The sequence below is a fragment of the Stieleria magnilauensis genome (genome assembly GCA_007753675.1).
Taxonomy (GTDB): domain Bacteria; phylum Planctomycetota; class Planctomycetia; order Pirellulales; family Pirellulaceae; genus Stieleria; species Stieleria magnilauensis.
In genome coordinates, this window is sequence record CP036432.1 from 8,193,191 (window position 1) to 8,308,533 (window position 115,343).

The window sequence follows — 115,343 nt, forward strand, 5'->3', positions numbered from 1 at the left end:
TCAGCCGCAGCCGTCCGATCGATCACCGCCACGCGATACTTCTGCCCCTTTCCGACGAGCACACGTAGAAAGCCCTTCTCGGCATCGTAATCGCTCGGTTTAAGCCTTAGGGCCTCGGACAGGCGGAGTTGCGCCCGCCAGAGAACGACGCATAGGGCACGATCTCGACGCCCACTAGCCGACCGTCTAGAGCAGGCATCCAGCAACCGTTTCGTTTCGTCCTTCGTCAGTGGTTCGGGCGGAAGCTTCTTGCCCTTGTTCGTCGGTCGATCGGCCATCGTAAATCCCCTCCACAAAACGGTTTAGTTACGCTTAGTTACTATTACCGTAACTATATCGTAGCCATATTGGGGGGTAAAGCTAAAAGCGTAACTATTCCGCGATTCCCTTGGCGTTCCACCGGACGGCTCTAGTCCTTCCCGAAGGCGCAACCCGTAGCCGACCGGTAGGGCGACTACCCGGCCAATACTATACCCCTAGGTATAGAGTTAGTATACTTACGCTTTCCCCTCCATCCATTCGACGCTTCGTGCCATGTCGCTCACCTTCACCCGCACCGACTCGTTCCAGATCACGACCAACCTCGTTTCGACCGAATCGCGTCACGTCGTCGTCGATGCCGTCATCCTCGTACCCGGCATCCATCACGGATCACTCGGCCCAATCAACTATCCCGCTCGAATCCTCCGCAAGCGCGCGAGCGAATGGGACGGTATCCCCGTCACGCTCTACCATCCCCAGCGGAACGGCAAGAACATCCACGTCAACGACGCCCCCGAGTACGTCATCGGCTTCCTCTCCAAGCCTCGCTACGTCAGCGGACGGCTACGCGCTCGCGTCCATCTCGACATCGCCAAGACTCCCCCCAAAGTCCTCCAATCCGTCCAGGACGGGAAACGTATCAACGTCTCGACCGGACTCGGCACAGCCACCGACTCCCAAGGCAACCTTATCGACTTCGAAGCCGACCACCTCGCCATCCTTCCCGACCAACCCGGTGCGTGCTCTCTCGACGACGGGTGCGGCCTCAACCTCAACGACCTTCACGAGGAACCCCAAATGTCCTTCCAACCAACCGTCCATCAACGCGGACTCGCCGCGCTCCAGCGTTTTTATTCTCGGGTCGACGACGGCAATTGTTCATGCGCGGGCGAGTGCGAGAGTTGCTCGGGTTCGTACTCGGTCAACTCAGTTCAACCGCTCGGCTTGCCCGATCTCTTCGACGACGACATTCAGTCAAACGGTGAGACGGCTAATTGGTCGGCGCCCTACGATTACGACTTCGAAGACGACGGCAAGTATGCCTACGGCGTTCGACCACTGGGCCTCCCGTCGTAGTGCGATCTTCGGTAATCAATAGCCAACGCCAGCGACTAGCTAGTGTATGCTGTACCCCCTCAATGGGCCAGTTCGTAAAACAGCAATAAGCGGAGCCAAGCTAGTGTTACTCCAATGTCCGGTATGCAATAGAGACGTCGACCGAAGCAAACTGACCAAAGCCCCAGACGGCAATATCGCTTGCCCGTCCTGTGGTTTAACGTCAGCAAAAGACAAGTGGGTCAAGGCGGCGCCCGCCAGCCCCCAACCCGTCGCCCCAGCCCCAACTCCGATACCTCAAGAATCAAAACGCAACGCGGGCAAGCTGCCTGCTTTTCCTGTGCGTCCATTCTTTTCGTTTGGCGTATTCTTAATCGCTCTCGGGATTTTCTTGTCGGCGTATTTTGGGTTGTTCTACGATACGTCCGTTCCAGTTTCGAGCTTCGATTCAACGACTGGCGTCACGTCACCAAAATACGTCAACAATATTGGCTTACAGCAGAACCGGCTGCTTGGATTTGTTTCGGGTGTTGGTTGCTTCCATGCGGGCGTCACTCTAATTGCGGCCTACGGGGTTATGGCGTCGTCGACAGCGAAGGCGGCGGAGTAGCAATCTCTGGTCGTCCGCGTCGGGAATCCAAGGCCCGATCTCGGAGAGACCTACGGCGTTAGTCCGTTGGGGATCCTCCAGGATTAAATCCAGAATGTTCTAAAGCCACAAAAAGAATGCAACGCACAGTTAAACTTTTCAGTTCTTGCATCTCATCCAGCAGGAATTCCCTAAACGACACTGGTGCCGTCATCTTCTGCAAGCTCAGATCTTTATCCGGTCGTCCAAACGAGTCCTGTTTAGTTTCGAGCCAATCCTTATCCCGGAATTGGACCAATTTTTTAGATATTTGATCAAAGTAGACGAAGTTCAATAGATAGATGTCTTCAAAGTTGACTTGGTCAAGTTTGCTCGCAGCACGAAAAGCAAATTCTAAGCAACAGTTGGTCAGTTCGGTTGCAGAGCACTTCATAAGGAAATGTTGCTGGACGTTGATCTGTTCTAGCAGAGTCATCATAGCGCGGCAGCCTAGGCACTCTAAATCCGGTTCAGAAATCAGGGGCAAATTATACTCTTTGATCGTGTCGTGATGCTTCAGCGAGTCAATGATTTTTTGCAGTAGCCTTCGGTGTTCAAAATCGCGAACGATTCTCGACACCTGGGTTGGATGGCACGCGCTAATATCGATGGTTTCAAGTGGCCGTACTACTCGCTCATTCAAAACTGCTAGGGTGGAGATTGCGTCAATGATCGACGAACGTTGCTGAAGCTGCGCGACGGCCTGATGCGCCTCGCGTGCGTCCTGTTGTTCCTCGAATGCTTGTCGAAGTTCACGCGCCTGGATTAGTATCGCCGTGATTACGCCAGCGAAAGCGAGACCCGAAAATAACGCGTTCACAAAACCGAATGAATCGCCGAACGGCGCAGCATATTGGAGAGGCTGATTGGCCGCCCACAAGATGCCGAAAACAAGAAAGACGACCACTACGATTCCGATCGGAATGGAAGCGGCAGCGAAGTAAAAGAGGGTATCGTTTCGGTCGTCTCCGCTTTGATCTGGATTGTTGGTCAAGGTTTCAGATTCCAGATATGGGTGTCTTGGTTTCTTGTCATCATAGCGGATTGGCGGAGACGCTCAATCAGAGCGGGCACCGCCCAACGCCCGTCTCGGCGGTCAGAGACGTGGGCATGGGAAGATTTTGGTCGACGAACGACGACGCTAGACGGACGCTACCGCGTTTACGGTTAGGTCGGTCGGGGACGCTCAGACATCAGGAATCAACTTGCGGCGTTCCTCGTAATCAGCCAGCGCTCGGTTGTAGAAGACGTTGTCGTCGGCGTTCGGAAGCACCAGTTCCAGGTACACCTGGGAGCGAATAGGCTTTCCAAGTTCTTCGTCCCAATCAGGCGAATATTGGATCTGCATTTGCAAGTACGGCAACTCGACTCCGTTGTCAACGAGATCAATGTCGATCCCCATCGACTTGCCGGCCAGATCATGATTGATCAGTGTCCAGAAACGCCTGCAGTTGAACGATGGACGAACAGATCTATAGTCTTGCTTCAAAAATTCCTCGGCCTTGGGCGTGGCGTATCTAGCGCCTCGATCATTCAGCATTTCATCGAGCGCAAGCCAGTCGGCCAGTCTACCAATAGACATAACAGGATTCCTTATCGAAAGGAGGTTTACGGTTGGCGTCAGCAACATCGCCGACGCCAACCCCATTTTACCAATCGACTTTCGCAATCCCGCGTCACGACGGCCGTCGATCAGGTACGCGCGATTCATAGAGAGACTGGTTGTCCGGGAACACCGCGCGTCCACCCGAAGCATAAGAGTACTTGTTGCCTCTTTCGCCGGGCATCGGAGTCGCGTAGACGACCGGCCCACCGAGTTCAAACAACGTAGCGATCGCGCGTTCAACAAATTTTTGCGTACGCCCAAACAATGCTTCTAAATCCTTTACCGAAGCGGGGCCGTGCTTTATCAGCGTCAATTCGAATCGTTCGAGATTCCGCCAATAGTCGACGAATATCGTATGGTGCGGCTCGGCCATCTTCGCGGGTAAGCCAAGCACGCGCCAAGCATCGGTCAAATCCGGGCGGGCGTCAGACGCCTTTTCCCGTCGCTCCTTCCGTTTCTTCTTTCGATTCGCGTTGGCTCGTTTCTTCTTCAACTCAGGGGACGGTTTCGGCATCTCATCGCTCCGATTCGCGTAGGCGTCGCACGACTTTGGGCAGGTTGTCGTTCAGTCAGTCGGGAACATTTCTAAGGGGACAAGGGAGTATTTAACGGGACGGTTTTCCCCGGACACAAATCTCGTTGCGCTCGGCAATTTCCCGGTCTATTCTCGACGGATCGAAATAAACGGGCCGCCCCGAATAGGGGGCCAGAAAGGCGTTGGACGCCTTTGCCATTCCCTATCCTACTAGCCTCGCGCCCCGATCCGCGATGGTCTGCGCCGATAGGACTCTCTGGACGGTCGGGCGCGGGATGCCCGTGCGTTGGCTTATTCCCCGGACGCTTTCCCCGGTTCGGCTTAGGAAACAAATCAGGGATCGTTCGCTATTGCTCACGCGGAGGTGGGCGCGCTTCTTCGGTCGACCGGGCTGGCGCCGTATTCCGATCTCAGACTCCAACCTCTTCACTTCGCCCGGAGTCAAATCGGGATGCCACAACGTCGCCAACGGTACTCCGTCGGCAAGCTTCATCAGGGCGCGGTAGTGCGGTGGCTTGGGGCGGGCGCGGTAGTTGTGCTTTCGGTCGGAGGTCGAACCCGGACGCACAAACCGATCAACGCTATGGGCGACGACAATGCCGCGTATCCTTCGCGCGTGCTCGATGGCCTTTTTCAATTCGGTTCGACGACGAAGGTTGCCGACGGTCACGAACCCTCGGATCAATTCACCATACATCGCGTCGGGAGTGCGGTACCCGTTCGCTTCAATCGCTTCGGGAAGATGTTCCAGGCGAACACTCAGTTGGGCTGCCTGTTTCGTCGCATCCGAGCAGCGACAGTAACCGACGATCGGCGTGTCCGGTTCGAAGTCCGCCAGCGTCCGAAACGGTTTTAACTCCGTCGACCGATCGGCTATAATACGGTTGGTTCGTTCATCCATCTTAAATCCTTCACGGGGGATTCAACGTTGGTCCAGCGGGCCAGTTTCTAGCGGTGCGGCTCGACAACTTTCGACGGGAATCGAGACGCTAACCACCGATCGGTTCGCCATACCGGTCGGTGGTTTTTTCGTTGGTGCGTCACACGCGCGAGATCGCGGCAACGAGTTGTTCTCGGTCGTAGTGTTTCAGGAGTTTCCGCGCGGCCGACTCAACGTCACCGTCGATACAACTAAAGTAGCGGCGAATTATACCAGCCCGAATCGCGGCTTCCTTCATCGACAGTTCGCCACACTCAACGCGGCGGAGCAGAGGAGGGTTCTCGGCTTTCAACCGCTTGGCGAGATACGCATTGCTTCGGTCGATCGATCTCATGGTTTGTCTCCCGGAAAAGAGGATCAAGGAAGACGTAGGTATAGACCGACTACCGGGATTCAGAAAGCGAATTCCAGGTCATTAAACGCTCTAGGGCGTCTAACCTTTTTTCACGCCCGAGAGGTCCGGCCATTGGGCGCCGAGCCAGAGCACGGCTTTGTCGAATTGGTCTTGGCTGGGGACAACGTAGTGGCGGTCAGCTACGGTGCGTCCGGATTGCGCCAAGAAGTACTGGGCGTAACGAGCGTAATCCGGATGCGATCCTAGCTTCGTCGCGCCGGTCGCCCGAAGAAGTTTCATTGGTTTGCCGACGTCAGTGCCTCGACGTTTCATCTTCTCGCGTAGTCGACGGTACGCACTCTTCACGTTATCGATTACGCGCTCGTTTCCGTCAACGATTTCAACGGTCTTCAATGGTCGTCCATTTTCGTTGGTCAAGAGCAAGTCTTCACTCTTGTCTTTGTTCCGATGCTTCTTCAACAACGTCAACGTCTCCGGCCACAGCGTCCACGTCACCGTCGGTACGGAGTCAGAATGGTTCGCGGAAGTCTTCGAACGTTGCCGCGTTATCGTCCCGGCACGAGCGTCAAACTGGTCTTTCCGTAGGTCGGCAAGGTCTTTCTGGGTCGCCCCGATATTCAACATCAACAGTAGATACAGACGCAACCGCTCCGACGGCTCGCCAGCGAACAACGTCGTCAATTCAGTGTCATTAAATACCTTCGGGTTCGGAGTCGATGCCCGGATATTCATGTCCTTGGAGTCAAGGTTTCGAGGTCGCTCGATGGTCCCTCGTTCATAGGCCCAACGGACGAATTGCTTTAAGGCTTGCAAGCGATCTCGTCCCGACGACGGGGCTAGGTCCTTAGCCAAAATCGATTGCTCCAACTCATCACGATATCGCTCCAACCACAAGCCGTTAAAAGCTTCGATCGGAGAGGACTCATCCAAAATCTCGCACGCATGGTTCAGGGCTGCTTTCAGCGCGCCGTACCTCTTGGCCGATAGCTCGCCTTTTTTGTGCTTGGCCAATTGCCTACCGAGGAAGGTATCAATGGCAGTCCTCATCGTTTCCCCAGCGGCATCTCTCGCGGGTTTTTCAATTTTCAGATCCCACGGCGCGGGAACGGATTTCGGGCTAAGCAACTCCCCGTTCGCGTCAAGGGGCAACGGCCGTTCAGCGAGGATGGCGCGCTCCTCGTATAGTTGCCGCAGTTGTTTTAGCTTCAGCCACTCGGCATGTTCGGTCGTTTTTCCAACGGCCTTCGGATCGCTCTCAACCGATTCGATAACGGCTTCTAATTCGGCCACTCGGTTCGTCCAGTAGGCTTCGGCGCGTGCCGCGATGTTCGCCTCATCTTCGGCGGCGGAATCCAACTCGGCTTTCTTCTTCTGCCACGCCGCCAGGGCCCTTCGATAGGAAGCGTCCAGCGACTCACCGTCATTCCGAGGCCAAGAGTATTCCTTCCCCTTGTGTCGCTTCCGCCACCGTGGTCGTTTCCCTTGCTTCTCTTGGTAGGTCAGTTCGGGATAGTTGCTCTGGTTTACTTTGCGTGGCATCGGTGGGACCTTGGGGGAAGGGGCCTAAACGAGGGCGTCTACCTACGCGAAGTATACCCGACGACAGGCCCCTTCGTAGGCCCCGTTTTCGACCGATTAGATACCTTCTATGGGGGCCTGGATGACACGTTTTCTTATAAGAGGTTTGCGGGACCTTCCTCGTTTACACCGAGGGGGTCGGGGGTTCAAGTCCCTCAACGCCCATTGACCCTCAGTCTGGTCCCGTCCCATTTCTCCTTTACCCCGGTTTTTCCCGTGTTTCTCGCATGGCTGACCGGGTGTGACTGAATGGGAATCCTCCTGAATTGGTCCACAAATTGGTCCACACTCGGAATCAGCCTCTGCCGGTGCCTGTTTCTTGACCGGCTGCTCTCCATCGGAGGGGGCAGGCATGGCTGCTGCCCTGCGTCGGTTCTCTGATCTCGCGAACACGTAGAAATCCCAGATCGTCTTGGGGCTGTTCCCGACCCATTCCGCAACGTCCGCTACCTCATGGCCTGCGGCCAACAGATCCAGAATCGCACTCTTGCGGCAATTGCTGAACAGGTTCGGCCAAGGCTGGATCTTGGCCCGCTTCATGATTTTCAGGACGGCTGATCGAATCGCTGTCTCTGACGCATCGGCGAACCTGGGGAACACGGGGCTGTCCATCGGCGTCTCGCATCCCGGCTGGGCCAGATCCCACAAGTCTTGCATGTAGGGCCTGACGCTGGCGAGTAGCGGTGCCTTGCGGACGCCTCGGGTGTCGTGGTGCTCAGTCTTGGGGGCAGTGATCCGCAAATGGGGATCGCTGGTGGACAGGTCCACGTCGCACCATCTCAGTGTCTTGATCTCGCTGGGAATTCGAAACCCAAGCTGACGGCTCAGCGCGATGACGGCCCGCATGGTGGCGTTCGGGGAGAAGTCCATCAGGCGTTTGTACTCGGTATCCGAAACGTAGTAGAACCGCTCTTTGTTGGCGCTGACCGTGGTCGCCAGTCCGTCAAAGGGATTCTCTGTGATCCAGCCAAGCTTGATCGCGTGCCGAAAGAATTGGGAACAGATCCCGGTGCGTCGTCTGACGGTGTTGCGGTCCAGCCCGTCAACGTCCTTGTTCCTGTCGTTGCCATGCTCGGTCATCCAATCGACGAACAGTTCTGCATCGATCGACGTTACGGAATCCACCCTGCGGTCTTCACCGAAGCGACGACGCAAAGAGTTCCACGCGCGTCGGTACGTCGCCAGCGTTGACTGTTTCTTTGATCCCTTGAACGCCTTGAACGACACGTACAGATCATTCAGCGTCGGTGCCGCTGTGGCCTGTTCTCGGGCCTGTACTCCGCACGGGCTGACTAGCTTGCTGTGGTCGCTGTCTGGCAGGCTGCTGAGCCACTGGACCGTCACGCCGTCTAGCGGGTGCTTGGCCTGACGGCAAACCAGGATGTGCTCAATATGCCGCCGGGCTTCCTCTACACGCTCCGCGTCACCGGTCCATGTGACCGTCCATCTCTTTCTGTTCGCTGTCCACCGAATCTTCCAGGTGTTCGGCCGCGACTTGTCTTGAGTCTTCGAAACTCGCATCGTGTTCATCTCCACGATTCATCAAAGGATTGAAGGAGCAGCGGCGAGCCGGTGATGAAGCCGGTTTTCGGATGTACGGTCCTAGCCGCTGCGGGAACCAGTGTACCAAAATCCGAGACGGGATCAGTTCTTCAAGGCTTCGACAACGTCTCGGAGGTCGTAGAGCCTGCGCTTCGCGGCCTTCACCGAGGGAATCCGGCCTGCTCGCGTCATTCGGTCGATGGTCGAGCGACTGAGGCTGATCCGGTCAGCCAGCGTGTCTGCGTCGATCAGTTCCAGTTTGTCTGCTGACGGTTCATTGCCGCGATCCCCATAGAATTCCCCGCGAAGCTTCGATGCGATTCTCTCGGCGATGCGGTCTATCAATTCGTCGTCCAGAACAATCATCCAAAAACTCCTGACTCTTTGTGACTATGAGTGATGCTGCCAGAATCTTAGGGCCTCTAGCTGACTTGTCCTTGAGAATCTTGGATCGGTCAGCGGTGTGGTCCATTGACCCAAGGTCACCGAGCCTCATTCGCGGCGCGCTGTGCCGATGCAGGGTCGGCACCTCGCGCCGTGTTGCCTGCAGTCTCATAGGTTGCCTCGGCGGTCGCCTCGGCAGCGTCCGCGCTGCGGTTGAGTACGTCCAGCATCTTTTCAAGGAGCTCGTTGTTCTTGGCCAGGATGTCTCGCTCGATTGGTGACAGACTTCCGTCTCGCCTGAACGTCTCGGTCTGCTCTCGCTGGATCCGCTGGAGATCTCGATATGCTCCCTGGACCTCTCGACGTGGGAACACGCTCAGATCAGCGAGCAGCTTCTCGTTAGCCGCAGCGGCCTGCTTGAAGGCTTGAGCCTCACGTAGCTCTCTGTCGGGGATCTCGGCGAGCGGTCGGTCGACCGTGATCTTCGATCGGATCCCGAGAGTCTCGGCACCGTCACTGACTTCGATCTGTTTGGTGTGATATCGCCGCTGTTGTCGCTGCAGGAAGTCATGAGCGCGTACCACGTTCTGCAAATCGCTTCCGCCGAATCCGTCACGCTCGATCGAACCACCAAACCCCAGCCATTCCATTAGCGGATTAGGTCGATAGCCCTTGGCCAGCAGATCAACCGACTCTCCCATCGTGTCCTCGGTCGCCTTGACCGCTGATTTGACGATGTCGAGCGAAGCTTGCGAGACTGCCTTGCCTGTCGCGTCCAGGGTCGCGAGTTCACCCGCAGACTCACCGGATTTTGAAGCCTTACTGACGTTCATCGGGAGCGTCGGCTGCAGGCCGGCTTGTTGCTTGATCAGCGTAGCCGCGTAGCTTCCGGCCTCCGCCCCCGACATCTGCGACCAGATGTCTTTGCGGGTTCTCATGACGTCTTGGAAGACTTCTCCACCGCGAAGCAGATCCTCGATTACGCCCTTGAACGTCGCGTCCCCGAAGGCCCCAGAAACAGCCTGGAAGTCGTCCTGCAGTTTCATTCGGTGGATCGCCTGGAGACGCGCCAGCGGCGTGCCTGGGGCCTGCCCCTTGAATCTCTTCAGGACCTCAGGCCTCGCGAAGTACTCGTCGAGCTTGCCGGCCATCTGGGCCGCGAACGTGCTGGACCGATCGCCTGCATCGTCGCCGGTTTTCTGCGATGCCGCGCCGGCGATCGCAAGGGCATCGAACGCCCCGATCGCGGACGCCATCTTGCCGCCATCTGACGCGAGAGCACCTGACGCCAGAGCACGCGGCGCGGTCTTTGCAAACGATCCCAGGTCAGTTACCCCTGACCCCTTCATGCCCGCGATGATCGCAGAAGCCGTGTTTCGTACGGCTGACGCGTCGTCCTGCTGCCCGCTGGCTTTCATCGCGCCGGCAACGGCCTTGGCAAACTCGCTGATCGAATCGGGCGATAATTGCATCACCTCAGCGGATGCCGCCATGACCTCTTTGATTACTTCGGGCTTGCTGACACCTGACGACATCACGATACCAGCTGCCTCGGCCAACTCCTTAACCCCGAGAAGTCCCGTGCCCGTGTCACCCGCAATCTTGCGCGGTGCCGCGTCGATCAAGTCGTTTTGCACCTCGGGTGCCAAGCCGGTGAGGTTCTGGAGCGCGGTCGCTTGGATCGTCGCGAGGTCCGTGTTTGCGTTTTTCGCGGCAGCACGCAGTTCGGCTTGGCGCTCGAGGGCCTTATTGACCTCGGTGATGGCAGTTCGGATGCCCTGCGTGACAGCCGCAACGCCACCGAGCGCCCCGGTCATCCTCGTCGCGAACAACAACCAAGACTTCGTTGACTTATCCGCAGCGCCGCTCAGTTCCTTCTGGACATTCGCGGCAACGGTGGCAGCCTGGGCGCTGAGGTTGCCCAGCGGCCCTACGATCTTCTTCATCGCGGCTTCGCTGACCGTTCCAGAAATGACGAATTCTCGCTTGACCTTGTCGGCGGCCTTCTGGCCTGCGGGACCGAGTGCTCGCAGCTCGTCAAGCGGTCCCTTGAATTCTTTCTCGACCGCTTCAAGCGATTGCTTGAACCGCTTCTCGATTGCGTTTGCCTGTCGCTCACCCTCTGGCCCGATCTTGCGCAATCGGGTCAGCATGTTTTCGATCGATCGTTCACCGCCGGAACCAATCTTTGAGAGATCCGAATTCGCGGCATCGACAACAGCCTGCATCTCGGGGCTGATGCGTGAGATGTTTCGTACGATCGAATCGACGTTGCGTTTGTTTTGCTTTGCGGCCTTCTCCATCTCGGCGGCTTCGGCAGCCTTCTTCAGCTTCTGCCGCATACGCTCAAGCTGACCCTCGGTGAGGCTCGTCGTCTGCCGCAATTGATCAATCGTTTGATCGATCTTTTCGAAGGCCCCGCGAGAGACTCCCGTCTCTTTGGCCAGCTCCTTGAACTGATCCCGCACGGACTTGGGCAATCCCGCGAGATTGCGACCGGCTTTCCCGACGACCTTATCGAGATCGACAATCGCCGCGTCTGTCTTCTTGACTGCCGCCACAGCTTCGGCAGCAGCCTTCTTCGCGTGTTCGCCGAACGCGCCGATCGATTTGGTCAGTTGGCCTTGGGCCTTCTCTGATTTTTGGAACGCTTGGACTAGGTCTTTCTCGTCGCCCTTCAATTTCACGACAATTTGTTCGCTCATCAGTTCCCCTTCCTCAGTTCATCTTGCAGTGCTTTCTCGAAGACATCAGCCAAGGTCTTCCGCTCGGCCTTGGTGGTTCGCAGGAACTCATCCCGCATGTTGATGTCTGTGAATTTGGATTTACGGTTCAAGCCGCGCGCTTGCGGATACTTCACTTGGACTTCTCCACCATCGCCATCGGTGAGGATTCCAGACACGGCGTCAACGCGATGCGTCTCGGTCGACTGGCGAGTCTTGCCGGAGAACTCGAGCGGGCGCGTGTGGCCCTTCAGCTTCAGCTTCCGACCAAGGTACGACTGTTTGAACTCTTTGGACGCGCGGTCGAAACTCTCGCCAGCACGGGGCAGATAGCCTGCCTCTTTTGCATGCTTCTCTGTGAACCGTCGATCCTTAAGTCGCTCGTGGAAGGTATCACCCATCTTACGGTAGGCGTTCGTCGCAGCGAGTCCCGCGCGGTCCCTTGCGGCCTGCACGGCATCGCCGATGATCTTGGCGTTGGCAAAACTCATTGTTCGCCCCCAACGGTAGCGCGGGGCTGTTCCCAATGCCGCGTACGGAATTTCATTCCGTCGAGTTCCTTTTGAAGAGGTCGCATCTTGGCCTCGATCTCGATTCTCTCGCGACCCCTTGCTTGTTCGCGCTGACGCTGCAGGCGGTCCAGTTCCTTCTCGAGGTTCTTCATTTGCTCCTTGACGCCTGCGTGTTTCGCATCGCCGTGATCGGACGGGTTGCGAAGCTCCGATGACCATGCAGCAGGGCGTTTGCTTGGGACATCGGGTGCCGCAGGATCAAGACCGTACGGGAGCTCTCGCCGGCCCTGCTCGAGCAGGTAGGCGTTTGCGTCGACGTATTCGGTGAGCGACTCCCATCCAGCTGCCTTCAGGGCCTTCTCGTTTCGGATCCCTTCGCACGCGAGCGCGAAACGAACGGGGCTCTTGAATTCGTGAACCGATCCGGCCCAGCGTGTGATTTTCTTCTTGCTCATTGGTTTCTCCCTTGAAAATGGATAGAGGTCTTGCCGACGAAGTGCCGGCGTTTCGTTGGTTTGTTGTGATCGCCGAGTGGAAACGGCTTCACTTTTCGTTGCCGCAAGTCATCGCGGATGTCTCGGCCGGAGATCTCGGCAGTTGCGTCGAAGTCGATCGCGATCTCGGTGGTGCCGGGCTTGATCTTCATCACGACGAGAGAGACACCGATATCGTCACGAACAGCCTCAAGATCGTCGCCAGTGACTCGCACAGCTTCGTTTGGGGCAAACTCCATGGTTCGCAACACGTTGCCGTCAGCATCGCGTACAGAGCGTCTGAACGGCGTTCGTTTTCGTTTTGGGTGAAGCATCAGGATCATTGGTTGTTGACCACGTATCGGGGTTCTCGGATGAAGGATGCCCCTGGGCCGCGCGAGGCCTCGAGTCGGCGATTGGCCTTGGCTGCAAGTCCTTCGCGTTTCGGTTTGTGCTTTGGTGCAATGGGGCGTGTTGTAGTTGTCGTGCGGCGCGGTCGCGCGTTCATCGCCCAATCACCTCCTACGTACGCCTCAATGCCGACGCGGGCGTACCGCACTGCATCGCGGAAGTCGACTGGCACGGTCATATCAATGCGGGCCCAAAGCCCTGTCTTGGGATCCCATGATTCGTTCAAGAGCTGCTCGAACAGCGCTCGGCTTTCCGCCGCCCACATCGGGAAGATGATCGAGTTGCGGTCACCGGGCTTGCGATTGAACAAGGAATTGTTGAGCCAATCTTGGCTGATCGCGGTTCCAACCTTGACTAATTGCAGACCGTTAATCGCGCGGGCCTGTTTGCGGTCAACGTTGTTGTTCGCGTCGACGTTCGATCGGACAAAGAACGCACCATTGAATGATTTGGCGTTCATTCCCATGCTTGGCCAGACGAAGGGGCCGCGCTCGTTGTTCATGTCTCGACAGTTGTCGATCACCTCGTCCTTGCGGTTCCCATCTTTCGCATCGATCAGCGTCAGACTCGGTCGAATAGGTGAGTGCCCCTCGTGGTCGTATGACCGAGAGATCCACTCGGCAACGTCCGACCAAGTCGACACGGTGCCGAAGTCGATCAGGTGCCCGACCTTGTTGAGGTCCCAGGCGAACGTCACGCAGACGAAGTGATCGATCTGGACATCAACGGCACAGGTCAGCGCGAAGCATTGCTCGGGCACGGTCCCGCGCTCCCAAGTGCCAACACACAGCTTCGCCGCGAGACGCTCCCAAGACATACTGACGCGGATCGGCGCATAGGGCACGCCTTGCCACGAATTCCTGAAATCCTGTTCTTGCTCAGTCCCGACTTTCGTCACGCACTCTCTCGCGTAATCGGCGAACGTGAACGTCGGAGCGTACAGACGTGACAGGTTGAATGATTCGTCAGGTCCGTCGTTGTGCGGCGTGCCGGTCACGTTGCCGTTGACGTCGATCGATTCGCCAGGGGCTACCCATACGCCTTTGCGTACCTGGGCGAGTCGGTGCTCATCACCCCACTCGACTTTGCAGCTGGAGCACACGTACACGGCTGATTTGTAGGCCCGTGACGGCGTGCTGGACCCGTCCTTGTCTCGGTCCCACCATAAACCGCCTGTTGACTTCTCGTGCGTCTCGTTGGCGTACAGCGGGCTGTAGTCGCCGCAGTGCGGACAAGGGACGAAGTACGATCGATTGGTCCCTTGCTCGACCAGTCGGCTGATTGCACAGGTGCCCGCAAGGGTCGGCGTCGATTCCGCGAACACCTTTCTATCCGGTATTTCAGATCCGCGCTGCAAGACCAAGTCGACCGGATCGGCTTCGTCGCTGTCGTCGCGGCTGTATTTGGAGATCTCCAAGAGGTGAAGATACTTGGGGTCGAGATCGCCCAAAGTGACCGGTGATCCCGACCAAGCACCGTGGGTGATGAATGTCGAAGCCCTACACTTCGTTGCGGCTCGCAGGTGCTTTGGTGGCAAGCCCGGTCGCGTCTGACTGTTCAGGTCAAGCATCGGCCAGAGACGGTCCTTTATTGTCTTGCGCAGTAGGCCCTCGGTCGGCGTGGCGATCAGCCCGGTGTCGGGCTCGCGGTGCTGCGCTGCAATGTGCAAACCAAGGTTGATCTCTGTTTTGCCCACTCGCGAGCACGCGCGGAAGAATACGCGGCGGACCTTGGGGTCATCAAAAGCATCACAGATGCCCTTCAGGTACGGGTAGCTTGCACCGTCGAACGGATCCCCCTTGTGCGTCACTGCATACTGAGTAACCCATTCCCAGCTCGACATATGCTTGGGCGGGTCGAACGCGGTCAGTACCACTGGCGATAACGACAAGATCGGATCGGAAGCGCAGGTCAGCACGTCGCCACCTCTTCGCCATTGATCTTCAGCACGATCGCGTAATCGGTCGCGTCATCGATCGAGACGTTGAACGTCTGCTCGATGTCGGACTGCTCGACAGCCTGACCAGCGAGCACTGCGGCCTTCGTGCGGATCCCCTTCAATGCGGTTTCGATTTTCACGCTCAACTCTTCCGTGAATTGTTCTAGTTGCTCTGACGGTGCGAAGCCTGCCGATACCTTTTTAGGCAGCGCTCGAAACTGTCTTGCGGCCTCGCGGAACCAAAGCGAGGCAAACAGGTTGACCTGCTCTTCGGCAATGAGATTTCCGACAACGCGGTCGCGCTGATGGCTCTTGATGTCGGCCTCGGCGGTTCGCTTGCGTACATCTTGTCGGAGCAGTTCCTCTTGCAAGTCCGAAGCTTCGATCTGGTCGGGGCGCTTCGGTTGCAGGGCTCGCCATGCCGCGATAGCGTCGAGGTCGTATCGTCCGCGCGTTTCGAGTCCGGGACACCCCTTGACCTTCCATTCGCTGACGGTGCGCGAAGACACATTGAACGCGCTCGCAACTTCGGCGAGAGTCTTTGCGGTTGTAGCTGTAGCATCCATGCTTGCTCAAAAATGCCCGGTCGTGACAGTTGAGACGTCTCAGCCAAGATGACTGCCCAGCCTGCCACGACCGGGTGATGATCACCGATCAGGCCACTGGATCTGATGCGGTGATTTTTGTTCCCGACAATCGCTCAATCGCATCTCGCCGAAACCGAAGCGAGCCACCGACGCGCACTGCGGGGATGTCTCCTTTGTTCGCGAGTTTGCGCACCCCTGAATCTGAAAGCCGCAGAAATCGCGCGACTTCTTTGACGGTTAACAATGCTGGTGGGCTGTGTGTTGTTTCGGTCTTCATGACACCATTGTGAGATACGCGATATTGGCTGCATCCAAATCCTAGAGCCGCAATTCCGTCTGTCCGCGAAGTACGTCCTATATGCGAAAAAAATACTGATAAAGCAGTGATAGAGGAGCGACCGAGGCGTTTTGGCGCGAGCCCCGTGACACGTCTGGTCAAAGACTGATGAAGAAGGCCAAAAATTTTTAGGCGTCGGCGAGAACGCTTCGGACACGCCCTCGCAATGGCACCCCCGCCGCCCTCCGGAGGACCCGCAGACCATCTCAGAGGCCTTCAGGTGGCCCCTCGCGGCCTGCGATCGGGTGCGATGATCACGCGAACCATGGCGGACATGGAGCGTGTCAGGCGCGGACCAGGACTGTTGTATACAACACCAGCATCCACTAAAAATGCGATCCGATTATCAGCCACGCGTCTCGACCTTCGCTTTTGCATCTCAAAGCTGAGCCTTGCCCCATATCGAACGAGAGCCTGTGAACAAGATTGAAGAAATATTGATACCAGAACAAGTAGCGAACGATTACGCTTCTGGAGATCCCTTGGGCGCAATTGGGAAGATCCGAAGGCTAAATGTTTTTGTTGGGCCAAACAACTCTGGCAAAAGCCGATTTCTCAGAGAGTTGTTTGTACAGGGAAAGAATCTACGGATCTCGACTGGCAATTCTCTTGAAACTGAGGCCCGCGAGCTGTCCCGTGAGGCACTGAATTTCTTGAACGCCGTTGATGCAGACAAGCATATTCACAAGGCGCTTCATGAAGAAGCCAGGCAGGTTCTGAGTAGTACAGCATGTGTATTTGATCCATGCGCAAGTTATCCGGCTCCCATCGACCGGAACCCCGCTGGTCTAACGCAGATAGCTAGTAAGATTCATGACACGTTCCGCTCGCTCGCCCCAGGGTCTCCATGGATCGAAGCAGCCGAAAAGTTTCGCGATATCTTTCAATGCATCAAGAAACTTTCACGCGAGAGGAAAAAAGAAGTTTCGGAGGAAGACGACAAAACGAATCCTTTTGCGGAAGCAATAAGCGTCTACGTTCCCACGCTGCGGGGAATGCGCATGCCTTTCGATAGTGATAATGCAAAATACAGATATTTTGATCGAACGTGGTCAGACTACTTCCAGGAACGAAGCCAAGACCTTGGTCTTAGTAAGTCCAAGGACTTTGATGCCGCACGCAAATCACACTGCGGAACGCGAATTACAACCGGTCTAGATTTCTACGGATTCTTGACCGATCACCTGCTCGGCTCTTTGGCCGAGCGTCAGTTTGTCTCCGAATATGAGCAATACTTGTCGCAAGTGTTTTTTGAGGGCGAGCCCGTGGCGTTGATCCCAAGACGCGAACACGACACGGTAAACATCAGGATTGGAACCGAGGCCGAACGCCCGATCCAAAATCTTGGAGACGGCCTTCAGCAGCTCATCATAATCACGCTGCCACTATTTCAGCACAAAGACAAGCCGCTCTTGTTGTTTGTGGAAGAGCCCGACCTCTTTTTGCACCCAGGATTCCAGAAGGTGTTTATCGACTCAGTTCTACAAGACAAGGAACGGGAGCTATACGTCTTCGTCGCAACGCACTCGCCGCAGTTCCTCGACATCACCTTGTCAGAAGTCGACTGCTCAGTCTTTCGATTTAGCAAAGACCACGCTGAGGGCAACCATCCGGAACGCGACCCGCATTTCACGATCCAATGTGCATCCCAAGGCGACAGGGAGTTGCTGACGTATCTGGGCGTCAAGCCATCATCGTATATGTTCTCCAATTGCACGATCTGGGTGGAAGGGATTACGGATCGACTTTACTTCTCGCGGTTCATCGAGATTGTCCTCAATAGCACGGGAGATACGTACATCGAAAACCTTCATTATTCCTTTGTCGAATACGGTGGTGGGAACATTACTCACTGGTCATTTCTCGACGAGGATGGAATCGACGTGGAGCGGTTGTGCTCAAAACTGCTCCTCATTAGCGATGAGGACAACGCAAGGGCTGGCTCGGCGAAGGCACGCCGCCAAGAAGCATTGCGTGACGCGCTCGGGGAGCGGTTCTTGCCCCTTACCGTACGGGAGGTCGAAAACTTGCTTTCACCTGACGTATTGCGCAGAGTGATCTATGACTACGAAGGCGGTGAAGTTGAGCTAAACGACTTCAAACAAGCTGACTATTCGAAAAAGTACCTTGGATCGTTTATCGACGAAAAAGTCCTTGTCGACAGAACGAAGTCATCGAGGTGCAGAGAACGTGGCACGGCATACGCAGGGAGCTCAGGGACAATCAAGTCCAAGGTTGAGTTTTGCAAGAAGGCGCTTAGGCACCTAAAAAGCATGGATGACCTGAGCGACGACGCAAAGAAAATCACTGAACGAATTATTGGCTTCATCCGTGACGAAAACGCCTGAACGGTCGGTAGTGCGGGTGGGATTTTCCTGCTGCATTAGTTTGAGCTGAGCCTTGGTGCTCGCTCGGCCTGAGGGGCCTATGTTTAGGCCATCGCTCTGGTCGTTTGTCCGTTGGCCGATCTCGGGCAGCAATTTCACCAGCCTCCAATCGCGGCGTTCGTTGCCGCGACTAAGTTCGACAACTTCAAAACTCAAACTTCCGCACGCCTTTCACCCGCAGGATCTCCTTGAGTTGCTCCTTCGACTCGTCGGACAGTCGATCGATCGGAACCTTGGCGTCGGCCCCATCTCGTTTGACCAACGTGACGTGATCGGTGGCAAAGGACTTGAACGCAGCCTCGACCGAGAACTTGCCGGTCGCGTCCGTCCACGTCACAAACTCTGGCGTGATTGGTTCAGTATCGGAAGCGTCTGATGCAGAAGCGATCGCCCGGTCGATGGTGGATCCCTCGGGCCTGATGCTGTCCAGGTACTCGTCGCGCTCCTTGACAACGGTCGTGACGTAATCGCGGAACTTGCGATCGTCGCGCTTGATCAGCAGCTGCTCGACATAGCCCGCAACCGATCCAACAACGAGCCGGGCGTGCATTGGTTCTATCGATCCCGATCGACTGCTGAGCGCTGCCGCCTTTGTGCTGAACTCTCGAGCGAACTTGCCCCATGCCGCATCGTTTTGGATCAGGCCTCGAGCCAGCGCTCGGTCGATGTCGTCAAGCAGCTTGTCAGTCTCGTGGGCATACTGACGCAGCTGTGCGTACGACGTGGCGGGCTTCTGCTCGGTCAATCGCGTCAGTCCATCTGCTACCTGCTCGACGCTCATCATGCCTTCAGGTGCCGGGACCGTAGATTCGTAACCGTACACCAGAACCAGTTAGCGACGTCTGGTTGACTTGTTGAGGAGGCGGCGGCGGGCTCGGCGGGTGCGTTTGCGGTCGGCGGCTTGGCGGCGTTCGTCCTGCCTGTACTCGCGAATCGATTCAGGGTGCTCCGCTTTCCATGCGTGGGGAGTCAGTACGGACCAGTCTGTCTCGCCGGCGAGCGCCCTCCGTAAGACATCGTCCAAGTACGCTCGCACGTCCAAGTCGTTGCGGATCGCGCTGCCGATGATCGTTAGCAGGTTTGCTGCTCGCTCTCCTGAAGCCACCGAGCCCTTAAAGAGCCAGTGTCTAGCGACAATTGGTTTTCCCGGTTACCGACAATTAGCTTTCCCGGGTTGAGGCGATCTCATGTTGGCTTGTTTTCGGCCAGCGACAATTAGAATTCCCGGATTTTGGGATTCGGGTCATCATCGTAACTCCTTGTTTCCACGGAGATTGCGATGGTCACGGACGGACAAGTTAAAGAACTGCGGCGGTTGCTAGCATCAGGCAAGTCGCTGGCCGCCTCGTCAAGGATGACTGAAATGGATGAGAAAACAGCAAGGCATTATCGAGACGACGACCGGCTCCCTTCGGAGTGCAAGAAGCCGCGGACGTACCGAACTCGAATCGACCCGTTCGCCGGAGTCTGGGACGAGGTGCAACGCAAACTCGAGGCCGAACCTCGACTCCAAGCGAAGACCCTTTTCCAGTGGCTGCAAGATTGCTATCCCGGCCTCTATCCGGACTCGACTCGCAGAACTTTCGAACGGCGTGTGAGGAAGTGGCGCAGCATGCATGGCCCCGGAAAACCGGTCATGTTTCCACAAGAGCATCACCCTGCTCGCCTTGCCGCGAGTGACTTCACCGTCATGAACGAACTTCATGTCACGATTGCGGGAGTGTCTTTTGAGCACATGCTGTACCACTGCGTGTTGACCTACTCCAACGTCGAGTCCGTCACGCTCTGCTTCTCCGAATCATTCGAGGCACTCAGCGAAGGCATCCAGAATGCGTTCTGGGAATTCGGTGGCGTCCCCGAGCGTCATCGCACCGACAGCCTCAGCGCCGCGGTCAACAACCATTCATCACGCAAGGAACTCACGGCGCGGTATGCGGCATTGATGGATCATTACAGAGTCGAACCGGAGCGGATCAACGTTCGTTGCGCCAACGAGAACGGTGATGTCGAATCGTCTCACGGTCATCTCAAGAACCGAATCGACCAAGCACTGCTGCTACGCGGCAGCCGCGACTTCGCCAGCCGCAAAGCCTACATGGACTTCGTGCGAGCTCTGATCACGCGAAGCAACCTCGCTCGCAAGGACCGTTTCGAAATCGAACAGTCGCATTTGAGCCGACTTCCCGATCACAGGCTCGATACCGATGACATCCAGCGGGGGCTCACCGTTGACAGTAGCAGTACGATCAAGGTGAAGAAGAATGTCTACTCCGTCCCCAGTCGTCTGATCAAGCACAAGGTCGACGTGAGGATCAGTGCCGAATGGATCGATGTAACGCACCACGGCATTGAAGTGCAGCGGATGCCTCGACTGATCGGTGTCGGCGGTTCGGCGATTAATTATCGCCACGTGATCGATTCACTGGTCCGCAAACCGGGGGCATTTGAGAACTACAAGTATCGGCAAGACATGTTCCCGACGAGTCACTTTCGGATCGCGTATGACATGTTGTGTGATGCTCACAGCGGGAAGGTTGCGGTGCGAAACTACCTGCAGCTCCTGCAAATCGCGGCTCGCGAGAGCCAAGACGCAGTGCAGGATGCGCTGCGTCACCAAATCCAATCGGGGCAATCCATTGATGTCGAGCTTATTCGGCAGATGGTGCGCGAAGCGATCGAAATCAAGCCGGCGACCGACATCGACGTCGATCCGCCCGACTTGAACGACTTTGATGTATTACTTCACACGTTCGACAAGGAGAGTCCAAACGATGAACCGCCCTACTACCACCAGCAAGCGTCAAACAAAGGCGACCCAATCCCCATCAAAGCGGACCTGCAAGACGACCCCGCCAGAGACGGCGCAAGTCGACAGCGGCCCGATGGAGGAACGCCTGACCGAGCAGTTCCGCAGCTTGCGACTGCCGATGTTTCGCGACCAGTTTCAATCGTCGGCCGACCGCGCGGCAGCGGAGGACCTGAGCCATGTCGAGTACCTGGCGGAACTGACGGACCTGGAATGCCAGGCCCGCCACGAGAGTCGGATCAAGCGTCTAATGACGAATTCCCGACTTCCGTTGGGCAAGACCTGGGAGACATTCAAGTTCGATCGTTTGCCGTTGTCGGTGACGCGGCAACTGGAAAGTCTTCGGGAAGGATCGTTCTTGGACCGTCGGGAGAACGTCCTGATTTTTGGGCGGCCCGGTGCCGGGAAAAGTCATGCGCTTTGTGCACTTGCGAATCAACTCGTGCAGCAAGGCCGAAGCATGTTGCTGACGACTTGCAGCCTGCTGGTGCAACAGTTGCTGATCGCCAAACGGGATCTTCGGTTGCAGAAGTTCATCAAGAAGCTGTCACGCTACGAAGGTCTACTGATCGACGACTTGGGTTACGTGCAACAGGATCGAGAGGAGATGGAGGTGCTGTTCACGCTGTTGGCGGAACGCTACGAACGGGGCAGCGTGTTGTTGACGAGCAACCTGGCGTTCAGCAAGTGGGACCAAATTTTCAAAGATGCGATGACGACGGCCGCGGCGATCGACCGATTGGTTCACCACAGCGTGATCATCGAGTTGAACGTGCCGAGCTATCGCGTGGAGACCGCCAGGCAAACCAAATCAGCTGGACAATCACGAAAGGGTTCGAAACAAAAATCGACTTCGTGATCGGGAATTCTAGTTGTCGCTAAAGCGGAGAACCAATTGTCGCCGAACAAGCCAGTTCTTCCTTCCCGTGGCGACGCGTTTCATCAACTGCTCGCAATCGTTATTGTCCAGCGGAATCGTCGCGTCCTCGGTGAAGCGGCACAGTGCTTCCCAGTGACGTCGCACATAGCCAGCCGCCACACCGAGATTGCTCTTGGGAAGAACCGACGGTGACTGCATCGCTTCGCTGTCGAGGTACTCCGCGATCTGGTCGAGAACATGACGCGATAAGCTTTGACGTCGCGCAAGACGCGCTGCATCGTCAAGCTCCTTGATCTGGTCTTCTACGTCGTAAAGCATCCGAATCAGCGACTCCAACTTCGCCACTTGCAGAGGGAACGCACCGCGACACTCATCGATCTTGCGACGCGCATGCGCCCAGCATGCCGCGAACGTGATTCGCGAGTCACTTCGTAGATCGATCTTTTGAAAACCCGACCAGCAGTCTCCTAGGACGTTGCCTTTAAAATCACTCAGTACATCATCCGGTCCATCGCGGTGACGACTCACCGTAAAATCGAACACCACCACCGGAAGACGTGAGGCGTAGTAGCCCCACATGTTTGCGTTGATGCTTGGCTTGCCGGACTCGATCGCATTTCCAAGCACTTCGCCGATCCGCTTGCCGCGGGGATGTTCCGATAGGTCAGGCATGGCCTTCGGTGTGATCAACAACACACCGGTGTCGTCGCAGCCGACCGTGCGATCGTGCTTCAAAACGCTTCGCAAGTAATCAGCAAGCGGACGAAGCGCGAACTCGACGGCCGTTTCGATGTTCCCCAATGTGCTGCGACTGGGCGTCCAGCCACTGCCGGCGAACAGATCTTGCTGACGATAAAACGGCAGGTGATAGAAGTATTTCCAGGCCACAACTTCGACTCCAATCGAGGCGTCAAAGCGATCGCCTTCGACCAGACCGGTGGGACGCTCGGGAGTGACGATTCCTTGTGATTTGTCGGTCGGGTGAGCGTACTTGGCATACTTGGTCACCCGGACTTTCAGTTCACCGGCGGTGCTTTCGAGCGTCTCGACTTCGTCATAGCCGATCAGGATGAGGCCTTTGCGTTGGGCTTCGGGCAGGTCGACGATCTTTTCGTATCGCGGCAAGTGTTCGGGGAACTTGCGGTCGCTTGGTTCCGGACGTTTCTTTCTGCGTTTCTTGTTTGCCTCTTCGGCGTCATCGACAATCTGTTCGGCCTCGCGAATGGCTTCTTCCAGCGCGCTGACCACCTCGGGCGTGGGCTCTTCTCCGAGATCCAAAAACAACTGGCCTTCGCCATCGACGCGTCGTTCACTCTTGCGCCCGTAGAGTTGTTTGAGCAGTTTTTCGATCTTCAGGTTTAGCTCGATGACCTTCTCGTCGAGCTTGTCGTGATCGGCTTTGAGTTCCAGGACGCTATGAGCTTGCTCCTCGATCAGCTTGTCTTTGAGCGATAGCTCGGTGGCCTGCTTGCCAATGATCTGTTGATGTTCGCCGACCTGCGATTGCAGCTCTGCAATCAGTTGATGGCAAGCGTCGATGTCGTTTGGAAGAGGCTTCGAATTCATGATGGCGACATTATAAATTTCACTCCAAATCGCGCAAAGCAAGGCGCAAAAAAACCGACTCCGCGAAACAAATTTCGTGGAGCCGGTTCGTTTCGAGTCGATTGGCGATGGGCTAAGCTGCCATTCGTTTGCGTCGGGTCTTGGCCGCTTTCAGTGACACTCCTGCGATCCACATGGCCAGTTCGACGTTATCGATCACGATGTGCGAGCTGCCGTCCTCTGCCTTTGGTATTTCGACGGTGCCTTGTTCGAGCCTTCGATACCAGAGCGTCAGTCCGCCGGTTTCCCACCACAGGGCTTTGATGCGATCGCGTCTGCGATTGACGAACAGGAACAACGAACCATCGGTCACGCTGTGATTCATCGCAGTGGTGACGATGCCGGTCAGTCCGTCGAAGCCTTTGCGAAAATCGACCGGTTCGGTGCAAAGATAAATCGGCACACCGGAGGGCAACCCGATCATGGCCGGGCCTCCGGCTGTTGGCTTGGTTGCCGATCCGTCGGGACCTCCACGCGGATTCGAATGCCGCCGGGAAGTTCGATGGTGGTGCAGGCAGTCGCCGGGCCGACGACCCGATCAGGCTCGCCAGCCTGATCGCCGGGCAGGCCAGGTAGGCGAAGCGGCACGAACTGGACGTTCGGCTCGCCTGGCTCTGGCTCGAGGAGTGCTGGCGACTGGCGCAGCTTTTTCTTCCATTGATAGAAGGACGGCTGCGAGACGCCTTCATTTCGACAGAACTGGGCGACGGTCATTCGCGAGCGATCAAATCGACGCAACCGTTCCTGCCAAACCTTGGCAGTTTTGGATCGGGGCATGAGTTTTCTCCGTTTGGTGAAACGAAACAAAACCCACCACGGTAAACCCCGCGCCTACAACGGTTCTGGTGTACGGTTACGTAGATTCCGCCTGGACCAGCTCTGGGCTTGGGCTGGGGTCTGGCCCAGCCTGCTCGGTGACGTCTTGTTGGTTTGGTTGGACCCGAACAGGGACGGAGACAGCCGTTCGCTCCTGCTTTCGATCTGGGGCAAGCCAATTGCTGATGCCGCTACACAGAACGATTACCACAATGAATCCAATGACCGATTTACCAAGCCTGCCCACTTCAGTTGATCTCCGCCTTTGTGCCTGACTGTCCCATCGGGCAGCGTGGAAAACTGCACCGCAAGGGGCAGTTTAACCCGCCATCACGGAGGGGTATACTGCGGTCCATGAGATTCACAGCACTAGCACTGATCCTGATCACGACGCAGGCCGTCACCGCTTCCAGCGTTACGCGTGTATTGGACGGGGACACGATCCAAATCGACGGCGAGACTGGGTGTCCGTTCGGATGCAGCCGATGGCTGACTTTGACATCGGCTCCCCGACTTCTCTCAGCTTGCTAATGATTCGATCCTTGGCTGCCTGAAGATCTGCCTTGCGTTTCTCTTCCTGCTTGCGACGAGACTTCGCTGTCTTCTGCTCCCTGTTTGCTTGCTTCCGAGATTCGGCCTCTTCCACCGTCAGGACCTCGGGTTTCCAGATTCTGGGACTCGGGTAGACACCCTCGGTTACGTCAACCGGCGCGATCAGTGAGTGACCGTCGTTTCCTCCGATATTGAGCCAGAGGTTGTGTCGACCTTCGTAGTCGTAGGCTTCGCGTCTTCCCACCATGATCCACTGTCGGGCAAACGCAGCCCAGCCAGCCCACGCGAGATCAGTGAAGACAGCGGGGGCATACCTGTCGCTCTTGAACCCTTTCTGCTTCGTGTGGTGAACAAGCAGCAGAGTGACGCCGAGGTCGTTGCATACATCAACCAGCGGCTGAATGCGTTGTCCCTGGATCATCATGTTCTCCGCACCGTCGCCGGACACGCAAAGGTAGAGCGGATCCACGACCAGCACCTTGGCACCCGTAGATGTCAACATGGATCGCATGTGCTCGACCCCCGATTCGCTGTCAACCTTGACCACCTTGTCAATCACGTTGAGGCGTCCCGAAAACGAGCCGATCCCCCGCGAGTCCTTGATTCTCCGAAAGAGGTCATTGATGTTTCGGCCCCCAGATTCGCCCGAGACGAAAAGCACGCGGGTCGGCTCGGGGGCGGGGAAGTGACCAAGGAACCTTGAGCCTGTTGCCAGAGATGCCGCGAGGTCTGCAGCAATCGAGGTCTTCAGACACTTCTCACCCCCTCCGATGAAGCCCGGCTTGCCGCGTACAAGGACACCAGGGATCAACCAGTCAACAGGGGGTTCATCGACCGACAAACGCTCGTCGATATCTTCGGGCGTAGGCATCTGATCGATCGGTTGAAACTCTCGACAGAGCTTTTGGGCGGATACTCGAAACAGCACCGGAGAATCCGCCGTGTACTCCTTCAGCCTTGCCCTGACATCGAGTTCCTCAAGCTGTCGGATGATCTCACGATAGTGCTCCCGCTTCCTCTCGATATCCGCATCCTTGCGAGTGCCGCTTTGTTTGGCGTAGTTGGGCACGAGGACAATCGACGCGCCTCTGGAAACCTCCATCAAGATTCTTGCAGTCTCGTTAATCCCCGTGGAGAAATCGATCACATTGAGCGCGATCGCGGGATACCCGAGCTGGTTGATCTGCCCCGCATCCTCTGGCTTGCCAGTGACAAACCAAAGTTCGCCCGCGTTCGGGAATCGAGGGGCTCCGCTGCAGTGCGGCACTGCGATACAGACTCTGTCCTCCATCACTCGTCCCCTGTCGTCGATGTAGGGTGCTTCGATCGCTGTCCCGTCGATTTCATAAGCGGGAACGAAGGGCGGCCCACCATCGGAAGCAGCGTACGCTCCCATTTCGAGCAAGCGAGGGTCGCTAATCACATTGACACGAGGAAGAGCAGGCGTTGATGCGTGCGAACTACACGAAGACTGGGGCAGCGCAGCGCAGAGCAGCGACGGATTCTCCGCCGGGAGAGTTGATGAGATGGATGTCATCGGTCGTTTAGGGTCCTTCCGGATCAATGCCGGATGCTGGGGAACAGAAGATCTGCATATGGGTGCTAAACTTCTGCAGGAAAAACGAAATTGCTCCGATGCATGCCGCGTATCGCCGGGGGCCACAACGACACTGCGGAGAAGTCCGTTTCCGCAGCGCCGCTGATGACCTAGACCGATGGCATGCAACCAAGAGCAGACCCCGCGAAGTGCGGGCAAGGTGCGCGAGTATCGACAGCGAGTGACGGTCGCTGGCACCGATGAATGGCAGGTGGACGCCCGCCTCACAATTCTAGATCTTGCCGAATCTCTGTCCGCGAGTTCGTTACAGCTGGTCCTTCAGCGTCTTGATTCGCTGCTCGACCTTGGCCAGCTCACGACGGGCGAATGCCTCGCGATCGGCAAACCGTGCGACATCACGGACAGAGTCGCGAAACGCGTCGATCTCGGCGAGTCCGACACCCGCCTTGGGCTCGCCCCAGCGATCAAAGACATGTGCCGCGTTTTGTCGTTTCTCTGCGTCGGCCTTGGCTTCGAGGTGCGAGCGGATTTCGGACCAGATCCGAGACTTCTCTGCTTCGAGCTCCGCGATCTGGGCTTCGATCGCTTCTTTGCGCAGTCGCTTGTCGCATCGGTCGACAGCCTGCTTGATGAATCCTGCGGGGTCGTCGGGTGCATTCTCGCGGGCCCACTGCTCGACGAATGCGATGTCGCAGGGCTTGCCGGTGCAGTTCTTGAGGATCTCTCCGTTGAACCGGTCTTGATTCGCCTGGGCTCGGCGATGATCGCTTTGTGCTTCGTCGGCGAATTTGGTTAGCAGTTTCGTCAGGTTCATTCTTTCATCCTTGATTGAGTTGGTGGGTCAGTTCGATTTCACTTTCTAAGCATCGTCGCAACGTCGACCGCTCGAACCCTGACCGACCCGCTGATTCGAACGCTCCGAAGCAACCCGCGACTGATCCACCGATAAACGGTGCTCGGCGAGATGTCGAGCGTGTGCGCGACGGTCATGGGCCTAACGTACTCCATGCCTGGGAACAGTTCTTGAGCGAGTTTCGTTGGCTTTGTGTCATCCATGGTGGTCACTCCATTGAGTACGATTGCTTGAAGCACTGAAAAGATTGAAACGCATGATTTGCGTCTTGGAATTCTTATGCCTCGAGACATCTTGTCCATGAGATTTTTTGGTCGAGACGGTCAGGCGAAAAGAACCGCGCGACCGTAGCACCTCTGGTCACAAGGTGGACGGTCGCTGACTCAGACGTGAGCCAACGACCATGACACCGTGGTGAATCAGAGCGGGAATGCTTGCGGTCGACGATCTTCGAACTCTCGGTGCAATTTGACCGCAACGATTCGCCCTTCGTCATCTCGACCGACCGAACAGTCAAACCACCCGTCGCCGATCCCGGTCGACGCTACCACTCCAGACGACACAACGCCCCCGATGCCGTCACCGAATACATCGCGACATTCGTGAAGCAGCCCATCGCTTCCATCTTCGTAGGTGATCGCATCGAACAGACCAAACAGGCCCGCATCAACTCCTACTTGAAGCGGCGTCAGTTCCCACTGGTCCGCATCGGAAGGCTGGTAGCTTTCATGGTAGGCCAGCAGGGTGTTTACACCGGGCAGGATGCCGGAACCGGGCTCGGTTTCAACAACTGCGGACCACATCCCACGGGGAACCGCAAGCAATCCGTCGCAGCGTTCGATTTGCCAGCACGGGTCGGCGGCAACCAGTACTCCAGTTCGGACGTTGAATTTTCCCAGGCAAACCCGGTTAAGCTTGGCGATTGACAAGTCCATCACTCGATTCTCCATTGCGACAACGTGTTGATCCCCTGCCGACGTCGCGATCGGCTCGGTTCGCAGTTGCTTACTGCTTGGTCCCACAGTGCGTCTGTTGGCAGCAGTGGGGAAAATGAGACGCATGACTAGCGTCTGTTGGAATTCTTATGCCTCGAGACATCTTGTCCATGAGATTTTCGGAGTCGAGACACAACCAGCAGAGACATCCGCTCGCGTGCGTGACACGGTTGGTCAATCGCTCGCGACGATCGGTGCTCGCAAGTCGCATTGATGCGGAAGATCGAAAAGACGTTGATCAGGGTTCGCCAGCAGGATCCCCAACACGCCCCTTCGATAGATGGCGCGCATACTCGATCACTCGTTGGCGGTCTGCGTTGGTCAGCTTTTCCCAGATTGATACCAGCACGCGACAATCTGCGCCCGACTGGTCCACGCAATGGTCCACATCGTCAGGTGAGGCAGTTTGGCTTATAGACAAAACCGGGTTTGTCGAGTCCCTCAACGCCCATTGTTAAGTCCCTTCCATTGAACGACTCATCCTCGCGGCATTGTTGGGAAAAAACGCGTCGGCGAAGCGAGCCAGCATGAGCACTCCGAGTAGGTAGTTTTGGGGCGACAAAAACCTCCCTCTCCATTGGACGAAACCGACGGGAGTTCGCACGGTCAATCGCTGCCCACATGCTGATCGAGGAACTTGTACAACTCTTTCGTGGCCGGATCGTCGGGTTTGCCCAAGTCATTGTTCAGCCGGCTGTGGTTGCTGTCGCGTACTCCAAAAGCCTTTGCCGGAATGTCGGCGCTTTGCAGCACTTCCTCCAAACGCCCCGCCTGGGCCCGGGTATCGGGATTGCCAGAGAAGTAAAGGATCAAAAACGGCGGAATGCCTTTGCCTTTCTCAACATGCGTCACTGCGGAAAAGTCGACGTGTTTTCCCGGATCATTTCCGAACTTTTGGCGATGCCCAAACGTGAACATCTTGCCGCCGTAGAGCATTTGCCGCAGCTCGGCCGTCATGATGATCTTGGGAATGTCGTAGGTGTCGCCATCGACAGGAATGCAGCCCTTCAGGATATCCAGCGAAGCCCCCACCTCTTCGGCATACCGCTCATCGATACAGATCAAGGCTGCCAGTTGCGCACCGGCTGAATGGCCACCGACAAAGATCCGCTGCGGGTCACCGCCATACGTCGCGATGTGCTTCTGTACCCAGCCCAGCGATTTCGCGACGTCCCGGATCAGTTCCTCCATGCTGACCTCCGGCAATAGGCGGTAGTTCGTCGAAACGAAGATGAAGCCACGCTCGGTCAATGCCTGCGGTTTGACTCCCACGTCGCTCTTGTCGCCGACCTGCCAGCCACCACCATGGATCCAGAACACGACGGGCAGCGGTGCCGATGACGCCACCTCGGGCGTGTAAATGTCAAGTTTGTGACGCAGATGGCCGTTGTCCACATAAGCAACGTCCGAATCGACATTCTGGCCCACAGCCACGTTGCCACAGGCAAGACCCATCAATAGCGTTACGCTCAATCTCATCTGCATCATTGAAGCCGCCCGGGAGCAAGAGGAATCTGACGAAGGGAACGCCGTGAAGCATGACGATCACACGACAGTATCGAGTCAAGAACATCAGCCAACAGCTCAGGGTATCCGACGCAAATCGCATCTGCCACCATTTCGAGAAAAAGGGGCAGGAGCCTTCTTGGTCGACTGGGTAGTTTATGGGTGTTCGCTTGGCGGCTTTGGATCCAATGCTTGAGATCCCTTCGGTTGCCCAGGCCACCTCGTGCTGATGTTGCCGGTGCAGTTGATCGCGCGATGAACTACGAAACGCATGACGCAACCCACCTATTGCAATTCGGCGGCCACCTCGCTGGAGCATGAATGTCAACCAGTCCCTTGAGATAGCTCGAACGACACAGCAACAATTGGCAATCCAACGAAGCCAAGCTTTTGGAGGCCCCGGATGAGTGGAAAAGTCGGCCGGCAAATTCGATTCGGAATCCAACCTGAGAAAACGAGGTCGCCCCCGCCAACTTACCTATTGTGAATAAAAGGCTCCTGACCCTTTTTAAGATCGGTGGCCAGCAAGGAGCCCAGGAAGTCTTTCTCGCAAAGCAATTGATCGATCGCTGCTCCGTTTGTCAGCGTCTCTTCGCTCATCGAATGCGGAACGACTTGCGGGGTGGCGGTGGCTGCGAACCGGCGTGTCGCTGCCGCAGTGTCAATCAGCCAGTTGCGCTCATTGTTTTCGTTCTCCGAATCAGACGGTTCCTCCCGTGCTACAAAAGCCGGTGCCTGGTGAGCGGCGGCGATGCCCAAGCTACGAACGGAAGGGATCGACTCGCCTTCCACGGAACCGCCCTCAATCATCTGCGCGAGTTCGTTGATGACCAGCAACGCATCGCGCGGAGTCAAATGGCCGTCTCCATTGGAGTCGACATAAAGATCGGGCCACGAGGTCACCGTCAGTGGATCAACCAACAGACGGGATATCGGGTTGAAAAAACGCTGTCGTGCCAATTCATTGATGATTGCCAATGCATCGGTCGGCGAAATACCACCGCTATTGTTGACGTCGTTCGGGAGAACAAGATTCTGCCACGGCCGTGGCAGATCCACATCGATCCGTTCGTTTCCGCCGCCGATGTGTAGCGCCGAACGCAGGAAGACGCCGTCGACGATCGAGGTCGGCCCCATTCGCCAATCTTCGCGGTCGACAAAACGAATCGCATCACCGTCTCCTCCAGCTACGCGTATCACTCGATCATCAGGTGCGATGGCGCGTTCGGCGGCGAGATCGACGACGAGCGTGTTCGCGTTTTGGTCGCCGAGATCAATGATCGAAAAATTCTCGAGGCTAACCTGTTGGGTTGTCAGATCCAGTTCGCCATCAGATTGGATGACAAGCAACGTATCCGTCCCATCGGCGGCATCGATCACCAACGGGCGTGAAAACGATAACGCTCCCAGATCCAATGAGATGGTCTCATCCGAATCGGTACCCAAGACTCGTAGTGCAGCGACCTGATCCGCCGGCGCTGCAAAAAGATCGACAGTCCCGTCAGTCACGACGATCTCTGTCTGTCGCTTCAAAATAGAGGTCTGGGTGTCCAGCACATCGACTAAGACCTCGGGATTAAGCGAACTGTCGAGCACCGTCTCGATGTAGTCCTCCACTTCACCGTCATCGGCGCGCCCGGTCGGGGGAAGAAAGCCGGCCGAGCTGATGCGGAAACGTGCTGCATGAGGCCCCGGCACGGCGGTCGCGGGGACAGCAAACGACAAGGTGTTGCTGCCCGCGGAGAACGCAAAATAGATCGCGATCTGTTCGCCCGCGTCGCTCCAGTCACCGTCGCCGTTGTAGTCGACCCAGGCATCGAGTCGTCCGGCCTCCGATGCAATGATTTCGAAACTGGACGTGGTGGCCACGCCGCTGACCCCTAACAGACTCGCAATCGGCAACACACCGTCATCTCCGTTATCAGAGCTTGCATCCACAGAAGAAACGCCATCGAGCTCGCTATCGATTTGTGTTCCCAATCGGAGCGTCCCACTGATGTGATGCGCACCCGCTTGGGCACGTGTCACCGGGAAGGTGTCAGGGGCGTCGCCAAAATCGGCCCCCACGACGTTCAGAGTGAACGTTTGAGCGACCGAGGTGTCGACCCCTCCGTCATCCGTTCCTCCGTCGTCCTGGACAGACACTTGCAAAGTAGCGGAGCCTACCAAAATATCCTCGCGGACCGCGTACGAAAGATTTCCCTGATTGTCGATTCGGGGATCGGAAGCGAAAAAATCACCGCTCGCACCGGTCACTTCCGTGACGTTGATGATGTACCGAGCGACCGATTGTCCCGATTCATTGGCCGCTCCCGGATCAAAGTTGGTGATGAATCTCGGCACCACTTGGCTGCCGGCACCTCCGCTTACCGGCGGTAATTCGGCAGCCTCCAACGCGGGTGCGTCGTTGACCGGGGTGATCGTGATGGTCAGTTCTTGAGCTTCTGAAGTGTCGACACCGCCATTGGCGTTTCCCCCGTCGTCTTGAACCGTGACCTCCAGCGTGGTGAAACCAAAGGCGTTCGCAGCCGGTGTGAACGTCAGCGTTCCATCGGCGTCGATCGCCGGCGGATCGCTGAACAAATCCGGCTGCTGAATGTGATTGATGTGGTACGCCAAGACACTCTGGTCTGACTCGCTCGGATCGCCAGGATCAAATGTCGCGAAGCGAGCGAAAAAATACTGACCACTGTCTTCCCGCGCGACCGGATTGGATCCCAAGGTCAACGTCGGTTGACGATTGACTGCGGTGACCAACTCAATCGCTCCGGCATCAATGATCGATGTGCCGTTCTCATCGCCATCAAAGATTCGGCCAAATCCGACCCCGCGCTGGTCATACGGGATGGTGGAATCGTTCATCGCGGGGTCACCCGCGTCGATTGCCGGACTGCCGGCCAGAACGGCGTGTGTCGGCGTCGAGCCGCCGTTGTCGGCGAGCGGACCCAACAGCGGCTCGTCCGTCAAGACGTCGTGCGTACCACCAGTCATCTCTCCGGAACCGATCACGTTGTAGTCACCCGTGATCAAGATTTGAACTCCATCGCTCAAATTCTTGTCGCGATCTGATTCATTGCCGGAAACAATCGATTGATGCACAACGCCAGAGCCCTGTATTACGGCGATCCCGCCCCCGCGTTCAATTGCCGTGTTGTCGGTAATCGTGCTGAGCTCGACATTTAACGTTCCGACGATCGCAATTCCGCCGCCCAACATGGTTGCGGTGTTTCCAGAAATCGTGCTGTTACGAACATCGACGGTGCCATTGGACAGGCTGTAGATCCCCCCACCGAATCCGCCGTCATCGGCGGTGGCAATGAGTTGAGCGATGTTGCCCGATACGGTGCTGTCGAACAAATGGACGGTGCCACGCTCGTTGTACAAGCCGCCACCGTCGACGGCGGCATTGCGAAACAGATGGACACCTTGCAGCGTCAGGTCCTCACTATTCTGAATCCCACCACCGAAGCGAAAACGAAACGCGTCTCCTCCACCCGACGATGCTGCTTCGGTGTCACCGCCGGTGATGGTCAAACCACTGAGAGTGACCTTGGTGAAAACCGACCTATCCCCATCATCGACCAGAAATACCTTGTGTCCGTCAGCAGTATTGAATTGTTTGTCGATTCCATGACCGGCATCGATCGTCAGCAAATCGGCTCCCGGTCCGATAATGGTCACCGCAGAACTGATCACCAAGGGGCCCTCGGTCAAAACGATTGTCGCGGCGCCAGCAGTCGTCAGAGCGGGGGCAAACTCAATGGTATCGTCGTCGGGACTCGCAACGGAAGAAAGAATCGCTTCGCGAAGACTGGTGACACCATCACCGGAGTCGACAACGTCCGCCAGCGTCGTCACTTCGATTCCCGCCAAGAGATGTCGAGATTCCAGTTGCTCGATGATTCCAAGTCGGCGACGAACTCGATGAGTTGATATCGGGTAACTGCCGGAATGTCGGACTCGGTTTCGCTGGAGCATGATCATGTTGCTTGGGCGGATGGACTATGCTCCGTCACCCCATCAAGTCTAGCGTAACCATTGATGGATGACAAATTTATCGCGGGCAAGTATTGTGCCAGCCCTCCGAGGCTTCATCGCGAATTCCTCAACAGACTGGAGCAGCGAAAGAAGTCGATTTTCCCTTCGCAATTCCGATCGAGTACATTGGCAACGAGCGGCGGTGGTTCGTGCTGTCGTTGTGGCCGGACGCGCGAACCATCTACTGCACCACAGTCAGCGGGTCAAGTTTGTTTTCAATTCAGGTCGATCGCGCCGAAGCAGTTTCCGCCGACGTTGAAGTATAATCGAATTGCTTTCCGCTTCGACGGTTGACGTGCGGTGTCGATGGGTTGGGCAAACGCGTCACTCCAGCCCGGTAGGCTAACGCCAGTTTCTTGAACCCTCTGGCCGTAGGTCGTCAGCGTTTTGGTGCAGCAGTCGTCTTGATCTCTCGTGGCCCATCGAGTGATCCACTGGTGCAGGACTCCCCGGTCACTCGCGTCGTGTGGTCGGAGGGTGTTTTTCTTTGACTGAAAGACAAAACCGACCGAACGCACGACGCGCGGTTCCTTGGGGGGCGAGCGCCTTTGGATGTTTGAAGTGCACCAATGAGATCGAAACGCGGCTTGGACCACGACGCCGATGAGCTGCGTGCGAGAGACTTCTGAAGCGGACGGTTTGGAGGAGGGAGCGACGATCGCAGCAAGCGTGGCGTGCGGGTGATGCCCGGAGGGCAGGCACAGTGTCTGCCGGCGGTGTGAGCCGCCGGATCGGAGACTTACTTTGCCGCAACAGCCCTGAAAGGGCGACACAGTCCATGCTGCGGCCTCGACCCTCTGGACACTGTGTCGGCCTTCCAGGCCTGCGCCAAAGGTGCATCGGAACCGGGCCCTGACGGGCCCGGCAAGCACTCTGTCAGCCCGCCGGGCTTGCACATCTTGGGACAAGATCAGGTAGCTTCGCTTGTTCCCTGAACGAGAAAAAGCAAGTCGGTGCTCGCGTTCACGGCGGACTCGAACGGCTGGATATCGGCCGGAAGCTAACGCCCGCCGGATCGATCTGGCCAGCGGCCGAGTTGCCGCTGCTGGCAGTCGTGAACATTTGACCGGGCTGGTAGACGTCGGTGATCTCGGCCGGAGTGTCGAATTGGGCGAGCGATGTGCAATCGAAACCAAACTCGCGGAGGATGCATCGCCCGCCAGTGGTCGTGCTGAATCGTTCGACGCGGTTTCCATTCCCAATAAGCTCCGAGCTTATTGAGGTGTGCAGTCGTGCTTCCGTTGGACGTGAAGATTGTCGGGAGCTATGCTCTTTGCAAAAAGCTTCGGTGTTTCCAAATGAACGTTGATCGAATCTGCCTTTTGCTTCTCTTCGTTACCGCCAGCGTCCTGAACACGCGCGATGCTGACGCTGCCGAGCGACCCAACATCGTCGTGGTCCTGATTGACGACCTGCGATACGACGTCTTTGGCTACATGAACCATCCGTTTGTCGAGACACCGCACATCGACGCGCTTGCAGCGGGCGGAATGCGGTTTGACAGCGCCTTCGTGACGACGTCGCTTTGCTCGCCCGCGAGAGCGTCGTTTCTGACCGGCCAATACATGCACCACCACAAGGTCGTCAGCAACGCGGACCTGATGCCACAAGGGACCGTGACCTTTGCCCAGCTTCTACAGAAGGCTGGATACGACACGGCCTTTGTCGGCAAGTGGCACATGGGCGGCTCCAGTGATGCCCCGCGGCCCGGCTTCGATCATTGGGTCAGCTTTCGCGGGCAAGGTAGCTATTTTCCCAATGGGCAAAAGTTGAACGTTGATGGTCAGCTGAAAACGCAGCAGAACTACATGACGGACGAACTGACGGAATACGCGACGCGTTGGCTGGCCGGCCGAGACCCGTCGACGCCGTTCCTATTGTACCTTTCGCACAAGGGAGTCCACGGCTTGTACGATCCGGCGCCACGGCATCGAGATCGTTACAAGCACCAGAAATTCACACCGCCCGCCAGCATGACAAACTCTCCAGCGAACGGCGCCGGCAAGCCGATGTGGGTGCGTGACCAGCGGAACAGCTGGCACGGTGTCGAGTTCCCCTATCACGGACGCTCCGGTCAAACGCTTGCCGAGATGTACTTGCACTACTGCGAGATGATCCTGTCCATCGACGATAGCGTGGGTCGGTTGATGACGACACTCGGAGAGATCGGAGCCGACAGGAACACGCTGGTCCTGTTCACCAGCGATGGCGGACACTTGTGGGGCGAGCATGGACTGATCGATAAACGCTGTGCCTATGAAGAATCGATCCGAATTCCGCTTCTAGCTCATTGGCCAGAGACGATCGCACCCGCTTCGCGCTGCGACGCGGTCGTCACAAACATCGACGTCGCCCCAACCCTGTTGGAACTCGCCGGCGTCGCGATCCCCGAACAGATGGACGGACACAGCTTTCGCCCCTTGCTGTCCGACCCAAACACTGACACCTCTCGAAACACATTGCTTTATGAATACTACTGGGAGCCGGCCTTCCCGCAGACGCCCACGACGTTTGCGCTGCGCGATTCACGTTACAAATTGATCCAGTACCACGGCATTTGGGATACGGATGAGCTTTACGATTTGAAGACGGATCCCCAAGAAACCCACAACCTGATTCACGAACCGGACCAGCAAGCTCGCGTCAATCGCATGCGGCGCGAGCTGCATGAGCGTCTGCAGGAGTCGGGTGGACTTGCCATTCCGCTCGGGTTCAAACGCAACCATGGCTCCAGTCTGCGCAGCCCAAGTGGAACAAAGCGTGCGAGTTTTCCAGAGCACATGATCTCGCCGTGATGATCTGAAATCCAGGATCGGATTCCTGGAAGAACGCCACGTGCACGCGATCATTCAGCCCCCAACAGCCACGCCTCCAATTCCCGGGCGATCATCGAGGTTCACCCGCGTGGTCGTGACGGCGCCCGCACCGCTTCGCAGTCTCACGTTCCAGTCGTCTGGTCGATGGCGACTCTGGAGGTCGATCGCATTGAGATAGAGGGGACCAAGAGGTCAGATCTCACTGTCACGGAACGAATTGCACAGACGGCAGTTTGGTTGTTGGTTCTTGGGCTGCTCATTGGTATCCTGCTCGGCATCCGTTGGCTTACAACGATTGCCAGTCGTATGGTCACGCCAGACTGTGCTGGTCAGGAACCGGCGACTCAATGTTGCCACTGACTCGAATACCGACTGACGTTAGGCTGACGCCAGCTTCTTGAATCCTCTGGCCGCAGGTTGTCAGCGTTTCGATGCGGTCGCCGGCTTGATCTCTTGTGGCCCTTCGTGCGATCCGCAGGTGCATGACTCCCCCGTCACTCGCGTTGTGTGGTCCGCGGTGTTTTTCTTTGGTTGAAAGACGAATCCGACCGAACGCACGACGCGACGATCCTTGGGAGTCGAACGCCCGCGGATATTGGAAGTGCACCAATGAGATCAAGACGCCGTTGCCAGCACGACGCTGATGAACTGCGTGCAAGAGAGTTCGGAAGCGGACGGTTAGGAGAAGGCAGAAACGATCGCAGCAAGTGTGTCCGGATTGGCACCTGAAGCGTGAAGAAGAAAGTGCCAAGGAGTCGAAGCTCGATTCGGACTCGGCCGTCGCCACCCAACAGGAGTTCGCCTGGGACTAAAACGCTGGCACGCACTGGCTGAATCCGTTCTAATCGGGTCCGATCACCGGCCCAAGTGAAGGCCGACAAAGTTCTGTCGCCCGATCTATCCCCGTTCTTCCGCATACGTGGATAGATCGCAATTCGTTCGTCAGTCAGAGTCCAGCACCAAGTTCAACACGAACCCCGACGATGAATCAGTCTCCACCACCCAATGACCTGCCGTCCGGCTCTCAAGGAGAAGGCGACGTTGATGAAGGCAGCCGCACCTTGTCGACCGATTCTCACGAGACTGTTAAGCATGCCGCGACCGGTGCGGCGCAATTCATCGCCTGGCTTGCAATCGGTTTCGCAGTCACTCTGGCCGGGGCTCTGATTGGTCTTGTACTTTACGTTTCGTTTGGGTTGGAGGGAGACGAACGGGTTTGGGGCGGCGCCGTAGTCGTCGTTGGAGTATTTTACTCTCTATTGGGCGCCGCAGGTTGGGCTGTTGTTCCTCCGATCGCCGCTAGGGTTGATCGAAGAATCGCATTCGGAACAGTGCTTCTTGGATTTATTGCTGGAGTCCTTTCCTTTTCCGTCATCTGGTGATCTAGGCTGAACAATCCATTTCACGGGTCAGACTGCACCCAAGCGATGATTGGCCAATGCTGTCGCCTCAGCCGCTACAATTGATGACGAACCCTGTGGCGCACCGGAGGGCTCAAGTATATTTTTCCTGATGGTGAATTATCCGGTCGTCCCCGGTGCTCACCGACGTTGAACTTAATCGAATTGCTTTCCGCTGCGACAGTTGATCTGCGGTGATGGTGGGGCGGCGTTGCGTGAGACTCCGTGCCGGAAGGCTGACGCCAGCTTCTTGAATCCTCTGTCCGCAGGTCGTCAGCGTTTCGATGCGGTCGCCGTCTTGATCTCTGGTGGCCCTTCGTGTGATCCGCAGGCGCAGGACTCCCCCGTGACTCGCGTCGAGTGGTCTGCGGTGTTGTTCTTTTACTCAAAGACGAATCCGACCGAACGCACGACGCGGCGTTCCTTGGGAGTCGAGCGCCCGCGGCTACTGGAAGTGCACCAATGAGATCAAGACGCCGTTGCCAGCACGACGCTGATGAACTGCGTGCCAGCGAGTTCGGAAGCGGACGGTTCGGAGAAGGGGGCAATGATCGCAGCAACTGTGTCCGGACGGGCCCTTAAAAGGAAACAGAATGTGCCAAGGAGTCGAAGCTCGATTCGGACTCGGCCGTCGCGAACCAACAGGAGTTCGCCTGGGTCTAAAACGCTGGCACGCACTGGCAGGATCCGTTCTAATCGAGTCCGATCACCGGCCCAAGTGAAGGTCGACAAAGTTTTGGCGCCCCTTCTACCCCCGTTCCTTCGCACGTGCGGAAAGATCGCAATTCGTTCGTCGAGCAGAGTCACAGATGCCACGATTTACTATGTCGCGAGCTCGGAAGTTTATCGAAAAGGCGTTGGCCGCGCCGCTGTTCGAGCATATCGGAGACCCGCTAGAGGACGAAGGCGTTGTTCGCGTGAAATCCGCTGCATAAAACAGGAGACGTACAATCAGTTCTCGATGGTCGCGTTTGACCATGCACTGGGTTTCGGACCCGAAGACTCCTTTGAGCGACGATTCGCGGAACCATGGTTACTCGCGGGCCATTTGCCGTGTGGATGGAAAGGAAAGGTTCCGCGGGAACCGAAGAGATGGTCTGATGTTTCGCTTGACGATGTTGTCGGCGACGGGAAGTTGGTTGTGTTTTGACGTCGAACCAAGAATTGCACCGAAGAACGCGGCGCCGTTTTATTTAGATCGATGTCCACTGCACATCGTCGGTAAATTCTGCCGTTCGCCAATCGAAGAGACATGGTAGCTCAATCGGATATCGAATCGAAAGCGGCTATTTATTGCCCAAAATGCCGAAGCCCGACGTCGACCCAAATCGTCTATGGCTTCCCGCTTCAAGAAGATTTGCCTCCTCGCTGCGTCTACGGTGGTGATGAGTGTCCAACTCACGCACCAACTCAATTCTGCGATCGCTGCGATTTTGCGTGGCGACTTGCGGACTCTCAGCCGCTTTGCTTTGCATTCCCTAGAAAGTGCTACTTTTGCTCGCAATCGCTTAATGTCGATGACAAGTTGAGCTACAGCATGGAATTCGAGCGTTGGATCTCAAATGATCGCTCTGGTCTGAATCTGACTGACGACACTTTCAGTCAAAGTCTCTATCCTGTTTGCGGACAATGTCGCGAAAGCATTCGCGGCAACATAGGCGATCTCCTAGATCAAGAACGTCTCGAAGAGAGAGATCGGGTTTTCGCTGTTCGGTATTGGTTCGCTGGTATTGTTTTCTTCATTTTGGTTTTCTACTTCGCGACACTGGTCAAGAATTGATGGCGAACCATGGCATGGACTGAAGACGTGAAGTCGAGATTTTGGAGTGGTGAGTTATTGCCGCGTCTCGGCGATGCCCACCGTTGAACTAGATTGAATTGCTCTCCGCTTCGACGGTTGATCTGCGGTGATGGTGGTTCGGCGGGGCGGCGGGGCGTGAGACTCCAGCCCGTCAGGCTGACGCCAGGTTCTTGAATCCTCTGGCCGCAGGTCGTCAGCGTTTCGATGCGGTCGCCGTCTTGATCTCTGGTGGCCCTTCGTGTGATCCGCAGGCGCAGGACTCCCCCGTGACTCGCGTCGAGTGGTCTGCGGTGTTGTTCTTTTACTCAAAGACGAATCCGACCGAACGCACGACGCGGCGTTCCTTGGGAGTCGAGCGCCCGCGGCTACTGGAAGTGCACCAATGAGATCAAGACGCCGTTGCCAGCACGACGCTGATGAACTGCGTGCAAGAGAGTTCGGAAGCGGACGGTTCGGAGAAGGGGCACGACGATCGCACCAAAATCTGGTTTCAGTATTCGTTGATGTCTTGCCTTGGTGAACCCCTCTGCTAATAAATTCAGCCGGACTGGTTTTTCACTGCCCTGGTATGGAGATGGCAATGGCTTCCCAAATTGACGTGTTTCACGAGTGTTTTGATCAGGTCAGCGACCCGCGAGTTGCCGGACGGACGATCCATCCGCTCAACTCGATTCTATTCTTGGTTGTCGCGGCGGTCATCGCAGGCGCGGATGGTCCCGATGAGATCGAAAGCTTCGGTGGAGAGAAACTCGACTGGCTCTCCAAGTTCGCTGACTTTGAAGCTGGAATCCCTTCTCACGACACCATCACGCGAGTGCTGTCGTTGATAAAGCCCGCGGAGTTTCAAAATGCGCTTCTGCAGTGGCACTCGCACCTTTGTGAACTTGCCCATGCATCTTCCGATTGCGATTCCAAAAATCACACAGGTCCCATCCACGTGGCGATCGATGGCAAGACGGTGCGAGGGTCCTACACCGATGCGGAAAAATCCAACGCGATTCACATCGTCAGTGCCTGGGCCACCGAGCATAGTGTCACGCTCGGACAAACCGAGGTCGACTCCAAGTCCAACGAAATCACGGCGATTCCCGAATTGCTCGATCTGATCGACGTGCGCAATTCGATCGTGACGCTCGATGCCATGGGATGCCAAAAGTCGATTGCTGAAAAGATCATCGAAGAAGGTGGCGACTATGTGTTCGCCGTCAAGGACAACCATCCCAAGCTTTGCGCCGCCATCGCTGACTACTTTGAGATGGCCCACAACGAAGGGCTCAAAGACCACGGTGTTCGAACCATCACCACGCTTGGAAAGCAGGCCGGGCGAGACGAAGAACGCTTCTATGCGACTTGTCCGATTCCCGAAGCGCTCCGCGAACTGACCGACCAATGGAAGGGAGCCAAAAGTATTTGCCAAGCGAATACATGCACCACTCGTGGCGACAAGCAATCAAGCGATGTCCGGTATTACATATCAAGCCGACCGGCAAGGGTGCGTGAATTTTCAAATTGCGCGCGTAAGCATTGGGGGATTGAGAGCATGCACTGGGTTCTCGATGTGGTGTTTCATGAAGACTCCAGTCGGCTCCGAACCAAAAACGCGACGTCGAACATGAGCTTTGCTCGCCGGTTTGTCACAACGCTCCTCAAGCGGGACACTCGGAAGAAGAGTCTCAAGCGGAAACGCAAAATCGCTGGCTGGAACACTGACTTTCTCGAAAAACTCCTGTTTGCAGCCTAATTTTGGTGCGATCGTCGTGGGAGAAGGGGCAACGATCGCAGCAAGTGTGGATCGGAAGAGAAAGAGGGTCAGGAGCCGAATTGGCAGGTTGGGCAATTTAGTTTCATCGTCCTCAACTCTCCCTGCCCACTTGCCGATCGGTTGCCACGCTCAGCGAAGGAGCTCTCACCGTTGCTCCGGTGCAACATCTGAAACCCGGTGGAGCCAGAACGGATTGTTGACGAACGAGATAAAGGTGCCCGCACCAGCGGGACTCGCCGAAAGAATGGTCGAGTTCAAGCCGTGAATCGGCATGGGGATTTCAATCGGTTCGGACTGGGAAGGCCTTCGCACGGGGATCTGTTTTCCGCCAGATGCGAAAACCGTTTGTGAACTGGGGTCGAAGGCAAATCCTTCATTGTTGCCGGGCAGGGTCGCATCAAGTTTTAGCTCACCCAGATCCGCAGACGACACGACGATTGTCCCCGAGTGATGTTGGCCGACCAGCTTTCCCTTTCCGTTACTTGCACATCCAATCTGGGCAACCATCGAGCCATCGGGACTGACATAGATGGGTTGGTAAACCTGAGCGTCACGGGAGGGGCCTGCGCAGTCAACCAACGTGATCGGGTCGCTTTCGATGTTGAACTTGCAGATTCCTAGGTATCCCACGTAGAGCGACTTTCCATCCGGCGAAAGCTGTCATCGAACTTCAGGCAATAGATGTTTCTGTCCCTGATATTCAGACGCACGGCGATGTTTGAGGTGACGAATCCGTTCAAGCTGACCACTGCGATGCGGTCCAAAAAATCGATCGCCGGACCATCTTGCGACGTGTTGGGTTTTGCCAAAGCTTGAATCGCTTTGATGCGTCGAGCCAGTTCCTCGCTACTGGGCATCTGGAAATCGAGCTTGGGTCGCGAGTCCGATCGGGCAATCACGGGCGGAGTCGGTTGGTAGAAGCGTGACCCTTGCGCCAGAGATTGACCGCTGAATCCTAGAATTGCGACGATCACGAGTAGAGTTCTTGACGCCAGAGTCAACATGCCTAGCCTCCCGTTGTTCTCAGCGGTGTAAAATCAGTTCGGTGCGTGACAAGTGTAACGCAACTCGATGCTCAACAAATCGTATCGGTGAACACACCGACGCAGATTGAGTCAACGCGTTTCGGTCGATTCGACGGTCATGCGACGAAGGTCTAAACGAACTCCGCGACGATCTCTGGGCGAGGCCAGGGGATGACGACCTTTTCCACGAGCAGGCCCTTCGTCGCGACCACCGCGGCGCCCACATCGACGGCCTCGGCGACCGAGGCGACGTCGCCCGTCATCGACACCCATCCTTTTCCGCCGATCGCCATTGCCAAGTTGACGGTAATCAGTTGCACCGGTGCTGCTTTGACCGCCGCATCGGCAGCTTCGATGACCGACGCGACGCTGAACGTTTCGATCACGCCGAGCGATTTGAGTTCCGGCAGATGGCTCACGCCACTGATGGCAGGAAACACCGATGGGTGCAGATTGGGAATCATAAAACTGTCGACAACGGTGTGGGCTCCGACCGCCAACCCAGCTTCGACACTCGATTTAACGGCGTCGACATCGCCACCAACCAACACCATGTACTTTCCCGGGCAGATCGTGCGGTTGACGACCATGCGGACGTTGGCTGTCTTCAGCATTGTGTCAGCGATTTCGAAACCCTTGGCAATGCTGGAGGTTTCGACGATGCCGATTGCGGTGCCGTTTTGCATGCGTGCTGCCTTTTCAATTTCTACTTGGTAATGGTCACGCCGCAGCGCCCGATGCTCGTGACGCGCCCGTCGATGCTTGCGTGGACTGGGCAGCCTAGTTGGTGGTCGTCGACGCGGCCGATCACCTCCCCGCGCCGCACCGACATCCCCTCACTGACAGTCGGTTCAGCCGGCGCGCCGATGTGCGTGTTGAGCGGAATGGTGACGCAATCGGGTAGCCACTCTGTCTTGACGAACTTCGCCTTGCGGTCGTAGGGCTTCAGACCTAAACGCGTATAAAGCGTACTGATTGGAATCTCGCGTCCTTTGCGAACCGGATGGGCAGGCCGGAACAAGCTTTCCAATTCTGCTTCGGTTCGCCCGTCCTGGTTTTCTCGCAGGAGTGCTTTTGCATCGACACAGATGCTCTTTGGATCCAATTGCTCCGGACACGCGATCAACGAGCAGACGTTGCACTCGCAACAATACTGCGCCCATAAACTTCCACGCTGCTTTTGCTCGCCGGTCATCAACAGCGTTCGCATGACCTTGTGTGGTTCGATCGGGTAGCCCAGGATGTATCGTGGACAAAGCTCAGTGCACAGGGAACACTGATCGCACTGGCCGTGCCCGATCCGGGTGTAGGTCGCCTTTGATTCCGTCTTGCGGCGGACCAGGTAATGATCCGACGGCAACACGATGATGCCGCCCAGTGTCTTGCTAACCGGTTCCGAAAAATTGCTCGTCACTCCTCCCATCATGACGCCGCCGGTCAATGCAACGGGATCCTCGCAGGTGGGGCCGCCTGCCAGTCGAATGCAATCCGCAATACTGGTTCCCACGGGAACGACGGTCGTCAACGACTCTGCGACGGCTCCCGTGATGGTGATGTACTTTTCGGTCACCGGGACGCCCTCAGCGGCGTGTGCAATGTTGATGATCGTTTCGACATTGTCCACGACACAGCCAACCGATAAAGGGATGCCACCAGGCGGTATCTGTCGACCCGAGATTTCATAAACCAGAATGTACTCATCGCCCGCAGGGTAGACGTCTTCGTAGACGAACGTTTTGAATCCTGCTACCTCTGCCTGATCCTGCATCCCCGCGGCCACGTCTTCGTTTTTTCGCTTCACGGCGATGGTCACTTGTCGAGCCGACGTCAGTTCCTCCATGATCTGAAGTCCGCGAAAGAACGCATCCGGCTCCTGCAACATCGACTCGCGGTCTTTCTGCAGCAGGGGCTCGCACTCGGCACCGTTGGCGATGACGTGCTCGACTTGAGCATCCAGCTTCTTGTAGGTTGGAAATCCAGCACCGCCAGCGCCAACGACACCAGCTTCTCTGATTTGCTGAAGGATTCTTTCGGTTTTTGCAGTCATCTTGGAACGGTCTCTCCTGCGTACGGCCTAGTCTATCTTACTTAGGCCTAACGAGTGGTGGCGGTAGCGAGATAAAACGCCGTGCGACAGGTGACCGCAGCGTTTCGAGCCGGCGCACCCGGGAAACACTTTGCGGATCCGCTCCGCAAGTCGCCTGACGTATTCCTCGTCCAACAATCTGCGCTTCAAAACCTGCCGAATCCTGACTACGACTCTGGCCCGCATCGGAAGACTCCTCTCGACCAATCAGGATCATACCGGCACCTGTGAAAAGAATTCGGAATCGCCAATCCTCACTGGCACAGGAGCAGGTGCTTCTGCGCGCTTCGCGAGTACGTTTGTCACGATTCCAATTGCAAAACACGCCACTGCGTAGACGATCGGCAGCGTCTGGTAGGAAGCATCCTTGGGATTGAGCATCACAAGCAGAAAAGCCGCACTGCTCATGAAAGCGGTCAGCGAGATACCGAGAAAGACCAAGTATTTTGCATCGTTCATGATGAACTCCGTTGAGACAGAAAATGGATCGGACGATTCCGGTTGATGGTTGGTTGCAATTCCAAGGCTCAGCTGGATGTCTTGGACGAGACCGCATGTCCACGCCGAGAACGCGCTCGAAGCGAAGCGAAACTTGGGGATCGCGATTCGACCTTGCAGTACTTGGTAGTCGCATCGACGGATCTGCATGCCGATTTCGCGATAGACGGCAGCGGCCACGCGAATGCAAGGGCGAACGGCGGAAGGCAGGTAGGCCATGCCTTGGTTTCCAATCTCGTAGTACTCTTCCGCGAGATCGAGGATCCGGCGTACAGCTGCTTGGCACTCACCAACCCTGTTCGAAGTCGTCACCAAGATCGAGAAATCGATCGCTTAGCGGAGGTCGTCCAAGCTTACGGTGGTACGTTTCTGATCGGTGGAAAGAACGCGAACTCCTACGAAGGCGAGATTGCAGAAAGATGCGGGACGATGACCGAATTGAATCGCAGAGCCGGGTCTCTCGCAGCACGCGCAGTCAATGGCAAAGCGTAGAAACACATGGCGCGATGAATCGTCTTGCTCGCGCGTTAAGGCTCGACGACAATTCGAACTCCAAACATCGATCGGCTATCACGAAAAGGGATGCGAATCACGGATTTCGATTCGTCGCGTCCGGTGTGCACATCTTCCCACGCCAGCCTGAGGAACGGTCGCTAGCTGCCTGACGCCATATGGAAGAGATTGTCGTCTATTCCGTTCCGGGTTTTCGCGAGCCGGTGAGTTGCTGGACACACCTGTTCGCCGTGCCCGTTTTCGCGGTTCTCGGATACTTTCTGGTACGCCGCGGTCGCGGCCACTGGGGACGCACGATTAGCCTTGCGGTGATGGCGTTCTCATCCGTCTTTCTGTTGTCAATGAGTGCCGTCTACCACCTGCTCGGTACAGGTACGGCTCGCGACGTGATGCGGCATCTCGATATCGCTGCCATCTTTGTGTTGATTGCCGGAACAGAAAAAGGGTCAGGAGCCGAATTGGTAGGTTGGGCAATTTAGTATCATCGTTCGAATGGCATTGCCCTGGACCTGAAAGCTGTGGAATCCATCTCCCGTTTTCGTCCGCGACTCTCCCGGCCAGGCCGACCATTGTCGCAGGTTGGTTGGCGACTCCTGCCGTCAGACACTTTCGCTTGCCGTCGCCGCAGAGGTTTGAGACACCGACGCGCGCTCGAAAAGTCATCTCGGCGCGGCGGTTGGTCCAACGTCCGCGCCGAACGAGATCTGGAAAATGAAGGCGGTGTCCGCCACCGATGCGGCGAAGGAAAGTTGCTTCAAGCCGGCGGTTGGTCCAACCGACCGCAGTGGTGAGTGAGCGAGCGGAGTTGAGAGTGAGCGAGCGGAGTTGATTATGGGTAATTATCGCCCCGCTGGACTCCGCATCAATCTCAGAGATTGAACGCGACTTGCTCCGAACGAGGTGCTCTCACAGAGTGAGCTCCTTGTCGGCGAAGTATCTTCGATTCTCTTCGCGATTGCTCGACAGCTTCGGGAGGAAACGTCGCATTGGGATGCATGGAGTGATTGTGATTCAATCGCACCTCTAAACTTATGCTGCTATCCTGTGACGCATGGCTGACGTTACTCAGATCCTAAATCAAATCGAACGTGGTGACCCAGCGGCGACGGAACAACTCTTGCCGTTGGTCTACGGCGAGCTGCGCAAATTGGCCAATGCGAAATTGCTGCACGAAAAGCCGGGGCAAACACTGCAGGCAACCGCCCTGGTCCATGAAGCGTACATTCGGCTGGTCGACGTAGACCGCGTCCAACGCTGGGACTCGCGGGGGCACTTCTTTGCCGCTGCCGCCGAGGCGATGCGACGATTGTTGGTGGAGCAGTATCGACGCAAGCAACGAATCAAACACGGGGGTGAGATGCAGCGGGTCCCACTCTTGGACATCGTAGCGGATCGGGCGGAAGACGATATCGAGGCGCTCGATGAAGCCCTCACCGAACTCGCGGCCGAGGATGAGCTGGCGGCCAAAGTCGTCGAGTTGCGGTACTTCGCAGGGCTTGGGCACGAGCAAATCGCCGAGTTTACAGGCGTCACGGTGTACGAGGCCCGCAAGAAATGGACCTACGCCCGAGCATGGCTGCGTGAAAAGCTGTCCGGTCAGTGATCGCAGAATTTAGTTCACTTTTTTCGACAGCTTGAACGCGAGACGTCGCATTGATTGATAGGAGCTCCCAAAATAGCGGTTAGCGCCAAGCTTGCCGCACGCAATCTGCCGCGAATCGGATACCGGACATGCCCAGCGACCCACAACAAGTCCAAGCGATCTTCATCGACGCCGTGCAGAAATCGGAGTCCGAGCGGGCGGAGTTTCTCGATCGCGAATGTGGCGGGGACAGCGAGTTACGTCGCCGGGTCGATGCGCTGATCGCGGCACATGACCAGTCGGGAAGCTTTCTCGACTCACCGCCCAAGGACCTGGCGGGGACCAGTCCGACCATCGCGCAGTCATTGCCGGAGCAGGCTGGCAGCTTGATCGGCCCGTACAAGCTGTTGCAGCAGATCGGCGAGGGGGGCATGGGTTCAGTCTATTTGGCTGAGCAAATCGAACCGGTCGAGCGGCGCGTAGCTCTTAAGATCATCAAGCCGGGGATGGACACCAAAACGGTGATCGCCCGTTTCGAGGCCGAGCGGCAAGCACTGGCGATGATGGATCATCCCAACATCGCCAAAGTGCTCGATGTCGGCATGACCAACTCCGGCCGACCCTATTTTGTGATGGAGCTCGTTCGCGGCGTTCCGATCACTCAGTACTGCGACGAGCATCAACTGACTCCCCGAGAACGATTGGAGCTGTTCTTACCGGTCTGCCAGGCAGTGCAGCACGCACATCAAAAGGGAATTATCCACCGCGACATCAAACCATCCAACGTGCTGGTCGCCGAGTATGACGACCGCGCCGTCACCAAGATCATCGACTTTGGCTTGGCTAAGGCGATGGAGAAGCGGCTGACTGCCAAGACGATGTTCACCGAGTTCGGTCTGATTGTGGGCACGCCCGACTACATGAGTCCCGAGCAGGCCAAGTTGAACCAGATGGATATCGACACACGCAGCGATATCTACTCACTGGGCGTTTTGCTCTACGAGTTACTTTCGGGGAACACGCCCTTTGACCGTCAGCGGATGCGAAGTGCCGCGTTTGACGAATTGCTGAGGATCATTCGCGAAGAAGAGCCGCCCAAGCCGAGTCTACGTCTAAGCACAGTCGACACACTACCCTCGATCGCCGCCAACCGCCACATCACCCCCGCCGAATTGACGCGGCAGCTCAGTGGCGATTTGGATTGGATCGTAATGAAGACGCTCGAGAAGGATCGTTCGCGACGTTACGACACAGCTAACGGGCTGGCCAACGACCTAAGGCGATACTTAGATGACGAACCGGTTGAGGCTTGTCCGCCTTCCGCTTCGTACCGATTCAAGAAGTTTGCTCGACGGAACAAGGCTGCGATGTTGACCACGACAACAGTCGCGGCAGCGTTGATTTTGGGTCTCGTTGGAACTGCATGGCAGGCGGTACGGGCAACCCGGGAACAAAGGCGAGCGGTAATGGCTAGCCGCGAAGAAGTGATCCAGCGGACGCAAGCAGAACAGCAGCGAGATCGAGCACAGCAGGCAGAGACGCGTGCCGAAGAACAGACCGCAATGGCTCGGGCAGCAGCTCAGAACGAACTCCAGCAACGGACGGAGGCGGTGGCAGCAAGCGAGCTTGCAAAGAAATACGAACTGCGTGCGCGGCAGAACTTGTATGCTGCCCACATGAATCTCGCCCACCAGGCATGGCAAGAATCAAATATCCCTCGTGTGTTGGAACTCCTCGAACGTCATGTTCCATTGCCTGGCGAACCAGACTGGCGATCCTTCGAATGGTACTATTTGCTCGGCTTGTGCAATCGAGATGAGCTTACGATTCCGTGTGGACATTCTTGGCATGCACCCGCGTTTTCACCTGATGGCAAGTTAATCGCCGTTGCCAAGTATCGGAAGTCCATCGAGCTATGGGACCTGTCTCGTCGCGAGCGGATCAAAGTTTTCGAAGACAACGCCGTCGAGGGTCCGCTTGCATTTTCAGCTGACGGTACGCTCTTGGTGTCTGCAAGTGAAGACATAGCGACACTTTGGGACGTGACTACCGGACAACCCATCAGACGTTTTGGACCGCATGAACCGAAGCTGAAATTCGTCGCCTTCACACCGGATGGGCAAACGCTCGTCACTGTCCAAAGTGGCACTGCGGACGGTACTGGGGCAGTGCCATCTGTCGTTCGGGTGTGGGATGTGCGTACAGGTGAAATGCTGCATGATCGGATTCGTGATCCTGAGGCAATCTGGTCATTTGCAATGTCTCCCGATGGTGAAAAGTTGGTCTTGGGAGCATCGGATGACTTCCCCGCTTGGGAAGTGTCGACAGGGAAGCGAGTCAGGCTAAATTTGCGTGGAGTGGGTAATAACGTTGCTTGGGCGCCCACCGGCCACAAGCTCGCGACCTACGATCGGCAAGAGATTGTGATTTGGGATGCAGCGACCGGGCAAGACCTCAAACGTTTCGAAGCACCTAGTCCTTGGGAGATGGCCTTTTCACCGGATGGTCGTTGGCTCGCCACTCCCCACAAAGACAGCACCGTTAGGCTCTGGGATGTCGAAACTGGCGAACAGCTAAGTCTTTTTCGCGGCCATTCGCAATGGATCTTCCGCGTGGTTTTTTCTCCAGATGGAAAGCGAATCGCATCGGTTGGTCGCGATCGCAGCGTCAAAGTTTGGCGCCTCGATGCTCCGAGGCTTACCGGCGAACTCAAAACGCATTCGGCGAGTAGGCACTTCCAGCACCCAGGACGCGACCGGGTGGCGATTTCTCCAGTTGGCAATTTGCTTGCCGGAGTCAGCAATGACTCCAACGTCGTCATCAGGGACCTTCAAACAGGCGGCGAATTAGCAACCAGTGACGTGGGCAGTTCCATCCATGCGATTCAATTCTCGCCCGATGGGGAGCGTTTGGCGATCGCGCACTCGGGCGGCATGCAGATTTTGGATCCGCAAAGTGCCGAAGTCATTCAAACACGTGCGGGCGGTTCGGCGGTTTGGACGGTTAGCTTCTCGCCGGACGGTCGATTGTTGGCTGCCGGTATGGAGAACCGCAAAGTCGAAATACTGAATGCTGACACACTGACCACGCACTTCGTTTTCCCCGAGCAATACGATTGCCACATCCGCAAAGTCGCGTTCTCTCCCGACGGAAGTTCGTTTCTCCTCGCGACAATCGGCACGGATAAAGGTACAAATAGCCAACTCGAGATTTGGGACGTCAAAGACTGGACGCTGCGAGCTTCCCCCAGAATCACAAACCGATGGCTCACGGATCTTGCATTCTCACGAGACGGCCTCACATTTGCCGTTTCTCAGGGTTCTTTCTTTTTACCCCGAACCGGTGCCACGACAACATTGTTTGATGCTTCAACCGGGAGTCAACTCGCCAAGCTGACTGGAGACGATTCATACCATATGGCAGTTGCGTTCTCCAACGACGACAAGACGTTGGCAACGGCGAGTTCACAAGGGGAAGTTACTCTCTGGGACATTGAAACTCTCGAGGAACGCATGACGATCACCTGGGAAGGAGGCAACGTCACGTCCTCGGCATGGTGGCCCTTCATCGTCTCTTTGGCATTTTCACCGGATGGACGCACCCTAGTAAGTGGCGACACAAAGGCTCGAATTTCAATGTGGCGTGCGGCTAGCGACGGTCACGTCGAAACGCTGGAGCGGGCAGGACTGTACCAGCGCGCAGAACAGCATATGTCCAATGGGCAATGGCTGCAGGCCGTGGAAATCATGACACGTCTATTGACGCAGAACGATGACTTGAACATTCGCCATCACAGAGTAAACGCGCTTGCGGAACTGGAACGGTGGGACGAAGCAGTAGATGACTTGGAGCATGTCGCGGAAGCGGGGAGACTCGACATCCGTGTGTGGTATGAATTGGCGCTGGCACATTTGGGCAACGGCGATCGCCGGGGCCACCAAGACACATGTAATCAGATTCTGGCCAAATTCAGTAAGACAAAGGACCCGCTCACCGCTGAGTTCGTCGCATGGACTTGCGTGTTGGATCCTCAGATGGAACTCGATTGGGGCCAACTGATTGCTGTGGCGGGCCTGTCCAAAACTTTGTGTCACCGGTTCAGTTGTTTAGTATCGGTGGCTCGGCGGTAGGCGGTCCTCAAAGAGGATTGCAAAGTGGTTGAGTGCTTGCTTCCAATACTTGATCGGGCGGGTCCAGCGTTTGGATGCCTCCATGATCGCCATATAGATCAACTTGGTTGCTGAGTCCTGGCTCGGGTAGATCTTGCGGTTCTTAGTAAACTTGCGAATCGTGCTGTTGACCGACTCGATTGCGTTGGTCGTGTAGATCACCTTACGAATCTCGGGCGGGAAGTCAAACAGTGTGATGATGTCCGTCCACTTGTTTCGCCACTGCCGCGAGATCGTCGGATACTTCTTGTCCCATTTCTCCGAGAACCGCTCCAGTTCGCTTTCAGCCTCTTCGGTTGTCGATGCGCGGTAGATTGATTTTAGATCACCTGCGACTGCCTTGCTGTCTTCATGCGAGACGTAGCGAAGGGCGGCGCGAACCAGGTGCACCAAGCAAAGCTGAATTCGAGCTTGTGGAAAGGCGGCTCGAATGGCTTCGGGGAACCCGGCAAGGCCGTCGACACAGCATACGAAGATGTCGGAAAGTCCACGGTTTTTCAGGTCGGTTAAGCAGTTCAACCAGAATTTCGCCCCCTCGGTTTCAGCGATCCAGAGGCCCAAGAGCTCTTTCTTACCATCCAGATTGATTCCCAAAGCAACGTAAATCGTGTGGGGGCTGACCTTGGCCGATGCACCCCGAACGTTGACGACGATCCCATCGAAATAGACGATCGGACACACCGGATCGAGACGCCTCGACTGCCAAGTCTTTAGCTCGGCTTCCAGGTCCTCGGTGACGCTAGCGATCAGCGTTGGTGAAACATCCACGCCGTAGAGGTCTTTGACGATCTGCTGGATGTCGCGGGTGGTCAATCCTTTTGCGTAGAGGGCCAGGATTTTGTCATCGAATCCATCAATGCGACGCCGGTGCTTTTCAATGATCTTCGGCTCAAACGTCGAGTCTCGATCCCGAGGTGTTTCGATCTCCAGTTCCCCAAAGTCACCCTTGAGCTTCTTTGAAGAATGTCCGTTGCGACAGTTGTTTCGTTTTTCTTTGGAAGGCGTGCTGCCGGAGGCCGGTTCGGATTGTTCTTGATCGAGATGGTGATCGAGTTCGGAGTTGAGCATCGTTTCGATGCCCGACTTCATCATTGTTTTGACCAATGCATTCAATTCACCGATGCTCGAAGCATTGCGAGCAAATTCAGCAGCAAGTTGTTCGACTTGCTCTTTCGTCTTGGAATCCATGGGAAGGGGCTCCTGCAGGAGAAGGTGTTTGGGTCGAATGGCACGGGCATAAGTGGAATCAACTAGATGTGGTGCGATTGCGTTCGTGCTAGCACAACGGGCAGTGATATCAAATCGCAATCGCACTTTGCGTGCCGTAAATGAATTGAAAACACAGCGAGCCTCCGGTGCAATGGAGTTATCAAGCACATCACTTCACTGGAGGGCTCACCGTGAACGATCAGTCTACCGATGCAGGCTTCGAAGTTCAAAGCAAATTGCGAAAAGCCTCATCACTCGTTTTGGACCTCCTTCTGCCTCAGGTTGAGGTGGCAAGGGTTTGCGCTGAACTGAAGCACAAATACCGCGATTGCCCCTACAACCCGATGATCACCGTTTGGTTGTTCATTTCACAGGTCCTTTCGGCAGACCACAGTTGCCAACAGGCCGTCACCCGCTTCAATGTGTACCGCGTCGCGAAGGGGTTGCTTCGCGTCAGCAGCGAAACAACATCGTATTGCAAGGCACGCGGCAGGCTTCCTGAGCAACTCTTCGAAAGGCTGCTTGCATGGACCGCGAAACGTTGCGAAGAGGCGACCGACCAAGCTTGGCTGTTTCAAGACCGGATTGTCGAAATGGTTGATGGCTGGACCTTGACGATGGCTGACACCGACGAGAACCAAGAAGAATACCCCCAAATGAAAAGTCAAAAGCCTGGCTGCGGTTTTCCGATCGCCAGGATGATTGGCTTGTTTTCCCTTGCGACAGGTGCAATTCAACGCACGGCAGTGGGGCCGTACCGAGGTAAACAGACTGGTGAGACAGCGCTACTGCGGACGTTTTTGGACTGCATTTTACCGGGGCGAATCTTGCTGGCTGACCGCTACTACGCAAACTTCTGGTTGCTTGCCATGGGGCCGATGCGAGGTATCGACTTGGTGGCCAGGGCGCACCAACTTCGCAAAATCGATTTTCGCCGTGGGCTCAAACTTGGCTACCTGGATCAGTTAGTCGCCTACCGCAAACCGCCACGTCCCAAGTGGATGAGCAAGAAAGAATACGATCAGTATCCTTGTTTGGTCATTGTCCGTCACCTGAAGTACAAGGTTGAGCAGCGAGGTTTTCGAACCAGGGAAATTACCCTGGCCACGACGTTGGTGGATGCCGAAATCTATGCCGCGGAAGATTTGGCCGAACTGTTTCGCAAGAGATGGCAGGTGGAGCTTCACATCCGAAGCCTGAAAACTCAAATGCAGATGGAGCACTTGCGATGCAAGAGCCCGCAAATGGTTCGCAAGGAAATCCACTGCCACATGATTGGATTCAATCTAGTCCGCGCTGCGATCATGGCATCTGCGTTGAAGTTCGGGCGATGTCCGACAAGGCTGAGCTTTACCGGCGCGATGCAGGCGATTGAAGAGCTTGCAGCATTTCTCCGACTCCGCTGCGGAAGCCCGGGCAAACAATTCGACAACCTGCTCGAAACGATCTCCGAACTGGTTGTCGGCAATCGACCAGGTCGCCAAGAAAAACGGGAACTCAAACGCAGGCAGAAAAACTACAAGCTCATGAAAACGAGACGCAACCCGAACCGAAACCGTTACGCCACAGCAGCTTAGGCTTATGCCCGTGCCATTCGTGTTTGGGTCAGCTTACAGTTATTGCTGGCAAACACAAAATTCCTGACAGGCCCCTGTGGCCGCATTACCGTTTTCCCACGGCGATGTTGGTCGCTTTGCAAAAACAATCATCGGTGCAACGCTATTTCGTGCGGGTCTCTATGAAGATGCCCTTGCGCAATTGACCGCAGCCGACGAAAGCCAATCACTCGAACTGAATCGTGCACCAAGGGAATACCACCTCTACCTCTTGGCAATGGCTCACGCAAAACGCGGAGATTCCCGGAAGGCGCAGCAGTATTTTGATCTCTGCCATCATGCTCTGAAGGAATCACTTGCAGCAGAGATTCACGATTCAGCGGACAGAACGCCACAATGGGTCCGCCGAGTCACACTTACGATACTGCGTGAACAGGCGAGTTCACTATTGAACTTGACGGCAGGCACCGCGTCGAATGCTTCGAAGCAGTCCCCGCAGCAAGCTTTGCCCCTCTACTCAAGGGCACTCTCGCTACGAGAGGACGCCCCCCTTTTATGGAAACTGCGTGCCGAAACCTACCTGCAATTAGACCAGCCGCAACGAGCTTCCTCCGACCTCGCTCGTCTGGAGCGGTTAGGCCAGGAAGCCCCTCTTCGTCGATTGAATCGACTGGTCGGTGATGGAGAACGAGACGTCCAGCAATTCCAACTCGAACGAGCGGAATATCTACTTACAGAGCTCAAGGACTTTGATGCGGCCATCGAGGATTGCTATTGGATTCTTCGTGCAAAAGATGCGCCGATCAAGGCATTTCAAATCCTGATTCGGGCTCATCGAGCCCGCGGAACGGTCGATCAGGCCGTCGACGACTGGCGACTGAGGTTAGGAAACACATCCAGGTTCTTCCGCCTCCTCGACGAGGTTCCGACTGAAGATCGATCAGCATTTGACTCGCTAATCGAGGAATACAACACAGATGGCTTCCCAGAATAAGCTTTCCTCAACGATTGGTACGCCCGGGGCGGTGGCGGCAAAAGCGAAGTAGGCCAGCAACGTAGGGCAGAACTGTCCTGGCAAGCTCGTGATTCCCACCACGACAAGGCTTGGTCCTCGGCGATGGATCAATCTGGTCGGATTATTCAAGAATGTTCGACAGCCCTCCGGCTCGACGGCGCATTGATAGGTAGGAGCACAACTCAATGTAGCCAGGACTTGTCCTGGCAACGATAGCTCTTAACTGGTCGTGGTCTACACACAACGAATCCGGAGGACACATGTCATGAGATTATCAACTCGCACGATCATTCCCGCCGCCGTCGTGGCGGCATGCCTTTTCTGTTTCTCGATTGCCGAAGCCAAGAAACCGGTGAAGCCGCCAGGTGGTGGCGGTGGCGGCAGTAGTTTTCAGCTTGTGGAACTCCAGCCTGCAGGCGGCACTGTAAGTTCGGCCTATGCAATCAGCGACTCTGGAATTGTGGTCGGAACAGTGGACGACATGCCTGGAATATGGGACAGCTCTGAAACTGTACCGGCTTTCATCCCGCTCGTTGGAGCATACGGAGAGGCCCTGTCGATCAATGAATATGACGAAATCGTCGGGTGGGGCCCGAACGGTCCTCGGTATTGGTCAAACGCAATTGCCAATCCTGTCGAACTGCCGTTGCCGACCGGGTTCGATTCGGGGACCGCGAACGGGATTAGTCGAGATGGCATTGTGGTAGGGGAAATTTGGGGCCCTGCCTCCTCAGGAAATGAAATTTGGGCTGCGGCCTGGCGTGTCACAGAGGGACTCGTTTTCGGCCCGATACTCCTTGATGCAGGAGGCGCTCACGACGTCGCATCCATGGGAGCGGGAATCAATCGGGCTGTCGGTCGATCAGCCGATGCTGAGTTCGGGCACGTGGCTACGGTTTGGGATCTGCTTTCCAAAGACGATGGCACTTTCACAGTGATCGGATCAACGGTACTCGTCGCGGGGGTTACAGCCGAAGCATATGCCATTACCAATACTGGTGACGTGACTGGAGGGATCAAAGAGTGGAGCAAGGGAGAATGGGTCCACACAGCGTTCGTCATCCGTGACGGTTCGTTCGTTCGTCTTCCCAGTGGTAGAAGGAATAAATTCGATGTCGGCTACGATCTAAACGCGACGGACGTCATCGGTCAATCGGGGAAGGTGTGGTACTCAGACAACTTGGGTGCAACACAGTGGAACCTTCAGAACAAGCATCAGGATCTAATGGGGAGCTACTTTGACGCGAGTTGGACCTACACTGCGGCGGAGGGACTCAACGCTACCGGAGGCGTCGTTGGCGGCGGTTCCGGCGGTGCTTGGTTATTGCGACGATGAAAACGTCTCTAGTGAATACGGGATTCAACTCAACTAGGGATGCTTGTAATCATGTTTTTTCACAGTGTTCCAAGTAACGATTTCGGTCAAGGCTTGTTGGACGACCTTCGACCAGAACTGCAAATGGCCTCCTTCGCAATCGTCCTCAGATTGCAGACCAGACACAGCGCGAAACGACCGATTTCGGATTGTATTAACGCCACTCCCTCCGCCATGACCGCGTTGTGATTTATCCTCATCCAAGTTGCCGAGCTCCCGAAGACCTCTAGCGCCAAGCCGAAAACGTTTGTGCCTTCGGTTGCATCGCCCGCTGTGTCAAACCAAGTCTGCTTCAGCGCAGAGGTCAGATTCACCGCCAGCAGTTGAACGGATTTCTTCGTGCACGAGGTCGCATTGCCAGGCGCGAGTTCGGGAAATTGCTTCGCCGCGGTCTTCCAGAAATACGGGACGAGAATCTGGCGAACGTGCCCCGAATTATCGAATCTATATCGGTACCATGATCGAACCGGATCGGCCTCGTGCAGCTTGGGTCGTATGTTTCCTTGAGGGGCCGGATCGAATTGTGGGAACCAGCCGGCCCTCCGGAAAATCACGGCTGAAAGGTGTGCTGTTTGACGATCTGCTCGCCACAGTACATACAGCTCATGCGTCGCTTGCTAATCGTGCGTCCGCACTTGCTGCACGACCCCGTACCGCTTCCCATCTTTCCGTCGGCCACTCCATCACGCAAGTCGATCTCACTCACTTTGGCCAACAACTCCTCGTCGCTGAGCCCTGAATGGTCACGAGCGACTTCCCAGAGCGCTTGGCACGTCAGGGCCAAAGACTCGATCTTGTCCTCCAGGCGAGCGACCTCGTAGCTCATGTTGTTTGATTTCGATTCCGCCCGGGTTGCCGTTGCGCCGGCGTCGCGAATCTTCGATTGTTGATACAGTTCCCACAACATGAAAGTCTCTCCTTTATCACGGATGGGCAATGGTCAATGACCCGTTAGTCACTTCTACTCGATTCATCATGCAGAACTTGGTCGATCACTATGCAAGCGCAAAGCACCGCAACTTCAACTTCTCCGTCATCAATTTCTACGCCGTAGCTGTCTGTCCACGACCACAACTTCTCTCTGATGCGAAAGATCATAAATTCTCCGACCCATGTGTCATTCTTCAGATAGCTCGGGGCAGGAAAACCGACCGATCAGGGCGCTGAAGCGAGCCAGTTTCCGCTGAGGGCGGCAAGGTTTTGGCATTGATGGGGCATCGACTACGGAAACCCTCCCCTTATAGCATCTCCTCAGTGTTCGGCGTTGAGCGTCCTTGCCATCGCGCAGCCCTTTCCGCAGCGCAGCTTTGGCATGGCGGATTCTCAACGCCGCGCTGATTATTATTTGAAGCGGTAGCCAGCGGAGTGCTACGGATCCCCTCCCCAGCCGCATGACGGCTTAGCGAGACTTCCGAGCACACCGCTCGCTTCATCCCAAAACGGATCACTCAGATGTAGCTTAGCGGGCTCTCTATAAGGTTTCCGAAGTGGGTGAGGCTGGACTACCAATCACACAAGCCTTTCAACTCGGTGAGACTACAGCATGAACGACAATTCACCCACACTCAACCAATCCATCGCGCTTTTTGTTGGAATCGATTGGGCTGATCAGAAACATGACTGCCACATCATTGATTCTCAAGGCAGAGAATCGGCGATGGAACTGCCCCACACCCCCGAAGCGATCAACCAATGGATCGCCAAGATGACTGAGAAAGCCAAGGGCGGGAAAATCGCGATCATGCTCGAACAGTCCAAGGGCCCCCTGATCCATGCCTTGATGTTCCGTCAGAACATCGTTCTCTACCCGATTAACCCTAAACAACTCTCTCGCTATCGAGAAAGCTATCCGGGTGGCGATGGCAAAAGTGATCCTACCGACGCGATGTATCTGGCCAGGCTTCTTCGCGAACGAATCGAGACCCTTAAGGCATGGCTGCCTGATGATGAGCAGACGCGATTGCTGAACCGGCTTTGCGAGCAAAGACGCTTCATCGTAGGCAGCCAAACAAAACTGCGTCAGCAGCTTATCAGCGTACTTAAACAGTATTTTCCTGTAGTTTTGGAGCTGTTCGGCAAATCCCACCAGCTGGATTTGCTACTGGCTGTACTCAAGCGGTGGCCTGATCCCAGGCAACTCCGTCGTGCTGATCGTCGGTTGATTGTTCGGGTTCTGCGAGAACACGGAGTCCGAAATGAGGAGCGGCAAAAAGAAGCCCTCGATGCCATTCGTAGCTCGCCGTTGCTCTGCGATGACTCTGCCCTGATCACTCCCATGTCCATGACGGTTAAGCATTTGGCTCAGCAAATCGAAGGATCCATCAAAACGATTGAGCAGTTCGACCAACAGATTAGCGAGTCGTTCAAGGCTCACGGCGATGCCCACCTGTTCTCCTCGCTCCGAGGAGCCGGCCCAGCACTTGCGCCTCGACTTCTGTGTGCGTTCGGTTCGCAGCGTGATCGCTGGTCCGATGCCGATGAACTGGCTTCCTTTAGCGGAATCGCACCCATCACGCGTCAAAGCGGAAAGCAGCGTCATGTTCAACGGCGCTATGCCTGCCCGAAATACCTTCGCCAAACCTTTCATGAGTTTGCAGCCGCAGCCCGGACATGGTGTCCGTGGACCAAAGCTCGCTACCAAATGTTACGAGCCCAAGGAATGAAACACCACGCGGTGCTACGCAAGCTCGCACGTAGTTGGATCCGGATTCTCTACCGCGTCTGGCAGACCCGCATCCCGTTCGACTGTGGTCGATACATTGAAACTCTCAAACGCCGATTACCCGGTATCGTCCCCTACCTCGAAAATTCCTGAAATCCGAAAACAAGCCACTTGCTCAGAGCTCAGATGTCTCGCTACGCTCGAGCCTCCCGCACACGGCAGGGTGAAGGGATTTGAAATCTACGACATCGAAAACGTTAGAGTCAGAATATTTGCAGTTGCGTCGACAGCGCAGGTAACGGCTGGTTGAGTGATTTCTTTGAACCGTTTACACCGAGGGCAGTTGCCATGGATCGCGGCGCGGTCCATCAAGCCACTTGTTCGCCTCGGCATCGGCGAATTTCCAATTCTTTGGATCCCAGTTCAACGTCTGTCCGTGCCAATACGCCAGATTTCCCAAGTGGACAACGGTCACGCTTCGTGCGCCGATCTCCACGTCGGCGACGGGGCGCTTTCGTTCTCGAATGCAATCGAGCCAATTGCGATGATGATCGTTCGACTCGTACAAGTGCACTTCATGGTCCGCGAGTTTTTCCTTGATCGCATCAGCCGGATCCGCACTCAGATGACCGCGATCGATTCGCAACGTTCCCTCTGTGCCGGTGAACGTGCAACCGCTCGGGCCACCGTGAATCATTTCGACGCCATTGGCGTAGATATACCTCACGCCGGTCCCTGTGGAAGGATCATCCGGAGGAATGATTTCGACCGGTCCCGATTCGTCCATGCCGAGAGCCCACTGCGCGATATCGTAATGATGAGCGCCCATGTCGGTGTGACCGCCGCCGGAATACTCGCGATAAGCCCGCCACTGCGGCCACGGTTTGGAAACGCCGTCGCGGGCACTGAGAATTGAGTTGTACGGTCGCTCGGGTGCTTGTCCCAGCCACATGTCCCACTGGAGCCCTGATTCCAAGTCCTCTGCCGGCAAGTCACACCATTTGCTTGGTCCACCCACACCAACCGTCACCGATTTGATCTTGCCGATTCGTCCGCTGCGAATCAACTCACAAGCTATACGAAACGGCCCGAAGACACTACTGCGTTGTTGGCTTCCGGTTTGCACGACGCACTTGTGCTTTCGCGCCGCCTGGATGCAGCGTTGCGCTTCCAGGATGGTGAGCGTCAAGGGTTTTTCGCAGTACACATCTTTGCCAGCTTTACAGGCTTCGATGACTGGAATGGCATGCCAGTGGTCGGGCGTGGCGATCAGAACGGCATCAATATCGTCGCGGTGAATGATCTCGCGAAAGTCGGTGTACTCGTTTGGGATTTTGTAGTCGGACTTGCCTGAGTACGTCGCCTGGATTTTGCGTTTAGCGGATTCACGGCGATTTTTGTCGACTTCACAGATTGCCGCAAACTGCACATCAGCGTACTTCAGTAGGGCATTGAGGTGATAACCGTGGCACATCTTGCCGGTGCCGATGACACCCACGGAAATTCGTTCCCCAGCCGGAGCGCGACCATCCTTGCCGATGGCGGTCGATGCGATGATCGTTGGAAAGACGGCGGTGGTCGTTTGTAAGAACGATCGCCTGTTAGAGCGAGACATCGGTGTAGACACAGCGGATACTCCAAGTGCAAACTGAATTGACAGCCAGAAGTATAACCCAACGCCGCGTGCCCGCGGCTTAGGACTCGTGTTGAGGCATCGGCCGCAAACGGTTGGAATCGGACATCGGTGAAGTTATCTTTGATGCACTTGCGTCAACGCACCGTTATCATGACCATTCGACCCGAGGCGGCTGGAGTGCAGTGCGAGTTGTTGATCTTCGAGAAAATCAGCCGCATTCGAGAGGGTCAGGCTTATACGAAATCAAAAGACAAGACAGGGAATCCCATGCTCACTCGAATGGCTCGTACCTTTGCGGCCTGTTGTTGCGTGATGGCGTCTACCAGCCTCGCTGACGGTCCGAATTGGCCGCAATGGCGAGGTCCAAACGGCTCTGGAAAGACCTCCGCCGATGCTGCTCTGACTCAATGGGGTCGGGATCAGAACGTCAACTGGCGGATCGACTTACCGGAACCAGGCAACTCGACGCCAGTGGTGTGGGGCGACCGGATCTTTTTGACGCAACCGCTCTCGGAGTCGAACGAACGGGGATTGATTTGTGTGGATCGCAAAACCGGGCAAGAGCGCTGGCGCAGTGGCGTCGTCTCTACCGAGGAGGAGTCGACCCACAAGACGAACCCGTACTGTTCTGCATCGCCCGTCACCGACGGACAACGAGTGATCGCCTGGTTTGGGTTAGCCGGGCTGGTTTGCTGGGACATTGATGGCAACGAGTTGTGGCGTCGCGATCTTGGCCGGCAGGAACACATGTGGGGTTACGGTTCATCGCCGATCATGCACGAAGATCTTTGCATTTTGAACTTTGGACCCGGCAACCGTGAGTTTTTGATTGCTGTCGATAAGAAAACTGGCGAGACCCGCTGGAAAGTCGACTCTATGGACGACAAGGCGGAACGCGAACTCAGCGGCCCCGAGAACGACGGCAGCGCCGACGAGTTCGGTAGCACCAAGCAACGCAGCGAGCGACTTCGCGGTTCATGGAACACGCCGATCATTGTGCAGGTCGACGGTCATTCCGAATTGGTTGTCGCTTTGCCTCGTCGAGTGAGCGCATTTGATCCGTCCACTGGTGAGCGACTTTGGACATGTGGCGGTGGTGCTCCGCTTGCCTATGCGTCTCTGATGGAATCCGATGGCGTGATCGTCGCCCTGGGTGGTTACCGCGGCGCTTCGCTTGCCGTTCGTGCAGGTGGACGCGGTGACGTGACTGAGACCCATCGGCTGTGGCATAAGCCCAATGACATTGGCTGGCTGGGCACCGGAGTGGCTCACGAGCGTACGATCTACATTTGTGATACGGGCGGTGTGATCTATTGCATCGACGTTGAGACAGGTGAAACGCAATGGAAGAGCCGGAGCGGTGGAGGGGGCACTTGGTCCACCATCACGCAAACCGCCGATGGGTTGATGTACTTGCTGGACAAGTCTGGCACAACGATCGTCTTTCGCCCCGATCGTGAAGCATTAAAGCGAATCGCGGAGAACGAACTGAAAGAATCAACCAACGCGTCGGTGGTCGTGGCGGGCGGTGAAGTTCTGATTCGCACGGATGAGGCACTTTGGTGCTTCGTAGCGCAATAAGAAACGCGCCAACCGATTTCGCCAGATGGGAGCGACGCTTCTCGCGACGGAGAAGATAATCGCGCAAGCGTTGAGCCAACAACTTCATCACGGCAATCCCTTGAAGGCGACTGCCGGTGCAAAGACTCCGTGAACCGACTGTGCTGGTTCAACAGAGAATCGAATTGTCAGTCCGGCGCGTAGAACGGAATGGCGTTAACCTGCCGGCAGTTCTCGCATCCCGTCGGTAAGGTTTTGTGCATTGTGGAACGGGTCGAGAACTACGGTCAAAGGATCGGCCTCAGGCTTACTTGGTTTGCCGTGCTTGCCTCGTCATATTTCGGCGATCTTGGCCCGTCCGAGGATCAAGGTGCCGATGAATGCCCTCGCTGCGTGCTTAGGGTGCCGAACGGGCGCAGCAGTCCGTCACGCCCACTCTCTTGCCGAGCCTGCCATTGTGGGGCAGCGGGAACACCCCTAGTCTCTGTTGCGCAATGCCGGTCAATCGGGGCCAACCAGACGGCCGCTCAATTTTTGGGAGAGAACAGTGAAAGACGATGCGATACGGATTCTTCGCCTTCTGTTGGCTGTCCTTGCGGTGACCACCTCCGCGTCTACTTTGCACGCCGACCCCGATCCCGTGGCGAACACCGTCTCCGGCAGCGTGGCGGATATCAACCACACCACGCACGTGATGGGTCGGGCATTCAGGGTCCAATTTAAAGAGATCAAGTACGGCGGAAAACTGAAAAGCGTCGAGGTTCTCGATGACGCGTCCGTGCAAACCATCGTTCAAGTCCGATTGAGTGACGTCAAACTCATGATCAATCGCACAAACGTCCAGGGCTCACGCCAGCACGCATCCTGTGGACCGATTGAAATGAAACTCGGTACCCTGCGCGATCTCGTGGTCGAGTTTGAAGTCAAGCGAAACAAGGACGCTGAACTCACCTTGGTCGATTCCAAACTGAAGCTGGATTCCGACAACCTGCAAATCGGCGCACCGCGTTGGGTCCAAGCTCAAGGAATCGGCATGAACAACAGCAACGTTGCCAATGGGCTGCGTAGCGGACTGAATTCCAATCTACCGCTACTCAAACGATTGCTGTCGGCTGAACTTCCCAAGGTGTTCCGCCAAATCGAAGACCAGATCGCGGGCAAAGTCAGCGCCAGTGACAAAGTCAGCGCCACTGAAAAAGTCAGCGCCCCTGAAGTCGTGAACGTCGCCGAGCTGCCGACCCCCTAACGGCAACTCCTGGAATGATTGATTCGTGTCGGTGACGAGCGGCGATTAAAACCGTTCAATCGTCCGTGCCAACATTGCCGCCGTAGTCTGCGAAGATCGTTTTCACATGGGCCGCCAAGGTGTCGACGAGCGCCGGATCATCGGACGACAGTGGCGTGTTCCGATCAAGCTGTCCGTTCCGGGCAGCGAGCACGATTGCGGCCAATACATGCTCCACATCGACGGGCAGATTCGTCCGTTCTTCTAGCTCGAGCGCCAAGTCGAACAGCACGTCTGCGACGGAGGGATCAACGCTCGCTTGTCCCGATGCGGTGACGGAAATTCCCGGCACAAGTTGATGTTGGTTGGTGCGGTTCATCAACGCTCACAACGCTCCACGGGTGGACACCGCGATTGAACGTTCAATCTCCGCTCGACCCTCCTGCCAGGAGGGTGACTTCCCAAGCTGGACGGTCCCTGAGGGCTGGGCACCGATGATTGCTGAATCCGATTTTTCTGCCATCTCTCGACCTCTGTCGCCCCTAGCGTTCGAAGTCGGGTTTGGGGCGACTTTCCACCGGTCCCCAGTAATGCGGTTTCCCGTTCTGGCCCGAATCGCCGTCTGGGGAAGTCCATGTTGTGCCGTCGGGTAGATCGACCGAAATTTGATAATCGCTGAACGGTGCGAGCGCGTAGAACCAAGCAGGCTGGTCGTCCGTTGAACGTGCTTCGATCGCGACCAGCAGTTCCGTATCGGTTCCCTGACAGAAACCGAAGATCGCTCCGTAATCGATCTCCGCGTCGGCGTCGGTGTATTCGTAAAACGGCTTCGGCACCGATCGTAATTCCCAGCTCTGGCCTTCCGACGTCGTCGTCTTGACGCTCAATCCGCGGGGGAACTGTCTGGCTTGAAGCTTCATCCGTCGAAGGTCCGACGCGGGGGCGGGAAGGTTGTCCGAACGGTTCCATTGCAGTCCGGCATCAGGACAGTTCCAGGTCGGGTGCCCGTCGGCTTCGCGTCGGATCGGCCCGTTGTGGAACGAATGAAACTCTTCCATCACGTTTCGCATTCGGCCCTGAGACCAGGCAAAGAAGACACCGACCGCGGCGGGGCGATCTGATGAGGAAGGCGTCCACAGATAGACCGCTCCGATATCGTCGCCGCGTACCGATTGGGTATGGCGAAAGATCGCTTGTTCGTGAAGCTTGAACGGCTCTTTGGGCGAGTTGGGGTCCAAGAGACGCTGCCGTTTGGCGACCTCCTCCGCAACCCCGATCCAGTGGCTGGTCGTCTTGCGATTGCGGTCTTCGGCGGTTTCTTCGGACCGCAAGACCGCTGATCCACCAGCGAAGAGAACGACAGCAACAAGCCAAGGGATTCGTCGATTCATGATGAAGAAGGGGGGTAGGAAGATTTTGGAGGTAGGAAAATTTAATCCGGTGGCGGTGCAAGCGTTTCGTCAATTTTTTTACCCTTCAATCTTCTTACCGTTCCTCGGCGATCACCCCACGCGTAGAAACGTCGTCACGCGTTTTGCTCGGCCTTGGAGATCAATTCTCTGGCGTTGGCGAGGTGTTGGTGAGCGCGTCGGAGACTCGTGTCGACTTCGTCGACGTAGCCGTCGGCAGCTGCCGACCAGGATCGATTGACGTAGCGTTCGGCTGACGCGAACTCGGTCATCACGTCGGCATAGACGGTCATCCCAAATCGTTTGACGAGAGCCTGACGCGAATCGGCGAAATCAGCCAGTGGCTCGGCGCAGCGGTCGTCGATGAACTTGAGTGTGTCCGCGGGCGGGTGCTGGGTGTTTTGGCAGAGTGTTTCCACGGCGCTGGAGAGTTCGGCCAGACTGCTCGTGATGACCGAGTACTCGGCATCCGTCTTGTCGTGATCGTGATGGTCTTCGCGTTTTGCACGCCGCAACAACACGATGCCAACGATCCCGACGGCCATCGCCGCTGCATACCAAAGCCAGGGGACCGTTGCCCATTTGTTGTCCTGTACCTCCAGTTGTGAAACCGCAGCGAACGAACCGCCCAGGAAGCCCAACCACATCAGAATCTGTCCGAGTGCACGCATCGCCATCACATCCACCTGGAAAGTTGTTGGCAACCGATCATCGCCGCGTCGGCGACTTCGGGGGCGGCAAAGAAGACTTGGTAGAGCGCATTGCCGACTCCCACCAGGGCTTCACCGACGATCAGTCCCGCCGCGATCGGAATCCCGACCTCGTGGCCGAACTTGGTGCCGAGCGATTTGTCGGAGACGATTCGCAACACGTTGCCGATGGTGTAGGTCAATGCGATCTGAAACGGCATGTAGAACCCCAGCGCGATCAACACGCCGATACCGCCGAGTCCGCTGATCGCCAGCAACAGCCCCAGTCCCGCACCGGCGGTGTAGCGATAGGTTGGAACGTTGTCGTTCAAGATGCCTTCGGTGACCGACGCCAACGCCTGGGCCTGAGGCGCCGGTAACTTGTCCGACCCGATCTGGTACTGGTTGTTCAATAGGAACATCAAGGAGATCACGATCACCGGCCCCAGCCAGGCACCGACGAACTGTGCATACTGTTGGCGTCTGGGAATGGCGCCGACCAGGTATCCGGATTTCAAGTCCAGCATCATGTCGCTGGCCTGAGAGATCGCCAAACAAATCGCTGCGCCGACGACCATCGAACTGGTCACCGTCGCGGCTGCATCGAGTCCACCCTTGGCAACCAGGATCAAAATCGTGACGGCGATCAACGTCATGCCTGACAACGGCGACCAGTTGGTCCGCCCGATGCACTCGGCGACGACGACGCCGGCGACCCAGACCCAAAGCGTCCCCAGGACCGCCATCGCAACCGCCCGGCCGAGCGTCATCTCGGGCACCGACGTGAAGGCGATCAACACCATCACCAACAGCCCGATCCCGATCGCCGCGTACAAGAACCGAATGGGCATCTCGTCGTTGTAGGCGGTTACGCCCGAGTCTTTCTGCTGACCCGCCGCGTGCATCGACTTGAACGCGCTGGCGATCAGCGGAAACGCTGCAACAATGCCGCCGACCGCGGCACCGATCAGCATGCCGATCCCCAACGGCTTGTACAGGACGCCACGCATTTGATCGGGCGAGGACACCATCGCCGCAACGCCTTCGCTGCCGAATTGGCTCAGCAGCGGCGAGAGCAACAGGTAGCAGATGAACCCGCCGCAACCGAACCAGAACCCGCCTTTTCCTGAAAGGTATCCGACGCCGATCGTCATCACGGAGAGATAGAAACTGATGTTCAACATCGCCGGCAATCCGAATTGTGTGCCCGCGTGCCAGTCGTGGTCTTCGCCCATCAAGGCCAGGACCAATAAATGGGCGACGCCGGAGAGCAACGCTCCGCCGAGCAGCAACACGGCTTTGCGAACCCCCGCGCCCGGTGATTTTAAAATCGTGGCGACGGCGATCCCGCCCGGATACGCCAAGCGATCAAAGTCGATCATCTGCTTGCGGAGCGGAATCACAAACGCCAATCCCAACACGCAACCGGTGATGCAGGCCAAGATCATCAGCGGCGTGTTGAAATTCGCGACCGACTCAAAGCCTTCGGTGCGGCTGAGGATGAACAACGCCGGCACGGAGAACATGATGCCGGAGGAGGCGCCATTGACCGCCGACGCGATGGTCTGGTTGATGTTGTTTTCGACGATGCTGGTCCGCCGCATGACGCCGCGCAAGACGCCCCAGCCGAGAATCGCCGCCAACTCGGATCCTTCGATTGCAAACCCCAGGATCAGCGCGGCGTAGCCGATCGAAACCGCGATCAACGCACCGATCGCCCATCCGACCAGAACAGCGGTCCAAGTGAACTCGGGGTACGGCCCGTGGCGCACCGGGATCGACCCCTCCGCACTGGGAATCGACCGGGCGTCTTGTTGAGAATCAGAGTCCGACATCGGCCAGCACAACTCCTGGGGCGGCATGAAGTGGCATCAGCCTATTGCAATCTGATTCGTGTCGCAAGTTACGTCCGTCATCAACCCGTGCAGGCAACGCTGTGAAGCATTTTTTAGCGGTAGGGCGCGAGCCCTCCGGTGTATCGGGAACGATGAGAGACCGGAGGGCTTGCGCCCTGCCGCTAACACCTCGTCGAACGCAGGGAATGAATGCTTCACAGCGTTGCCGTGCAGGCGTGATTCATTGCCAGGGGCACCCTCCAGATTGCATAGCGCAGTAAGGCAGCTTTGCGGTAGACTTGCAGCACTACGGTTCCCGTCGCCCAGACCACTCTTCCGGCAATCATCTCTCCCATGAGCTACAACTTCACGCACCTGACCGATTTGGCTAACGGAGTGTTCGTGACGTTGAGAAGGTAAGTGTGTGGATCGGCACGATCTTGGTGATGTGGGGCACGCCGAATTCGTTGGACCAGTATTCGATTTCATCCGCAAAGTCTTCCGCTTGTGCACGCTTGGCGAATGTCGCCTCGTAGGTCCACTGCGGCTGGACGGCCTGTTCGATGATTTCGTAATCGGTGATTTTGCCATCTTCGATTTGGTTCTCGGCGGCATGGTAGGCACTCCACCAGCTGGAGAATTTCCAAACGCCCATGTCCGACCATGAACCGTGGTCCACGCTGCCGGTCCACTGAAAGCGGTGAATGAAGTCCCAGGTGCCGGTGTCGGCGTCGCGGCCGACGATGACAAATTCGGTTTGCCCGGTGACATCCGGAGCCGAGTAGACTTCGTAGTCGTACATCATGTCCAGGAATGCGGTCCTGGAGATCGTGGGCTCGGCGGCGATCACGCCTGGCTTGACCGTGGTGATCGGCTGGATGGAGTCGCCCCGCGGGGCTTCGGCGTGAGCCATTGAGCCGAGGCAGGTCAGGATCACAGCAAACGACAGGCAGAGAAAGGGTTTCATGGTCACCGCTCGTGGTTCGGGGTTCGGAAAGACAGGCGCCCTGTCCTGAACTCCAAGCGAAACAGCGGCGGCGGTGTTACAGGAATCCGCGATCGCCCTCGAAAGGAGTCCGGTTGACTACGAGTGACGTCAAAATGGTGTCATCCGGTGATCGGCGAGGTGTTGTCGGTCGGACTGCGCCTGGGCTGGCCCGGGGTTTTTCTTGGCGAATCAATTTTTTTTGAAACACCGTGAAACATGGGGTGAAACCTCGGTTTTGCATGCATTTTTGGCCTTTCGATCGGCTCTCGGCACGCCGGCTGCGTTTGTCTCGTTCCAGCGGAAACTGGTTCCGCTGGTTTGGACACTTTTCACGGAGCCCCCTTCAATGACCCTTCTCTCAAAAACGTTTGCCACTTTCGGATTGCTCGCCGCGTTCGTTTCCCCGTCTGCTTTCGCCGACACCTACCGGCACATCGACGACTTGGCCAGTGACATCGAACGAAAGTCGCGTCAGATCGAGAAGGAAGTGCGGCACTATCGCCATATGCCAGAGTACCGGCATCTGGTCGAGGACGCGCGTGACATGCGTCGATTGGCTGATCATATGCACGACGTCGCCCATGACCATGGAAGTCTGGCGCACCTGGAGTCGGATTTGCGGGAGTTGGATGCGAAGTTCCATCACTTGGAATCGGTGTTCGACCGTGCGGAGCGTCGGGCCTATCACGGTCATGGCCATATTCATGGTGAAACCTCGCATGTGAAGCAATTGCTGCATGCGATCGAAGACAACATCCATCACCTGCAAGACGATCTCCGTTCGCTGCGAACGCCTGATCGTCACTACTCCCGCGAGTTGGTTTCGCGTCCGCCCGTTTTCTCCGCCCCACCGGCCAGGGCCTGGGACGACCATCGCTCGCGCTCGAGCGGCTACGGTTACGGTCGCGGTATCACGATCGGCGGCGGAAGCTCACGCTTCACGATTCGCTGGTAGTCGCAGTGCTTCGCACGATTGAGCCACGAGGGCAACGCTTGAAGCATTTATTCCCAGCGTTTGACGAGGTGTTAGCGGCAGGGCGCGAGCCCTCCGGTCCCTCATCGTTCCCGAAAAACCGTAGGGCTCGCGCCCTACCGCTCAAAAAGCTTCACTGCGTCGCCACCAGGGGCGGAAAAGGCTGACCGGTCTTTTCCGCCCTGTTTCGTTTTCTTCGCTGCGGACGCTTCCGCTGGGGACCGATTTTCGTCACGATAGATCGCCACTGTATCGATTACCACTGGATCGATACCACAGCGGCGCCCCTCGCGGCGTCGTCCCCCCCTATCTCGGCGAAACGGTCTGTCACCGGCACGATCGCACTCGAAGTCTGCATGGCCAAAAAACAACGCATCCCCCACAAGTTCTTGCCTTGGATCGATGCCCGCAAGAAGTTTCGATTGTCCAACGCCCACATTCAAATGGCTCGTGAATTGGGGCTCAGTCCCAAGCGTTTTGGCGTTTACGCCGACACCACGGACCAGCCTTGGAAGGTGCCGCTGCCGCAATTCATCGAAAACCAGTATGCAAAGCAATTCGGCAAGGAACGTCCGGATGTCGTGATGTCGATCGAAGAGATCGCGGCGGCCCATGTCGCCAAGCGTGCCCAACGCAAGGCGGAAAAACTGAGCAAGGCGGAAAAGCTGAGCAAAGCGGAAACGCTGAAAGCCAGCCAGAACGAATCGCCGCAAGACCTCCCTCCAAACGCTTCCGAATGAGTCCGCATGGATCCCACCTTGATTACCGAAGTGATTCGCAACCGGCGTACGGTCAAGCCGGGGCAGATGTCTGATCGACCGGTCGACCGTGACATCATCGAGGAGATTTTGCAAAACGCGAACTGGGCCCCGACGCATGGCATGACGCAGCCGTGGCGGTTCAAGGTCTACCAGGGGCAATCGCGACACGAATTGGCCGATTTCCTCGCCGCGACCTACAAGGCGATCACGCCGCCGGAGTCCTTCAAGCAGGCCAAGTATGACAAGTTCTGTGTGAACCCCACGCTTGTCGGGGCCGTGATCGCGGTCGGCATGAAACGGCAAGAGAGCGGGAAGATCACCGAGTTGGACGAGATCATGGCCGTCGCGTGCGCGGTGCAGAACATGCACCTGACCGCGACCGCCCATGGTGTGGGCGGTTTCTGGTCGACCAATGTCGCTGCGATGAGCGATGAAATGCGCGACTACATCGGACTGGCCCCCAACGACCGAGCCTTGGGGTTATTCTACTTGGGGTATCCAAGCTGCGATTGGCCGTCGAGTGCACGAGAAGACATCACGACCAAGGTCACCTGGGCGTAGCGGTTTGTCGGGTTCAGCCCAATACCGATAACTGACGCGTCGTTTGCTCGGGTCGGGGCCCGTAGGCTCGCGACAACGGCTGGTATTCGTTGGACATCAGCCGGTTCGCACCAGCGTCCGGGCGGACTCCTCGTGGAGGTTGGCTCCGGATCATCGCATTGATCGACAAACCGTTGACGCGCACCCGGGAGAGTTTGACATGAGCGAGCGGACAACAAACCCTACGACGCCCGCCAAAGCGTGGACGTTGCGGCGTCTGGCGACGGCAGCGACGCAACCGCGGACCGTCTTTCTCTGCTTGCTGCTATTCGGGCTGAGCTACACCCTCGTTGATCCGACTTCGATACGGCAATGTGTCGGCGAGTGGACGTTGTCGCGGTCTCAAGTTCCTGGCGCAAGGCAGGCGTCGGCGTCGAACGTGGGTCGGCCATTGAACGTCACGCTGGTGGTCGACGCGGGCCAAACCAGGTTGCCGCGTGAAAACTTATTGCTGTATCGCGATCCGCACGGCAATCCGGTTCCCGTCCAAACCCCAGACGACTGGTCCAAGCGGCGGCGAGCGATCGTGGAGGGGATGCAATCGGTGATGGGGCGACTGCCGGGTGCGGAGAAACGCTGCGCGCTGGACATGCAAGTCGTCTCAGCGGTCCAGCGGCCGGGGTACTTGGAGCAACTGATCACGTACCAGTCCGAGCCCGGCTCGCGGGTCCCCGCCTACCTGTTGATTCCCGACTCGGTTCGCAAGAACTCTGCCGGCAAAACGTCCGCCGTCTTGTGCTTGCACCCGACCGACAACCAGATCGGACACCGCGTCGTCATCGACGGCGACGCCAGACCGAATCGCCAGTATGCCAGTGAGTTGGCCGAGCGGGGGTATGTAACGCTAGCGCCGAGCTATCCGTTGCTGGCCAACTACCAACCCGATCTCCGATCGTTGGGGTGGCAAAGCGGGACGTTGAAGGCGGTCTGGGACAACATGCGTGGATTGGACTTGTTGGAATCGCTGCCGTTTGTCGATGCCCGCGGATTCGGTTGCATCGGTCATTCACTCGGCGGACACAACGCTGTCTACACCGCCGTGTTCGACGACCGCATCAAAGTGATCGTTTCAAGCTGCGGTCTGGATTCGTACCTTGATTATTACGGCGGCGATAAGGCGCGTTGGTTGCCCGAACAGGGTTGGTGTCAAACCCGCTACATGCCCCGGCTGGCCGATTATCGTGGTCGGCTGGAACAGATCCCCTTCGACTTTCATGAGATGATCGGTGCACTCGCTCCCCGACATGTTTTGATCTCCGCTCCACTGCATGACGGCAACTTTCAGGCCGCCAGCGTGGACCGAATCGCCAAAGCGGCCGCCGCGGTCTACACGTTGCTGGGCCATCGCGATCGGCTCCGCGTCGAGCATCCTGATTGTGACCACGACTTCCCGCACACAATCCGGCAACGGGCCTACCAACTGTTCGACCAGGTGCTGCAGCGTTGATCCCAAGTGGCGTACGCTTCCAGCTTGCGATTCTCTGCTGCGGCAAGCACGAGACTTGACCCCACGTTCATTCCGCGGCGAGCATTTTTTCGACCGCCTGGCGGCCGGTCATTCCGATTTCAATTCCGAGCGCTTTGGCTTGTGGCGTCGCGTCCACGATTCTTGCATCGAACAGGTCTTCGGGTTCGACCAGGGGATCGCTCGGGGTGCCCTTGGCGATGGCGATGGCTTGGTTGAACTCGGCGGGCGTCACCATGTCGTAGATGCCACATCCGACGATGCCTCGACGCGTGAGGATCGAACAGTACTGGCCGTTTTCCCAGCGATTGCTGATACCGATCGCCGAACCGTTGCGGAAGGTCAATTCGCGCGCCGTTGATCGGGGAAGCGTTTCATCGTTCATCGCTGCGACCTCGAATCGGGCGTCGAGCCGGTGCGATCGAAAACCTCGACACAATGTCCGTCCGGATCGTAGAACCAGAGCTGCATGCATCCATCGGGACGCTTTCGCGGACCGCCTTGGATCCGCACGCCGGCTGAGAGAAGGATTTGGTGTGCCAACTCTGCGTCGTCGACTTCGAACGCAAAGTGATGCGTCAATCCGGAGGCGACTTGATCCGGATCCAGGCCTCCACCGGGTTCGGAACTGCCTTCCATGGTTTCGATCAGATGGACTTGGGTGGCGCCGGCTTGCAGCCAGTGCCCCGGAAACCCGAAGTCCGGCCGATCGACTTCCACCATCCCGAGCAGGTCTCGATAGAAATCGCGACTGCGTGACAGGTCATCCACGACGATCGTCACGTGGTCAATCGCTTTGACGCGGATCACGGACGCCGCGTTATTCGTTGGAGTCGATGAGATCATCATGAATCGCGCAGAATTGAAAACCGAGCAGAGGTGGAACTAGGTACTGTAAACCATCGGCGGGGCCGTGTGCTCAACCGTGCCGGATTGTTTCGGTTTGAATGCCGGCCGCGGCTACGATCCGGGAGCGGCTTCCCGCCGTGTCGATACACCGAGAGACGGTCGTTGCCAATTTCGATCGGACTTGTGACAAGAAAAATTGCCGTTGGCACCGCAAAATCCTTGCTCTGCTGGAACCGAGTCCGGACAATGACTGGTCCTCCGGAGGTGCCATGATCCAGCCCGTCCTCTCGCCCGTCGCCCCGCGTGTGGTGTCGCCCATCAGCGGAGACGTCACGCCGTTGGTCGATCAGATCGAAGGATTGTTGGGACGCGGAAAACCGATTCGCGTCCGACTGGAGGGTGAAGGAAGGACGGGGGCATTGAAGCATCTCGCCGCGGCGTTTCCCGAACCAATGGCAGCGGACCGGTTGCATCTGGATGATGAATCGCAACCGTTCGAGTTGGGCGATGCAGTGGTCACTGTGGTGACGAGCAAGCTGATTGTCTGTGACCTGGTCTTGAAGCTCTGTGCATGGTCGCGGGACGATTTCATCGAGTATCTGTTGGCCGTGCACCCCGACCGATGTCGCAGCGTGATGAGCCGACTGAACGATGCGAATCTGCGATACGCATCAGGGTCGCCCGCGGTTTGGCGATTGATTCTGGACCGGATGGCGGCCGATCCGAACGTTTGCGAGATCGAGTCGATCGTCGTCGACGAAGTCCACCGCAGGATCGGCGATCAGGTTCGCTCCCGAGCACTTGCGGACATGATGTTGATGCACTCGGCCGAGGCATTCGGGATGTTTCCGCTGGCCGATGTCTTACCCGAGTCGGTTGGCCAGATTCTCAGCCAAGCCGATGTCGCGATGGCGTTTACGAATGAGCGTTTTGTCGGGCGTTTGCGTTCGTCCGATGTGGCGGATGTACAAACATTGATGTCGTATCGCTGGCCGTGGGAGCGATTGCAGTCGATTGCGAAGTTGATCGACAAGAGTGATCAAATCCAGGGCAATCTGAGTAAGGCCTTTGCCGACGGACGGTCTTCGTCCGCGGCAACGTCCGCCACGTTGCTGTGTCTTTGCGATCCGCAATGGAAGCCCTCCGGCCAGCAGCTGTGTCTGTGCGGAGGTCGGTTCGACAATGCGGTTTGGCCGGAGATTGATTTGCGTTCGGCAGATCTAAATGGTGCCAGGTTTTGCAACGCGAACTTGACGCGCGCCCGGTTCGACGGGGCTTGCCTGCGGTCGGTCGACTTTTCCGGTGCGGTGCTGCGTCATGCCGATCTTAGCCAACCGTCCCGCAACCCGGATCATCCTGCGGCAACGGGAGTTGAGGCTGGTGAAGACAGACATCGTCAGCGGAAAGCAGCGGAAGAGGTTCGTCCCGCCGTGCGCGATATCGTCACGGGCAGTTTCCGCAACGCGGACCTGTCTCATGCGAATTTGTCTGGCCGTTGTTTCCGTCATTGCGATTTGATCGACGCCGATCTGACCGGTGTCCGCGCGCACGGCGTCCTGTTCGAGGAGGCTGCCATCGACGGGGCGGACGTTCGCAGCGGGGATTTTTCTCAATCGCGGTTTCTGAAGATGGACTTTCAAAACACAACGATCGATGACGCAAGCTTTTATTGCTCGGATTTTTTGCAAGTGAACTTGGACGCCGTGACGGCAGCGAATGTCAGTTTCCAGCACTGCGGATTGTCCTACGCATCGATGACGGCGTCGACGTTGACCGCATGCAACTTTCACGACGCGACACTCGTCAACGCAAAGCTGGCGGAAATCAATTGGCAGGACTGTGACCTTCGCGATGCCGATCTGCGTGGCTGCACGTTCCATCTCGGATCCACACGCTGCGGATTGGTCGGCAGCCCGTATCCGTCGCACGGAACACGGACCGGGTTCTACACCGACGACTTTGACGAGCAATACTTCAAAAGCCCCGAGGTGATTCGGAAAGCCAATCTGAGCGGTTCGGATTTGCGGGGGGCAGACATCTCCGGCGTCGATTTTTATCTTGTCGATCTGCGGGACGCCAAGTTTGATCCCGATCAACGCAAACAGTTCGTCGCCACTGGCGCAATCTTGGATGACTAAGTGACATGCCAACTGAGAATGGCTCGGCCGGATTCAGCCTCAAAGACCAGTTGTTCAATCGTGAACGGATTGAATATCTCGCCGGCTTGTTTGCCGATGCGGATTCCCGTTTTGACCGCGGCGGATTTGTCCGCGAGTCGATGAAGGGGCTTTCGCGGTTGGAGTTGAAAGAACGCATCGTCCACCTCGCCGAGCGTCTGGAAAAACAGCTTTCGCCGGATTTCTCAGTCGCCGCGAAACAGATCACCGACGCGTTGCCGCCGCCGTTGGATCCGAATAAGAACGACGATGATTTTGGCGACTTCATTTTTGCTCCGTTGGGCGAATTCGTTGTTCGCAATGGACTGGAGAAGAAGCACGTCCATCGATCGCTGCGGACACTCAAGGCACTGACCCAGCGGTTTTCGATGGAGGATGCGATTCGCGCGTTCCTCAACGAGCATCCCGAACGGACGCTGAAGGAACTGCAAAAGTGGTCGACCCACAAAAATTATCACGTGCGACGCTTGGTCAGCGAAGGCACTCGTCCGAAACTGCCGTGGTCCAAGCGACTGACGATTCCTGTGACCACTCCGCTGCCCTTGCTGGAACCTTTGCATGCCGATCCGACCCGTTACGTGACACGCTCGGTATCAAATCATCTCAACGACGTGACCAAGTCGCACCCGGAGCTGGTTCTCGAAACGCTTGACCGCTGGAAAAGATCCGGAAAACAGGATCAGCAAGAGCTCCGGTGGATGAGCAAGCATGCCTTGCGCACGCTCGTCAAACAAGGGTCTGCCGACGCACTCCGATTCTTGGGGTTTCGGCCCGATCCGCAGATCGAAGTCACCGGTTACGCTCTCGAAGAAACAAATCTTCGACCGGGTGAAGCGATCGAAATGTCTTTCGATGTTGCAGCGCTGCGTGATGAATCGCTGATGGTGGACTACGTGATCGATTTCGTGAAGGCCAACGGAAAACGCGGGCCGAAAGTCCACAAGCTGAAACAATTGGAGCTGAAACGAGGGGAATCGAAATCCATCAGAAAGCGGCATGTTTTGCGGGCCAACGCGACCACCTACACACTTTATCCTGGGACGCATCACGTCACGCTGCAAATCAACGGAACGCCGTTCGGGACACAGTCCTTTGAGCTGCTGCCCTGACCATGTTACCCGTTGCAAAACGTGTCAGATATGAATAAGTAAAAAGGGATTCAGCGCATGTTGGTGCCTAGCCTTGAGGCGATTCCCGGGTCGCTGCTACGCAGCGACAGCGGGCGGCTAAAGCCTGCACACCAGCGCATGTTGGTGTCTAGCCTTGAGGCGATTCCCGGGTCGCTGCTACGCAGCGACAGTGGGCGGCTAAAGCCTGCACACCAGCGCATGTTGGTGTCTAGCCTTGAGGCGATTCCCGGGTCGCTGCTACGCAGCGACAGTGGGCGGCTAAAGCCTGCACACCAGCGCATGTTGGTGTCTAGCCTTTAGGCGATTCCCGGGTCGCTGCTTCACAGCGACAGTGGGCGGCTAAAGCCTGCACACCAGCGCATGTTGGTGTCTAGCCTTGAGGCGATTTCCGGGTCGCTGCTACGCAGCGACAGTGGGCGGCTAAAGCCTGCACACCAACACTCAGTCGCCTGCCGTTTTGTTAGGATCCAAGGTTGGCGGTCAGGCAATGGAGGGCGCCGTCGAGTTCGATAATGCGTGAACAGTCGATGAACACGATGTCCCAGTTCGGCAGGAGCTGTTGGTAAGTGTCGCGGACCTCTGATTCCAGGCTTTCGTGGCCGGCGTAGGATGGTACCAATAAGACCCCATTTGCGAACACGACGTTGGTGTAGGTTCTGAAATGGTTGTCGCCTCGTTTCGGCATCGGGACACGATGCACATGCAGTCGTTGCCCCTGGTGATCCATCTCCGAAAGCTGCCGGGCGACTTCATCGAGAACCGCTGCGTTGGGATCGTCCGGGTCAGAATACTGGCCGACGACCACGGTGACGGGGTCGACGAACGTTAGAAACATATCGACGTGGGCGGTCGGTTCGTCTGCCAGTGATTTGACGACGACCAGCTTTTTCGCCCCGCAAATGCGCTGCAGTTCACGTGTGATCGCATCGGATGAAAAACCGTAGTCCTGGTTCTTGTGCAGGATCGCTTCGGAAGTGATCGTCAAGCCTTGTCCGAGTCGAAAGAAGACTTTTGCCGCCTGATCGCTTTTTCCGTAGTGCTGATTCTGCACGTACTGCGAATACGTCACGTCCGATGCCGAGAGAAACGAATGGGCAAAGGTCGGATTGGATTCTTCGCCGTACGCTCTCGCGAGTTCAGTTAACACGGCCTCTTGCGATGCCATCGTTTCATCCAGCGATCGCCTTGCGAATGCGTCTGCTGCCGTCAGGCTGAGTTGCAACGCATCGACATGCGCATCGGCGGACGCATTGGCGTGGGGGATCTCCGATTCTGGTGCATGACTCGGCGTGCTCGCCTGCTGAGACCGGAGGAGCAATCCATTGGCGGCTCCGATGACGAGCAGGAGTAAGGAGATTGTAAGGCCAAAAAAAGACCACTGTTTCACAAATTGAACCCCATCACTCGTCGTGACAGCTGGCACCTGGATCCAGTGTTAAACCGATCCGGTCCGGTTTGGGTTCCGCCGGAAACCCTCCGGGTGGATAAAGATTCGGTAAATGGCCTGCCCCGTTTAGCGTCTTGCCATCCCCCGAGCCGACGGCATCGCCGCGCCGACAGCCATTCCGATGGGACCGGTCACCGTCGCTTTTCAGGGGAGGCCCGGCAACGGGAAGGGGCGAGGCGGAGGTGGAGGCTGGAGTGACGGCGGCATTGGTTTTCGAGTATGCTAACGGTTCAATCGAAACTCTCGAGCCGTGCTGATTCGTTCGGCCGAGCGTTCCGATCCCACCCCACTCGCGCTCTCGAGATTTTGACGATGACCCGCACATCGTTTTTGACCGTGCTGCTGTTTTGCATGCACGCTTCGTTGATCGGCGTTTGGTCGTCGTTGGCCGAAGAACCATCGACGAAGAAGCTGACCTACGAGCAGCACATCCGGCCGATCTTTCGCGCCCATTGTTTTGATTGCCATGGGGCGACGGAGGAATTGGAAGGCGGCTTGGACTTGCGGCTTGTCCGGTTGATGAAAGCGGGCGGTGACAGCGGGGCGTCGATCGTGCCCGGCGATCCTGAGGAAAGCTTGCTGCTGCAACGCGTCATCGACGGTGAAATGCCTCCGGGAGATCACAACGTCCCCGACCATGAGACCGCGATCCTGAAGCAATGGATTTTGGCGGGCGCTCCGACGGCACGGACGGAACCCGATTCGATCGGCCCCGGCCTGGGAATCACCCCCGAAGAACGGGCGTATTGGGTCTTTCAGCCGATTGCGACCGAAAAAGTCCCGCCGCGGGTGGACCATCCCCGCGTCCAAAACCCGATCGATTCCATCGTGTTGCGAGACGCAGAGGAGCAGCGCCTGCCGCTGGAACCCGAGGCGGATCGTACGACGTTGGTCATCCGCGTTTATTTTGATTTGATCGGTCTGCCGCCGTCGGCCGAGGAGGTGCAACGTTGGTGCAACGATTCACGGGAAGACTGGTACGACCACCTGCTGACCGAACTGCTCGATTCGCCGCACTATGGCGAACGCTGGGGACGCCATTGGCTGGATGTCGCCGGCTACGCCGACTCCGAAGGCTATACCGTGGCAGATCCCGAACGTGCCTGGGCCTGGAAGTATCGCGACTGGGTCATTCGTGCACTCAATGCAGACAAACCGTTCGATCAGTTCATCATCGAGCAGCTCGCCGGCGACGAACTTGCCGGCCCCCGCAACGGCGACCTGACAACCGAACAAATTGAATTGCTGACCGCGACCGGCTTTCTACGGATGGCCGCCGATGGAACCGGCAACGGAGCCAATAACGACGAAGCACGCAATCAAGTCATGATCGACACGATCAAGATTGTCGGGACGTCGCTGATGGGGTTGAGCTTTCACTGTGCCCAGTGTCACGACCATCGCTACGATCCGATCCTGCAAACCGATTACTACGCGCTCCGCGCCGTCTTTGAACCCGCGTTGGATTGGAAGGCGTGGAAAACACCGGGCGCGCGTCTGGTTTCGCTGTACACCGCCGCCGACCGCGAACGAGCCGCGGAGGTGGAAATCGAAGCAAAGAAGATCGAGCAGGAGAGAAGCCAGCGGCAGGCCGAGTACATGAAGCAGGCGCTCGACAAAGAACTGCTCAACTACGAGGAACCACTGCGGACGTCGCTTCGCCAGGCGTACCAAACGCCAGCCAAGGAACGTGACGAAGAGCAGAAGAAACTGTTGGCGGCCAACCCCAGCGTCAACATCACCCCCGGCAACCTGTACCAATACATTCCTGATTCGAAACCCAAGCTGGCCGAGATCAGCAAACGGATCGCCGAAGTGCGGGCCAAGAAACCGACCGAAGAATTCTTGCGGGCGTTGGTCGAACCGGCCGGCCATGTCCCGGAAACCAAACTGTTTCACCGCGGTGATCCCGGCCAACCGAAGCAAACCGTCATGCCGGCTGCACCGGAAGTCGCTTCACCGGAAGGCCGGCAGGTCGAGTTTCCGGTCAACGATCCCGAGATCGCGTCCACGGGACGTCGACTTGCCTTCGCACGCTGGTTGACCGATCGCGACAACCCATTGCTTTCGCGTGTGATCGTCAATCGCGTTTGGATGCACCACTTCGGCAAAGGCTTGGTCGCCACGCCCGGTGAGTTCGGCAAGCTCGGTGCGATGCCTTCGGATTCCCGCCTGCTCGATTGGTTGGCAGCTGAATTTGTGCAGCAGGGCTGGAGTCTCAAACGGCTACATCGCCTGATCCTTTCCTCGGCGCTTTGGCGGCAGAGCGTTGTTCCCACGTCAGCGAACCCCTACGCGCGGACCCTGCGACGACTGGAAGCCGAAACGATTCGTGACCGGATGCTGGTGGCGTCGGGATCGCTTGATCGCCGATTGTTCGGTCCGCCGGTCGCCATCAAAGAAGACGAAACCGGCCAGGTCGTTGTGGACGGGCCGCAATCGCGACGCAGTTTGTACGTCCAGGCTCGTCGCAGTCGCCCCGTCGCACTGTTGCAGACCTTTGATGCGCCGGTGATGGAAACCAATTGTGAAAACCGAGTCAGTTCGACGGTGGCGACCCAGTCGTTGATGTTGCTCAACGGTCAATTCATTCTCGATCAATCCGCCAAACTGGCTGACCGCGCGGCGCAAGAAGCGGTCGCCTTGTCGGAGCAGCGGTTGGCGTCGCTTCCCCACGTGCCGACTCCCAAGCAATCACAGTGGCAGTATGGTTATGGCGGGTTCGATGAGGACAGCGGACGCACCAATTTCACGCCGTTTCCGCACTGGACGGGAACGCATTGGAGTGGTGGCGAAACGCTGCCGGACGCGCATCTCGGTTGGGCACATTTGAACGCCGGCGGCGGGCATCCCCATGATGCCGATCGATCGGTCGTGCGTCGCTGGGTGGCGCCGCGTGACGGTGTGATCGCGATCAGCGGATCCTTGCATCACCCGTCCACCAACGGCGATGGTGTACGGGGGCGAATCGTGTTGAGTCGGTCCGGTTTGATCGGGGACTGGGTCGCACAGCACGGCACGGTCGAGACAACGGTCGACCGCATCGAATTGCAAACCGGCGACACGATCGACTTCGTCACCGATTGCCGAAGCAACCACACTTCCGACTCGTTCACTTGGCCGGTGACGATCGCGTTGGTGAAATCGTCTGGGCCGGAAGAAACGTTTCGCTCGCAAGATCAATTCGCCGGCCCCGCCGAGTCGACCGGTGCGGTACCCGGCCAGATCGTTCGGGCCTGGGAACTCGCCTACAACCGCCAGCCTCGCGGCGACGAACTGGCGCTAGCCGTCGAATTCGTCGCCGACCAAATTCGGATGATGGATGCGATGCCCGAAGCCATCCCGCCGGGCAGAACAAGTGTCTCTCAGGCGATGACCAATCTGTGTCAGTCGCTCCTCAGTTCCAACGAGTTCTTGTATGTGGAATGAAACCCTCACCCGCCGCTGTTTTCTAAACCGCCAGGCATTGGGGATCGGATCGGTCGCGCTGGCCTGGTTGTTGCAACAGGAGCAATTGGCGGCGAAACCGAAAAACGTCCCCATGCAGCCGCCCACGTTTGACTTGGGGCTGAAACCGACGCATCATCCGCCCAAGGCCAAGGCGATGATCTCGCTGTTCCAGCATGGCGGGCCGTCACACATGGACTTGACCGACCCCAAGCCGGAGCTGACGAAGTACGACGGCACCGAATACCAAGGCGAAGTCGGTTACAGCTTTGTCAACGAAGCCAGCAAGAAACTGATGGGGACGCGGTGGAAGTTCGCCAAGCATGGCCAATGCGGGACCGAACTGTCCGAGTTGCTGCCTGAAACGGCACAGATCGTCGACGACATCTGCCTGATCCGCAGCATGCACACCGGCGCGAACGGCCACGAAGTGTCGATCCGCTACTTTCATGGTGGAATCCCCGGTGTGACCGGTCGCGCCCACTTGGCGTCATGGCTGTTGTATGGCTTGGGCAGCGAGACGCAAGAGTTGCCCGCCTACATGGTGTTGACCGACCCGGGCGGGCATCCCGTCGACGGCACCAACAACTGGTCCAGCGGGTTCATGCCGGCACTTTATCAAGGCACCGTCTTGCGTCCCAAGGAGCCAAGGATTTTAAATCTGGATGCGCCGTCGCACCTGCAAGGATTGCCGCAGCGTCAGAACCTGGATTTCCTGCAGACGCTGAACCGAAACCATGCGGACCGGTTCCCCGGTGCCAGTGATTTGGAGGCCCGCATCGCCAGTTATGAATTGGCCGCGCGGATGCAAACGGCCGCCCGTGAAGCTCTCGACATTTCCAAGGAAACCAAGGCGACCCACGATTTGTACGGCATCAACGACGACGCAACGCGCGAGTACGGAACGCGTTGTTTGATTGCGCGTCGGCTGGTCGAGCGGGGCGTGCGTTTTGTGCAATTGTTTCTCAACGGCCAACCCTGGGACAATCACAGCAACCTGGGTACCGCGTTGCCGTCGATTTGCCGCAAGACGGATAAACCATCCGCGGCGTTGGTCAAGGACCTGAAACAACGCGGCATGTTGGATGAAGTGCTGGTTCATTGGGGCGGTGAAATCGGACGCCTTCCGGTGACACAGAACCAGGGGGCGCCCGAAAAGGATGGGCGCGACCACAACGGCCAGGGATTCAGCATGTGGCTTGCCGGCGGAGGCATTAAACCGGGGATGACATTCGGCGCGACCGATGAATTCGGCCATCGCGCGGTCGAAAACAAGGTGACGCCCAACGACTATCAAGCGACGCTGTTGCACCAATTCGGATTGGACTGGAACGAGTTAGTCTTTCACCACAACGGGCGCCAGGAACTGCTGACCGCCGGCCGACCGGCACGCGTCGTCAACGAAATCCTGTCGTAAAGAATGTCCGACTTGAATGGCACGGGCTTAAACGCATGTTGGTGTCTAGCCTTGAGGCGATTCCTGGTCGCTGCTTCGCAGCGAGTGTGGGCGGCTAAAGCCTGTACACCAGCGCACGTTGGTGTCTAGCCTTGAGGCGATTCCTGGTCGCTGCTCCGCAGCGAGTGTGGGCGGCTGAAGCCTGCACACCAGCGCACGTTGGTGTCTAGCCTTGAGGTGATTCCGCCTCGCTGCTTCGCAGCGAGTGTGGGCGGCTGAAGCTTGCACACCAGCGCATGTTGGTGTCTAGCCTTGAGGCGATTCCTGGTCGCTGCTTCGCAGCGAGTGTGGGCGGCTGAAGCCTGCACACCAGCGCACGTTGGTGTCTAGCCTTGAGGCGATTCCTGGTCGCTGCTCCGCAGCGACCGTGGGCGGCTGAAGCCTGCACACCAGCGCACGTTGGTGTCTAGCCTTGAGGCGATTCCTGGTCGCTGCTCCGCAGCGACCGTGGGCGGCTGAAGCCTGCACACCAGCGCATGTTGGTGTCTAGCCTTCAGGCGATTTCCGGGTCGCTGCTCCGCAGCGAGTGTGGGCGGCTAAAGCCTGCACACCATGGAATTGCCCACGAAAAGTTGACAGTGGATTGGCAGATGTCAGACTTCTCTGACAGGAGAACCGATTCATGGACAAGCGTCGAAAATTCAGCCGAGAATTCAAACTGGCCGCCGTCAAGAAAGTGATGGAACAAGGACTGTCGTATACCGTTGTCGCCCGAGACCTTGGCGTTGGCGATAACCTGATCCGCAATTGGAAGAAGTCTTTCGAGGAAGATGGGACTCTCGCAGACGGGGTCGCTGGTAATCAGTCGGTTGAAGCTGAACTCAAACGACTGCGTGAAGAGAACCGGCAGCTCAAAATGGAGCGAGACATTTTAAAAAAAGCGACGGCGTTCTTTGCGAAAGAAAGCAACTGAGGCTGCAGTTTATCGGCGAACATCGCGATCGATGGCCGATCGCGGTCCTCTGTCGAGTCCTGGAAGTGACGCGTGCGGCATACTACCGGTTTGTCGCCCGTGATCCTAGCGAAACCAAAGTCAAAGAAATGCAGGTCACTCAGGCCATCCACGAAATCCGGTTGGAGAATCACTTCGATTCCTACGGAAGTCCGCGGATGCATCGTGAGGTCATTAAGCAAGGCATCCAGTGCTGCCGAAACACCGTAGCCAAATACATGCAGAAGGCCGGAATCCAGGCGAATCGGCGGACTAAGTTCCGAATATCGACAACCGATTCCAATCACGATCAGCCGATCGCCCCCAATCGACTCAACCAAGATTTCTCGACAGAAGACATCAATCAAGTCTGGCTTACCGACATCACCTACATCCCTACAAAAGAAGGATTCACCTACCTGTGCGCGTTTGTCGACCTGCATTCACGAAAGATCATCGGATGGAAAACCAGTCGTAAGATCGATTCCGAGCTGGTGATTGAATCGCTCGATCAAGCGATCGCGTTTCGTTCCCCAAGTGCGGGGTTGATCGTCCACAGCGATCGCGGTTCTCAGTATGCGAGCGCAGCGTTTCGACGCCGGTTGGCCGAACGTGAACTTGTTCAGAGCATGAGTCGCCGCGGGAACTGCTACGACAACGCACCGATGGAATCTTTCTTCAAGAGCTACAAGACCGAGGAAGTCCAAGAAGTCTACGGCACCCATGAACACGCCACACGCGGCGTGTCAGAATACATCGAACAATTTTACAACCCTCGCCGCTTGCACTCGTCACTGGACTACCGAAGTCCAATCGACTTTGAGCAAGCGATTACCAGAACGTCACTCGTTGGTGAAACCTGATCCATCAGGGCTCGCTATTTACCTTCCCGTTAAGATCGGTCCACTGTCAACTTTTCGTGGGCAATTCCACCAGCGCATGTTGGTGTTTAGCCTTGAGGCGATTCCTGGTCGCTGCTTCGCAGCGAGTGTGGGCGGCTGAAGCCTGCACACCAGCGCATGTTGGTGTCTAGCCTTGAGGCGATTCCTGGTCGCTGCTCCGCAGCGAGTGTGGGCGGCTGAAGCCTGCACACCAGCGGACGTTGGTGTCTAGCCTTGAGGCGATTCCTGGTCGCTGCTACGCAGCGACAGTGGGCGGCTGAAGCCTGCACACCAGCGCATGTTGGTGTCTAGCCTTCAGGCGATTTCCGGGTCGCTGCTCTGCAGCGACCGTGGGCGGCTGAAGCCTGCACACCAACACGTAGGCTCGCGCCAGCGTCCGGGGCTCCAGCCAATGTTGCAGGCTTCAATGACCCACCGGTGTGAAGTGGATGGCTTTGAGGCTTGCCGAGTCGACGTTTCCGTCCAGGCACGAGACGGACACCTTGTAACGACCGGCTCGGGGGAAGTTCAGCCAGCCGATCGGGAACGATTGATAGTTGTGCGATGCGTTTTGCTGGTTCTGAATCTGCTCGCCACCTTCGACGTTCACGCTCCACACCAACCGCCCTTCACCGGAATAAGTCAGGTCCACGATGTAGTCGCCCGGTTGCAGGACATCGACGTCCCAGGTCGCCTTTCCGCCGGAACCGAAACCGTGTGCGTGAACGATCCCCTTCCACTCGCCGAACTTTTCCATCCATCGCTTTGCCGATTTTTCAATGCCGGTCACTTCGGCAAACTCTGTCAAGATTTCCGTTTCGGTGTTCGGATCGAGCGACCAAATCGGATCGACTTCGGGTTCTGATTCCAGTTTCAACTCAATCACCGAGACCAGTTTTTCCGGTGCTCTCGGTGGAAGTTCCAAGAACCGCCAGTCGCCTTGACGACCGTGCGCGATCGAACGCTTCTCTTTGCCGACCAGCAATTCCGCCGACTCGATTCCCGTTTTCAAGTTCGGCAGATAAAGTTTGCCGGAGGTCGGCCACTGGAAGACACACACAAACAGCGTGTTGCCTTTGCGAGTCACGTCGCCCCATGGCAAAGCGTGTTGCCAGGGCGACGCTGCGGTGCCGTAGACGACTTGTGGGTATCGGCGAATCCACTCGCCGGATTGCTCGAGTGTCTTGACGGCCCGCTCGGGAACGGTGCCGTCGCCGCGCGGTCCGATGTTTAGCATGTACGTCCCGCCGCGGCCGACGCATGCGATCAACCGTTTCAAGATCTCTTCCGGCGTCTTCCAATACTCGTCGTACCAGGCATACGCCCAGGAATCATTGGTCGTGTCGACGCTTTCCCAGAGCCCTTCGATGTTCTCGCGGGGGACTTCCATGTCGCCGAGCGTTTGGTAGTCGCCCAGTCCGTGCCCGGCGCGACCGGAAACCATCGCACGCGGTTGATTCTTGTGTACGACCTCGACGAGTTGTTCGACATAGTGCTTGGGCATTTTGCCGGGGGTATCGAACCAGACGATTTCGATGGGGCCATATTCTGTCGTGATCTCTTTGACTTGCGGCAAACACTTTTTGGTGAAGTAGTCGTCGAAGGTCGCCGGGTTTCCGTCCTCGTCTTTCTTTGGTCCGCCACCGCCGCCGGGGAAGGTCCAGTCTTGGTTGTGCGAGTAATAAAAACCGAAGCCGAGTCCCGCCTCACGGCATGCGGCGGCGAGTTCTTTCATCGGATCCTTGTTGAACGGCGTCGCATCGACGATGTTGAAGTCATTGGCTTTGGAGTGATACATCGCGAAGCCGTCGTGGTGTTTCGCCGTGATCACGATGTATTTCATGCCTGCATCCTTGGCAATTCTGGCAATTTCTCCGGCGTCGAACTTGACCGGATTAAAGGTTCCGGCGAGCTGTTTGTATTTCTCGACAGGGATTCCCGCCATGCGTGGATTCATGATCCATTCGCCGATACCGTAGTACGTTTTGCCATCGACCTTGTTTCCGAGTTGGGAGTAAAGCCCCCAGTGGATGAACATCGCGTAATTGCCTTCATCAAACAATTGACCTCGCTCGGCGTTTTCGGCCCGCAGTTTGACGACGCGATCGCCCCAGAGCTTGTCCATCGATTCCTGGGCCCGAGCGACCGCTGGGAACAAGACAAGGGAGATGAACAGAATGACGAACGGTCTTGGATGTCGATTCACAGTGGTGTCCTCAGTGGGGAAAGTTTCAATGGGTGCGGTCGGATGAATCGCCGTAGAGCAGGCGTTCGATCGTCTCGAACACGGTGTCTTGTCGAATCGGTTTTGCGATGTACGCATCCATGCCGGCGTCCAAGCAGCGTTGCTCATCGGTCGCCATGGCATGCGCGGTCATCGCGATAATCGGCAGATGGGTTGAAGTGCCGCGTTCTCGCTCGCGAATCAGCCGCGTCGCCTCGAGCCCGTCCATCTCGGGCATCTCGACGTCCATCAGAATCAGGTCGAAGGCATCGCCGGCGGAAAGTTCGACTGCCTCGCGGCCGTCCATGGCCACCGAAACGTCGTGTCCCAAATCCGCAAGCATCATGGTCGCAACCTTCTGATTGGTCACGCCGTCTTCGGCAAGCAGGATTCGCAGTGGATTCCGAGACTTGGCGGCTTGGGTTGATGTTGCCGACGGGGCCTGGCCGGATGGTTCGTTTCCGGTGGAATCGACGACGGGAAAATTGAGCGTGAACGAAAACGTGCTTCCTTGTCCCACCTCACTCTGCACGTCGATCTGCCCGCCCATGAGTCGGACCAGGCGTGCGGTGATCGCCAGTCCAAGCCCCGTGCCTCCGAACCGTCGTGTCGTCGACTTGTCCGCCTGCTCGAACTCCTCAAAGATCACGTCCAGTTTGTCGCTCGGGATGCCGATGCCCGTATCGCTGACGGCAAATCGAATGCTGACTTGATGGTCATCGCGATGTGACTCGTCACGCTCAACCGGCTCGACACTCAACATCACTTGTCCCTGCGAAGTGAACTTGAGGGCGTTGCCGATCAGGTTGACGAGAACTTGCCGCAATCGGACAAAATCGGCGAGCACCAGTTTGGGAAGATTTGGGGCAACCTCGCAATGCAGGCGAATCGCTTTTTCGTCGGCCCGTACCGAAAGCATTCTGATCGTGCCGCGCGCGCATTCGGCGACGTCGCCCGGGGTCGGGTCAAGCTCAATGCGGCCCGATTCGATTCGCGAAAAATCCAAGATATCGTTGAGCAAACTCAGCAGACTTTCACCGGATTCGAGAATCGTCTTGGCTTGTTGGGTTCGCAAGTCGTCGAGTCCTGCGCGGACCAGTAACTCGGCCATTCCGATGATGGCGTTCATCGGCGTGCGAATTTCATGGCTCAAATTCGCGACGAATTCGCTTTTGGCACGGCTCGCTGCTTCCGCGGCCTGTTTGGCTCGTTCCAGAGACTCAGCGGTGGATTTTAGTTCAGAGATGTCGCGAGAGATGCCGAACGTGCCGACGATCTGGCCGTTTTCATCACGAAGCGGCAACTTGGTCGTCGCGACCCAGGTCTCGCTGCCGTCGGGCCAAACCGCATGTTCTTCCCGCCCAAGGATGTTCTGGCCGGTGCGTATCAGTTTCAGCTCATCGTCTCGAGCGGCCTCGGCATACGCTTGGGGAAAGTAATCGTTGTCGCGTGTTCCAATCGCATCAGACGGCGTCGCCAGGCCGAGCCGATAGGCGTGAGCGCGGCTGACGCGTAGGAACCGGCTGTCGAGATCTTTGAAATAGATGAAGTCAGGAAGGTTGTTCAGGATCATGTGAAGCAGAAATCGCTCCTGCACCAACTGGGCTTCGGCCATTTGATGATCGGTGACGTCCCAAAAGATGGCCTCGATCCCAACGATGTTGCCCTGAGGATTGCGGATCGGCGATTTGCGGACCTTGACGAGCCGGCTTTCCGAACCCGCGTCGTTGTCTTCGATCTCCGTGATGGTTTGACCGGACTGGAGCACCCGTCGGTCGTCGTCGTGATACTTTTGTGCCAGATCGTGGGGAAACAAATCAAAGTCGGTCTTGCCCACGAGTTCGTCGGCAGGCAATCCCAATCGGTTTGCCAATCGTTTGTTGACGTAGGTGAACTTACCGTGCAGGTCCTTCAAGACCACGTAGAACGGCAATTCGTCGATGAACGAAACACGCAACCAGTCTGGAATCCCAGGTGGTAGTTCGTCATCGGACTGTTCGGTCATAGCTTTAACGCTTGTTGGCGGTAGTGTTCGTCGATTCGATTGGCGATCCGATTCACTTCATTGGTGTCCATGAAAATCGGTCCGCCGAGTGCGGCGGCCCCGGCAAAGATCTCGGCCGCTTTGTGAGCCATCAACATCGCGGCTTTGACGGCACCGGGCGTTTTGCCGATCGTGATCAGGCCATGGTTGTGCAGCAGGATCACGCGCGGCGGGACCCCGAATTCATCCAGGAACGCTTGCGTCTTTTGACGAATCACCTGCGACAATTTCAGTCCGGGGTCGACGTACGGGATGGAAACAGACTGTGCCCCACAACAAACGACTTCGTCGGGAAACAAACGCTGCGTCGCGAATTGCTCGGCCAGCGGCGAGCAGAGGATGCGGTTGACCGCGATACTGTGCGTGTGGCCGACGAATTCGATCCCCGGCAGCGACAACAGGTAGGCGTGAAAGAGTGTTTCGACGGACGGTTTCTTCGCGGTCGAATCGACGCGACAGCCGAGCAACCGATCCTCGATTTCCTGGTCACCGATCGCGTCTTCGTCCAGCATCGGCAGCAGCGCATCAAACCGGCAGGCGACCGCATCGTCGACGCCGAGTGTTCCCAGGCAACTGCCACTGGCTTTGACAAAAAAAGTCTCCGCGTCGATCTTTGCCGACGTGTTGCCTTCGCCCAGGATCGCCAGTTGCCGATGTTCCTCACCCAGGAAGTGAGACAGTTCGAGCATGGATTCGAGGATCTGTTGTTGATTCATCACGTCTGTTGCCCAGCATGGGGTGGTAAAAGTATATCGTAGCCACGCTCGTCGGAGCGTGGTGGGGCCGCCGCCGGGTGACGGCAGCGACGCTGTTGTCAGATGATCCGGCATCGACGACGCTTCGCAGCAAGCGGCGCTTTCGTGCTGCGTTCGCAACGCACGGAAAACCATCCGCAGCGGCTATTTTCGTCCGTACAGCGGTCCAAAGTTTTCGCAGGCACGAAAGTCGGCGCCCTCCAGATCGTCGGTCCCGAATGCATTCCAAGCACTCGGCCGGAAAACACGGGCCCGATCGACGTTGTGCATGTAGACGGGAATCCGAAGGATCGACGCCAAGGTCATGAACAGGTGGCCGACGTGACCGGCGGTCATCACACAGTGGTTGGCGCCCCAGTGATTCATCACTTCGTAGGTCGATGTGAACGCGCCGCGACCGGTCAGCATCGGAGCGAACCAGGTCGTCGGCCAGGTCGGATTGGTACGCTGATCCAAGGTGTCGTGGACGTCGTCGGGCAGTTCGATCGTGTGTCCCTCGGCGATCTGCAGGGCGGGGCCAAGTCCATCGACCAAATTGATTCGCGTCATCGTCGCCGGCATGCCGCCGCGTGTTTTGAAGCGGGTGCTCATGCCGCCGCCGGGGAAGTACTCGGTGATCGACGGATGCCACGTCGTCGCCTTGAGGCACTTTTCGACTTCGTCGTCGGTGATTTCCCAGAACGGCTTCATCGTCGGCGTGCCATCGGCGGCGGATTGTTGGCCGGTTCCGTCGAGCGCCGCCGGACCGGAGTTGATCAGGTGCAGCAGACCGTCGCTGGCCGGCCCATCAAGCTGATAACCGTCACAGACCGACGCCACCGCGTCAGGGCTCCAGTACGTCCGCAGGTCGGCAAACACCTGAGCCGAATTGGTCAGCAGGTGACCGAACAACATGGTCGCCGCATTCATGGCGTCGTTTTCGGTGGCAACGATGTACGGGGCGCGTTTGCCGTTCCAGTCGAACGAGGTATTGAGGATCGCTTCCATGAAGTCGCCGTTGGGAAAATGATCCGTCCATTGACGCTGGCCTTGGAAACCGGATGCGATCGCGCCGTGCCCGTGAGCCTGTTCATTCAGTCCCATCTCGGCCAGTTTCGGGTTGCCGACCATCAAGTCGCGGGCGATCAACGCCATCTTCACACCATCGGACCACTCGCTATCGAGTTGTTCGCGCGAGCGTTTGGTGGCATCGCTGTTGTAATCGTCGCCTTCGGGGCAGTTCTCTTTCACCCAGCCGAGCGCCGTTTCGTATTCGGCTTGATCGAATTGGCCCTTGTTCATCCGCCCGATGAACTCGCTCATGTCGATGTCTTCGACACGCATGCCCAGCCATTTTTCCCAGAACGAGTAGTCGACCATCGAACCGGCGATGCCCATCGACGTTCCGCCCATCGACAGGTAGGACTTGCCACGCATCAACGCCGCGGCCAGACCGCAGCGGGCGAAATCTAGAATCTTCGTTTGCACATCGGCAGGCATCGCCGCGTCTCCGGCGTTCTGAACGTCACGTCCATAGATGCCGAATGCGGGGAAACCTTTTTGAGAATGTCCGGCCAGGACCGCCGCCAGATAAACGGCTCCGGGGCGTTCGGTGCCATTGAAACCGAACACCGCTTTGGGACGTAGCGGGTCCATGTCCATCGTTTCCGATCCGTAACACCAGCACGGGGTGACCGTCAACGACAGCCCCACGTTCTCGCGACGAAACAGGTCTTCGCAGCGACTGGCTTCCGCGACGCCGCCGATGCAAGTCTCGGCAATCACGCACTCGGCCGGTTCGCCATTGGGGTAGCGAACATTGGTGGTGATCAATTCGGCCACTCGTTTCGCCAGATTCATCGTCTGGTCTTCGAGCGATTCACGGACGCCGCCGAGTCGTCCATCGATCGTGGGTCGGATACCGATCTTGGGGAGGTTGCCGTTCCAAACGCTGGGAGATGATGAAGGTGTATTCATGGTGGAGGTTTTTGGACGATTCCCTTTTGCCGGAGAACAGGTGGACCGCGAATCCGAAGATGGCGATGTTGGTAAAGCAAGCCGTTGCGAATCGAATGATACAGCAACGGCTGTCAAAGCTCGACCGGTGATTGTGGTCGCGTGGCGATCAATCGACGTCGGTTTTGCTCACGCGTTTCAATGTCAATTGTCTCAGATTCATTGGCTGCCACGAGCCGGGTGTGGGGATGACGCGGACACTCTTCCGCCCGGCCTTGCTGATCTGGATCGTGCCCAGATCTCGTTGGGCGTAGCGACCATAGCTGCCGGTCGAAGGGACGGACGCGGAGAGCTGTGAATCGTTGACCGACACTCGGAATTCGGTCTGCGCTTCTTGCACGGACATCACGGCGGAAACCTGGTAGACGCCGGGGTCGCGAATTTCGATCTCCCACTCGACCCAGGCTTGGTCGTCCAGCCAGTACCCGACGTGCGGGATTCCGTCGTGTTCGCGAAGGCCGGCATCGCGACTGCCTTCGTTGTTGTGAATGAAGGCTTTGTCGGCAAACAGTTCCAGCACACCGTCTTTTCCAGGTGTGGGCAGCAGCGATCGGACTTCAGGTGTTCCGCTGACGATCAACTTGATCACGCTGTTGTTGTCGTCCGGCGGATCCGCAGGCACGCTGACCAGAATGCCGTCGTCGACCGTCTGGGTGGAAAGGTTTTGACCACCATCAAGAAGACTGGCCGATCGGACGTCGTTTTCCAACCCGCGGACGACCAGCTTGCCGTCTTGCGGCCAGTCGAACACGTGCAAGTACAGCACCGTGCCGTCACCGGTGGCTTTGGCTGTGCAGCGTCCCCAATCCGGCTCGCCGATCGGGCTGGCCGTCGTGCCGTAAATCGATTCTCCGTTGGTTTGCATCCATTGTCCGATTTGCTCCAGTCGTTCGACCGCTTGGGGCAACAACGTGCCCTTTCCCGTCGGGCTCACGTTGAGCAGATAGTTTCCGCCCTTGCTGGCGATGTCGGCCAGATTTCGAATCAGCGTGCGGGTGGATTTAAAATTCGTGTCGGACTTTTTGTATCCCCAGCTGCCGCTGATCGGCATACAGACCTCCCAGTCTTTGCCTTGCGGGGCTTGCCGGGGAATGTTGCGCTCGAACGTTTTGTAGTCGCCGGGAAAGTCTTCCCCCAATCGATCGTTGGTCAAAACGTCAGGTTGCAGCTTGGTCAGCGAGTGCAAACTGTTGAACGCTTCTTCGCTCATCGCCCGCGGCGTGTCCCACCAAAAGATCCCGATGGGCCCGTACTCGGTGAGCAGTTGCCGCACTTCCGGAACCGCCTTCTCACGCACGTATTGGTCACTGCTGACGCGTTTGATGCTCTTGTCCCAGCTGTTGCCGAAGCCACCCGGATGATGCCAGTCTTGAGCCTGGGAATAATAGAACCCAAACTTGATGTCCTGTTTTTGGCAGGCCTCGGCCAGCTCCTTCATGATGTCGCGGCCAAAGGGGCTGAAGTCGACCACGTTGTAATCGGTCGCTTTGGAGTCGAACATCGCAAAGCCGTCGTGGTGCTTGGCCGTGATGACCAGGTACTTCATGCCGGCTTGCTTGGCCAGTCCGACGAACTTGTCGGCGTCAAAGTCGACCGGGTTGAATTGCTTGGCGTATTGTTCGTATTCGGCGATCGGAATCTTTCCGCGTGCCATCATCCATTCGGCGCTGTTGGGCAATTCCTGGCCTTTGTATTGACCGCCGACGACTGAGTAGACGCCCCAGTGCACGAACATGCCGAATTTTGCTTCACGCCACCACGCGATCCGCGAGTCGTTCGCGTCCGGCGTTACTTCGGTGTGCTGCGCAGGCGGTTGTTGGGCAGTTGTTTGTTGGGCGTTTGCCTGCTGCGCGTTGACATCGTTCTGAGCCGTGTGGCAGTTGACGAGGACCACAGCAAACGCGGCGAGCAGTCCCTGTCGCGCCGAACGCAGCAGACGGGACGACGGATGAAATCGCGACTGGTTAATTCGATCAGGCATTCGCTTCACTTTACGAGGATGGTTTCGTCGGATGCGTCTCGGTGGCAGCAATCCGGTGGTTGCATGAACAAGACCGAATGTAGCCGCCTGACGGTGTTTTTAAAGAACGTTTTGCGTCAATTGAGGCGGTGAATGCGACACCGTGGGTTTCGATCAAAGCCCGCCTTCGGGTTGCAATCTGGTTTTGCCCGACGTCTTGAGCTCGACGCGAAGCCCAACGTCGCGGCGTTTTCGGTCGATCGAAAAGGTGATCGCATGCCGACCACGCTCCAAATGGATCGGGGCTGCAAGGTCATCGATCCGCCCGTCGTCGACCCACAGCCCTAAGCCGTCGCTGGAGTTCAAATCCAGCTGAACGTCGCCTGGGACGAGCACGTTGACGAATCCGCGGGCGAAGACCGTTTCGGAATCGGGCCAATCGGCAACCGGCAGCTCGCCACGCACCATGCTGTAGGCCGGCAACCAATCGGCATCGCCGTCAGGCAGCGTCGCTTGGTCGGGATCTGCAAGGTCGGGGGCTGCAAGGACACGCCATTTGCGGATGACGGGACTCTCGTCGTTGGCATAGTCACCCGGCTTTCCGAGAACCGAAATGAATTTGACCAGATCAAGAAACTCATTGCGGTCCTTCAGCTGGTCCGCCAATCCCGCCGGCATCAGCGACTTGGCGGAGATTTCCGCTTCAATTTCATCCGTCGCGAGACGGACTTCTTGGCCGAGCGCCGAGGAATCGCGCAGCACCACTTCTTGCTCGTTGCGGAACGTCACGATCCCGGTTCGCACGTTGCCGCTGTCCAGCAGAAACGCTTTGGTTTCATAGTGTTCGGCGATCGCCGCATTGGGACTCAGAATCGACTCGACCAAGTACTTGGTTTTGGCGGCGGCACCGACCGCAACCAAATTGGGACCGATGACCGGTCCGGCCGGTCCGATCGCGTGACACTGGGTACAGGACAGCGATTTGCGGCGGTAGATCAGCTCGCCGCGCGCGGCGTCGCCAAGTGTTTCCGCGTCGGCCGCCAGCGACTCAATGTCTTCGGCCAACAGTTCGTTCGTCAGCGAGCCGGATGTCGTCGAGGGCTGGAAGACGTTCTCAAGCGTGTCGCTCAGCAAACCACTTTCGCGATGGAACTGGCTGACACGGTCGATGACCAACGGATGAATCGTGACGTCGGCCAGCGATTCGCCGAGCCGTGCTCCGCCGTTTTGTCGATTCAAGAACGCTTGCACGACGGGCACGGGATTCGCCCGGCCGGGGTCTTCGCTCATCAACGTCGCGGCGGCCTTGGCGGCCCGATCCAAATCGATGTGGGCCAAGCCCGCGACGGCGGCATAGCGAGTTTCCAAATCGCCATCGGCCGCCAGATTCGCCAGCGGTTCCGTGTAAGCCTTGGCGCTCGTTTGGGCGAGCGCCACGGCGATGGCTTGCTTGACCGCCGGACTGTGCGAACCCTCTTGCAGTGCGGCCAGCTCGTCTCGTCCGGCGACACGCCAGGCGCCCAGGTTGTTGGCGGCGAGCACGCGTACGGTTTCGTTGTCGCTATCGAGCAGCGTCCTCAGACCACGCATGATGCGTCTCAGTCGCGTCACCCCTTTCCGCTTTGCCATCTGTTGCAACGTTTCCAGCATCGCGATGGACGTGTCATCCGACCGGATTCCGTTCCCCTTGGTGAAGGCGGTCACGATCATCCGAATGTCGTCTTCGGTTCCGACCTTGATCAACTGGGCTTGGATACTCTGCAGACTTTGCGAACTGGGAGATTTCTGTTTTAGCAAATCGGCAAGTGTGCGACCCAGACCGATGCCGAGACCCTGTTCGACATAGTCTCGGTGATTGGGCTTGGCGAACTGCAACTCGCCCGACTCCATGGCCGGGCGCCAGTGGTTTTCGAGCGCTTTCATGGTTTGCGAAAGCGCGTTGTCAATCAACTCGTCTCGCGGATGGTCCAACGCATTCAAGCACGCCAGGAGCGCCTGGGAGCTGGGGATGAATCCGGCCGACAACACGGCTTCCATGCGGGTCCGCGGGAACGCATCCGCCGACGCTTTGGCGACCATCGCGATCGGATCGGACAACTGAGCGTGCCAGTATCGAATCACCCTCGCTCCGGCGGAACGCGCGTGTCCGTCTTTCGCATCCAGCACGCGGGCGAGGATGGATTCACTGACGCGTTCCACGTTTTGGCAAGCCCACATGGCTTCGACCAGATGATGGTCGTAATCGGGGTCTTGATCGGGCAGTGATTCAACCCAAGCTTCCACCGCGGCGAGCACGCGGTCCGGGTCCCGCTCGCTGAGTTCTTTTCTGGCTTGGTGACGGATCCAATCTTCCGGGCTTTTCAGTTGGTTGACCAGCGACGGGATCGACGCTCCATGCAGCTTCGGTCTTTCGACCAGTGGTCGCTGTTTGTGAGTGATCCGCCAAATGCGTCCGTGGTCGTGATCACGGCGCGGGTCGCGAAAATCATGTTGGGCGTGATTGATGATCGAGTTGTACCAATCGGCGACATAGACCGCGCCGTCCGGTCCGATCTTGACATCGACGGGCCGAAAGTTGGGGTGTTTTGATTTGACCAGCGGTTCGAGGACGTTGGCCCGAAAACCGGCACCGTCTTCGATGAATTCGTACCGGACAACAGTGCGGCTTTTGAAACGACCGGTCAGCAACTGGCCGCGAATGTCATCGCCGACATGGCTGCCCGTCGCCAGATCGCCGCCGCATTGCTTTTCCGTACTGATCAAGGGCGCGATTCGAACCGCTTCGCCGCTATTGCCGCTGGCCGGAGACAGGTACAGGATGCGAGGGTTGTTGACCATGAAGGATTGGCCCCAGCGATCAAAGACATGGCCCCAAGGATTGCCGCCGGTGCCGCGACAGAACATTCGCAGTTCCAGCGTGCGAGGATTGAATTGGTAGACGCCGCCGTTGAAGTTTCGCAACACCCCATACTGCGTTTCCACTTGCGCGTGCAGAAAAATGCCTTCTTGGAAATAGATCCATCCACCGGGGCCACGCCGCCACGCGCTGATGCTGTGGTGGCTGTCTTCGATCCCGAATCCAGTCAACACCAGTTCCTTTTCATCGGCGACGTCGTCTCCGTCGGTGTCTTTCAAGAAAAACACATCCGGCGATTGCGCCACATAGCAACCTCCGTTGGCCAGTTCGATTCCGGTGGGCAGGTAAAGTCCGTCGGCGAACACCGTGGACTTGTCGGCGGCGCCGTCGTTGTCGGTGTCTTCCAGGATGATGATCTTGTCGTTGGCGACTTCGCCGGGTTTGAGCTGCGGGTAAGCCCAAGAGCAGGCCACCCAAAGCCGGCCCCTGCTGTCCCAGTGCATGTGGACCGGGTTGGCGAGCATCGGATCGGCCGCGAACAGGTTGGCTTGATAACCGTCCAGCAGCTCAAAGTTTTCCAGCTCTGAGGACGGGTCATGGTTGTTCATCAGATCCAGGTCGGCATCTTTCAGATTCTTGATGCCGCTGGCGTCTTGGGCGGCACCTGTTCCCGCCAGGCTTGCGACGACCGTGGCAAGACACAATAGGATGCGTAGGGATCGTTTCATGGGTTCAACACGAGAGAAAAGCGGTTGGGAAAGATGGTTCTTCAGCGTTCGACGCGTGCGATTCGCCATTGACGCGATTTCAGTGGGATTCCACTTTGCAGCGCTTCGTCACGTTGATTGGCGAGTCGATTGAATTCGATCACTTCACCCGGCAGGGCTCGACCGCTGGGGGAGTGTTTTCGTTCTCCGACGATGTGAACTTGATTCAGCGCTTTCCAGCTGTAGGTGAATTGCAGGTTTTTATCGTTGACGTCGGCGCGATACCGTTCTGCCTCGCGGTGGGCGGGTGAATGGTCGATCGCGATGCCTTGTCCCCAAGCGTCGGCCGCCGCAGTTGCGACGTGTTCTCCGTCGATGGTCAATTGGTACGTGCCGGCGGGCAAGTGTTGCACCACGATCGTATCGCGATGAAAGGCCAGCGGCGGGGGCAACGGCTGGTCGGTCGGCGGCGGCAACCGCGGCGCGGTCGTCTCGGCCCCGCGAAACGTGATTTCGGGATCAGCGGCTTGAAAAACATCGACCGTCAATTCCGAGACTTCGACGCCTCGTCCCTGCCCCGTCTTGGCTCGCGCGTCGATCGTGATCCGCCACGGCCGAAAATGATCCGGCTGATCCGATGCCAGCAACTGGCCCGCAAATTCGTGGCTGATCGCCCAGTAGCCGAATCGATTCAGATGAATGCCGTTGGTGGTCAAATTTGGACCGACCGGTTCGTCCATCAGGTAAAGCGACGTTTCAAACAGATTGACGAACGGGATTTCCGCAGCCGCTGCGACCTCGTTTGCCGCCTGCGTGTATGCCCTCAAAACATCGTTGCGCGCGTCTCGATCGGGCGTCAGTTTGCCGAGGTCTTCGCAAGCGATTGGTGAGACGAGAATCAGACGCACCTCCGATTCGCCGTTGTATTGTTTGCCGGCATGCGAGGCGATGAAGGATTTTAAATCTTGCCGGAACTGGTCCAATGCTTCGATTCCGCCGAAGGACTCACCCATGCCAAAGCAGGCAATGATCACATCGGTTTTGTGATCGCGGAGCGTCGACTCCTCGGTTGGGAAATTTGTCGGTCGGTCGCGAGCGGTCAACATGTCGCCGCCCCAACCCAGGTTGCGGATCGAGATGCCTTTGGCGTGTTGCAGCAACGCCGTTTCCAGGTAACCGTGAATCCGAAGCTGGTCGGCGAACGTATTGCCGACGATCGCGATGCGATCACCGGGACGGATCGGAGACTCGGCATTTGCGACCGAAAGGGTCAAGCCGCCGAGCAGGATCGCGACGATAGCAATGGGTTTCATCGTACGTTTTGGGGAGTTCACTTTTTGGGTTTCTTGTCAACACGCTGGATTTGCCAGGTCGAAACAGTTTCGTTCGCGTCGGGCACCGGTCGGCCGACTGCCCAACAACATCCATTGATCAGCATCCGAACAAACGATTCTTCGGCAAAGTCACCGGGGTGACCGAACGACGTCCCGAAGACTTTGCCGCCCCATTCGTTTTCCCACGCCCAAGCGACCACATCGGACTCGTGCTGTTTGACTTCGATCGTGCCGAACGCCTTTTTGAGTGTCCGCACGCGTCCCTGTCCCGAACCGGTCACCAACGGAATGCAACCGTCCTGCAGTCGCGTCAGGTAGAGCGTCCCCGGCGAGACCCACTTCGTTTTGGTGATGTTGGACATGACCGGGTGATCCAATGACTTCTCGACCACGCTGATTTGCGTTTCGCTGGTTTGGTGCACGATGTAGGGCGTTCCCAAAACCCGTCGGCCGAAGTCATCGTTCCATGAAAATCGCGGATGGTCGGCCGGATACTTGAACGAGTGGTTCGCCGTCCGCAGGCCGATGACGGGCTTGCCGGATTTGATGTAGTCTTCGATCGGTTGCCATTCATCGTCGGGCAACTTCAAGAAACGCATGAAGAAGATTGCGAGATCGGCGTCGGCCAACGCTTCAATGCCCGGCAGCACGTTTTCGGTCTTCTTTTCTGGGTTTCCTTCCCCCATCACAATCGTCATGCGAAATCCCAATCGCTCCAGTTCTTTGGCGAAGACCGGCATCGTCAACTCCGGCGAATAGTGGAGCGTGCCGACGACGATCACCGCGTGGGGTCGTTCCACCTCGGCCGACCAGGCGTGACCCGATCCGACGAAGGACAGGACAGACAGGGCAATCAAGGCGAGATACTGAATCGGCCCTGTGATTCTGCGCGCCGCGGTTATCGCGCGTCGGGCGACCGGATGGCTGGTCGATGGCGTCAGTGAAATCGGTTGCGTCATCGTGGAACTCTTAAGGAGGGAACGGATCGGGACTGGGGAACGGACTGGCGCTGCTCAGTTGGTGCTTTGGCAATATTTAATTTGGGGGTAGTGGAACTTGCCAAGCGTTTTGGCTCCGTCTGCGATCCGCCGAATGCATTGGCGGGCCGTACTCCGGCAATTTTTCCGGACTAATCATCGGAAATCATACCCACGGATGGCAGCGCGAACCCACGGATGAAAGGGTGCAAAAATCCGTGGGTTCGCGCTGCCATCCGTGGGTCTAGTAAACGTTTCATTGTTCCGCAAGTAATAGCCTGACCCTTTTCCGCTCGACAAACGAAACCCTTAGTTCAAATCTGGACGGAGCACTACTTTGCGGTGTCGTCTTGAAAGGCGAACGTCACCCGATCAAGGATCGGTTTCGATTGATTCTCGGTGCTGTCTTTGATCTTGACCTCAAACTGAAACCCATAGCCGGCGGGTAACTCGGACAGGTCCAGTCGAGCCGGAGTCTTGGCGACCTGCTTGGCGAACCCCGGCATGTAGTCGTATGTCTCTTTGACGGCTTGCCACTCGGTCCACTTGTCGATCGATCCGTCGTTGTCCTCGTCGACTCCGACACGAACGACGACCTCCTCGACCCAAGGTCCCGGGCTGACGAAATCCATTTTCTGTTGCGTGGCGAGATAGAATTGTCCTTCGGCGAACATGATGTCGGGATCGGGATGGCCGCGACCGACGTTGCCGCACCAGGTAAAGGGTTCATTGATGCTTTTCGAGGTAAACCGACCGACGCTCATCGTCTTGCTGTCCGCCGGGTCATAGTCGCAGAACAGATAGTACTGTCCGCCGATCGAGATCGCCGCCCAGTCACCGTACGCGTTTTGTTCCGGTTCGTGGATTTCGTACTCGGCAACGTTTGTCTTGAAACGTTCCGGGTTTTCTTTTACCCAGTGGGGATGCTTGTAGGTTCCTATTCTGCCCGTCGGTTGAGTGCGTTCGTCTACCGGCGGCGCCAGCAGTTTGAAATCCTGGATTCCATCAGGGCTGACCGCATGTGCCGCCAAGGGAGAATCCCAGGCATGGCGTTGGGCATTGATCGGGCTCCAATCTTCCAGGATCAAGTGGAACTGACCGTCCAGGTCACGAATGATTCCGCAATCAGAACCGTGCGAGGGATCGTCGTAGGCCATCCCTTTGTTCTCACCGGGCCGGCCATCGAACAGATCGTCATCGACGTAAACGTGTGGATCCTGGTCGTTGGGAAAGTCGTAGTAGAAGTACGCTTTGCCATCGGCATACTCGGCGGTGGTCATCCATGCGGAAGCTTTTTCGGTGATCGGGCCGTGATGGACCCAGTTGACCATGTCTTTGCTTTGCCAGGCGTGGTATCCGCCCAGTTTCGGTTGGAGTCCACCGGCGGCATCGAACTGATTCGGAAACCTGGTTGTCTGCAGGGGAATGTCGAAACCATCGAGCGTTGCCGGTTCAGGCTTGAAGGGCGGCAGCTTGGACGTGTCGCCCCTTTTTCGGCCGCTACCGCAACGACCAAACATCCAGTAGTTGTCCGGACCGAGGCTGAGCATCACCGGGGCGTCGCCGAGATTCACCGGACCCAGATCGTCGGTTTGATTCCAGTTGGACCATTCAGGGGACTGGTCGAATTGAATCGCGTCGGCCACCCGTTTGGTCTCAAACGTCTTCAAGACGCTCACCAGTGAAGCGTTTTGCTCGGTGGGGACTGCCATCCCGTCGTTGATCTGAATTCCCTTTCGTTTCGTCGTGTTTTGCTTCCATTCGTCTGGCGTGTCGATCACCCACGCGTGATCGTTTGCATGGACCGCAGCCGCTTGGTGCATGGCAACGCCGGTGAACGATAGCAGGGTCAGCAGCAGAAGTTTCATTCGGTGATTCATGGTGTTGATGTTCGTGCGATTGCGTGAGCGTTGATTCGTAGCAGCTAATGTTTCGTTCAGTCACGCAACGACGAAAAATTCTTGGGGTTCGGTTTGGGCGGAAGCGTGGCTTTCCAGGCGGCAAGTTTTTTAGTCAGCTGCGCGACCACGTCCGGGTGCGATTCTTTCATGTCTTGCTTTTCATAGGGATCAGCGACGATGTCATACAACTCCACGTACGAGGATGCTTCGTCGCTGATGAGTTTCCAGTTTTGGTCGACGATGCAATAGTCGACCCAATGAAAGGAGTCGGCTTGGCCGGGTTTGCCGTTGCCCTTCATCTTCCAGAACAGCGGTTTGTCGCGGCCATCGCTGACATCACCCTGAAGCGTTTTGAGCTGACTGATTCCATCGGGCTGATACGACTCGGGCAACTCGGCGCCGGCGATTTCGCAAAACGTTGGCAACAGATCGACGGCCGAAATCATCGAACGTTTATCAATGTTGCCTGCGGCGATTTTGCCCGGCCAGCGTGCGATGAAGGGCACGTTGATGCCGCCTTCGAACAGCGACGCTTTGTAGCCCTTGCGTCCGGCGGTGATTCCCTTGGCCGCGGCGATCCCGAAGCCCGCACCCGTGGCGGTGTCGTAGCTGAGGGCTAGCGGCGTGCCCGGCCGGCTGCGGGCAGGCCCGTTGTCTGAACTGAAGATGACCAGCGTGTTGTCCACCAGGTCCAGCCTTTCGAGCGTCTCGAGAACCTCGCCGATGCGATCATCGGCGTGCGACAAAACTGCGGCGTAGATCTCATCATTTTCATCGAGCCCGCTGTTTCTAAATCGCCAACGGTACTTCGGCAGGACATGAAAAGGCGTGTGCGGTTCATGGATCCAAAGGTTGACGAAAAACGACTTGCCGGCTTGGTGACTCTTTTGGATGAACTCGATTGCATGATCGGCGTCTTCGTGCACCGGCATTTGCTCACCCGAACAATTGAACGCTCCGTAGGTGTCGTATCCGTATTCTCCCGGCGAAGGGGAATCGGGAATCATGTCGTTGGCCAAGTGCCATTTGCCGAAATGCGCCGTGGCGTATCCGGCTCCCTGTAGCAACCGAGGAAGCGTGACAGTGTCGGTGTCCAGCCAATCGGGCATGTTGCGTTTGGCGTTGCTGGGCACCCAGGCGAAATGCCCATCGATGTTGTAGCGGGCCGGGAAATGTCCTGTCATCACCGCCGTTCGACTGGGCGAGCACACGCCGCTGGCGACAGTAAAGCGATGGAAATCCGTTCCCTCACGCGCCAGTCGGTCGATATTGGGCGTTTTGACATAGGGATGCCCGTGGCAGCTCAGATCACCCCAACCCCAGTCGTCGGCAAAGATAAACACGATGTTGGGACGCGGTGAATCAGCGGCCGCGAAGGATGTCAACACGCACGCCAATGCGATCGCCGCTAAGCAAGAAGACTTCATGGATACGACTTGAATCTTTATTGGGGGAATCGTTTTCAAATGAATTGTACTCGATGCCGGATCGTCGCCTTTCGCGGATCACCGCGTCGGGCATGCTGTGGATGCCAATGGGTCTGGCGAGCGTTGCACCGAACCCATGGCAACGACGGAAAAAAGAGACACCACCAGAACGGTCGTGACCGAACGCATGATGCAGACACTCAAACGCGTGATGCAGGCGGAGCAACCCTGGACGGGCAAGACGCGGAGCATGGGGTGGGGCCGGTGCCGGAGGGGACAATGAGGGTTGAGGGGACCCTCGTATCGGGAGTGCAACACAACATCTTTCAATTGTGGGGAAAGTCAATCAAAAGCTGCGTCGAGCGGCGAACGATTTGCGACACGGGCAGGCCGCTGGTCGTTCGTCGGCAAATGTTTTCCCGGTCCCCTCGATCCAGGTGCGGTCGCGAGTGCTACGGTGGCGAGCTGGAAACTGGCGCGACGAACACGCTTATTGCGCACGCAATTCTTGGAACGCGGTGTTTTCCGCTCGATCGGTCACCGGTTGGACACTCCAAACGATCCAGCGGAATTTCCCCAGGGGCTGCCCCGGCTTGGATCGCAACGCAACGGCATTGAACACGTCCTGCGCTGCTCGACGGGTATCGATCGAGGTCAGGGGCGTGAACTTGGATCGGTCGGAAACATCCCAACCGGGGTCGGTGGATGAACCGCTTCCATAGAGCGTCAGCCTCTGTGGGCCGCGGAGACCATTGAGGTTCGTCGACCAGCTGGTGATCGAAGAGATGTTTTTTGATTCACCCAGGTCCAAGCGATAGGCTCCGGTGGTCACGCCGTTGGCGAAAACCGGGCCGTAGCTGTGTTGCAGTTTGCCGTCGATCAGCGTTGCCGGCGGTGCGTTGCGGGGCGATGGGGTGGCGTCGACCTTGCCCGATGGTCTTCCTGTCAGCGCGAGTGCCAAAAAGTCGTCGGCAGTCCCTGCGGATTCCATCACGATGCGGGGTGCGTTTTGAAGTGACAGTACCACAGGCTGCTGGTTTCGAATGACTTTCACCGTCAACACTGCGTCGCCGACTTGCTGGTAGGCCGACAATAAATCGGAGACCCGTTTGACCGGCGTTGCGTTGATGCCTTGGATCAAGTCTCCCTCGGTCAGTCCCGCCTTGGCGGCGTCGCTACCGGAATTGATTTCTTTGATCGCGACACCGCCCTCTTCTTGAGACACTCCATAGGCTGAAAACTCGGAACCGGTCAGGTCGCTCACGCGGGCACCCAACCAAAACGACGGCTGCGATGTGGCGACACGCCCGCGGTCCGATCGGGGCGTTGCCGTTTCACCTTTGATCTCCAAGGCCGGGATCTCGGGCGTTTCGGCGATCTGTTTCAACGAAGGTTTCTTGACGCCGAACTGATCCATCGCAAAGTTTTCAAAGCCGATGTCGAAGGCTGGCGAATCGGGCCGGACACGGAAATCACCGCTGGCCGGATCGATGAACTGGGGATCGGCGACGATGGAATGGCGGTCCCAACCAAATTCGGCGTAACGATCTTTCATCGCCGGATCGTGCCCGAAATAGAGGTTGCGATCGACCCGTTTTCCCTTGGCGGTCGGCGTCGGGGCACGGACACCTTGTGGTGCGGCCATGAAGATGTTGCTGAACACTTCGTCGCCGCTGTTGTTGTACCAAACGTGCGGGTGCAGACCGTTGTTGACGGTGATGTTGTTCCAGGCTCGACGGCGAAAGCCTTCACGAAACTTCAAGCCGCCCGAAAGCATCAGGTTGTTGTAGATGTCGTAGTTGGAGGAGCCGTCATCCAGATCGATGTCCCAACCATGATCACAGCGCCAGCGGCTGTTGCGAATCACGGTCGTCTCGACGGCGTCCAAGAACGGGAACTGCGGTTCCTGGTCGATGATTTTTTGGCTGGCGTTCCGGTCACTGCTCCAAAAACGGTCGCGTCCCCAGGAGTTGAACGAGCCGTGGTCGTGGGTTTCTTGCACGGTGTCGAAGACATCGCAGCGTTCGATCAGGTGGCCGCCCCAGGCACCGTCGCCGATGTTGATGCCCGCGCGGGCGCAATCATAGATCGAGCAATCGCGAACGGTGATGCCTTGTGCCATCGTGATTTGCACTCCGGCCGGTTGGCGTTCGACTCGGCCGATCCCATGAATCAAGCAGTCTTCGACGACGCAGTCGGCCGGGTACTGGTTCGACTTCGGCCCCGGAGTGCGATCGACCTTGCTCAGATCGTTCTTCTGGCGGTATTCGAATAGCGGATCGCGAACGGCGTCGGGGGCACCCACAAAACAAACACCGCTGGCGCCACAGTCGTGGATGTGGCAACCCTTGACGACAACACGGCGGTTGAAACGGCTGACAAAGATCGCATTGCCGCCGACCTGATCAAACTCGGTGTCGAGCAACTGAATGTCCTCGGTGCCGGAGAGCAACACGGCGCCGCCGCGATAGATCGTCCAATCCGATCGCAACAGCGGTTCTTTCGTTTCCATGAAGGTCCGCGCGGCATGCCGAACGACGAATCCTTGGAGGGTCATGAACCGCACGGGGGCGTCGGCGGAGCCGTTGAATTCGATCAGGTGTCGCAGTCGCACCACTTCGATCGTCGCTCGGCTCAGGTCGACGCCAGGGGGCGGGATGAAGTACAAGCGGTTCGCGCCGGCGTCGTGATACCATTCGCCGGGCGCGTCCAATTCTTCGAAGATGTTTTCGACCATGCGAAAGTCGTTGTGCATGCCCATTTGGCGGTTGTTTTGCCAGCCGCCTTCATAGGTCACTTCGCCATCAGAATCCTTGCCGGTGATCCGGTAGTGGTATCCTCCCCAGCGGGCCCGATGCATGGCGTGAATGAACCCGCCGGTGGGATCGGTCCAACCGCTGGCACGTTGTTTGGAGAACGCATCGGCGGCATAGCCTTGATAGGCTTCGGTTTTTTTCCCCGCGTCGTAATTCGGATAACGAGCCATTCGTTGTTGGCGTCCGGCCAGGAACAGCTGGTCGATCGCCAGTCCCGGTTCGGTGGATGCCACAAAGATTCCGTCGCGAAAGGGTTGCCATTGCAGGTCGAGTTTTGTGCCGCCGCTGAGCACGGCATTGCCTTCGTTTTCTGCACGGTAGAGGACCGGTCGATCGGCCGCGCCGGAGTCGGCGGCGGTGAACTGGAGCGTTTCGGGTAGGTAATAAACGCCGTCTGCGACGGAGACCGTCACGGGAGCGGTTCCGGCCGATTGACGAGCGAGAGTCTGTGCCCGAGCAAGCGTCGCCACCGGAGCAGCGGACGAGCCGTCGTTGGCATCGTCGCCCGCAGGACTGACGAAGATGTCGAGGGCCTGCGAACAGGTGACACTTGCGCCGAAGCAGATCAGAATCAAGAAAGACCGAAGCATGGGAACGAATCGTGAAGGGGGCATCAGAGGGAAAGGTGGCACGGAATGCTAGCGGCTTTTTGACGGAACTGGCGGAGTTTGCGTGGGATCGCCATGGGTTTGTTTCGATCGAAATTCGCCGGGTGACTCGCCGGTCTCGCGTTTGAAAACTGCGCCCAAGCATTCTTTATGGCTGTAGCCCGTCTTCGCCGCGATTTGCTCCAGCGTCATGTCGGTCTCCAACAGCAACTGCTTGACGCGTTCCAATTGGGTGATCGTGATCTGTTGGTGTGGTGTTCGGCCCAGGACTTCCCGGAACCTCCGCTCCAATTGACGGCGGGAAAGGGAGGTGAATTCGGCGACGTCGCCCACGTTGATTCCAGAACAGGCGTTTTGGCGGATGAATCGGCACACGCGGGCGATCTCGACATCGTCGACGGCCACGACTTTCGTCGAGAGGCGTTCGGAGACGGAGATGGGCGGAACGTACTCGATTTCATTTTCAGGCAGTAAACCAGTCATCATTTGTTGCAGAATCTCCGCGGCCCGGTAACCGACCTGTTCCGCGTTGGGCCGGACGCTTGAAAGCGGCGGGTCACACAGCAAGCAGATCGCGTCGTCGTCATCCACGCCGATCACCCCCAGGTCATCGGGGACGGCGATATTGGACAGCCGGCACGCGTTGAGAACCTGTTGCCCGCGAATGTCATTGCAAACCAACAGACCGGTCGGTCGCGAAAGCGTCGATAACCACTTCGCCAACGATTCCAATTCCAGCACCCCCGCCTCCTCCAGTTGTGTCAACGTGGTGCCGGGGACGCCGGGCGATTGGTAGACATCGAAGGGGCATTCGGCGGCATCGACCAATTTTTGAAACGCGGCCAGTCGGGCGTCGGAATACGTGGCAAATCGAAACCCACAGAAAGCGAATCGTCGAAACCCACGCTCCCACAGATGCGAAAACGCCATTTCGGCGACACGCTGGTTATCCGTTTCGACTTGCGGTACGCCGGTGAATTTTCGGTTGCAGCGGACATCGATGATCGGCACTCGCAATTGACGCAGCGGTTCAATCGTGTGCCAGTCCACGCGGGCGATCACGCCGTCGATCCGCGAGCTGAAAATCCAATCCGGGATCGCCGAATCCAGCGTCATCTCTTGATGCAGCAACGACCACTCCACACGCGTCCGCGAGAACAACGCCACTCCGCGAAGCAATTCACGTCCGTAGGCGCGCGACGCTTCGACAAGGAGTGCGATTCGGGGACGTTTGGTTGAATTCACTGCAGCTGCCTGTTGCATTCCAAGTGGGCAAGTCACGAACGGCTGCTCGCGCGTCGCAAATCATTTGAGCCGAAGACAAGGTTTAGCCAAATGCCAGTGGATTCGGCAGGCTACCAGAAACACACGCGAGTCGCAAATTTTAAGCCCGCCACCGACCAGCGGGGCCGGCCGCTGGGGGCGGTTCCAGCCTTTTTCGCACCTCCCGTGCACCACCACCGCCGCGAGGGTGCCACAGCGAACGAGGTAACGCGTCGCTGGAATCCGTTGTCGAAGATCGCGTCGCGTGATCGGCTGGGCTACCGATGGTATTCAAAAGTCGTGGCACTGACGCAAATGATTGCCCTGACGATGCGAAATTGCACGCCTTTTTCTGCTTGCGTCGGGGGGGAGGTTGACGCAATCGTGTCGCCTTTGCCTCGAGCCGGCTTTCCCTGCCGTTTCTACGCTCGCCAAGCGTTTCGGGCGTGCCGGCGGTCGAGCGGCCTGTTGATTGAGTGATCCGTGATGGTCAACGGTACGGGGGAGCGAGTCGCCGGAAGCAGTGAAAGAGTACGATGGCGAGGAAAAGCAGATTGCGGACCACGACCGCAATCGGGTTGATGTTGGGTGCCCTGGAGACGCTGTTGCGCTCAAGCGAGTCGGCAAGCGCCTCACCAAGCTCACGCATCCAACGGACGCTTCGTGGGTACTCGCGGATCCGATCGAGCCAGTCGGTGGGAATCCCCTCTGGCCCCACGCCCGCTCCGATGATTCCGCCAACGATGGCTGCCGTTGTGTCTGCATCACCGCCACATTGAATGATCGTGGTGACGGCTTGCCGGAAGTCCTGGGGATGAGAAAGCCAGGTGTGGATTGCAACGGGAACGGTGTGATAGGTGTAACCGGTGACGCCACGCTGGAGTCCGAGTGATTTTGCGAAGGCCAACGTCGATTCGTTCGCTTGAACGCTGTCGATCGCCCGGCGGAGCAAGTCGATCAACTCCGCCCCATCGTCGCCCACTGCATCGACCACTTCGCCGAGCCAAACGTCTGCATTGATCGACGCGCCTTGGCGAGCGTGTTTGGCCGCCAATGCGACCGCGATCGCTCCGTCATCCGCTTTCGGGTCGCTGTGCGTCAGTCGCGAGGAAGCACGTACCAGTTCACGCAGCAGAGAGACGTCATCAATCGCCGCGCCGAAAACCGCGGTCCGCATCGCCGGACCATTCCCGGCTGAAAACACACCGGCGTTTTCTGGTTTCCAGCCCAGCCAGAGTTTGATTCCAGATTTTGCGGTCGCCTTGCCCACGCCGGCCGGCAGAGCCAGGATCCACCACCGCAGACGTCTTGCGAATCGTTTCGTGAACGCATCAACGTTGCCACCCGCTTCGATCAGCGATTGAGCCGCCATGCACGTGTGCTCGGTGTCGTCGGAGATCATTCCGCGACCAAAGAAGAATCGGTGTCGGTCCGGTGTTCCCAGCAACCTCTCGGCCCGTTTCGGTGAAAGGCCTTCGTAAGGAAGTCCAATCGCATCACCCACGGCGGTTCCCAAGATGCATCCGACGATTGCGTCGCGATTCATTCCAGATTCTCCAAGACCGACGGTTGCATGCGATTCAAATTATGTCGATGGCGGCGATGGCTTCGTGTAGCAGGTCGAGCGTCAAAGGCATACCATGCTTGTTCGCAGCGATGGTCCGTTCGTCTCTGATGAGTGCCTGAGAACTAATACTTAGGAACTTACTCATGGACACGAGTGTTTGGTTAGAGTTGACCGTTCGCATTGTACCGGAAAACGAGAAGCGTCTGCGAAAGAGGCTGCCGGTACGGGTGTCTCGTTGAGCTCGGGTTTGAAACGAATGCCGAGCGTCCGCTTTCCAACCGATGGAATTCAACATGATTCAGTTGCTTGCCGACAGGATGCCCCGTACCCGAAAGACTGGTTGCCGCCGAACATGCCGCCGACCATACCGCCGAGCATGCCGGGCTCAGATGCATCATAAAGTCGCTGCAATCGTCTGTTCGGCGTTTGCAGCACTGCTGACACATGCCCTTCATCCCGACGTCGTGGGGGCCGAGTCGACGGAGCGACCCAACGTGGTTTTGATTCTTGCTGACGACCTGGGCTACGGTGATTTGGGGTGTTACGGTCACCCGGTCGCGAAGACACCGAACATTGATGCCTTGGCAAAGCAAGGGGTTCGTTTCACGCAGCACTATTCCAATGGGCCTGAATGCAGTCCGACTCGGACGGCACTGTTGACCGGACGCTATCAACAGCGAGTGGGCGGCCTGGAGTGTGCGATCGGAACCGGGAACGTGGGACGCTACGACGATGCGATCCGCTTGGCCGAACAACATGAGTTGGGGTTGCCGGTCGAAGATGCCGTTCTGCCGGCGCTGCTCAAGCCGGCCGGCTACCGTTGCGGCATTTTTGGCAAGTGGCACTTGGGATACGAACCCAAGTTCAATCCGATGCAATACGGCTGGGACGAGTTCGTCGGATACTTGGGTGGCAACGTCCACTACTTCAACCATCGTGAACTTAGCGACTTGCACGTGTTGTTTCGTGGTCGGCAGCCGATCGAACGTGACGGCTACATGACGCACTTGATCACCGATGACAGCATCGAATTTATCAAGCGTCACAAAGACCAGCCGTTCTTCGCGTATGTCTCGCATGAGTGTCCGCACTTTCCCTATCAAGGTCCTGGCGACAAAGACAAGGTCGTCACGGAAGAGAATTGGATGGCGTTTGATCCGCCGGCGTACATCGCGATGCTGGAGGATCTTGATTCAGAAGTCGGCCGGATTCTGAAGACGCTTGAGGATTCGGGAGTTGCCGACAACACCGTCGTCCTCTTCGTTTCCGACAACGGAGGGTTCGCCGGTGCGGGGAACATGGGGCCGCTCCGCGGCAGCAAGGGCACGACGTATGAAGGCGGGATTCGCGTGCCGCTGATTGTCCGCTGGCCCGATCGAATTGCCGCCGGGACGGTCAGCGACCAGGTTTGCGTCACGTTTGATTTGACGCGATCGATTCTGACGTTGGCGGGGGCGGATGTTCCGGGTCGCAAGCTGGAGGGAATCGATATCCTGTCACATGTCGCCGAGCAGCGCGACGACATTCCGCGGACGCTGTTTTGGCGCGGCCGCCGTGGCAACAGGACGTGGACGGCGGTGCGGGATGGTGATCTAAAGTTGGTCCGCAAGCGTGAGGGCACGAACACGGCACAATGGATGTATAATCTTGATAGCGATCTTGGCGAAACCAACGACCTTGCATCGTCGCGTCCCCAAACGTTGGAGCGGCTCGAACACTTGCTTCAGTGGTGGGAAGGGGATGTCCAGCCGCGTCGTTAACCAGAGGAAGTGACATGAATTGGGTCTGGATGACGCTCATCATCGCGGTGGTTCTGCTTGCCTTGGTCGCCTACGACGTTCTGCAAAAGAAACACGCGATTCTGCACAATTTCCCGATCATCGGCCATTTTCGATACTGGTTGGAAGCGATCGGCCCCGAGTTGCGGCAATACATCGTCACCAACAATGATGAGGAACGACCCTTCAGCCGGGATCAGCGGCGCTGGGTGTACGCCTCGTCCAAAAAGGACAACAACTACTTCGGATTCGGGACGGACAACGAGTTGGAATCGTCCCCGAACTACTTGATCATTCGCCACAGCCCGTTTCCGCTCAGCGATCCCTTGCCGGGCGAAGACGATTTTGACCCGAATCATTCCGCGGCGTGCAAGAAAGTCATGGGGGCGTCTCAGGGCCGTGCCAAGGCGTTTCGGCCGGATTCGATTGTCAACATTTCGGCCATGAGCTTCGGCTCGCTCAGCGGCCCGGCCATCGAAGCGCTCAACCGGGGCGCGGCGCTTGCCGGATGTTTGCACAACACCGGCGAAGGCGGCGTGTCACCGTATCACTGCAAAGGCGGCGAGCTGATTTGGCAGATCGGTACCGGGTACTTCGGTTGTCGAACCCCTGACGGAGGCTTCGACATCGCGCAGTTCCGCGATGTGGTCCAATCGCATCCGATTCGCGCGATCGAAATCAAACTCAGCCAGGGAGCCAAGCCGGGCCGCGGCGGGTTGCTGCCGGCGGCAAAGATCACCCACGAGATTTCAAAGATCCGTGGCGTGCCGATGGGGAAGGATTGTGCCAGTCCGGCGTCGCACCGTGAGTTCAGTGACGTCGACTCGATGCTCGATTTTGTCGAACGGCTTGCCGACGAAAGTGGTTTGCCGGTCGGCATCAAATCCGCCGTGGGGCAAATGGAATTTTGGCACGAATTGGCCGGCCGGATTCAACAGACCGGTCGCAGCGTGGACTTTGTCACCATCGATGGGGGCGAAGGCGGAACGGGCGCGGCACCGTTGGTGTTTTCCGATCACGTCGCCATGCCCTTCAAGCTGGGCATGAGTTCGGTGTATCGCATCTTTCGCGATGCGGAGTTGCATGAAAAAATCGTCTTCGTCGGATCCGGGAAGCTCGGTTTCCCGCACAACGCGCTGCTGGCGTTCGGATTGGGTTGCGACATGATCGCCGTCGGTCGTGAAGCGATGTTGTCGATCGGATGCATTCAAGCACAACGCTGTCACACCGGGCACTGTCCGGCCGGCATCGCGACCCAAAATCGATGGCTGATGGGAGGGTTGGATCCGACCGACAAGGCGCATCGGTTTGCCAACTACGTGGTGACATTGCGCAAGGAGTTGTTGCAGCTCGGCCGGGCATGCGGCGTGTCGCACCCCTGCGACGTGGAGCTGAAACATTTTGACATCCTGACCGATTCGTTCGGCACCAGTTCGGCCAAGGAACTGTTCGGATACCGTTGGGCGACGAAGGTTTAGCCCTGTTAGTTACCGGGCGAATCAGCGGAAATCATACCCACCGATGGCAGCGCGAACCCGCGGATGACAGGGTGGCAAAAATCCGTGGGTTCGCGCTGCTATCCGTGGGTCCAGCACCCGTTTCGTTGTTCCGCAAGCTACTGCCTGCCCCTTTTCCGCTCGACTAACGCAGCCCGAAGATCCAATCGGGAAGAAGCGCTACGCGGCACGACGTGGCCGGGCCGGGACGATGTGTTCGCCGAGCGTGTCGATTTCCATTCGCAACAAGGTCGCTGTCACCTCGTCAGCGGCTGGACGGTTTTCGGGTGCCGCGTCGACCATGCACTCGACCAACTCACACGCCGGACTGAGGATTTGTTCGTTGGTGGTTTCCACCCGCGCCAGCCATTCCCACAACATTCGCCCCGTGGCAAAGATGTCGCTCGCCGGGCTTCCCGAGGATGCATTGGTGAGCAGCTCGGGCGCGGCGTATTGCCGCGTGCCGCGGAACGGTGCCGACTGGTCGAGCGTGCCTTGATGGGCGAATGCCAGGTCGATCAGCGTCACATGTCCGTTGCTGCCTACGATCACGTTGTCGGGTTTGACGTCACCGTGAGTCCAACCGGCGGCATGGATCGCGCCGAGTCCCTGACAAATCTGTCGGATCAGCCAGAGGGCGACTGGCAAGGGTTTTCGCGGACCGCTGGACAGATGCCATTTCATCGTCCGCCCCTCGAGCAGCGGCATCGTCACGTACGGCCACGCTCCGGAGGCGTTTCCGTCCAGAATCGGGACCACGTTGGGATGCCGGATCTGGGCTCCGGCGGCGATGGACTCGGCGATTCCGTCGCGGCCGTCGGGCAACGTCGCCAGCTTCATCGCGTAGTCCCAACGCGGGCTACCGACGGCATCGACCGGTTGGGCGAAGGTGACGCAAAACGCCGAATTGGTACACAGACTTGATCCGAGTCGCCAAATTCCCAATTGCTCAGGCAGCTTTGATTCCATTTCGCCTTCGATCGGATGATCGCGCCAGGGGTCGTAAGAGATCGCACTAGAAACATCGACCAATCCATCGCGGCTCTGTCGAACCGTTGGACCAATCGGCAAAGTCGACGTGGATTAACGGCCCGTTGCGGACGGACTGGATTTCGGGAACGTTCGCCTTTCGTGTAAACTGATCGGTGCCGCTTTGCCGGTCCCCCCTTTCTTTCTCGCCACTTCCAGCCGTTGGTCTCTCGCCATGAATCGACATCGTCCCAATCCACGGGGCGTCGGTCGCCGATCCATTTTGCAGGCCGCAGGGATTTCCATCGCTCTGCCGGCGTTCGATTCGCTCCGCAACCGGGCCACCGCAGGCGAATCGGATTCCCCGTCCCCGCCGTCTGCCGAATCCTCGCAACCGCCCCGCCGAATGGTCTGCATCGGCAACATGTTGGGCTTTTATCCCGAGGCATTTTGGCCCGGCAAGCCATCGGCGGATCAATCCACGACCGCCCGCGACAACGCGACTTCGCTGTCGACGACACTCGCCTCGCTGTCCGAGCATGCCGGGGATTTCACCGTGATCGGCGGGTTGGACCACGGGCTCAAGGGCGGCCATTTCGCGATTCATGCGTTCCTGTCCGGGATTCGCAGTGTGGACGCCAAATCGATGCCCGACGGGAACATCACGCTGGACCAATTCGCCGCCGAAACGATCGCCGGCCGCACGCGGTTCGCCTCGTTGACCGTCGGCAGCGATTCGGGAATCCACGGCGGATGCCAAATGTCATGGAGCCGCTCGGGCACCCGCGTCCCTCCGATCACGGGACCGCGGGAATTGTTCGAGAAGCTGTTTGTCGGCGTCAAACCGGCCGACAAGCAGCGCGCCGCGGATCGGTTTCGCATGCAGGAATCAATCCTCGATGCGGTCAACGGTGACGCCAAGACCATTTCAAGACAACTCAATCGCCGCGACGCGCAAAAGCTGGACGAATATCTGACGTCGATTCGCGACGTCGAAAAACGGTTGGGCAATCGAAAACAGTGGATCGACATCGAAAAACCTCCGGCGCCGTTTGCCGCACCGGCCAACACGAACATGGTTGACGATCTGCCGATGCTGTACGAGTTGATCGCCCTGGCACTGCAAACCGATTCGACTCGAATCGCAACGCTGGAAATCGGCGGCGACTTTGAAGCCCGTGATTTCGGTTTCAAGAGCGGGTATCACTCGCTGTCGCATCACGGCCAACGCAAGGAGTCGATCGACGCGTTGAAGAAGATTGAATCGTATCAGGTCGAGCAGTTTTCGCGGTTCCTGACCAAGCTGCGTGAGACCGAGAGCGGCGATTCCAACCTGCTCGAAACCACGTCGGTGCTGTTTGGCAGCGGCATGGGAAACGCGAACTCCCACACGAACACGAACCTGCCGATCGTCGCCGGCGGCGGAGGGCTGCGGCATCGCGGAACGATGTGGTTTGATTCGTCGTCTTCGCACCGTCCCCCGTTGACCAACCTGTACCTGACCTTGCTGCATCGGTTCGGGATTCCGGCCGAACGTTTCTCCACCAGCACCGGCACCCTCTCGGGATTGGAGTTGGCGTGATGCGTTTTTCCACGATGGCGCGCGCCCTTTGTGTCGGGTTTGCCATGCTGGTCGGGTTTGCGCAACCGCGAGGCCTGGCGGAGGATGCGATCGCGTTCTTAGAAACCTACTGTGTCGATTGTCACAATGCCGATGACGCCAATGGTGAGCGTCAATTTGATGCGCTCGATTTGTCGTCCACCGATCACGACACGCAAATCATCTTGCAGGAGATCATCGACCAGTTGACACTCGGCGACATGCCACCGGAGGACGCGGAGCAGCCGACACGTGAGGATCGTCAGGCGGCGAT

At 57.4% G+C, this 115,343-nt stretch carries 85 protein-coding genes, 1 tRNA gene and 2 pseudogenes (2 of these 88 running past the window's edge); 31 read left to right on the forward strand and 57 right to left on the reverse strand.

Translation table 11 applies throughout. The features are described from left to right. Positions 1 to 278, reverse strand: partial view of a tyrosine-type recombinase/integrase gene (locus TBK1r_RS29525; protein ID WP_145218693.1) — the 5' end (the start) only. 334 nt of this gene lie to the left of the window's left edge; only the first 278 of its 612 coding nucleotides appear in the window; the start codon lies at positions 276 to 278; its stop codon lies beyond the left edge, outside the window. A gap of 256 nt (positions 279 to 534) precedes the next feature. Here TBK1r_RS29525 and TBK1r_RS29530 point away from each other — a divergent pair, with 256 nt between their 5' ends. Together TBK1r_RS29530 and TBK1r_RS39190 are read left to right on the forward strand one after the other, a co-directional pair. Then, positions 535 to 1,338, forward strand: coding sequence for a hypothetical protein (locus TBK1r_RS29530; protein ID WP_145218695.1), 804 nt, complete (start codon positions 535 to 537; stop codon positions 1,336 to 1,338). A 46-nt stretch (positions 1,339 to 1,384) separates the two neighbouring features. Continuing rightward, the gene (locus tag TBK1r_RS39190; RefSeq protein ID WP_419580510.1) at positions 1,385 to 1,927 is read left to right on the forward strand and encodes a hypothetical protein; all 543 of its coding nucleotides are present in this window, start codon (positions 1,385 to 1,387) and stop codon (positions 1,925 to 1,927) included. A gap of 58 nt (positions 1,928 to 1,985) precedes the next feature. Here the strand turns inward: TBK1r_RS39190 and TBK1r_RS29535 are convergent, their stop codons facing one another. From TBK1r_RS29535 to TBK1r_RS29560, 6 genes are all read right to left on the reverse strand, one after another. After that, the gene (locus TBK1r_RS29535) at positions 1,986 to 2,939 is read right to left on the reverse strand and encodes a hypothetical protein (protein ID WP_145218697.1); all 954 of its coding nucleotides are present in this window, start codon (positions 2,937 to 2,939) and stop codon (positions 1,986 to 1,988) included. Positions 2,940 to 3,131: 192 nt separating this feature from the next. Further along, complete coding sequence (locus TBK1r_RS29540) at positions 3,132 to 3,656, reverse strand: hypothetical protein (protein ID WP_145218699.1); 525 nt, start codon at positions 3,654 to 3,656, stop codon at positions 3,132 to 3,134. Then, positions 3,622 to 4,065, reverse strand: coding sequence for a hypothetical protein (locus TBK1r_RS29545; protein WP_145218701.1), 444 nt, complete (start codon positions 4,063 to 4,065; stop codon positions 3,622 to 3,624). Before TBK1r_RS29545 ends, TBK1r_RS29540 begins: the two co-directional genes overlap by 35 nt. A gap of 223 nt (positions 4,066 to 4,288) precedes the next feature. Further along, entirely contained in the window at positions 4,289 to 4,987 is a 699-nt protein-coding gene (locus tag TBK1r_RS29550; protein WP_145218703.1) for a recombinase family protein, read from the reverse strand. 139 nt (positions 4,988 to 5,126) lie between these two features. Further along, positions 5,127 to 5,360: a hypothetical protein gene (locus tag TBK1r_RS29555; RefSeq protein ID WP_145218705.1), complete on the reverse strand. Its 234-nt coding sequence runs from the start codon at positions 5,358 to 5,360 to the stop codon at positions 5,127 to 5,129. Between the two features lie 99 nt (positions 5,361 to 5,459). Next, positions 5,460 to 6,920, reverse strand: coding sequence for a hypothetical protein (locus TBK1r_RS29560; protein ID WP_145218707.1), 1,461 nt, complete (start codon positions 6,918 to 6,920; stop codon positions 5,460 to 5,462). Between the two features lie 140 nt (positions 6,921 to 7,060). On the opposite strand from TBK1r_RS29560, the gene TBK1r_RS39195 reads away from it, so the two are divergent. Continuing rightward, a tRNA-Leu gene (locus TBK1r_RS39195) sits at positions 7,061 to 7,124 on the forward strand. Between the two features lie 837 nt (positions 7,125 to 7,961). Here the strand turns inward: TBK1r_RS39195 and TBK1r_RS39505 are convergent. From TBK1r_RS39505 to TBK1r_RS29605, 9 genes and pseudogenes are all read right to left on the reverse strand, one after another. Then, positions 7,962 to 8,303, reverse strand: a pseudogene (locus TBK1r_RS39505) (hypothetical protein); the annotation flags it as partial. A 300-nt stretch (positions 8,304 to 8,603) separates the two neighbouring features. Then, positions 8,604 to 8,867, reverse strand: a complete 264-nt coding sequence (locus TBK1r_RS29570; RefSeq protein WP_145218711.1) for a MerR family transcriptional regulator — start codon at positions 8,865 to 8,867, stop codon at positions 8,604 to 8,606. Positions 8,868 to 8,983: 116 nt separating this feature from the next. Further along, on the reverse strand, positions 8,984 to 11,590 hold the full coding sequence (locus TBK1r_RS29575) for a hypothetical protein (RefSeq protein WP_145218713.1): 2,607 nt from the start codon (positions 11,588 to 11,590) through the stop codon (positions 8,984 to 8,986). Continuing rightward, the gene (locus TBK1r_RS29580) at positions 11,590 to 12,099 is read right to left on the reverse strand and encodes a hypothetical protein (RefSeq protein ID WP_145218715.1); all 510 of its coding nucleotides are present in this window, start codon (positions 12,097 to 12,099) and stop codon (positions 11,590 to 11,592) included. Before TBK1r_RS29580 ends, TBK1r_RS29575 begins: the two co-directional genes overlap by 1 nt. Then, complete coding sequence (locus tag TBK1r_RS29585; protein WP_145218717.1) at positions 12,096 to 12,575, reverse strand: hypothetical protein; 480 nt, start codon at positions 12,573 to 12,575, stop codon at positions 12,096 to 12,098. Before TBK1r_RS29585 ends, TBK1r_RS29580 begins: the two co-directional genes overlap by 4 nt. Continuing rightward, complete coding sequence (locus tag TBK1r_RS29590; protein WP_145218719.1) at positions 12,572 to 12,928, reverse strand: hypothetical protein; 357 nt, start codon at positions 12,926 to 12,928, stop codon at positions 12,572 to 12,574. Before TBK1r_RS29590 ends, TBK1r_RS29585 begins: the two co-directional genes overlap by 4 nt. 5 nt (positions 12,929 to 12,933) lie before the next feature. Then, entirely contained in the window at positions 12,934 to 14,895 is a 1,962-nt protein-coding gene (locus TBK1r_RS29595) for a terminase gpA endonuclease subunit (RefSeq protein WP_145218721.1), read from the reverse strand. Positions 14,896 to 14,915: 20 nt separating this feature from the next. Further along, positions 14,916 to 15,509: a hypothetical protein gene (locus tag TBK1r_RS29600; protein WP_145218724.1), complete on the reverse strand. Its 594-nt coding sequence runs from the start codon at positions 15,507 to 15,509 to the stop codon at positions 14,916 to 14,918. 88 nt (positions 15,510 to 15,597) lie between these two features. Beyond that, positions 15,598 to 15,807 carry a helix-turn-helix domain-containing protein gene (locus TBK1r_RS29605; RefSeq protein ID WP_145218726.1) on the reverse strand — a complete coding sequence of 70 codons (210 nt, stop codon included), beginning with the start codon at positions 15,805 to 15,807 and terminating at the stop codon, positions 15,598 to 15,600. A 476-nt stretch (positions 15,808 to 16,283) separates the two neighbouring features. Here TBK1r_RS29605 and TBK1r_RS29610 point away from each other — a divergent pair, with 476 nt between their 5' ends. After that, on the forward strand, positions 16,284 to 18,215 hold the full coding sequence (locus tag TBK1r_RS29610) for an AAA family ATPase (protein WP_145218728.1): 1,932 nt from the start codon (positions 16,284 to 16,286) through the stop codon (positions 18,213 to 18,215). A gap of 184 nt (positions 18,216 to 18,399) precedes the next feature. On the opposite strand, the gene TBK1r_RS29615 is transcribed toward TBK1r_RS29610, so the two are convergent. Then, a complete protein-coding gene (locus TBK1r_RS29615) occupies positions 18,400 to 19,077 on the reverse strand; it encodes an SHD1 domain-containing protein (RefSeq protein WP_145218730.1) in 678 nt (225 codons plus the stop codon). Positions 19,078 to 19,086: 9 nt separating this feature from the next. Continuing rightward, positions 19,087 to 19,359, reverse strand: coding sequence for a transposase domain-containing protein (locus tag TBK1r_RS29620; protein WP_145218733.1), 273 nt, complete (start codon positions 19,357 to 19,359; stop codon positions 19,087 to 19,089). A gap of 174 nt (positions 19,360 to 19,533) precedes the next feature. Here TBK1r_RS29620 and istA point away from each other — a divergent pair. Next, positions 19,534 to 20,628 (forward strand): annotated as a pseudogene (gene istA / locus TBK1r_RS29625) (IS21 family transposase); the annotation flags it as partial. Between the two features lie 397 nt (positions 20,629 to 21,025). After that, entirely contained in the window at positions 21,026 to 21,919 is an 894-nt protein-coding gene (istB, locus tag TBK1r_RS29630; RefSeq protein ID WP_419580138.1) for an IS21-like element helper ATPase IstB, read from the forward strand. A gap of 9 nt (positions 21,920 to 21,928) precedes the next feature. Here istB and TBK1r_RS29635 read toward each other — a convergent pair whose 3' ends face one another. The 9 genes from TBK1r_RS29635 to TBK1r_RS29675 all read right to left on the reverse strand — a co-directional run bounded on the left by TBK1r_RS29635 (position 21,929) and on the right by TBK1r_RS29675 (position 33,803). Beyond that, positions 21,929 to 23,506, reverse strand: a complete 1,578-nt coding sequence (locus TBK1r_RS29635; RefSeq protein WP_145218735.1) for an IS66 family transposase — start codon at positions 23,504 to 23,506, stop codon at positions 21,929 to 21,931. A 112-nt stretch (positions 23,507 to 23,618) separates the two neighbouring features. After that, positions 23,619 to 23,969: an IS66 family insertion sequence element accessory protein TnpB gene (gene tnpB / locus TBK1r_RS29640; RefSeq protein ID WP_145207196.1), complete on the reverse strand. Its 351-nt coding sequence runs from the start codon at positions 23,967 to 23,969 to the stop codon at positions 23,619 to 23,621. Further along, positions 23,966 to 24,322 (reverse strand): IS66 family insertion sequence element accessory protein TnpA, encoded by a 357-nt coding sequence (gene tnpA / locus TBK1r_RS29645; RefSeq protein ID WP_145207197.1) that lies wholly within the window; start codon positions 24,320 to 24,322, stop codon positions 23,966 to 23,968. Before tnpA ends, tnpB begins: the two co-directional genes overlap by 4 nt. Positions 24,323 to 24,776: 454 nt before the next feature. Further along, entirely contained in the window at positions 24,777 to 26,204 is a 1,428-nt protein-coding gene (locus TBK1r_RS29650) for an AAA family ATPase (RefSeq protein ID WP_419580512.1), read from the reverse strand. Positions 26,205 to 26,775: 571 nt separating this feature from the next. After that, positions 26,776 to 27,285, reverse strand: a complete 510-nt coding sequence (locus TBK1r_RS29655; protein WP_145218739.1) for a hypothetical protein — start codon at positions 27,283 to 27,285, stop codon at positions 26,776 to 26,778. Positions 27,286 to 27,323: 38 nt separating this feature from the next. Further along, complete coding sequence (locus TBK1r_RS29660) at positions 27,324 to 27,527, reverse strand: helix-turn-helix domain-containing protein (RefSeq protein ID WP_419580513.1); 204 nt, start codon at positions 27,525 to 27,527, stop codon at positions 27,324 to 27,326. A 216-nt stretch (positions 27,528 to 27,743) separates the two neighbouring features. After that, entirely contained in the window at positions 27,744 to 28,259 is a 516-nt protein-coding gene (locus TBK1r_RS29665) for a DUF4241 domain-containing protein (protein ID WP_145218743.1), read from the reverse strand. 666 nt (positions 28,260 to 28,925) lie between these two features. Beyond that, on the reverse strand, positions 28,926 to 29,798 hold the full coding sequence (locus TBK1r_RS29670; RefSeq protein WP_419580514.1) for an alpha/beta hydrolase: 873 nt from the start codon (positions 29,796 to 29,798) through the stop codon (positions 28,926 to 28,928). A 501-nt stretch (positions 29,799 to 30,299) separates the two neighbouring features. Continuing rightward, positions 30,300 to 33,803: a choice-of-anchor Q domain-containing protein gene (locus tag TBK1r_RS29675; protein ID WP_145218747.1), complete on the reverse strand. Its 3,504-nt coding sequence runs from the start codon at positions 33,801 to 33,803 to the stop codon at positions 30,300 to 30,302. Between the two features lie 1,358 nt (positions 33,804 to 35,161). On the opposite strand from TBK1r_RS29675, the gene TBK1r_RS29680 reads away from it, so the two are divergent. The 3 genes from TBK1r_RS29680 to TBK1r_RS29690 all read left to right on the forward strand — a co-directional run bounded on the left by TBK1r_RS29680 (position 35,162) and on the right by TBK1r_RS29690 (position 41,621). Continuing rightward, a complete protein-coding gene (locus TBK1r_RS29680; RefSeq protein WP_145218749.1) occupies positions 35,162 to 36,658 on the forward strand; it encodes a sulfatase family protein in 1,497 nt (498 codons plus the stop codon). Between the two features lie 1,004 nt (positions 36,659 to 37,662). Then, the gene (locus TBK1r_RS29685) at positions 37,663 to 38,061 is read left to right on the forward strand and encodes a hypothetical protein (protein WP_145218751.1); all 399 of its coding nucleotides are present in this window, start codon (positions 37,663 to 37,665) and stop codon (positions 38,059 to 38,061) included. Between the two features lie 2,387 nt (positions 38,062 to 40,448). Further along, positions 40,449 to 41,621, forward strand: a complete 1,173-nt coding sequence (locus tag TBK1r_RS29690; protein WP_145207480.1) for an ISAs1 family transposase — start codon at positions 40,449 to 40,451, stop codon at positions 41,619 to 41,621. Between the two features lie 165 nt (positions 41,622 to 41,786). On the opposite strand, the gene TBK1r_RS29695 is transcribed toward TBK1r_RS29690, so the two are convergent. From TBK1r_RS29695 to TBK1r_RS29715, 5 genes are all read right to left on the reverse strand, one after another. Beyond that, on the reverse strand, positions 41,787 to 42,272 hold the full coding sequence (locus TBK1r_RS29695) for a hypothetical protein (RefSeq protein ID WP_145218754.1): 486 nt from the start codon (positions 42,270 to 42,272) through the stop codon (positions 41,787 to 41,789). After that, entirely contained in the window at positions 42,260 to 42,646 is a 387-nt protein-coding gene (locus TBK1r_RS29700; protein ID WP_145218756.1) for a hypothetical protein, read from the reverse strand. Before TBK1r_RS29700 ends, TBK1r_RS29695 begins: the two co-directional genes overlap by 13 nt. A 152-nt stretch (positions 42,647 to 42,798) precedes the next feature. Next, entirely contained in the window at positions 42,799 to 43,353 is a 555-nt protein-coding gene (locus TBK1r_RS29705; RefSeq protein ID WP_145218758.1) for a BMC domain-containing protein, read from the reverse strand. Between the two features lie 20 nt (positions 43,354 to 43,373). After that, the gene (locus TBK1r_RS29710) at positions 43,374 to 44,714 is read right to left on the reverse strand and encodes a 4Fe-4S dicluster domain-containing protein (RefSeq protein ID WP_145218760.1); all 1,341 of its coding nucleotides are present in this window, start codon (positions 44,712 to 44,714) and stop codon (positions 43,374 to 43,376) included. Positions 44,715 to 44,966: 252 nt separating this feature from the next. Further along, positions 44,967 to 45,563, reverse strand: coding sequence for a squalene/phytoene synthase family protein (locus TBK1r_RS29715; RefSeq protein ID WP_419580516.1), 597 nt, complete (start codon positions 45,561 to 45,563; stop codon positions 44,967 to 44,969). A 359-nt stretch (positions 45,564 to 45,922) separates the two neighbouring features. Here TBK1r_RS29715 and TBK1r_RS29720 point away from each other — a divergent pair, with 359 nt between their 5' ends. The 3 genes from TBK1r_RS29720 (at position 45,923) to TBK1r_RS29730 (ending at position 51,476) form a co-directional block, all read left to right on the forward strand. Next, complete coding sequence (locus TBK1r_RS29720) at positions 45,923 to 46,243, forward strand: hemolysin III family protein (RefSeq protein ID WP_145218765.1); 321 nt, start codon at positions 45,923 to 45,925, stop codon at positions 46,241 to 46,243. Positions 46,244 to 46,815: 572 nt separating this feature from the next. Continuing rightward, positions 46,816 to 47,367, forward strand: coding sequence for an ECF-type sigma factor (locus TBK1r_RS29725; protein ID WP_145218767.1), 552 nt, complete (start codon positions 46,816 to 46,818; stop codon positions 47,365 to 47,367). Between the two features lie 365 nt (positions 47,368 to 47,732). After that, a complete protein-coding gene (locus TBK1r_RS29730) occupies positions 47,733 to 51,476 on the forward strand; it encodes a protein kinase domain-containing protein (RefSeq protein ID WP_419580517.1) in 3,744 nt (1,247 codons plus the stop codon). Here TBK1r_RS29730 and TBK1r_RS29735 read toward each other — a convergent pair. Beyond that, a complete protein-coding gene (locus TBK1r_RS29735) occupies positions 51,453 to 52,703 on the reverse strand; it encodes an IS256 family transposase (protein WP_145207413.1) in 1,251 nt (416 codons plus the stop codon). The genes TBK1r_RS29730 and TBK1r_RS29735 overlap by 24 nt on opposite strands. Positions 52,704 to 52,915: 212 nt before the next feature. On the opposite strand from TBK1r_RS29735, the gene TBK1r_RS29740 reads away from it, so the two are divergent. The 3 genes from TBK1r_RS29740 (at position 52,916) to TBK1r_RS29750 (ending at position 56,631) form a co-directional block, all read left to right on the forward strand. Then, positions 52,916 to 54,301: an IS4 family transposase gene (locus tag TBK1r_RS29740; protein ID WP_145218771.1), complete on the forward strand. Its 1,386-nt coding sequence runs from the start codon at positions 52,916 to 52,918 to the stop codon at positions 54,299 to 54,301. 76 nt (positions 54,302 to 54,377) lie between these two features. After that, the gene (locus TBK1r_RS29745; RefSeq protein WP_145218773.1) at positions 54,378 to 55,274 is read left to right on the forward strand and encodes a tetratricopeptide repeat protein; all 897 of its coding nucleotides are present in this window, start codon (positions 54,378 to 54,380) and stop codon (positions 55,272 to 55,274) included. 286 nt (positions 55,275 to 55,560) lie between these two features. Beyond that, a complete protein-coding gene (locus TBK1r_RS29750) occupies positions 55,561 to 56,631 on the forward strand; it encodes a hypothetical protein (RefSeq protein ID WP_145218775.1) in 1,071 nt (356 codons plus the stop codon). 589 nt (positions 56,632 to 57,220) lie between these two features. Here the strand turns inward: TBK1r_RS29750 and TBK1r_RS29755 are convergent. Then, positions 57,221 to 57,577, reverse strand: coding sequence for a hypothetical protein (locus TBK1r_RS29755; protein WP_145218777.1), 357 nt, complete (start codon positions 57,575 to 57,577; stop codon positions 57,221 to 57,223). A gap of 636 nt (positions 57,578 to 58,213) precedes the next feature. Here TBK1r_RS29755 and TBK1r_RS29760 point away from each other — a divergent pair. Continuing rightward, positions 58,214 to 59,485 (forward strand): IS110 family RNA-guided transposase, encoded by a 1,272-nt coding sequence (locus TBK1r_RS29760; RefSeq protein WP_145206998.1) that lies wholly within the window; start codon positions 58,214 to 58,216, stop codon positions 59,483 to 59,485. Positions 59,486 to 59,660: 175 nt separating this feature from the next. On the opposite strand, the gene TBK1r_RS29765 is transcribed toward TBK1r_RS29760, so the two are convergent. After that, positions 59,661 to 60,947: a Gfo/Idh/MocA family protein gene (locus tag TBK1r_RS29765; RefSeq protein ID WP_145218779.1), complete on the reverse strand. Its 1,287-nt coding sequence runs from the start codon at positions 60,945 to 60,947 to the stop codon at positions 59,661 to 59,663. Between the two features lie 171 nt (positions 60,948 to 61,118). Here TBK1r_RS29765 and TBK1r_RS29770 point away from each other — a divergent pair, with 171 nt between their 5' ends. Together TBK1r_RS29770 and TBK1r_RS29775 are read left to right on the forward strand one after the other, a co-directional pair. After that, positions 61,119 to 62,549 carry an outer membrane protein assembly factor BamB family protein gene (locus TBK1r_RS29770; RefSeq protein ID WP_419580518.1) on the forward strand — a complete coding sequence of 477 codons (1,431 nt, stop codon included), beginning with the start codon at positions 61,119 to 61,121 and terminating at the stop codon, positions 62,547 to 62,549. 526 nt (positions 62,550 to 63,075) lie between these two features. Continuing rightward, the gene (locus TBK1r_RS29775) at positions 63,076 to 63,774 is read left to right on the forward strand and encodes a hypothetical protein (RefSeq protein ID WP_145218783.1); all 699 of its coding nucleotides are present in this window, start codon (positions 63,076 to 63,078) and stop codon (positions 63,772 to 63,774) included. 55 nt (positions 63,775 to 63,829) lie between these two features. Here TBK1r_RS29775 and TBK1r_RS29780 read toward each other — a convergent pair whose 3' ends face one another. The 5 genes from TBK1r_RS29780 to TBK1r_RS29800 form a co-directional block, all read right to left on the reverse strand. Further along, positions 63,830 to 64,132, reverse strand: coding sequence for a hypothetical protein (locus tag TBK1r_RS29780; RefSeq protein WP_145218786.1), 303 nt, complete (start codon positions 64,130 to 64,132; stop codon positions 63,830 to 63,832). 163 nt (positions 64,133 to 64,295) lie between these two features. Then, entirely contained in the window at positions 64,296 to 65,144 is an 849-nt protein-coding gene (locus tag TBK1r_RS29785) for a hypothetical protein (RefSeq protein ID WP_145218788.1), read from the reverse strand. Between the two features lie 134 nt (positions 65,145 to 65,278). Continuing rightward, positions 65,279 to 65,839: a hypothetical protein gene (locus TBK1r_RS29790; protein ID WP_419580519.1), complete on the reverse strand. Its 561-nt coding sequence runs from the start codon at positions 65,837 to 65,839 to the stop codon at positions 65,279 to 65,281. Next, positions 65,839 to 67,686 (reverse strand): OPT family oligopeptide transporter, encoded by a 1,848-nt coding sequence (locus TBK1r_RS29795; RefSeq protein WP_145218791.1) that lies wholly within the window; start codon positions 67,684 to 67,686, stop codon positions 65,839 to 65,841. Before TBK1r_RS29795 ends, TBK1r_RS29790 begins: the two co-directional genes overlap by 1 nt. Before the next feature lie 388 nt (positions 67,687 to 68,074). Continuing rightward, positions 68,075 to 68,653 carry a hypothetical protein gene (locus TBK1r_RS29800; protein WP_145218793.1) on the reverse strand — a complete coding sequence of 193 codons (579 nt, stop codon included), beginning with the start codon at positions 68,651 to 68,653 and terminating at the stop codon, positions 68,075 to 68,077. 367 nt (positions 68,654 to 69,020) lie between these two features. Here TBK1r_RS29800 and TBK1r_RS29805 point away from each other — a divergent pair, with 367 nt between their 5' ends. The 4 genes from TBK1r_RS29805 (at position 69,021) to TBK1r_RS29820 (ending at position 72,455) form a co-directional block, all read left to right on the forward strand. Beyond that, complete coding sequence (locus TBK1r_RS29805; protein WP_145218795.1) at positions 69,021 to 69,629, forward strand: hypothetical protein; 609 nt, start codon at positions 69,021 to 69,023, stop codon at positions 69,627 to 69,629. Between the two features lie 374 nt (positions 69,630 to 70,003). Beyond that, positions 70,004 to 70,387, forward strand: a complete 384-nt coding sequence (locus TBK1r_RS39205) for a hypothetical protein (RefSeq protein ID WP_419580520.1) — start codon at positions 70,004 to 70,006, stop codon at positions 70,385 to 70,387. 6 nt (positions 70,388 to 70,393) lie between these two features. Beyond that, positions 70,394 to 70,969, forward strand: a complete 576-nt coding sequence (locus TBK1r_RS29815) for a nitroreductase family protein (RefSeq protein ID WP_145218797.1) — start codon at positions 70,394 to 70,396, stop codon at positions 70,967 to 70,969. A 199-nt stretch (positions 70,970 to 71,168) separates the two neighbouring features. Continuing rightward, the gene (locus TBK1r_RS29820; protein WP_145218799.1) at positions 71,169 to 72,455 is read left to right on the forward strand and encodes an alpha/beta hydrolase family protein; all 1,287 of its coding nucleotides are present in this window, start codon (positions 71,169 to 71,171) and stop codon (positions 72,453 to 72,455) included. Positions 72,456 to 72,522: 67 nt separating this feature from the next. On the opposite strand, the gene TBK1r_RS29825 is transcribed toward TBK1r_RS29820, so the two are convergent. Together TBK1r_RS29825 and TBK1r_RS29830 are read right to left on the reverse strand one after the other, a co-directional pair. Beyond that, the gene (locus tag TBK1r_RS29825) at positions 72,523 to 72,858 is read right to left on the reverse strand and encodes a DUF1805 domain-containing protein (protein ID WP_372897594.1); all 336 of its coding nucleotides are present in this window, start codon (positions 72,856 to 72,858) and stop codon (positions 72,523 to 72,525) included. After that, on the reverse strand, positions 72,855 to 73,322 hold the full coding sequence (locus tag TBK1r_RS29830; RefSeq protein WP_419580521.1) for a VOC family protein: 468 nt from the start codon (positions 73,320 to 73,322) through the stop codon (positions 72,855 to 72,857). Before TBK1r_RS29830 ends, TBK1r_RS29825 begins: the two co-directional genes overlap by 4 nt. 269 nt (positions 73,323 to 73,591) lie before the next feature. On the opposite strand from TBK1r_RS29830, the gene TBK1r_RS29835 reads away from it, so the two are divergent. Both TBK1r_RS29835 and TBK1r_RS29840 read left to right on the forward strand, forming a co-directional pair. Next, on the forward strand, positions 73,592 to 75,460 hold the full coding sequence (locus TBK1r_RS29835) for a pentapeptide repeat-containing protein (protein WP_419580522.1): 1,869 nt from the start codon (positions 73,592 to 73,594) through the stop codon (positions 75,458 to 75,460). A 5-nt stretch (positions 75,461 to 75,465) separates the two neighbouring features. Continuing rightward, positions 75,466 to 76,608 carry a hypothetical protein gene (locus TBK1r_RS29840; protein ID WP_145218805.1) on the forward strand — a complete coding sequence of 381 codons (1,143 nt, stop codon included), beginning with the start codon at positions 75,466 to 75,468 and terminating at the stop codon, positions 76,606 to 76,608. A gap of 481 nt (positions 76,609 to 77,089) precedes the next feature. On the opposite strand, the gene TBK1r_RS29845 is transcribed toward TBK1r_RS29840, so the two are convergent. Next, positions 77,090 to 77,947, reverse strand: coding sequence for an agmatine deiminase family protein (locus TBK1r_RS29845; RefSeq protein WP_145218807.1), 858 nt, complete (start codon positions 77,945 to 77,947; stop codon positions 77,090 to 77,092). A gap of 441 nt (positions 77,948 to 78,388) precedes the next feature. Between TBK1r_RS29845 and TBK1r_RS29850 the strand changes: the two genes are divergently transcribed. From TBK1r_RS29850 to TBK1r_RS29865, 3 genes are all read left to right on the forward strand, one after another. Then, the gene (locus TBK1r_RS29850) at positions 78,389 to 81,505 is read left to right on the forward strand and encodes a PSD1 and planctomycete cytochrome C domain-containing protein (RefSeq protein ID WP_419580523.1); all 3,117 of its coding nucleotides are present in this window, start codon (positions 78,389 to 78,391) and stop codon (positions 81,503 to 81,505) included. Then, the gene (locus tag TBK1r_RS29855) at positions 81,495 to 82,940 is read left to right on the forward strand and encodes a DUF1501 domain-containing protein (RefSeq protein ID WP_145218810.1); all 1,446 of its coding nucleotides are present in this window, start codon (positions 81,495 to 81,497) and stop codon (positions 82,938 to 82,940) included. Before TBK1r_RS29850 ends, TBK1r_RS29855 begins: the two co-directional genes overlap by 11 nt. A gap of 661 nt (positions 82,941 to 83,601) precedes the next feature. After that, a protein-coding gene (locus TBK1r_RS29865; RefSeq protein ID WP_145207848.1) for an IS3 family transposase occupies positions 83,602 to 84,773 on the forward strand; the annotation gives its coding sequence in 2 pieces (ribosomal slippage) (positions 83,602 to 83,851 and positions 83,851 to 84,773; 1,173 coding nt in all). Positions 84,774 to 85,215: 442 nt separating this feature from the next. On the opposite strand, the gene TBK1r_RS29870 is transcribed toward TBK1r_RS29865, so the two are convergent. The 13 genes from TBK1r_RS29870 to TBK1r_RS29930 all read right to left on the reverse strand — a co-directional run bounded on the left by TBK1r_RS29870 (position 85,216) and on the right by TBK1r_RS29930 (position 109,205). Further along, entirely contained in the window at positions 85,216 to 86,916 is a 1,701-nt protein-coding gene (locus TBK1r_RS29870; RefSeq protein WP_145223151.1) for an alpha-L-fucosidase, read from the reverse strand. Between the two features lie 106 nt (positions 86,917 to 87,022). Then, positions 87,023 to 89,020 (reverse strand): PAS domain-containing sensor histidine kinase, encoded by a 1,998-nt coding sequence (locus tag TBK1r_RS29875; RefSeq protein WP_145218812.1) that lies wholly within the window; start codon positions 89,018 to 89,020, stop codon positions 87,023 to 87,025. Continuing rightward, positions 89,017 to 89,775 carry a class II aldolase/adducin family protein gene (locus TBK1r_RS29880; RefSeq protein WP_145218814.1) on the reverse strand — a complete coding sequence of 253 codons (759 nt, stop codon included), beginning with the start codon at positions 89,773 to 89,775 and terminating at the stop codon, positions 89,017 to 89,019. Before TBK1r_RS29880 ends, TBK1r_RS29875 begins: the two co-directional genes overlap by 4 nt. A gap of 183 nt (positions 89,776 to 89,958) precedes the next feature. Next, entirely contained in the window at positions 89,959 to 91,770 is a 1,812-nt protein-coding gene (locus tag TBK1r_RS29885) for an L-fucose isomerase (RefSeq protein WP_145218816.1), read from the reverse strand. 148 nt (positions 91,771 to 91,918) lie between these two features. Continuing rightward, the gene (locus TBK1r_RS29890; protein ID WP_145218819.1) at positions 91,919 to 93,790 is read right to left on the reverse strand and encodes an alpha-L-fucosidase; all 1,872 of its coding nucleotides are present in this window, start codon (positions 93,788 to 93,790) and stop codon (positions 91,919 to 91,921) included. 153 nt (positions 93,791 to 93,943) lie between these two features. After that, on the reverse strand, positions 93,944 to 97,354 hold the full coding sequence (locus TBK1r_RS29895) for a PVC-type heme-binding CxxCH protein (protein ID WP_145218820.1): 3,411 nt from the start codon (positions 97,352 to 97,354) through the stop codon (positions 93,944 to 93,946). A 41-nt stretch (positions 97,355 to 97,395) separates the two neighbouring features. After that, a complete protein-coding gene (locus TBK1r_RS29900; protein ID WP_145218823.1) occupies positions 97,396 to 98,646 on the reverse strand; it encodes an SGNH/GDSL hydrolase family protein in 1,251 nt (416 codons plus the stop codon). Positions 98,647 to 98,663: 17 nt separating this feature from the next. Beyond that, positions 98,664 to 99,626: a ThuA domain-containing protein gene (locus TBK1r_RS29905; RefSeq protein ID WP_145218825.1), complete on the reverse strand. Its 963-nt coding sequence runs from the start codon at positions 99,624 to 99,626 to the stop codon at positions 98,664 to 98,666. A 350-nt stretch (positions 99,627 to 99,976) separates the two neighbouring features. Beyond that, a complete protein-coding gene (locus TBK1r_RS29910; protein ID WP_145223153.1) occupies positions 99,977 to 101,467 on the reverse strand; it encodes a hypothetical protein in 1,491 nt (496 codons plus the stop codon). 113 nt (positions 101,468 to 101,580) lie between these two features. Continuing rightward, entirely contained in the window at positions 101,581 to 102,972 is a 1,392-nt protein-coding gene (locus TBK1r_RS29915; protein WP_145218828.1) for a sulfatase family protein, read from the reverse strand. Positions 102,973 to 103,462: 490 nt separating this feature from the next. Beyond that, entirely contained in the window at positions 103,463 to 106,378 is a 2,916-nt protein-coding gene (locus TBK1r_RS29920; RefSeq protein ID WP_419580524.1) for a PDZ domain-containing protein, read from the reverse strand. 48 nt (positions 106,379 to 106,426) lie between these two features. After that, positions 106,427 to 107,641 carry a XylR family transcriptional regulator gene (locus TBK1r_RS29925; RefSeq protein ID WP_419580526.1) on the reverse strand — a complete coding sequence of 405 codons (1,215 nt, stop codon included), beginning with the start codon at positions 107,639 to 107,641 and terminating at the stop codon, positions 106,427 to 106,429. A gap of 508 nt (positions 107,642 to 108,149) precedes the next feature. After that, positions 108,150 to 109,205, reverse strand: coding sequence for an ADP-ribosylglycohydrolase family protein (locus TBK1r_RS29930; protein ID WP_145218832.1), 1,056 nt, complete (start codon positions 109,203 to 109,205; stop codon positions 108,150 to 108,152). Positions 109,206 to 109,615: 410 nt separating this feature from the next. On the opposite strand from TBK1r_RS29930, the gene TBK1r_RS29935 reads away from it, so the two are divergent. Together TBK1r_RS29935 and TBK1r_RS29940 are read left to right on the forward strand one after the other, a co-directional pair. After that, positions 109,616 to 110,986, forward strand: a complete 1,371-nt coding sequence (locus TBK1r_RS29935) for a sulfatase-like hydrolase/transferase (RefSeq protein ID WP_419580527.1) — start codon at positions 109,616 to 109,618, stop codon at positions 110,984 to 110,986. A gap of 14 nt (positions 110,987 to 111,000) precedes the next feature. Continuing rightward, complete coding sequence (locus tag TBK1r_RS29940; RefSeq protein WP_145218836.1) at positions 111,001 to 112,482, forward strand: FMN-binding glutamate synthase family protein; 1,482 nt, start codon at positions 111,001 to 111,003, stop codon at positions 112,480 to 112,482. A 198-nt stretch (positions 112,483 to 112,680) separates the two neighbouring features. Here TBK1r_RS29940 and TBK1r_RS29945 read toward each other — a convergent pair whose 3' ends face one another. After that, positions 112,681 to 113,532 carry a protein kinase domain-containing protein gene (locus TBK1r_RS29945; protein WP_145218837.1) on the reverse strand — a complete coding sequence of 284 codons (852 nt, stop codon included), beginning with the start codon at positions 113,530 to 113,532 and terminating at the stop codon, positions 112,681 to 112,683. A 172-nt stretch (positions 113,533 to 113,704) separates the two neighbouring features. Between TBK1r_RS29945 and TBK1r_RS29950 the strand changes: the two genes are divergently transcribed. Together TBK1r_RS29950 and TBK1r_RS29955 are read left to right on the forward strand one after the other, a co-directional pair. Next, positions 113,705 to 115,051 (forward strand): DUF1552 domain-containing protein, encoded by a 1,347-nt coding sequence (locus TBK1r_RS29950; protein WP_145218839.1) that lies wholly within the window; start codon positions 113,705 to 113,707, stop codon positions 115,049 to 115,051. Then, a protein-coding gene (locus tag TBK1r_RS29955) for a DUF1592 domain-containing protein (RefSeq protein WP_419580528.1) crosses the window boundary here: on the forward strand, positions 115,051 to 115,343 show its 5' portion. It continues 2,179 nt past the right edge of the window; 293 of the gene's 2,472 nt are visible here — the first part of the coding sequence; its start codon is at positions 115,051 to 115,053; its stop codon lies off the right edge, out of view. The genes TBK1r_RS29950 and TBK1r_RS29955 overlap by 1 nt, the downstream gene beginning before the upstream one ends.

What these genes read in the sequence shown, in the direction of transcription:
- TBK1r_RS29530 (WP_145218695.1), top strand. Translation starts at nt 535, where the DNA reads ATGTCGCTCACCTTCACCCGCACCGACTCGTTCCAGATCACGACCAAC.
- TBK1r_RS39190 (WP_419580510.1), top strand. Translation starts at nt 1,385, where the DNA reads ATGCTGTACCCCCTCAATGGGCCAGTTCGTAAAACAGCAATAAGCGGA.
- TBK1r_RS29540 (WP_145218699.1), bottom strand. Translation starts at nt 3,656, where the DNA reads ATGAATCGCGCGTACCTGATCGACGGCCGTCGTGACGCGGGATTGCGA.
- TBK1r_RS29545 (WP_145218701.1), bottom strand. Translation starts at nt 4,065, where the DNA reads ATGCCGAAACCGTCCCCTGAGTTGAAGAAGAAACGAGCCAACGCGAAT.
- TBK1r_RS29550 (WP_145218703.1), bottom strand. Translation starts at nt 4,987, where the DNA reads ATGGATGAACGAACCAACCGTATTATAGCCGATCGGTCGACGGAGTTA.
- TBK1r_RS29555 (WP_145218705.1), bottom strand. Translation starts at nt 5,360, where the DNA reads ATGAGATCGATCGACCGAAGCAATGCGTATCTCGCCAAGCGGTTGAAA.
- TBK1r_RS29560 (WP_145218707.1), bottom strand. Translation starts at nt 6,920, where the DNA reads ATGCCACGCAAAGTAAACCAGAGCAACTATCCCGAACTGACCTACCAA.
- TBK1r_RS29570 (WP_145218711.1), bottom strand. Translation starts at nt 8,867, where the DNA reads ATGATTGTTCTGGACGACGAATTGATAGACCGCATCGCCGAGAGAATC.
- TBK1r_RS29575 (WP_145218713.1), bottom strand. Translation starts at nt 11,590, where the DNA reads ATGAGCGAACAAATTGTCGTGAAATTGAAGGGCGACGAGAAAGACCTA.
- TBK1r_RS29580 (WP_145218715.1), bottom strand. Translation starts at nt 12,099, where the DNA reads ATGAGTTTTGCCAACGCCAAGATCATCGGCGATGCCGTGCAGGCCGCA.
- TBK1r_RS29585 (WP_145218717.1), bottom strand. Translation starts at nt 12,575, where the DNA reads ATGAGCAAGAAGAAAATCACACGCTGGGCCGGATCGGTTCACGAATTC.
- TBK1r_RS29590 (WP_145218719.1), bottom strand. Translation starts at nt 12,928, where the DNA reads ATGCTTCACCCAAAACGAAAACGAACGCCGTTCAGACGCTCTGTACGC.
- TBK1r_RS29600 (WP_145218724.1), bottom strand. Translation starts at nt 15,509, where the DNA reads ATGGATGCTACAGCTACAACCGCAAAGACTCTCGCCGAAGTTGCGAGC.
- TBK1r_RS29605 (WP_145218726.1), bottom strand. Translation starts at nt 15,807, where the DNA reads ATGAAGACCGAAACAACACACAGCCCACCAGCATTGTTAACCGTCAAA.
- istB (WP_419580138.1), top strand. Translation starts at nt 21,026, where the DNA reads ATGAACCGCCCTACTACCACCAGCAAGCGTCAAACAAAGGCGACCCAA.
- TBK1r_RS29635 (WP_145218735.1), bottom strand. Translation starts at nt 23,506, where the DNA reads ATGAATTCGAAGCCTCTTCCAAACGACATCGACGCTTGCCATCAACTG.
- tnpB (WP_145207196.1), bottom strand. Translation starts at nt 23,969, where the DNA reads ATGATCGGGTTGCCCTCCGGTGTGCCGATTTATCTTTGCACCGAACCG.
- tnpA (WP_145207197.1), bottom strand. Translation starts at nt 24,322, where the DNA reads ATGCCCCGATCCAAAACTGCCAAGGTTTGGCAGGAACGGTTGCGTCGA.
- TBK1r_RS29650 (WP_419580512.1), bottom strand. Translation starts at nt 26,204, where the DNA reads ATGGAGGACAGAGTCTGTATCGCAGTGCCGCACTGCAGCGGAGCCCCT.
- TBK1r_RS29655 (WP_145218739.1), bottom strand. Translation starts at nt 27,285, where the DNA reads ATGAACCTGACGAAACTGCTAACCAAATTCGCCGACGAAGCACAAAGC.
- TBK1r_RS29660 (WP_419580513.1), bottom strand. Translation starts at nt 27,527, where the DNA reads ATGGATGACACAAAGCCAACGAAACTCGCTCAAGAACTGTTCCCAGGC.
- TBK1r_RS29665 (WP_145218743.1), bottom strand. Translation starts at nt 28,259, where the DNA reads ATGGACTTGTCAATCGCCAAGCTTAACCGGGTTTGCCTGGGAAAATTC.
- TBK1r_RS29670 (WP_419580514.1), bottom strand. Translation starts at nt 29,798, where the DNA reads ATGAGATTGAGCGTAACGCTATTGATGGGTCTTGCCTGTGGCAACGTG.
- TBK1r_RS29675 (WP_145218747.1), bottom strand. Translation starts at nt 33,803, where the DNA reads ATGCTCCAGCGAAACCGAGTCCGACATTCCGGCAGTTACCCGATATCA.
- TBK1r_RS29680 (WP_145218749.1), top strand. Translation starts at nt 35,162, where the DNA reads ATGAACGTTGATCGAATCTGCCTTTTGCTTCTCTTCGTTACCGCCAGC.
- TBK1r_RS29685 (WP_145218751.1), top strand. Translation starts at nt 37,663, where the DNA reads ATGAATCAGTCTCCACCACCCAATGACCTGCCGTCCGGCTCTCAAGGA.
- TBK1r_RS29690 (WP_145207480.1), top strand. Translation starts at nt 40,449, where the DNA reads ATGGAGATGGCAATGGCTTCCCAAATTGACGTGTTTCACGAGTGTTTT.
- TBK1r_RS29700 (WP_145218756.1), bottom strand. Translation starts at nt 42,646, where the DNA reads ATGTTGACTCTGGCGTCAAGAACTCTACTCGTGATCGTCGCAATTCTA.
- TBK1r_RS29705 (WP_145218758.1), bottom strand. Translation starts at nt 43,353, where the DNA reads ATGCAAAACGGCACCGCAATCGGCATCGTCGAAACCTCCAGCATTGCC.
- TBK1r_RS29710 (WP_145218760.1), bottom strand. Translation starts at nt 44,714, where the DNA reads ATGACTGCAAAAACCGAAAGAATCCTTCAGCAAATCAGAGAAGCTGGT.
- TBK1r_RS29720 (WP_145218765.1), top strand. Translation starts at nt 45,923, where the DNA reads ATGGAAGAGATTGTCGTCTATTCCGTTCCGGGTTTTCGCGAGCCGGTG.
- TBK1r_RS29725 (WP_145218767.1), top strand. Translation starts at nt 46,816, where the DNA reads ATGGCTGACGTTACTCAGATCCTAAATCAAATCGAACGTGGTGACCCA.
- TBK1r_RS29735 (WP_145207413.1), bottom strand. Translation starts at nt 52,703, where the DNA reads ATGGATTCCAAGACGAAAGAGCAAGTCGAACAACTTGCTGCTGAATTT.
- TBK1r_RS29750 (WP_145218775.1), top strand. Translation starts at nt 55,561, where the DNA reads ATGAGATTATCAACTCGCACGATCATTCCCGCCGCCGTCGTGGCGGCA.
- TBK1r_RS29755 (WP_145218777.1), bottom strand. Translation starts at nt 57,577, where the DNA reads ATGTTGTGGGAACTGTATCAACAATCGAAGATTCGCGACGCCGGCGCA.
- TBK1r_RS29760 (WP_145206998.1), top strand. Translation starts at nt 58,214, where the DNA reads ATGAACGACAATTCACCCACACTCAACCAATCCATCGCGCTTTTTGTT.
- TBK1r_RS29765 (WP_145218779.1), bottom strand. Translation starts at nt 60,947, where the DNA reads ATGTCTCGCTCTAACAGGCGATCGTTCTTACAAACGACCACCGCCGTC.
- TBK1r_RS29770 (WP_419580518.1), top strand. Translation starts at nt 61,119, where the DNA reads ATGACCATTCGACCCGAGGCGGCTGGAGTGCAGTGCGAGTTGTTGATC.
- TBK1r_RS29780 (WP_145218786.1), bottom strand. Translation starts at nt 64,132, where the DNA reads ATGAACCGCACCAACCAACATCAACTTGTGCCGGGAATTTCCGTCACC.
- TBK1r_RS29785 (WP_145218788.1), bottom strand. Translation starts at nt 65,144, where the DNA reads ATGAATCGACGAATCCCTTGGCTTGTTGCTGTCGTTCTCTTCGCTGGT.
- TBK1r_RS29790 (WP_419580519.1), bottom strand. Translation starts at nt 65,839, where the DNA reads ATGGCGATGCGTGCACTCGGACAGATTCTGATGTGGTTGGGCTTCCTG.
- TBK1r_RS29795 (WP_145218791.1), bottom strand. Translation starts at nt 67,686, where the DNA reads ATGTCGGACTCTGATTCTCAACAAGACGCCCGGTCGATTCCCAGTGCG.
- TBK1r_RS29800 (WP_145218793.1), bottom strand. Translation starts at nt 68,653, where the DNA reads ATGAAACCCTTTCTCTGCCTGTCGTTTGCTGTGATCCTGACCTGCCTC.
- TBK1r_RS29805 (WP_145218795.1), top strand. Translation starts at nt 69,021, where the DNA reads ATGACCCTTCTCTCAAAAACGTTTGCCACTTTCGGATTGCTCGCCGCG.
- TBK1r_RS39205 (WP_419580520.1), top strand. Translation starts at nt 70,004, where the DNA reads ATGGCCAAAAAACAACGCATCCCCCACAAGTTCTTGCCTTGGATCGAT.
- TBK1r_RS29815 (WP_145218797.1), top strand. Translation starts at nt 70,394, where the DNA reads ATGGATCCCACCTTGATTACCGAAGTGATTCGCAACCGGCGTACGGTC.
- TBK1r_RS29820 (WP_145218799.1), top strand. Translation starts at nt 71,169, where the DNA reads ATGAGCGAGCGGACAACAAACCCTACGACGCCCGCCAAAGCGTGGACG.
- TBK1r_RS29825 (WP_372897594.1), bottom strand. Translation starts at nt 72,858, where the DNA reads ATGAACGATGAAACGCTTCCCCGATCAACGGCGCGCGAATTGACCTTC.
- TBK1r_RS29830 (WP_419580521.1), bottom strand. Translation starts at nt 73,322, where the DNA reads ATGATGATCTCATCGACTCCAACGAATAACGCGGCGTCCGTGATCCGC.
- TBK1r_RS29835 (WP_419580522.1), top strand. Translation starts at nt 73,592, where the DNA reads ATGATCCAGCCCGTCCTCTCGCCCGTCGCCCCGCGTGTGGTGTCGCCC.
- TBK1r_RS29840 (WP_145218805.1), top strand. Translation starts at nt 75,466, where the DNA reads ATGCCAACTGAGAATGGCTCGGCCGGATTCAGCCTCAAAGACCAGTTG.
- TBK1r_RS29850 (WP_419580523.1), top strand. Translation starts at nt 78,389, where the DNA reads ATGACCCGCACATCGTTTTTGACCGTGCTGCTGTTTTGCATGCACGCT.
- TBK1r_RS29855 (WP_145218810.1), top strand. Translation starts at nt 81,495, where the DNA reads ATGTGGAATGAAACCCTCACCCGCCGCTGTTTTCTAAACCGCCAGGCA.
- TBK1r_RS29870 (WP_145223151.1), bottom strand. Translation starts at nt 86,916, where the DNA reads ATGGACAAGCTCTGGGGCGATCGCGTCGTCAAACTGCGGGCCGAAAAC.
- TBK1r_RS29875 (WP_145218812.1), bottom strand. Translation starts at nt 89,020, where the DNA reads ATGACCGAACAGTCCGATGACGAACTACCACCTGGGATTCCAGACTGG.
- TBK1r_RS29880 (WP_145218814.1), bottom strand. Translation starts at nt 89,775, where the DNA reads ATGAATCAACAACAGATCCTCGAATCCATGCTCGAACTGTCTCACTTC.
- TBK1r_RS29885 (WP_145218816.1), bottom strand. Translation starts at nt 91,770, where the DNA reads ATGAATACACCTTCATCATCTCCCAGCGTTTGGAACGGCAACCTCCCC.
- TBK1r_RS29890 (WP_145218819.1), bottom strand. Translation starts at nt 93,790, where the DNA reads ATGCCTGATCGAATTAACCAGTCGCGATTTCATCCGTCGTCCCGTCTG.
- TBK1r_RS29895 (WP_145218820.1), bottom strand. Translation starts at nt 97,354, where the DNA reads ATGAAACGATCCCTACGCATCCTATTGTGTCTTGCCACGGTCGTCGCA.
- TBK1r_RS29900 (WP_145218823.1), bottom strand. Translation starts at nt 98,646, where the DNA reads ATGAAACCCATTGCTATCGTCGCGATCCTGCTCGGCGGCTTGACCCTT.
- TBK1r_RS29905 (WP_145218825.1), bottom strand. Translation starts at nt 99,626, where the DNA reads ATGACGCAACCGATTTCACTGACGCCATCGACCAGCCATCCGGTCGCC.
- TBK1r_RS29910 (WP_145223153.1), bottom strand. Translation starts at nt 101,467, where the DNA reads ATGCACCAAGCGGCTGCGGTCCATGCAAACGATCACGCGTGGGTGATC.
- TBK1r_RS29915 (WP_145218828.1), bottom strand. Translation starts at nt 102,972, where the DNA reads ATGAAGTCTTCTTGCTTAGCGGCGATCGCATTGGCGTGCGTGTTGACA.
- TBK1r_RS29920 (WP_419580524.1), bottom strand. Translation starts at nt 106,378, where the DNA reads ATGCTTCGGTCTTTCTTGATTCTGATCTGCTTCGGCGCAAGTGTCACC.
- TBK1r_RS29930 (WP_145218832.1), bottom strand. Translation starts at nt 109,205, where the DNA reads ATGAATCGCGACGCAATCGTCGGATGCATCTTGGGAACCGCCGTGGGT.
- TBK1r_RS29935 (WP_419580527.1), top strand. Translation starts at nt 109,616, where the DNA reads ATGCATCATAAAGTCGCTGCAATCGTCTGTTCGGCGTTTGCAGCACTG.
- TBK1r_RS29940 (WP_145218836.1), top strand. Translation starts at nt 111,001, where the DNA reads ATGAATTGGGTCTGGATGACGCTCATCATCGCGGTGGTTCTGCTTGCC.
- TBK1r_RS29950 (WP_145218839.1), top strand. Translation starts at nt 113,705, where the DNA reads ATGAATCGACATCGTCCCAATCCACGGGGCGTCGGTCGCCGATCCATT.